This window comes from Streptomyces sp. NBC_01635, from assembly GCF_045209715.1.
Classification (GTDB): Bacteria; Actinomycetota; Actinomycetes; order Streptomycetales; family Streptomycetaceae; genus Streptomyces; species Streptomyces hirsutus.
Map to the genome: position 1 here is coordinate 7,877,162 of NZ_CP109277.1, position 114,935 is coordinate 7,992,096.

Annotated in this window: 94 protein-coding genes and 8 pseudogenes (2 of these 102 running past the window's edge); 56 read left to right on the plus strand and 46 right to left on the minus strand. The window is 71.6% G+C overall.

The annotated features are described in order from the left end of the window. Window positions 1-669 carry the 3' portion of an electron transfer flavoprotein subunit alpha/FixB family protein gene (locus OHB56_RS36415; protein WP_406358107.1) on the plus strand. 294 nt of this gene lie to the left of the window's left edge, so the window shows 669 of its 963 coding nt (coding positions 295-963); its start codon lies beyond the left edge, outside the window; its stop codon occupies window positions 667-669. 266 nt (window positions 670-935) lie between these two features. Here the strand turns inward: OHB56_RS36415 and OHB56_RS36420 are convergent. From OHB56_RS36420 to OHB56_RS36430, 3 genes and pseudogenes are all read right to left on the minus strand, one after another. Beyond that, window positions 936-1,421, minus strand: a pseudogene (locus OHB56_RS36420) (transposase); the annotation flags it as partial. Window positions 1,422-1,437: 16 nt separating this feature from the next. Next, on the minus strand, window positions 1,438-2,211 hold the full coding sequence (locus OHB56_RS36425) for a hypothetical protein (protein ID WP_326755979.1): 774 nt from the start codon (window positions 2,209-2,211) through the stop codon (window positions 1,438-1,440). 242 nt (window positions 2,212-2,453) lie between these two features. Further along, window positions 2,454-2,678, minus strand: coding sequence for a hypothetical protein (locus tag OHB56_RS36430; protein ID WP_326755980.1), 225 nt, complete (start codon window positions 2,676-2,678; stop codon window positions 2,454-2,456). Window positions 2,679-3,092: 414 nt separating this feature from the next. Between OHB56_RS36430 and OHB56_RS36435 the strand changes: the two genes are divergently transcribed. Further along, window positions 3,093-4,484 carry a hypothetical protein gene (locus tag OHB56_RS36435; RefSeq protein WP_326755981.1) on the plus strand — a complete coding sequence of 464 codons (1,392 nt, stop codon included), beginning with the start codon at window positions 3,093-3,095 and terminating at the stop codon, window positions 4,482-4,484. Window positions 4,485-4,671: 187 nt separating this feature from the next. On the opposite strand, the gene OHB56_RS36440 is transcribed toward OHB56_RS36435, so the two are convergent. Further along, the gene (locus tag OHB56_RS36440; protein WP_406358110.1) at window positions 4,672-6,375 is read right to left on the minus strand and encodes an IclR family transcriptional regulator C-terminal domain-containing protein; all 1,704 of its coding nucleotides are present in this window, start codon (window positions 6,373-6,375) and stop codon (window positions 4,672-4,674) included. A gap of 206 nt (window positions 6,376-6,581) precedes the next feature. On the opposite strand from OHB56_RS36440, the gene OHB56_RS36445 reads away from it, so the two are divergent. Continuing rightward, on the plus strand, window positions 6,582-7,328 hold the full coding sequence (locus OHB56_RS36445; protein ID WP_406358112.1) for an aquaporin: 747 nt from the start codon (window positions 6,582-6,584) through the stop codon (window positions 7,326-7,328). A 34-nt stretch (window positions 7,329-7,362) separates the two neighbouring features. Next, window positions 7,363-8,832, plus strand: a complete 1,470-nt coding sequence (locus tag OHB56_RS36450; RefSeq protein WP_406358114.1) for an aldehyde dehydrogenase family protein — start codon at window positions 7,363-7,365, stop codon at window positions 8,830-8,832. A 51-nt stretch (window positions 8,833-8,883) separates the two neighbouring features. Here OHB56_RS36450 and OHB56_RS36455 read toward each other — a convergent pair whose 3' ends face one another. Further along, window positions 8,884-9,090 (minus strand): DUF397 domain-containing protein, encoded by a 207-nt coding sequence (locus OHB56_RS36455; protein WP_406358116.1) that lies wholly within the window; start codon window positions 9,088-9,090, stop codon window positions 8,884-8,886. On the opposite strand from OHB56_RS36455, the pseudogene OHB56_RS36460 reads away from it, so the two are divergent. Further along, window positions 9,052-9,387, plus strand: a pseudogene (locus OHB56_RS36460) (transposase); the annotation flags it as partial. The gene OHB56_RS36455 and the pseudogene OHB56_RS36460 sit on opposite strands and share 39 nt — an antisense overlap. Before the next feature lie 285 nt (window positions 9,388-9,672). On the opposite strand, the pseudogene OHB56_RS36465 reads toward OHB56_RS36460, so the two are convergent. Next, window positions 9,673-9,885, minus strand: a pseudogene (locus OHB56_RS36465) (hypothetical protein); the annotation flags it as partial. A 16-nt stretch (window positions 9,886-9,901) separates the two neighbouring features. On the opposite strand from OHB56_RS36465, the gene OHB56_RS36470 reads away from it, so the two are divergent. Both OHB56_RS36470 and OHB56_RS36475 read left to right on the plus strand, forming a co-directional pair. Beyond that, the gene (locus OHB56_RS36470; protein ID WP_406358118.1) at window positions 9,902-11,128 is read left to right on the plus strand and encodes a phospholipase D-like domain-containing protein; all 1,227 of its coding nucleotides are present in this window, start codon (window positions 9,902-9,904) and stop codon (window positions 11,126-11,128) included. Between the two features lie 179 nt (window positions 11,129-11,307). Continuing rightward, window positions 11,308-11,665 (plus strand): annotated as a pseudogene (locus OHB56_RS36475) (IS5/IS1182 family transposase); the annotation flags it as partial. A gap of 368 nt (window positions 11,666-12,033) precedes the next feature. On the opposite strand, the gene OHB56_RS36480 reads toward OHB56_RS36475, so the two are convergent. Further along, a complete protein-coding gene (locus tag OHB56_RS36480; RefSeq protein WP_406358119.1) occupies window positions 12,034-13,026 on the minus strand; it encodes an ATP-binding protein in 993 nt (330 codons plus the stop codon). A gap of 659 nt (window positions 13,027-13,685) precedes the next feature. Between OHB56_RS36480 and OHB56_RS36485 the strand changes: the two genes are divergently transcribed. Continuing rightward, the gene (locus tag OHB56_RS36485) at window positions 13,686-14,063 is read left to right on the plus strand and encodes a hypothetical protein (RefSeq protein ID WP_406358121.1); all 378 of its coding nucleotides are present in this window, start codon (window positions 13,686-13,688) and stop codon (window positions 14,061-14,063) included. A gap of 62 nt (window positions 14,064-14,125) precedes the next feature. Here OHB56_RS36485 and OHB56_RS36490 read toward each other — a convergent pair whose 3' ends face one another. After that, window positions 14,126-14,887 carry a CDP-alcohol phosphatidyltransferase family protein gene (locus OHB56_RS36490; RefSeq protein ID WP_406358123.1) on the minus strand — a complete coding sequence of 254 codons (762 nt, stop codon included), beginning with the start codon at window positions 14,885-14,887 and terminating at the stop codon, window positions 14,126-14,128. A gap of 108 nt (window positions 14,888-14,995) precedes the next feature. Here OHB56_RS36490 and OHB56_RS36495 point away from each other — a divergent pair, with 108 nt between their 5' ends. The 5 genes and pseudogenes from OHB56_RS36495 to OHB56_RS36515 form a co-directional block, all read left to right on the plus strand. After that, entirely contained in the window at window positions 14,996-15,982 is a 987-nt protein-coding gene (locus OHB56_RS36495; RefSeq protein WP_406358125.1) for a zinc-binding alcohol dehydrogenase, read from the plus strand. Window positions 15,983-16,156: 174 nt separating this feature from the next. Beyond that, complete coding sequence (locus OHB56_RS36500) at window positions 16,157-16,555, plus strand: 6-carboxytetrahydropterin synthase (RefSeq protein WP_326755991.1); 399 nt, start codon at window positions 16,157-16,159, stop codon at window positions 16,553-16,555. Continuing rightward, window positions 16,552-17,829 carry a glycosyltransferase family 4 protein gene (locus OHB56_RS36505; RefSeq protein WP_326755992.1) on the plus strand — a complete coding sequence of 426 codons (1,278 nt, stop codon included), beginning with the start codon at window positions 16,552-16,554 and terminating at the stop codon, window positions 17,827-17,829. The genes OHB56_RS36500 and OHB56_RS36505 overlap by 4 nt, the downstream gene beginning before the upstream one ends. Beyond that, window positions 17,826-18,845: a methyltransferase domain-containing protein gene (locus OHB56_RS36510; RefSeq protein WP_406358127.1), complete on the plus strand. Its 1,020-nt coding sequence runs from the start codon at window positions 17,826-17,828 to the stop codon at window positions 18,843-18,845. Before OHB56_RS36505 ends, OHB56_RS36510 begins: the two co-directional genes overlap by 4 nt. Before the next feature lie 221 nt (window positions 18,846-19,066). Further along, window positions 19,067-19,822, plus strand: a pseudogene (locus OHB56_RS36515) (YbhN family protein); the annotation flags it as partial. A gap of 203 nt (window positions 19,823-20,025) precedes the next feature. Here OHB56_RS36515 and OHB56_RS36520 read toward each other — a convergent pair. Next, on the minus strand, window positions 20,026-20,799 hold the full coding sequence (locus OHB56_RS36520; protein WP_326755994.1) for a creatininase family protein: 774 nt from the start codon (window positions 20,797-20,799) through the stop codon (window positions 20,026-20,028). 41 nt (window positions 20,800-20,840) lie between these two features. On the opposite strand from OHB56_RS36520, the gene ribA reads away from it, so the two are divergent. Then, window positions 20,841-21,500: a GTP cyclohydrolase II gene (gene ribA / locus OHB56_RS36525; RefSeq protein ID WP_055593912.1), complete on the plus strand. Its 660-nt coding sequence runs from the start codon at window positions 20,841-20,843 to the stop codon at window positions 21,498-21,500. Window positions 21,501-21,531: 31 nt separating this feature from the next. On the opposite strand, the gene OHB56_RS36530 is transcribed toward ribA, so the two are convergent. Beyond that, the gene (locus OHB56_RS36530) at window positions 21,532-22,779 is read right to left on the minus strand and encodes a serine hydrolase domain-containing protein (protein WP_406358129.1); all 1,248 of its coding nucleotides are present in this window, start codon (window positions 22,777-22,779) and stop codon (window positions 21,532-21,534) included. Between the two features lie 136 nt (window positions 22,780-22,915). Between OHB56_RS36530 and OHB56_RS36535 the strand changes: the two genes are divergently transcribed. Further along, on the plus strand, window positions 22,916-23,362 hold the full coding sequence (locus OHB56_RS36535; RefSeq protein ID WP_326755996.1) for a PPOX class F420-dependent oxidoreductase: 447 nt from the start codon (window positions 22,916-22,918) through the stop codon (window positions 23,360-23,362). Between the two features lie 320 nt (window positions 23,363-23,682). Here OHB56_RS36535 and OHB56_RS36540 read toward each other — a convergent pair whose 3' ends face one another. Both OHB56_RS36540 and OHB56_RS36545 read right to left on the minus strand, forming a co-directional pair. Next, window positions 23,683-25,053 (minus strand): MFS transporter, encoded by a 1,371-nt coding sequence (locus OHB56_RS36540; protein WP_406358131.1) that lies wholly within the window; start codon window positions 25,051-25,053, stop codon window positions 23,683-23,685. Between the two features lie 201 nt (window positions 25,054-25,254). Beyond that, window positions 25,255-25,926 (minus strand): TetR/AcrR family transcriptional regulator, encoded by a 672-nt coding sequence (locus OHB56_RS36545; protein WP_326755998.1) that lies wholly within the window; start codon window positions 25,924-25,926, stop codon window positions 25,255-25,257. Between the two features lie 142 nt (window positions 25,927-26,068). Here OHB56_RS36545 and OHB56_RS36550 point away from each other — a divergent pair, with 142 nt between their 5' ends. Both OHB56_RS36550 and OHB56_RS36555 read left to right on the plus strand, forming a co-directional pair. Continuing rightward, complete coding sequence (locus tag OHB56_RS36550) at window positions 26,069-26,953, plus strand: shikimate dehydrogenase (RefSeq protein WP_406359286.1); 885 nt, start codon at window positions 26,069-26,071, stop codon at window positions 26,951-26,953. Window positions 26,954-27,021: 68 nt separating this feature from the next. Beyond that, window positions 27,022-28,887, plus strand: a complete 1,866-nt coding sequence (locus tag OHB56_RS36555; RefSeq protein ID WP_406358133.1) for a bifunctional sugar phosphate isomerase/epimerase/4-hydroxyphenylpyruvate dioxygenase family protein — start codon at window positions 27,022-27,024, stop codon at window positions 28,885-28,887. Window positions 28,888-28,924: 37 nt separating this feature from the next. Here the strand turns inward: OHB56_RS36555 and OHB56_RS36560 are convergent, their stop codons facing one another. From OHB56_RS36560 to OHB56_RS36580, 5 genes are all read right to left on the minus strand, one after another. Beyond that, window positions 28,925-29,509: a histidine phosphatase family protein gene (locus OHB56_RS36560; RefSeq protein WP_326756000.1), complete on the minus strand. Its 585-nt coding sequence runs from the start codon at window positions 29,507-29,509 to the stop codon at window positions 28,925-28,927. 5 nt (window positions 29,510-29,514) lie between these two features. Continuing rightward, a complete protein-coding gene (gene gnd / locus OHB56_RS36565; RefSeq protein ID WP_406358135.1) occupies window positions 29,515-30,441 on the minus strand; it encodes a phosphogluconate dehydrogenase (NAD(+)-dependent, decarboxylating) in 927 nt (308 codons plus the stop codon). Between the two features lie 145 nt (window positions 30,442-30,586). Then, window positions 30,587-31,522: a glucose-6-phosphate dehydrogenase assembly protein OpcA gene (opcA, locus tag OHB56_RS36570; protein ID WP_406358137.1), complete on the minus strand. Its 936-nt coding sequence runs from the start codon at window positions 31,520-31,522 to the stop codon at window positions 30,587-30,589. After that, complete coding sequence (gene zwf, locus OHB56_RS36575) at window positions 31,519-33,099, minus strand: glucose-6-phosphate dehydrogenase (RefSeq protein WP_326757238.1); 1,581 nt, start codon at window positions 33,097-33,099, stop codon at window positions 31,519-31,521. Before zwf ends, opcA begins: the two co-directional genes overlap by 4 nt. A gap of 326 nt (window positions 33,100-33,425) precedes the next feature. Then, complete coding sequence (locus tag OHB56_RS36580) at window positions 33,426-34,838, minus strand: glycoside hydrolase family 16 protein (protein WP_406358139.1); 1,413 nt, start codon at window positions 34,836-34,838, stop codon at window positions 33,426-33,428. 522 nt (window positions 34,839-35,360) lie between these two features. Between OHB56_RS36580 and OHB56_RS36585 the strand changes: the two genes are divergently transcribed. Then, complete coding sequence (locus OHB56_RS36585; RefSeq protein ID WP_326756004.1) at window positions 35,361-36,698, plus strand: 6-phospho-beta-glucosidase; 1,338 nt, start codon at window positions 35,361-35,363, stop codon at window positions 36,696-36,698. Window positions 36,699-37,062: 364 nt separating this feature from the next. On the opposite strand, the gene OHB56_RS36590 is transcribed toward OHB56_RS36585, so the two are convergent. Next, window positions 37,063-38,265: an ATP-grasp domain-containing protein gene (locus OHB56_RS36590; RefSeq protein WP_406358142.1), complete on the minus strand. Its 1,203-nt coding sequence runs from the start codon at window positions 38,263-38,265 to the stop codon at window positions 37,063-37,065. Between the two features lie 248 nt (window positions 38,266-38,513). On the opposite strand from OHB56_RS36590, the gene OHB56_RS36595 reads away from it, so the two are divergent. Both OHB56_RS36595 and OHB56_RS36600 read left to right on the plus strand, forming a co-directional pair. Next, complete coding sequence (locus OHB56_RS36595; RefSeq protein WP_406358144.1) at window positions 38,514-39,425, plus strand: metallophosphoesterase family protein; 912 nt, start codon at window positions 38,514-38,516, stop codon at window positions 39,423-39,425. After that, the gene (locus OHB56_RS36600; protein ID WP_406358146.1) at window positions 39,422-40,171 is read left to right on the plus strand and encodes a 4'-phosphopantetheinyl transferase; all 750 of its coding nucleotides are present in this window, start codon (window positions 39,422-39,424) and stop codon (window positions 40,169-40,171) included. Before OHB56_RS36595 ends, OHB56_RS36600 begins: the two co-directional genes overlap by 4 nt. Before the next feature lie 79 nt (window positions 40,172-40,250). Here the strand turns inward: OHB56_RS36600 and OHB56_RS36605 are convergent, their stop codons facing one another. Together OHB56_RS36605 and OHB56_RS36610 are read right to left on the minus strand one after the other, a co-directional pair. Then, window positions 40,251-40,487, minus strand: coding sequence for a hypothetical protein (locus tag OHB56_RS36605; protein ID WP_326756008.1), 237 nt, complete (start codon window positions 40,485-40,487; stop codon window positions 40,251-40,253). Between the two features lie 166 nt (window positions 40,488-40,653). After that, window positions 40,654-41,316: a helix-turn-helix transcriptional regulator gene (locus OHB56_RS36610; protein ID WP_326757239.1), complete on the minus strand. Its 663-nt coding sequence runs from the start codon at window positions 41,314-41,316 to the stop codon at window positions 40,654-40,656. A 223-nt stretch (window positions 41,317-41,539) separates the two neighbouring features. Here OHB56_RS36610 and OHB56_RS36615 point away from each other — a divergent pair, with 223 nt between their 5' ends. The 7 genes from OHB56_RS36615 (at window position 41,540) to OHB56_RS36645 (ending at window position 51,025) form a co-directional block, all read left to right on the plus strand. After that, entirely contained in the window at window positions 41,540-42,199 is a 660-nt protein-coding gene (locus OHB56_RS36615) for a hypothetical protein (protein WP_406358148.1), read from the plus strand. A gap of 61 nt (window positions 42,200-42,260) precedes the next feature. Further along, a complete protein-coding gene (locus OHB56_RS36620) occupies window positions 42,261-43,259 on the plus strand; it encodes a LacI family DNA-binding transcriptional regulator (RefSeq protein ID WP_079034992.1) in 999 nt (332 codons plus the stop codon). A 217-nt stretch (window positions 43,260-43,476) separates the two neighbouring features. After that, window positions 43,477-44,820, plus strand: a complete 1,344-nt coding sequence (locus OHB56_RS36625; protein ID WP_406358151.1) for an ABC transporter substrate-binding protein — start codon at window positions 43,477-43,479, stop codon at window positions 44,818-44,820. 38 nt (window positions 44,821-44,858) lie between these two features. Further along, window positions 44,859-45,815 (plus strand): sugar ABC transporter permease, encoded by a 957-nt coding sequence (locus OHB56_RS36630; protein ID WP_326756011.1) that lies wholly within the window; start codon window positions 44,859-44,861, stop codon window positions 45,813-45,815. Continuing rightward, complete coding sequence (locus OHB56_RS36635; protein WP_406358153.1) at window positions 45,812-46,690, plus strand: carbohydrate ABC transporter permease; 879 nt, start codon at window positions 45,812-45,814, stop codon at window positions 46,688-46,690. Before OHB56_RS36630 ends, OHB56_RS36635 begins: the two co-directional genes overlap by 4 nt. Window positions 46,691-46,762: 72 nt before the next feature. Then, window positions 46,763-48,403 carry a glycoside hydrolase family 13 protein gene (locus OHB56_RS36640; RefSeq protein ID WP_406358154.1) on the plus strand — a complete coding sequence of 547 codons (1,641 nt, stop codon included), beginning with the start codon at window positions 46,763-46,765 and terminating at the stop codon, window positions 48,401-48,403. A 477-nt stretch (window positions 48,404-48,880) separates the two neighbouring features. Beyond that, a complete protein-coding gene (locus OHB56_RS36645; protein WP_406358156.1) occupies window positions 48,881-51,025 on the plus strand; it encodes a discoidin domain-containing protein in 2,145 nt (714 codons plus the stop codon). Here the strand turns inward: OHB56_RS36645 and OHB56_RS36650 are convergent. Genes OHB56_RS36650 through OHB56_RS36665 form a run of 4 tightly spaced genes read right to left on the minus strand, consistent with a single transcriptional unit; the run spans window position 50,997 to window position 54,464 of the window. Beyond that, the gene (locus OHB56_RS36650) at window positions 50,997-51,884 is read right to left on the minus strand and encodes an ABC transporter ATP-binding protein (protein WP_326756015.1); all 888 of its coding nucleotides are present in this window, start codon (window positions 51,882-51,884) and stop codon (window positions 50,997-50,999) included. The two genes, OHB56_RS36645 and OHB56_RS36650, sit on opposite strands and share 29 nt — an antisense overlap. Before the next feature lie 20 nt (window positions 51,885-51,904). Continuing rightward, window positions 51,905-52,675 carry an ABC transporter permease subunit gene (locus tag OHB56_RS36655; RefSeq protein WP_326757240.1) on the minus strand — a complete coding sequence of 257 codons (771 nt, stop codon included), beginning with the start codon at window positions 52,673-52,675 and terminating at the stop codon, window positions 51,905-51,907. Window positions 52,676-52,719: 44 nt separating this feature from the next. Next, the gene (locus tag OHB56_RS36660; protein ID WP_326756016.1) at window positions 52,720-53,493 is read right to left on the minus strand and encodes an ABC transporter permease subunit; all 774 of its coding nucleotides are present in this window, start codon (window positions 53,491-53,493) and stop codon (window positions 52,720-52,722) included. Continuing rightward, a complete protein-coding gene (locus OHB56_RS36665; protein ID WP_406358159.1) occupies window positions 53,490-54,464 on the minus strand; it encodes an ABC transporter substrate-binding protein in 975 nt (324 codons plus the stop codon). The genes OHB56_RS36660 and OHB56_RS36665 overlap by 4 nt, the downstream gene beginning before the upstream one ends. Before the next feature lie 259 nt (window positions 54,465-54,723). Here OHB56_RS36665 and OHB56_RS36670 point away from each other — a divergent pair, with 259 nt between their 5' ends. The 4 genes from OHB56_RS36670 to OHB56_RS36685 all read left to right on the plus strand — a co-directional run bounded on the left by OHB56_RS36670 (window position 54,724) and on the right by OHB56_RS36685 (window position 58,371). After that, window positions 54,724-55,545 carry an IclR family transcriptional regulator C-terminal domain-containing protein gene (locus OHB56_RS36670; protein ID WP_326756018.1) on the plus strand — a complete coding sequence of 274 codons (822 nt, stop codon included), beginning with the start codon at window positions 54,724-54,726 and terminating at the stop codon, window positions 55,543-55,545. A 427-nt stretch (window positions 55,546-55,972) separates the two neighbouring features. Further along, window positions 55,973-57,178: an RNA-guided endonuclease InsQ/TnpB family protein gene (locus OHB56_RS36675; RefSeq protein ID WP_406358161.1), complete on the plus strand. Its 1,206-nt coding sequence runs from the start codon at window positions 55,973-55,975 to the stop codon at window positions 57,176-57,178. A 27-nt stretch (window positions 57,179-57,205) separates the two neighbouring features. After that, on the plus strand, window positions 57,206-57,838 hold the full coding sequence (locus OHB56_RS36680) for a haloacid dehalogenase type II (RefSeq protein WP_406358163.1): 633 nt from the start codon (window positions 57,206-57,208) through the stop codon (window positions 57,836-57,838). 107 nt (window positions 57,839-57,945) lie between these two features. After that, the gene (locus OHB56_RS36685; protein WP_406358165.1) at window positions 57,946-58,371 is read left to right on the plus strand and encodes a hypothetical protein; all 426 of its coding nucleotides are present in this window, start codon (window positions 57,946-57,948) and stop codon (window positions 58,369-58,371) included. Window positions 58,372-58,403: 32 nt separating this feature from the next. On the opposite strand, the gene OHB56_RS36690 is transcribed toward OHB56_RS36685, so the two are convergent. Then, complete coding sequence (locus OHB56_RS36690) at window positions 58,404-58,571, minus strand: hypothetical protein (protein ID WP_326756022.1); 168 nt, start codon at window positions 58,569-58,571, stop codon at window positions 58,404-58,406. A gap of 328 nt (window positions 58,572-58,899) precedes the next feature. Here OHB56_RS36690 and OHB56_RS36695 point away from each other — a divergent pair, with 328 nt between their 5' ends. After that, window positions 58,900-59,514, plus strand: coding sequence for a TetR/AcrR family transcriptional regulator (locus OHB56_RS36695; RefSeq protein ID WP_406358167.1), 615 nt, complete (start codon window positions 58,900-58,902; stop codon window positions 59,512-59,514). Between the two features lie 160 nt (window positions 59,515-59,674). Here OHB56_RS36695 and OHB56_RS36700 read toward each other — a convergent pair whose 3' ends face one another. Further along, complete coding sequence (locus tag OHB56_RS36700; RefSeq protein ID WP_406358169.1) at window positions 59,675-60,679, minus strand: DUF2510 domain-containing protein; 1,005 nt, start codon at window positions 60,677-60,679, stop codon at window positions 59,675-59,677. Between the two features lie 378 nt (window positions 60,680-61,057). Here OHB56_RS36700 and OHB56_RS36705 point away from each other — a divergent pair, with 378 nt between their 5' ends. After that, window positions 61,058-63,790 (plus strand): ATP-binding protein, encoded by a 2,733-nt coding sequence (locus OHB56_RS36705; RefSeq protein WP_406358171.1) that lies wholly within the window; start codon window positions 61,058-61,060, stop codon window positions 63,788-63,790. A gap of 352 nt (window positions 63,791-64,142) precedes the next feature. Here the strand turns inward: OHB56_RS36705 and pcaD are convergent, their stop codons facing one another. From pcaD to pcaH, 4 genes are read right to left on the minus strand one after another with little or no spacing between them, the layout of a single operon-like run. Then, a complete protein-coding gene (gene pcaD / locus OHB56_RS36710) occupies window positions 64,143-65,270 on the minus strand; it encodes a 3-oxoadipate enol-lactonase (RefSeq protein ID WP_055629680.1) in 1,128 nt (375 codons plus the stop codon). Then, window positions 65,267-66,643, minus strand: a complete 1,377-nt coding sequence (pcaB, locus tag OHB56_RS36715) for a 3-carboxy-cis,cis-muconate cycloisomerase (protein ID WP_406358172.1) — start codon at window positions 66,641-66,643, stop codon at window positions 65,267-65,269. Before pcaB ends, pcaD begins: the two co-directional genes overlap by 4 nt. After that, window positions 66,640-67,245, minus strand: coding sequence for a protocatechuate 3,4-dioxygenase subunit alpha (gene pcaG, locus OHB56_RS36720; protein WP_055592368.1), 606 nt, complete (start codon window positions 67,243-67,245; stop codon window positions 66,640-66,642). The genes pcaB and pcaG overlap by 4 nt, the downstream gene beginning before the upstream one ends. A 5-nt stretch (window positions 67,246-67,250) precedes the next feature. Then, entirely contained in the window at window positions 67,251-68,030 is a 780-nt protein-coding gene (gene pcaH, locus OHB56_RS36725; RefSeq protein WP_326756029.1) for a protocatechuate 3,4-dioxygenase subunit beta, read from the minus strand. 308 nt (window positions 68,031-68,338) lie between these two features. Here pcaH and OHB56_RS36730 point away from each other — a divergent pair, with 308 nt between their 5' ends. Beyond that, window positions 68,339-68,800 carry a MarR family winged helix-turn-helix transcriptional regulator gene (locus OHB56_RS36730; RefSeq protein WP_055592370.1) on the plus strand — a complete coding sequence of 154 codons (462 nt, stop codon included), beginning with the start codon at window positions 68,339-68,341 and terminating at the stop codon, window positions 68,798-68,800. Here the strand turns inward: OHB56_RS36730 and OHB56_RS36735 are convergent, their stop codons facing one another. Beyond that, entirely contained in the window at window positions 68,801-69,814 is a 1,014-nt protein-coding gene (locus OHB56_RS36735; protein WP_326756030.1) for a DUF3048 domain-containing protein, read from the minus strand. A 236-nt stretch (window positions 69,815-70,050) separates the two neighbouring features. Here OHB56_RS36735 and OHB56_RS36740 point away from each other — a divergent pair, with 236 nt between their 5' ends. Beyond that, window positions 70,051-71,241: a zinc-dependent alcohol dehydrogenase gene (locus OHB56_RS36740; protein ID WP_326756031.1), complete on the plus strand. Its 1,191-nt coding sequence runs from the start codon at window positions 70,051-70,053 to the stop codon at window positions 71,239-71,241. Window positions 71,242-71,468: 227 nt separating this feature from the next. On the opposite strand, the gene OHB56_RS36745 is transcribed toward OHB56_RS36740, so the two are convergent. Both OHB56_RS36745 and OHB56_RS36750 read right to left on the minus strand, forming a co-directional pair. Continuing rightward, on the minus strand, window positions 71,469-73,682 hold the full coding sequence (locus OHB56_RS36745; RefSeq protein ID WP_326757241.1) for an OmpL47-type beta-barrel domain-containing protein: 2,214 nt from the start codon (window positions 73,680-73,682) through the stop codon (window positions 71,469-71,471). Between the two features lie 8 nt (window positions 73,683-73,690). Beyond that, complete coding sequence (locus OHB56_RS36750; protein WP_406358176.1) at window positions 73,691-76,183, minus strand: ThuA domain-containing protein; 2,493 nt, start codon at window positions 76,181-76,183, stop codon at window positions 73,691-73,693. A 259-nt stretch (window positions 76,184-76,442) separates the two neighbouring features. Here OHB56_RS36750 and OHB56_RS36755 point away from each other — a divergent pair, with 259 nt between their 5' ends. The 3 genes from OHB56_RS36755 (at window position 76,443) to OHB56_RS36765 (ending at window position 79,131) form a co-directional block, all read left to right on the plus strand. Further along, on the plus strand, window positions 76,443-77,444 hold the full coding sequence (locus OHB56_RS36755) for a multicopper oxidase domain-containing protein (RefSeq protein ID WP_326756033.1): 1,002 nt from the start codon (window positions 76,443-76,445) through the stop codon (window positions 77,442-77,444). A 132-nt stretch (window positions 77,445-77,576) separates the two neighbouring features. After that, the gene (locus OHB56_RS36760) at window positions 77,577-78,617 is read left to right on the plus strand and encodes a LacI family DNA-binding transcriptional regulator (RefSeq protein WP_406358178.1); all 1,041 of its coding nucleotides are present in this window, start codon (window positions 77,577-77,579) and stop codon (window positions 78,615-78,617) included. 265 nt (window positions 78,618-78,882) lie between these two features. After that, a complete protein-coding gene (locus OHB56_RS36765; RefSeq protein WP_326756035.1) occupies window positions 78,883-79,131 on the plus strand; it encodes a WhiB family transcriptional regulator in 249 nt (82 codons plus the stop codon). A gap of 115 nt (window positions 79,132-79,246) precedes the next feature. Here OHB56_RS36765 and OHB56_RS36770 read toward each other — a convergent pair whose 3' ends face one another. From OHB56_RS36770 to OHB56_RS36790, 5 genes and pseudogenes are all read right to left on the minus strand, one after another. Beyond that, window positions 79,247-80,221, minus strand: coding sequence for an acyl-ACP desaturase (locus OHB56_RS36770; protein WP_359731875.1), 975 nt, complete (start codon window positions 80,219-80,221; stop codon window positions 79,247-79,249). Between the two features lie 143 nt (window positions 80,222-80,364). After that, window positions 80,365-80,730 (minus strand): annotated as a pseudogene (locus OHB56_RS36775) (N(G),N(G)-dimethylarginine dimethylaminohydrolase); the annotation flags it as partial. 332 nt (window positions 80,731-81,062) lie between these two features. After that, window positions 81,063-82,742 (minus strand): ABC-F family ATP-binding cassette domain-containing protein, encoded by a 1,680-nt coding sequence (locus tag OHB56_RS36780; protein WP_406358181.1) that lies wholly within the window; start codon window positions 82,740-82,742, stop codon window positions 81,063-81,065. A 355-nt stretch (window positions 82,743-83,097) separates the two neighbouring features. Further along, a complete protein-coding gene (locus tag OHB56_RS36785; protein WP_406358183.1) occupies window positions 83,098-84,312 on the minus strand; it encodes a GDSL-type esterase/lipase family protein in 1,215 nt (404 codons plus the stop codon). A 162-nt stretch (window positions 84,313-84,474) separates the two neighbouring features. Next, window positions 84,475-84,891 (minus strand): SsgA family sporulation/cell division regulator, encoded by a 417-nt coding sequence (locus OHB56_RS36790; protein WP_055596108.1) that lies wholly within the window; start codon window positions 84,889-84,891, stop codon window positions 84,475-84,477. Between the two features lie 349 nt (window positions 84,892-85,240). Here OHB56_RS36790 and OHB56_RS36795 point away from each other — a divergent pair, with 349 nt between their 5' ends. Further along, the gene (locus OHB56_RS36795) at window positions 85,241-86,035 is read left to right on the plus strand and encodes an endonuclease V (RefSeq protein WP_406358185.1); all 795 of its coding nucleotides are present in this window, start codon (window positions 85,241-85,243) and stop codon (window positions 86,033-86,035) included. On the opposite strand, the gene OHB56_RS36800 is transcribed toward OHB56_RS36795, so the two are convergent. Continuing rightward, on the minus strand, window positions 86,032-86,247 hold the full coding sequence (locus OHB56_RS36800) for a hypothetical protein (RefSeq protein WP_359731883.1): 216 nt from the start codon (window positions 86,245-86,247) through the stop codon (window positions 86,032-86,034). The genes OHB56_RS36795 and OHB56_RS36800 overlap by 4 nt on opposite strands. A 189-nt stretch (window positions 86,248-86,436) precedes the next feature. Between OHB56_RS36800 and mmpA the strand changes: the two genes are divergently transcribed. The 4 genes from mmpA (at window position 86,437) to OHB56_RS36820 (ending at window position 91,669) form a co-directional block, all read left to right on the plus strand. Beyond that, window positions 86,437-86,583 (plus strand): morphogenic membrane protein MmpA, encoded by a 147-nt coding sequence (mmpA, locus tag OHB56_RS36805; RefSeq protein ID WP_406358187.1) that lies wholly within the window; start codon window positions 86,437-86,439, stop codon window positions 86,581-86,583. 374 nt (window positions 86,584-86,957) lie between these two features. Further along, a complete protein-coding gene (locus OHB56_RS36810) occupies window positions 86,958-88,175 on the plus strand; it encodes a CaiB/BaiF CoA transferase family protein (RefSeq protein WP_406358189.1) in 1,218 nt (405 codons plus the stop codon). A gap of 11 nt (window positions 88,176-88,186) precedes the next feature. Further along, window positions 88,187-89,401 (plus strand): acetyl-CoA C-acetyltransferase, encoded by a 1,215-nt coding sequence (locus tag OHB56_RS36815; RefSeq protein ID WP_055630424.1) that lies wholly within the window; start codon window positions 88,187-88,189, stop codon window positions 89,399-89,401. Between the two features lie 72 nt (window positions 89,402-89,473). Then, entirely contained in the window at window positions 89,474-91,669 is a 2,196-nt protein-coding gene (locus tag OHB56_RS36820) for a 3-hydroxyacyl-CoA dehydrogenase NAD-binding domain-containing protein (protein ID WP_406358191.1), read from the plus strand. Between the two features lie 39 nt (window positions 91,670-91,708). On the opposite strand, the gene OHB56_RS36825 is transcribed toward OHB56_RS36820, so the two are convergent. Next, complete coding sequence (locus OHB56_RS36825) at window positions 91,709-92,434, minus strand: MerR family transcriptional regulator (protein WP_326756047.1); 726 nt, start codon at window positions 92,432-92,434, stop codon at window positions 91,709-91,711. Window positions 92,435-92,528: 94 nt separating this feature from the next. On the opposite strand from OHB56_RS36825, the pseudogene OHB56_RS36830 reads away from it, so the two are divergent. The 3 genes and pseudogenes from OHB56_RS36830 (at window position 92,529) to OHB56_RS36840 (ending at window position 97,241) form a co-directional block, all read left to right on the plus strand. Beyond that, window positions 92,529-93,123, plus strand: a pseudogene (locus OHB56_RS36830) (Appr-1-p processing protein). 195 nt (window positions 93,124-93,318) lie between these two features. After that, window positions 93,319-95,304: a Xaa-Pro dipeptidyl-peptidase gene (locus tag OHB56_RS36835; RefSeq protein WP_406358193.1), complete on the plus strand. Its 1,986-nt coding sequence runs from the start codon at window positions 93,319-93,321 to the stop codon at window positions 95,302-95,304. Between the two features lie 194 nt (window positions 95,305-95,498). Then, complete coding sequence (locus OHB56_RS36840; protein WP_406358195.1) at window positions 95,499-97,241, plus strand: BCCT family transporter; 1,743 nt, start codon at window positions 95,499-95,501, stop codon at window positions 97,239-97,241. Between the two features lie 105 nt (window positions 97,242-97,346). Here the strand turns inward: OHB56_RS36840 and OHB56_RS36845 are convergent. After that, a pseudogene (locus OHB56_RS36845) lies at window positions 97,347-98,300 on the minus strand (FAD-dependent oxidoreductase). Between the two features lie 66 nt (window positions 98,301-98,366). On the opposite strand from OHB56_RS36845, the gene OHB56_RS36850 reads away from it, so the two are divergent. After that, window positions 98,367-99,410, plus strand: coding sequence for an oxidoreductase (locus OHB56_RS36850; protein WP_326756051.1), 1,044 nt, complete (start codon window positions 98,367-98,369; stop codon window positions 99,408-99,410). A gap of 137 nt (window positions 99,411-99,547) precedes the next feature. Then, entirely contained in the window at window positions 99,548-101,188 is a 1,641-nt protein-coding gene (locus OHB56_RS36855; RefSeq protein WP_406358197.1) for an ABC-F family ATP-binding cassette domain-containing protein, read from the plus strand. A 144-nt stretch (window positions 101,189-101,332) separates the two neighbouring features. Here the strand turns inward: OHB56_RS36855 and OHB56_RS36860 are convergent, their stop codons facing one another. From OHB56_RS36860 to OHB56_RS36870, 3 genes are all read right to left on the minus strand, one after another. Further along, complete coding sequence (locus tag OHB56_RS36860; protein ID WP_406358199.1) at window positions 101,333-103,726, minus strand: Tex family protein; 2,394 nt, start codon at window positions 103,724-103,726, stop codon at window positions 101,333-101,335. Between the two features lie 105 nt (window positions 103,727-103,831). Then, the gene (locus tag OHB56_RS36865; protein WP_276204859.1) at window positions 103,832-103,963 is read right to left on the minus strand and encodes an LPFR motif small protein; all 132 of its coding nucleotides are present in this window, start codon (window positions 103,961-103,963) and stop codon (window positions 103,832-103,834) included. Window positions 103,964-104,078: 115 nt separating this feature from the next. Continuing rightward, window positions 104,079-104,834 (minus strand): enoyl-CoA hydratase/isomerase family protein, encoded by a 756-nt coding sequence (locus tag OHB56_RS36870; RefSeq protein WP_326756054.1) that lies wholly within the window; start codon window positions 104,832-104,834, stop codon window positions 104,079-104,081. A 122-nt stretch (window positions 104,835-104,956) separates the two neighbouring features. On the opposite strand from OHB56_RS36870, the gene OHB56_RS36875 reads away from it, so the two are divergent. Both OHB56_RS36875 and OHB56_RS36880 read left to right on the plus strand, forming a co-directional pair. Further along, complete coding sequence (locus tag OHB56_RS36875; protein WP_406358201.1) at window positions 104,957-105,580, plus strand: HdeD family acid-resistance protein; 624 nt, start codon at window positions 104,957-104,959, stop codon at window positions 105,578-105,580. Between the two features lie 175 nt (window positions 105,581-105,755). Then, on the plus strand, window positions 105,756-106,271 hold the full coding sequence (locus OHB56_RS36880) for an ATP-binding protein (RefSeq protein WP_326757242.1): 516 nt from the start codon (window positions 105,756-105,758) through the stop codon (window positions 106,269-106,271). 148 nt (window positions 106,272-106,419) lie between these two features. On the opposite strand, the gene idi is transcribed toward OHB56_RS36880, so the two are convergent. Both idi and OHB56_RS36890 read right to left on the minus strand, forming a co-directional pair. Continuing rightward, on the minus strand, window positions 106,420-107,013 hold the full coding sequence (idi, locus tag OHB56_RS36885; protein WP_326756056.1) for an isopentenyl-diphosphate Delta-isomerase: 594 nt from the start codon (window positions 107,011-107,013) through the stop codon (window positions 106,420-106,422). 379 nt (window positions 107,014-107,392) lie between these two features. Then, window positions 107,393-108,331, minus strand: a complete 939-nt coding sequence (locus OHB56_RS36890) for a cation diffusion facilitator family transporter (protein WP_326756057.1) — start codon at window positions 108,329-108,331, stop codon at window positions 107,393-107,395. A gap of 850 nt (window positions 108,332-109,181) precedes the next feature. On the opposite strand from OHB56_RS36890, the gene OHB56_RS36895 reads away from it, so the two are divergent. The 6 genes from OHB56_RS36895 to OHB56_RS36920 all read left to right on the plus strand — a co-directional run. After that, window positions 109,182-111,128, plus strand: a complete 1,947-nt coding sequence (locus OHB56_RS36895; protein ID WP_406358203.1) for a DUF5941 domain-containing protein — start codon at window positions 109,182-109,184, stop codon at window positions 111,126-111,128. Further along, window positions 111,125-111,877 carry a phosphocholine cytidylyltransferase family protein gene (locus tag OHB56_RS36900; protein WP_326756059.1) on the plus strand — a complete coding sequence of 251 codons (753 nt, stop codon included), beginning with the start codon at window positions 111,125-111,127 and terminating at the stop codon, window positions 111,875-111,877. The genes OHB56_RS36895 and OHB56_RS36900 overlap by 4 nt, the downstream gene beginning before the upstream one ends. Further along, entirely contained in the window at window positions 111,865-112,926 is a 1,062-nt protein-coding gene (locus OHB56_RS36905) for an iron-containing alcohol dehydrogenase family protein (RefSeq protein ID WP_055597025.1), read from the plus strand. The genes OHB56_RS36900 and OHB56_RS36905 overlap by 13 nt, the downstream gene beginning before the upstream one ends. Then, entirely contained in the window at window positions 112,904-113,683 is a 780-nt protein-coding gene (locus OHB56_RS36910) for a CDP-alcohol phosphatidyltransferase family protein (RefSeq protein WP_326756060.1), read from the plus strand. The genes OHB56_RS36905 and OHB56_RS36910 overlap by 23 nt, the downstream gene beginning before the upstream one ends. Before the next feature lie 44 nt (window positions 113,684-113,727). Then, the gene (locus tag OHB56_RS36915; RefSeq protein ID WP_406359287.1) at window positions 113,728-114,573 is read left to right on the plus strand and encodes a glycosyltransferase family 2 protein; all 846 of its coding nucleotides are present in this window, start codon (window positions 113,728-113,730) and stop codon (window positions 114,571-114,573) included. A 98-nt stretch (window positions 114,574-114,671) separates the two neighbouring features. Continuing rightward, window positions 114,672-114,935: the 5' end (the start) of an ABC transporter permease gene (locus OHB56_RS36920; RefSeq protein ID WP_406358206.1), read on the plus strand. 672 nt of this gene lie beyond the right edge of the window; the window shows 264 of its 936 coding nt (coding positions 1-264); the start codon lies at window positions 114,672-114,674; its stop codon lies beyond the right edge, outside the window.

Here is a 114,935-nt window from a genome sequence, read left to right on the forward strand (position 1 = left end):
ATCGCCGCCCGCCTGGCGCTGCGCCTGGGCTCGGGCGTCATCACCGACGCCGTCGACCTTCAGGCGTCCGAGGCGGGCCCGGTGGCCACCCAGTCGGTGTTCGCCGCCGCCTACACCACCCGCTCGCGTGTCTCCCGGGGCACCCCGGTCATCACCGTCAAGCCGAACTCGGTCGCCGTGGAGGCGGCCCCGGCCGCCGGCGCGGTCGAGGCGCTGTCGGTGACCTTCTCCGCGCAGGCCACCGGCACCAAGGTGACCGGCCGCACGCCGCGCGAGTCGACCGGGCGTCCGGAGCTGACCGAGGCCGCGATCGTGGTCTCCGGTGGGCGTGGGGTGGGCGGCGCGGAGAGCTTCGCGGTCATCGAGGCGCTCGCCGACTCCCTGGGCGCGGCCGTCGGCGCCTCGCGGGCCGCGGTGGACGCCGGCTGGTACCCGCACACCAGCCAGGTCGGCCAGACCGGCAAGAGCGTCTCGCCGCAGCTGTACATCGCCTCCGGCATCTCCGGAGCGATCCAGCACCGGGCGGGCATGCAGACCTCGAAGACGATCGTGGCGGTCAACAAGGACGCCGAGGCCCCGATCTTCGACCTGGTCGACTACGGCGTGGTCGGCGACCTGTTCGACGTCGTCCCGCAGCTCACCGAGGAGATCAACACCCGCAAGGACTGAGTGCGCGAGCGGTAACCGGGCCCGTCGCAGCACTTCCGTGGAAGTGGGCGCCTGCGTGCAGCAGGACGGACCACGCTGGGCGCCCTCCTTCCTGGGGCATGACACTGGCGACCTCGCGTAATCGAGAGTCGCGTATTCCTTGGCCGGTGAGGGCTCGTGGTCACCGTGAGTGGCCATGGGGAGCGTAGCGACTCCAGGTTCCTCCGGCTTCTGCGACGAGGCGGGCGTTCAGGCCACTGGGCGGATCCGGCCACCGGTTGCCTGTCGTATTCGGGGTCGCGGGAGGTCTTCCAGGTCTTTATGCGTGGAAAGGAGACGCCCTCCTCGCGGAGCAGGACCCGCAGGCCCTCGTGGCTGATGTCGTCGATCACCCCTCGGCGACCAGGAAGTCGGCCGGCTTGGCCAGGCTCCAGGTCGAAAACGGCAGGCCGTGCTCGGCCGGCTTCGACTTGGCGACCTTCTTGATCTCCCGGCGCTCCGGGAGGGTGAAGGTTCTGGGCCGACCGCCCTTGTACTTCGGGTAGAGCGAGTCGAACCCGTCGGCGTTGAAGTTGTGGATCACCAGCCCGGACCCGGTCGGGGCTGGTGAACGTCACCTTGGCGATCTTCACCACGGGCATGCCCTGCGCGGACAACAGCACCATCCGGGCCCGCCGCCAGGTCACCACCGAACCGGTGCCCCTGAGGGTGATCTGCAGCAACCGCCTGCCCTCGTCGTCATCGATCTCCCGGACCCGCACACGTTCAGCCACGTGATCATTCTGGTCCTCAGCGGTGCATCTCAGCGGTCTTCCGCGGATCGTCCGCCAGAATGCGGTCCGCCAGCCGCCGTACCTGCTCCTCCACGGGGTGATCGCCGGTGACGAACAACTCGTACTGGTAAAGATCTGTACGTTCGCCGGGCCCCCGGACCTGGTGGAAGTGGACATCTACACCCTGGGGGCTGGTGATTTCCTCGGGGAGATCGGGCTCCTCGCGTCGTGGCGAGACACTCGTGAGGACGCAGCCCCAGCGCTCGAACCAGCCGCTGTCTGCAAGGGTCTGCTCGAGGAGCCGGGCAACGGTGTCCAGGGGCTCTTCCCAGCTGCGGTCCGCGGCGGCCCGCGCGAGCTCAGCCTCGTACTGGGCGCTGTCGAAGCGGAAGTCCGCCGGCACTGCTGTGATGTTGCTGGTGTTTTCCCAGGACTCCCAGATCACCTGATCGCCTTCACGACGGATGGTGACGTACAGGGCGCCGCAGCAGCCGGCCGTGCAGGTCGGCGCGGTGATCATGACTCTGCGGGGTTCCTCCGTGACCGCCAGCGGCCAGCTCTCGGCCGGCCCCCTCCAGTATCGGCAGCTGGGTGCGAACCCTTCCGGGTGGACCTCCTTCAGGACGTCCACGCCGTCGATCAGAGGACGCACTTCGGCCCAGGGATCCTCGTCCCAGTCGTCCGGAATCCTGTGCTGCAAAGTCAAGGTGCTGATCGCCAGATGTTCGGTCACACTCCCATGATCGGTTGAGGCCACGCCACCGCATACCCATTTTCTGGCTGTGATCATCCTTGGCGGGCACACCGCGCGCGGTCATCGTTCGTGATTCCGCTGAAGCCGCTTGGACATTGCCGTAGTGAGCGAGGTCGACGAGCTGCTCGCGGACGCCGGGTCCTCCGGTAGCCCGGAAACGGGCCAGTGCCACCCTGCGTAGCAGCCAGACGATGCGTCATGACCAGGCAAGGATTGCCTGATGCGGCACTAGACCGCCCTGCTGCGACCTCGACAGGCAGCAGAGCGGTTTCGTCTGGTCAGCCGCCGTTCAGGATGCCGGCCGCGACCATGACGACCATGCAGAGAGTCAGGGTCGATGTGAACGCCGCCCCGGCATTCCTGGTGATCGTGTTGGCGTCGGCATGCTGAAGGCGGGCGAGGAAGCCCGCGATCAGCGCCGCGCAGCAGGAAATCAGGAAGGCGATCGTGATGAGGGTGATGGTGAGTGCGGCGCCGATGGTGGGCATAACCAGGTAGGTCACAGTTCCGCCTCTCTGCTGTCGGTCGGCGCAGCCGACCGACAGTCGGGTGGGTTGGCGGGTCCGTCGGCACGAGGGTTACCAGGCCAGGGTCGACGGACCCGCACTTCTTCGAAGGCGGTTTGCCATGGAGCGGGCACGCCCTCATCGTGGTGGTGCCCATCCAGCCACGCGTTCGATCGTGTGTGGATGGAAGCCTTTCAGGTGGACAACCATCGGCATCTGTCAGAGCCCTGACCTGTGCGTTGTTCCCATGTACTTCCGTAGTGATGCTGTTTGTCCGGCCGCGTACTCGATCTTCGAGTCAACTACGTGGGTAACCGCGGCGCCCTGACCTGCACTTTGCCGGCGCACCCACATGCCCTAGATTCCTGAGGTATGTGAGTTATACGCTGATGGAACCTGATGGGAGGTCAAGTGCCGACCCTGAATGCCCAGTTAAGTGCCGAATTCCGCGATGCGGTGCGGGACGAATGCAACAGGATCAACCAGCGCAGGCCCAGGCCAGGCGCACCGAAGAGGCAGGCGCCGGATGGAGACTTCGGCCCGTACAGCGCGGCCTTCACGCTGAACCGCACCTGGCTCGCCCAGCTCGTACACGAGCGGCATCCCGCCCTGGGCATGTCACTCGAAGACATCGAACTGATCTTCAAACCGAACTGTCGGCTTCTGCCGGTGGATCTCGATCTGCGTCAGCGCTTCCTCCAAGCGGTGGAGGACGAACTGAGCCGGTGCGCCAAGATCGCAGGCAAGATGGCTCCGACCACGGACTTCACCAGAGCCTTCCTCGGAGCGGAGCCCAAGACGCATCAGCTCAGCCCGTTCAATCCAGAGGACCTCGGATTCTTTCGGATCTCCACATGGAACCCGGCGCGCCCCATGATCGAGGACCGCAACGTGGCGCCTGTCGAGATCGTGGACTGGGCGACCGAGCTGACCCGCCACGGGCAGCGCGAAGACTGGATCCGCGACCACGACCTGTTCGACCGCCTGCTGGCCGAGGCCCAAGCCGAAGGCTTGGGCAGCCCATGCCCTGCCCTGGTCGGCTACGAGGTGGACGATCGGGAACAAGACCCCCGCAGCGAGCAACTGCACCTGAAGGTGTCCCACTCCGTCTACTCGCGCCACGTGGCCCTGCGCAACTACATGCGCGCTGACAAGGCCGCCTACGAAGCGGTCCGGAACAGGATCCTCAACGGCAAGTACACCAACGGCCGACAAGAAGGGCTGCGCCGCATCATCAGGTCCGCCCCCAGGTCCAACATCGCCATCAACGTCACGGTCCAGAGCCGCACCGGCACGCTCATGGTCATCGGCCGTCCGAAGGGACAGCGTGTCTGGGCGGACTTCCACCAGGCAGGTGCCCACGAGACCATGAACTGGCCCGCCCCCCAGGAGGCCGTGGAATCGTGGTTCAAGCTCGCGAGGCGGGCCCTGAAAGAGGAGATCGGCCTCACAGACCGCTCCGACTACTACGACCACATCGTCTTCTCGTGGTGCGGTTTCTACGCCCTCGAGGCATCCGCGTACTTCTTCGCTCACGTGCGGACCCGGCTCAGCGAACAGCAACTCGTCGACGCAGTCCGCGCGTCATCAGGGCGCATCGAGGCCGACACCGTTGCGTGGATCCCCGTCACCGCGGAATCGCGCGATTCCGTCATCGATACCTGGAAGGCTGGTCCCTGGGAAGAGGATGCCGAGTACGACCCCGCAGGACGCCGCTGGCTCCCGCACTCGGCTCTGTCGCTCACTGAACTTCTCCGGGTAACTGAGCAGGGCATGATGACACCCCCAGAAGTCGACTCCTGATTCAGTAGGGGTTGAAGCGGCGCCGGGTAGGACGACCCCGAAGACCCCGGGCAGGACCACCCGGCCGCGAGCGCCGCCAACGCGGCTCACTCGCCCCTGCCGACCCGCACTCCGGAGTCGCGCGCGTGAGGAGAGGCCCCACGCCGTGGGAGTGCGCCGCTGCGCGGGTGTTCAATCGGCGGGGCGGTCAGCCCGTCTGTACGGGGGTGCCGGCGAACCTGACGGCCAGGTCCGACTCGATCCGGTCGGCGCAGGCGCGCAGCGCCGGGAGGAGGGTGTCCCTGGTGTGCTCGGGCGGCTCGGGGCCGGCGTGCAGGGCTACGTTCACGGCTCCGACGGCTCGCCCGCTCCGGTCCCGGACCGGTACGGCCAGCGAGCGCAGTCCCGCCTCCAACTCCTGCTCGACCAAGGCGTGTCCCTCACGGGCGACCCGGTCCAAGGCGGCGGCGAGCGCGTGGGGCGAGGTGAGCGTGCGCGGGGTCAGGGCCCGCGGTCGCGAGGCGTTGACGCGTTCCCGCCGGTCCGCCTCGGGCAGGTCCGCGAGCAGGACCCGGCCCATGGAGGTGGCGTACGCGGGCAGTCGTGTGCCGGGCATGATCCGGGCGCTGGTGATCTGTTGGGCGGCGGCCCGGGCCACATAGTGGACCTCGATGCCATCGAGGACCGCGAGTGAAGCCGACTCCCTTACCTGTCCGGCCAGTTCGGTCAGATGGGGCTGGGCGATGTCGGCGAGGGTGAGGGTGGACAGCCGCGCGTAGCCGAGTTCCAGGACGCGCGGGGACGGCAGGAAGCGGCGGCCGACCTGTTCCACGTAACCCAGTTGACGGAGCGTCAGCAGATTGCGACGGGTGCTGGGGTACGAGAGTCCGGCCGCCTCGGCGGCCTCGGCGAGGGTGAGTCCGCCGCGCTGTCGGCCGAGCGCGGTCAGGACGGCGAGGCCCCTGGCCAGCGCCTGCAGGAAGGACGGCCCCAGTTCGGACTTGGCGTCGGCGTAGGCGGGGGCGGCAGGCGGCGCAGCGGCTGCCGTCGAGGTGCCGTACAGCGCGTCCGCGATGTGCCGGGCCTCCTCTGTCATCGTGGCCAGTGCGTGCGCGCGCAGGTCGTCGCCGCTGTGGCGGCTGGTGTGCGCCAGCACGCTGATCGCGCAGACGGGCCGGCCGTCGGGGTCGCGCACCGGGACCGCCACTGCGACCAGGCCCGGGGCGACCAATTGGTCGTCCAGCGCCCAGCCGTCCGCGTCGGCCGCCGCGGACCAGGCGGCGAAGTCCGCCTCCGTCCGCTCGGGGAGGGGTGTGGCGCGGCGCGCGGGAACGGCCGGGAAGTTCTCGTCCAGGGGGTCGGCGGCGCGGCGGGCCCGCCACGCGTCGTACGTGTCGGGCTGCCAGCCGGCGGCGAGTACGGCACCGGCCGCGCAGCGCTCGGCGGGTAGCAGGTCGCCGATGCGGAAGCCCAGGGGGATCATCCTGCCGGGAGGGACGGCCTTGCCGACGATGCGTGCGTCGCAGCCGTCGAGGACGATCGCCGAGATCGACTCGTCGAGGGCGCGGGCCAGCCGCTCCAGGCTCGGCCGCAGCGCGTGGGGCATGCCGCTCGCGTGCAGGTAGGCGTTGCCGAACTCCATCAGGCGCGGGGCGGGGACGAGGTCGCGTCCCACGGTGCGCAGATAGTCGAGGTGGGTCAGGGTCGCGGTGATCCGGTCGACGGTCGAACGCGCCAGACCGGTCGCGCGGGCGAGGTCGCCCGGGCGCGGGGAATGGGGAGCCTCGGCCACGATCCGCAGCACGGCCAGTCCACGCTCCAGCGGGCCGGCGGCTTCCGCCCCGGAGTCGGTCGGCGAAGGGGCCGCCGGCGCGGATGCCGTCGGTGCCGCCCTCGAAACGCCCGGCGCCATGGCACTTCCTCCTGTATGTCGGCTTCCCGGCGCATGCGGCCGTACCCGTCTTCAGGGGAACGCTACCGGCCATTGACAGCCTCTCGGCGATCGCGCACACTCGGCGCACTCGTTTAATGAAAGTAAGTTCACTCAGCGAAAAAAAATGGTGGTCCGGTGTGCTGCGGGACGCATCCCGCCGGGCTGCCCCTGCCCTGAGGACTCCCATGAGCACTTCCGCCCAGAGCCGTGCGGATCTCGTCCGGCACAGCGCGTACGAGTTCGCGCTGACCACGGTGCTTCTCTTCGCAGTGGTGAGCCTGATCCGCTGCCTGGCCCTGCCCGGGTCGCCGCTGGCGATCGGCGACCCGCAGACCCTGTTCGCCGTCGCGGGAGTCGCGGTCGCCGCGCTCATCGCGGGCCTGATGTACTCGCCGCCCGGCCGCAGATCCGGGGGCCACATGCACCCCGGCGTCACCGTCTTCCTGTGGTCGAGCGGTCTCTTCCCGGCCCGCGCCGTCCTCCCGTACATCGCCGCGCAGCTCGCCGGATCCGTGGCCGGCACCGCGCTGGCCGGGCTGGTGTGGGGCGGGGCCGTGCGCCAGGTCGGGCACGGAGCCGTGCACCCCGCACCCGGGACCGGCGCGGTCGAACTGTTCCTCATCGAGGGCGCCGCGCTCGCCGCGGTGTTCGTCGCGGTGGCGCTGGTGATGACCAGACCTGCCCTGGGAGCGCTGATCCCGGCGGCCATCGGCGTCGGCGTGGGCGTGGTCATCGCGACCCTGGGCACCGTGACCGGCGCGAGCATCAACCCGGCGCGCGCCTTCGGCCCGGCCCTGCTCTCGGGTACGTACGAGCACTTCTGGAACTACATGATCGCGCCGGTGGTCGCCCCGGCCCTCGTCGGCCTCGCCCACCGCGCCCTGCGCGCCCGCCGGACCACCGCCCCCGCAGCCACGCCCGCCGAGGCCTGAGCCTTCACGTCCCCCTCTTCCACAGGAGCACTTCGTGTCCATCTCCCGAGGACTGATCATCAACGGCCAGGAGGGCCCCGCCTCCTCCGGCCGCACCGCGACCGACACCAACCCCTGGACCGGCGCCGTCTGCGCGGAGGTCGCCGCGGGCACCCCGGACGACGTACGCCGTGCCGTGGACGCCGCCGACGCCGCGTTCGAGGCGTGGGCCGCGACCAAGCCGGCCGAACGCCGCCGGATCTTCCTGCGCGCCGCGCAGCTGATGGCCGAGCGCACCGAGGAGGTCGTACGGCTGATGGCCGCGGAGGTCGGCGGCGTCGCCCCCTGGGCGGGCTTCAACGCCCACCTGGCCGCCGACATCCTGCTGGAGGCGGCGGCCGAGGTCAGCCGCCCGACCGGCCAGATCCTCGCCACCGACGCCGACGGCGTCCACTCCGCCCAGGTGCGGGTGCCCAAGGGGGTGATCGCCGCCATCTCGCCGTGGAACGCGCCGGTCATCCTCGGCGTCCGCGCGGTGGCGATGCCCATCGCGATGGGCAACACCGTGGTGATGAAGCCCAGCGAGGACGCGCCGATCGCCTGCGGCCTGCTGATCTCGGACGTCCTGCACGAGGCGGGACTGCCCGCGGGTGTGCTCAACGTCGTCACCAACGACCGCGCCGACGCGGCAGAGGTGGTGTCCGCGCTGATCGCCGACCCCAGGGTGCGGATGGTCAACTTCACCGGCTCCACGGAGGTCGGCCGCACCATCGGTGTCCAGGCCGCCCAGCACCTCAAGCCCGCCGTCCTCGAACTCGGCGGCAAGAACGCCCTCTTGGTACTGGAGGACGCGGACGTCGACTACGCGGTGGACGCCGCGGTCTTCGGCTCCTTCATGAACGCGGGCCAGATCTGCATGTGCGTGGACCGGGTCATCGTCCACCGCGCGGTCGCCGACGAGTTCACCGCCAAGTTCGCCGCCCGCGTCGGAGCACTGCCCTGCGGCGACCCGAGCGACCCGGGCACGGCGGTCGGCCCGGTCGTGAACGAGGCCGCCGCCCGCCGGGTCGCGTCACTCGTCGCGGACGCGGTCGCCCAGGGCGCCGAACTGGCCGCGGGCACCGGCGAGATCGAGGAACCGGGCACCCTGATCCGCCCGGTCGTCCTCACCGGGGTCACCAAGGACATGAAGATCTACTACGACGAGATCTTCGGCCCGGCGACCGTCGTCCACGTCGTCGACAGCGCCGACGAGGCCGTGGCGCTCGCCAACGACACCCCGTACGGGCTCACCGCGGGCGTCATCACCGAGAACCTGGCCAAGGGCCTGGAGGTCGCCGGCCGGCTGCGCACCGGCATCGTCCACGTCAACGACCAGTCCATCGCGGACGAACCGCAGGCCCCCTTCGGCGGCGTGAAGAGCTCCGGCTACGGCCGCTTCGGTGGCCAGGCCGGCGCCGAGGCCTTCACCGACACCCGCTGGGTCACGGCGCAGGCCAGGGGCCACGCGCACTTCCCGATCTGACGAACGAGCGCCCGACCGGCGGATTCATCGGCCGGTCGGGCGCGCACACCGCTACTCGGCCGCGAGCGCCACGAACGCGGCCCACTCGTCCCGGCCGACCCGCAGCACGGGGCCGCCGCCCACAGCCTTCGAGTCCCATACGTACACAGCGCCCACTGCGGTGGCCACCTTGCCGCAGTCGCCGCCGTTGGTTCCGCTGTAGCTGCTCTTGAACCACGCGAGGAGGAGGAGAGCCTCCTCGACGACGTCCTTTCCCACTGCCCCGAGCTTGCCTCACTGCGCACCCACGTCCACGCCTTCGCCCGCATGATCTGCGACCGCACCGGCACCGACCTGCCTGCCTGGACCTGCGCGGTCCGCGCCGACGACCTACCCCGGCTACACGCCTTCGCCGACGGACTCGAACGCGACCGGGACGCTGTCCTGGCCGGCCTCACCCTGCCCTGGAGCAGCGGTCCCGTCGAAGGTCACGTCAACCGGATCAAGATACTCAAACGACAGATGTACGGGCGGGCCTCGCTCCCACTCCTACGCAAGCGCGTCCTCCTCGCGTGACGTTCCGTCACTGCATCACGGAAATCTTGGCAAAACCCATCGATGACGCCGTCGCGTGCCCGGACCTGGGGCCGGCGTGGTCGCACACCGCTGATCCGGGTGCGGGGTCGCTCCTGGCGCCGACTGTCGATCACAGCGCAGACCTGCTCACCTCCTCCTACGCGGTGCTCTTCGCGGACATACAACTTGCCGCGCCCATCCCCCCCCGTACGGGCCGCCGGCATCGCTGACCGGCCGGCCCACTTCCTCACCGACACCTCGACGCGCAGCCCGGTCGAGTCCGCCGCCGAAGCGAAGGACTTGCAGCAGTTCGTCGAAGACGATCCGGTCGCTGATCCGGCGTCGGCGGCGGCCCGACGGGTGGGTCGGATCGAACTCGGGCCGCTGTGGCAGCAGGACGGCGAATTGGTCGCACAGCGGTTCGGTCAGCCATGATGGCGGCGCCTGTGCCTGCCTCCTCTGGCAACTGGCCCCAACCCGCGCCCAACAGCGGTACATCTTAAGGAAGTTGTAAATGAAGCTGCGTCATATTGCGCCCGTGGCGGCTGCCGTCCTGGGAGCGGCTCTCCTGGGGGTCCCCGCGACGACCGCCGTGGCTGATGACACTGTGCCCCTCACCACCACGTTCAATGATCCGGTGGGGACCACGGCCCAGCAGGACGCCATCCGGGACCAGTTGCTGTCCCTGATCAACCGGGCCCCAGCGGGCTCCATAATCTACGGCAGCATCTACAAGATCACCGACAGCAAGGTGAAGGATGCGCTGCTCGCCGCCGATCAGCGCGGAGTGCTGGTCAAGCTGATCGTCGACGACGACACCGTCGACATCAGCGGCAGCCAGTACCGGGCGCTCGCGGACGGACTGAGCACCGATCTGCCGGCCAAGCGCTCATGGGTGCTGGCCTGCCCGAAAGGCCGTGGCTGCATCGGCAACCGCGCCATCGGTACTGGCCACGCCATCGACCACAACAAGTTCTTCCTGTTCTCCAAGGTCGGCAGCACCGAGAACGTGATCTTCCAGGCCTCGGCGAACCTGACCACCGCACAGCGCCAGACCTTCTACAACAACGCCGTCACCATCCCCGACAACGGTTCCGGCCTCTTCGCGACCTACCTCGCCTACTTCCAGGACCTCAAGAAGTACGGCTCCAACGGGGGCAACGGACTCTCGACGTACTACAAGACCCAGCAGAGCGGCCCGTACAAGACCTACTTCATGCCCCGCCAGGAATCCTCGGGGACCACCTACTCGACCGACGCGTCCACGGATACGATCGTCTCCCTGCTGGGCAACGTGGACTGCGCCGGCGGTGCCACCCAGATCCGCATCGGCATGTACGCCTTCACCCGCTCGCAGATCGCCGACAAGCTGGTGGAGCTGAAGAAGGCCGGTTGCCGGGTGGAGCTCGTCCGCAATGCCGAGGACGGCAACTACGGAACCAAGGTGCAGGGCATCCTCGCCGGAAAACTCACCTCCATCATGCGGTGCGACGGAACCGCGCAGAACGCCGACGGGACGCAGCGCATCATCGGCATTCACAGCAAGTACATGCTCATCGAGGGTACCTATCTGGGCACTGCCGACCGGAAGCTCGTCTTCACCGGCAGCCACAACTACACCTACCCCAGCCTCCGCGCGTATGACGAGACCCTGCTCAAGATCGACAACGCGGCCTTCTACAACAGCTTCAAGGCCAACTTCACCAACATGCAGAAGAGTCCCTACTGCACCAAGGAGTGATCCGGCCGGTACCTGTCCCGCGTGAAAACCCGGGTGGGGTTCGGCTGACGCCCCGGCACCGCCGCCCGGAGCCGTGTAAGAGGTAGCACGGTTGGGCGCGGGTGGGGCCAGTTGCCAGAAGGGGCAGGCACAGGTTCCGCGATCATGGAGTTGCGAAGCTCTGTGATCATGGGCGATCTGTGCCTGCGCCGCCCTCATGGCTGACCGAACCCGCTGTGCGACCAATTCGCCGTCCTGCTGCCACAGCGGCCCGAGTTCGATCCGACCCACCCGTCGGGCCGCCACCGACGCCGGATCAGCGACCGGATCGTCTTCGACGAACTGCTGCAAGTCCTTCGCTTCGGCTGCTCCTATCAGGCGATCACAGACTCCACGTGCTCGGCCACCACGATCCGCAGCCGCCGCGACGAGCGGGTACGCCTGGGGCTGTTCGTAGGCCTGAAGCAGATCGCGCTTCAGGCCTACGACCGCATCGTCGGTCTCGTCCTGGACCAGATCGCCGTGGACGGTGCCATCACCAAGGCCCCCGGCGGCGGCGGCGAGCATCCGCCTCGCGCCCTCGCGGACGATCTCGTCGATCAGGAAGCCGGTGGCGGTGGTGGCGTCTTCGTCAGCCGACGGACGCTCTGCAATGTCCTTGGCCGATAGCCGTTTCACGATGGGTGCAGGGGCTGCGGTGGGGGACTTGCACCAAGCGGCCGTGCCGAAAGGCAGCTTTCCGGTGGCCGCGTAAGCCAGGGGCGTTCCCCGGGCGAACATGTCCCCGCCGATCCGGTCGCGCCCGTGTGGTGCTGCTCGGGTACGGGCGCGAGGACCTGGTCCGGCTGCTCGACGCGGCCGGTGTCGAGCAGCCCGACAGAGAGCAGCCGGACCAGGGGGAGTGGTGCCGATGGGGTGACGGTGCGTCAGCAGGGCAGGGTCGCCGGGCCGGGGAGGTACTCCGGATCCACCTGGGCGGCCAGGTTCTCGCCGGTGCGGGCGTCGGCCCAGGAGCGGGCGTTGCGGAGGTGGAACTCCACGGCGTGGCGGTGCAGGCGGTCCCAGTCGCGGGGGTGGGAGTCGACGGCCTCATGCATGACGGTCAGGGCGTGGCGGTTGTGGGGCTCCAGTGCGCTCAAGGGGTCCGAGGCATTCGGAGCGGCGGGGTTTACGGGCGCGGTCCTGCCCTGTTCCGCCGCCCGTACCCAGTCCGAGTGCACGAGGTGGGTCAGGAGGTCGTCGCCCACCTGTTCCTTGAGGAAGAGGAGGTCCTCCTCGCAGGTGACCTTGTTGCCGACGACCGCGACGCGGATGCCGAACTCGAGGGCGTGGTCCCGGTACTGGCGGTAGACGGAGACGCCCTTGCGGGTGGGTTCGGCGACCAGGAAGGTGAGGTCGAAGCGGGTGAAGAGGCCGGAGGCGAAGGCGTCGGCGCCGGCGGTCATGTCGACCACCACGTATTCGCCGGGGCCGTCGATGAGGTGGCCCAGGTACAGCTCCACCGCGCCCAGCTTGGAGTGGTAGCAGGCCACGCCCAGGTCGCTGTCGTCGAACTCGCCCGTGGCCATCAGCGGGACGCCGCCGGCCCGGGAGACGTGCCGCGTGTGCAGTTCGTCGTCGCCGAGCAGGCTCAGGAGACGGGAGCCGCGGCCGGGCGGAGTCGTCTTGATCATCGACTCGGTGGAGGTGATGCGGGGGTTGGTGCCGCGCAGGTACGCCTTGATGTCGTGCAGGCGCGGGCCCAGGGGAGGGGGCGTCACCGGGGTGTCCCCGGCGGGGGAGAGTGCCTCGGCCAGGTGCTGGTTGATGTCGCCGTCGATGGCGAGCACCGGGGCGCCGGCGGCGGCCAGGTGACGGGAGAAGAGGGCCGACATCGTCGTCTTGCCGCTGCCGCCCTTGCCGACGAACGCGATCCTCATCGGCACCCCGCCTTTTTGAAAACGAATGTCATATCGCTAGGTTCTAAGGGTGTGGTCGCGACGGTGTCAAATCCGTTGCCGCGTGTCGCGCCCGCCCGTCGTGCCTTTCACCCGAACGGACGGCCCTGGAGTACTGGACGTCCTGGCTGTGGACGACGGGGCCCGCGCTTCGCCGCCGTCGGCGGGCCGGTAACCCGCCTGCCGTCAGCCGAGGTGCCCGTCGATCACGCGTGGCGCGTTGGCGTCCCCGAAGCCTCGTCCCTCGCACCATGCAGGGGCGACCTCGGTCAAGCAGGTGGCGAACGTCGCCTTCCCCGGGTTCGGAAGTTCAGCCTCGGCGTAGTCACCGAGCAACCCGTATCCCTGGCCGGGGGTGCAGCCGACAAAGCTGTCGTAGAAGCCGTCCGGGGCGATGGCGGCGGTCGGCAGGACGCGGGACTTCCCCCGACGGTGCCCCGGGTGGTCCTGGCCTGCGTCACGGGGGCGGCGGGACTGCTGCCCCGGCGCGGGTGACGGGACACCTCAGGCCCGTTCCGTGTTCCGGCCCCCGGTGTCGCCGACGCGGACCGCGCGGTGTCTGTCGTCGGCGCGGTGCCGTGCCGCGCCGTGCCGTGCGGTGTGGTGCGGGGGCTCGCTCCCCGTTGAGGCATGCTGTACGCATGCGTTCCGAAGCCATAGCCCAATTGCACGACTTGCGCGAGCTGTTGGCGTCCATCCAGGAGCCGTCCAGTATCCGCCGGGCCGCCGAACTGGAGGGCGCCGCCGAGAAGGTCGCCTCCTGTGCCGCGGACCTGGTCGACGTCGAGGTCCCCCGCGACCTTCAGCTCCGGCTCGCCTTGGCCGTCAGAGCCCTTCAGGACGCGGAGAAGGCGGCTCGTGCCCACCGCCGCAACCCGCTGACCCGCCCGCTCTCCCATGCCCGCTTCGCACTGAACACGGGCAAGGCCGGCGGCTGGATCCACGGCACTCTGCAGATCCTGGACCCCGAGAACACGCCCCCGTCCCCCTACGATCCGGACGAGGCGAACGCCGGGTGACCGACCGCAGGGCCCGCGCCGGCCACCGCGGCCGACCGGGTGTCACCGCGGCCGACCGGGCGTCACTGCGCGACGAGTTCCCGCGTCGGCCGCTCGATGTGGGCGGGTCGCACCCGTGAGGCGCGCAGCAGCCACAGCACGTCCCGGCCGAACGACCACACCAGCAGTCCCAGCGCCAGCGCCGCCACCCCGACGTTGACCAGGTGCGGCAGCAGGTTCGCGCCCGCCACCAGCAGGAGCACGCCCTGGAGCGCGGCCACCGTCTTGCGGGCCGTGCTCGGCGGCAGCGCGGCGTTCAGCCACGGCCACACCCGGGCCGCGGCGACGAAGACGTACCGCATGCCGCCGATCAGCAGCACCCAGGGCCCCATCGCCATCGACACGTACACGCTGAGCACCAGGATGAGGAACGCGTCCACCTCCATGTCGAAGCGGGCGCCCAGCGGCGTCGACGTGCCCGTCCTGCGCGCCACCTTGCCGTCCACCCCGTCGAGGATGAGGGCCACCGCGGTCAGGCCGACGAACAGGGTGACGGGCGGTGAGTCCTGGAAGGAGTCGGCCACCAGCGCGGTCACCCCGCCGACCAGGATCGCCCGGCCGAGCGTGACCCGGTTGGCCGCGCCGAACGAGCGCAGCCGGGACCGGTGCAGGGCCCGGGAGAGCACCGCCCAGGTGGCGATCGCGAACGCGAGGCCGGTCAGCCAGCCCGCAGGGCCCATGCCGATCGCCGTACCGATCAGCGCCAGCAGCAGGACCTGTATGCCCGCCCCCACAGCGGTCTCCTGCTGTACGAGCCTTGCGTCGTAACTGTTGTTCAGGGCCACCGAACACCCTCCGGCCGTGTGACAGAGTCGATCAAGGCCGCTACCTTGTGCGCGGCCTGTGCACCTCTCGGTACGCGTGCAACCTGCCGATCGTTCAGGAGGAATTCGATGAACCGCGCCGCTCATGCGTTCTGGCTCGACTCGCCGGGCCGAGGTGAGATCCGCGAAGTCCCCCTGTCCGGGCCGGGCGAGGACGAGGTCCTGGTGCGCTCGCTGTACTCCGGTGTGAGCCGCGGCACGGAGACCCTCGTCTTCCGCGGCCAGGTGCCCGAGAGCCAGCACGCCGCGATGCGCGCGCCGTTCCAGGAGGGCGACTTCCCGGGGCCGGTGAAGTACGGCTACCTCAACGTGGGCGTGGTGGAGGAAGGACCGAGGACACTCGTCGGGCGGACGGTCTTCTGCCTCTACCCGCACCAGACCCGCTACGTCGTCCCGGCGAGCGCGGTGACCCCCGTGCCCGACACCGTGCCCGCCCGACGGGCCGTGCTCGCCGGCACCGTGGAGACCGCCGTCAACGCCCTGTGGGACGCGGCGCCGTTGATCGGCGACCGGATCGCCGTCGTCGGCGGCGGCATGGTCGGCAGCTCGGTCGCCGCGCTGCTGGCCCGCTTCCCGGGCGTACGGGTCCAGCTCGTCGACGCCGACCCGGCGCGCGCCAAGACCGCCGAGGCCCTCGGCGTCGGCTTCGCGCTGCCCGCGGACGCCCTCGGCGGCTGCGACCTGGTCGTGCACGCCAGCGCCACCGAACAGGGCCTCGCCCGGTCCCTCGAACTCCTCTCGGCCGAGGGCACGGTGATCGAGCTGAGCTGGTACGGCGACCGGAAGGTGAGCCTTCCGCTGGGCGAGGACTTCCACTCACGGCGGCTCGTCATCCGCAGCAGCCAGGTCGGCACGGTCTCCCCGGCCCGCCCCGGCCGCAGCTACGCCGACCGGCTCGCCCTCGCCCTCGATCTGCTGGCCGACCCGGCCCTGGACGCGCTCGTCACCGGCGAGTCGGAGTTCGCGGAACTGCCCGCCCTCATGCCCCGCCTCGCCTCCGGCGAGATCCCGGCACTGTGTCACCTCGTGCGGTACGGCGAGGCCGACGCCGGCTGACTCCGGTTCAGGCCGGGTGAGGGGCCCAAGTCCGCCCCGAGAACAAGCCCCGGGCCCTGACCTGAGAAAAGACACACCTGACGCTGAACGCCGGGAGGCGTACGGCCGTACTACCCGGCATCCCCGGCGGCGATCGGCCGGGGAGCAGACGCGCCGCACCTGGAGGGTCGTCCGTTGTTCAGCATCACCGTCCGCGATCACATCATGATCGCCCACAGCTTCCACGGCGAGGTCTTCGGACCGGCCCAACGCCTGCACGGGGCCACGTTCCTCGTGGACGCCACGTTCCGGCGCGAACAGTTGGACGAGGACAACCTCGTCGTCGACATCGGCCTGGCCACACAGGAACTCGGGGCCGTGGCCGGCGAGCTGAACTACCGCAACCTCGACAACGAACCCGACTTCGCGGGGATCAACACCTCCACGGAGTACCTGGCCAAGGTCATCGCGGACCGGCTCGCCGAGCGCATCCACAAGGGTGCGCTGGGGGAGGGCGCCAAGGGCATCACGGGACTCACCGTCACCCTGCACGAGTCGCACATCGCCTGGGCGAGTTACGAGCGTGCGCTGTGACCGAGACAACCATCGACACGGCCCTCGGCGTGACCCACCAGGCCGTCGACCGTGCCCGCCTGGACTACGTTCCGCTGCAGTCCTCGGCCCAGGCACCCGCACCGACCGCCGCCCAGGCGCCTGCCCCGTCCGCCGCCGCCCAGGCTTCCGCCCGATGGAACGGGGGGATCATCCCCATGTCCCTGCGCCGTGTGCACTTCCTGATGCCGGGCGGCGTCGACGACCCGTCGGTGCCGAGCGGCGGCAACGCGTACGACCGGCGCGTGTGCCTGGACCTGCCCGGATTCGGCTGGCAGGTGGAGCGGCACGCCGTGGCCGGCGACTGGCCCCGTCCGGACGCCGCCGCCCGCGCCGCGCTCGCCCGCACCCTGCGCGAACTGCCGGACGGCGCCGTCGTCCTGCTGGACGGGCTGGTCGCCTGCGGGGTGCCCGAGGTCGTCGTCCCGGAGGCGGAACGGCTGCGCATGGCCGTCCTCGTCCACCTCCCGCTCGGCGACGAGACCGGGCTCGCCCCGGCCCTCGCCGCCGACCTGGACGCCCGCGAGCGCACGGTCCTGCGCGCGGTGCCCGCCGTGATCGGCACCAGCGACTGGGCGGTACGCCGCCTGGTCTCCCACCACGGACTCGCGCCCGACCGCGTCCACGTCGCCGCTCCCGGCGCCGACATCGCGCCCCTCGCCTCCGGCACCGACGGCGTCTCCCGCCTGCTCTGCGTCGCCGCCGTCACCCCGCGCAAGGGACAGCACCGGCTGGTGGAGGCACTGGCCGCGGTGTCGGACCTGCCGTGGAGCTGCGCCCTGGTCGGCGGGCTCGCCCACGACCCCGAGTACGTCACCCATCTGCGGTACCTGATCGGCAAGCACGGCCTCAAGGACCGGCTCGAGCTGACGGGGCCGAAGGCCGGCGCCGAGCTCGACGCCAGTTACGCCACCGCCGACCTGATGGTCCTCACCTCGTACGCCGAGACGTACGGCATGGCGGTCACCGAGGCACTGGCGCGCGGCATCCCGGTCCTGGCCACCGATGTCGGCGGCCTGCCCGAGGCGGTCGGCCGCGCCCCCGACGGAGGGGTGCCCGGCATCCTCGTCCCGCCGGAGAATCCCGCCGCCATCGCCGTCGAACTGCGCGGCTGGTTCGGCGAGGCGGACGTCCGCCGCCGGCTGAAGGCGGCCGCGCGCGGCCGGCGTGCCGCGCTCGGTGGCTGGGCGAGCACCGCACAGAGCCTGGCGACGGTACTGCGCCGGCTTCCTGCCGAACCCCGGAGGGCCGCATGACCGACCAGGCGACGACACAGCAGACCGGCAGCGGCACCGACGCGGTCCCGGCCCAGCCCGGTCCCCGGTACGAGGACACCCGGTCCGTCATCCCCGGCGCCGGCCCCGCCGCACCGCGACCCGGTGAGCGGGCCACGCTCCGCTTGCGGGGGACCGGCACCGACACCGACACCGAGTCGGACGAACCCGCCCGGTACGCGCCCGAGTGGCTCCAGCTGCGCGAGCCCGCCGACGCCTTCGCGCGGGCCCACGACCTGCTCGACCCGCTGCGCATCCGGCTGGCCAACCTGCCCCGGCGGGCCGACGGTTTCATCATCCACGACATCGGCTGCGGCACCGGCTCGATGGGCCGCTGGCTCGCGCCCCGCCTGGACGGCGCCCAGCACTGGGTCCTGCACGACCGGGACCCCTACCTCCTGCACTTCGCCGCCGTCGCCTCCCCGCGGTCCGCCACCGACGGCAGCCGCGTCAGCGTGGAGACCCGGCGCGGTGACGTCGCCCGGCTCACCGCGGACGCCCTGGCCGGCGCCTCCCTGGTGACGGCCTCCGCACTCCTCGACGTCCTCACCCGCGAGGACGTCGACGCCCTCGCCGCCGCCTGTGCCGGAGCCGGCTGCCCGGCGCTGCTGACGCTGTCGGTGGCCGGACGGGTCGAACTGACCGCACCGCACCCACTCGACCAGGAGATCACCGAGGCGTTCAACGCCCACCAGAAGCGAGGCGGACTGCTCGGCCCGGACGCGGCCACCGCGGCCGCGGAGGCCTTCTCCGAGCACGGGGCGACCGTACGGATCAACCCGAGCCCCTGGCGGCTCGGCCCCGAGCAGGCCGGGCTGACCGCGCAGTGGCTGCGGGGCTGGGTCGGCGCGGCCGTGGAGGAACGCCCCGAACTGGCGGAGCCCGCGGGCCGTTACCTGGCCGAGCGCCTGGAAGCCTGCGCCGCGGGCGACCTGCGGGTCGTCGTCCACCACAGCGACCTGCTCGCCCTGTGCCGGCCGGCGGGCGGCGCGGCGTGACTGCCCGGGCGGCGGAGACACCGGCACGGGGCACGCCGGTCGCGAAGACCGCGGCCTCGACGACGGGGCCGGGGAGGGGAGCGGAGCCGGAGAGCTCCCCGCCGGACCCCGAACGCACCGGCGACGGCACCGCAACCGGCCCCCGCGCCCTCCTCGCCCGGCTCAACACCCCCGCCGTACGCACCCGGCTCGGCACCCTCGCCGGCGTCGTCATCCTCGCCGTGCTGCTGTGGCGCCTGGGCACCGGTGTCTTCGTCGACGGGCTGCGCCGGATCGACGGGCCGTCCCTGCTGGCGGCACTCGGGATCGGGCTGGTGACCACGGTGTTCAGTGCCTGGCGCTGGGCGCTGGTGGCCCGCGGCCTGCGCATCCGGCTGCCGCTTGCCCCGGCGGTCGCCGACTACTACCGCGCCCTGTTCCTGAACGCGGCCCTGCCCGGTGGTGTCCTCGGCGACGTCCACCGCGCGGTGCGGCACGGGCAGAGCACCGGTGACCTGGGCCGCGGGGTGCGGTCCGTCGTCCTGGAGCGGATGGCCGGACAGCTCGCGCTGTTCGTCGCCGGGGCCGTGATGCTGCTGACCCTGCCGTCCCCGGTCCGGGACGACCTCCGGCAGACGGCGGCGCCGGCGGGCCTCGCCGTGCTGGGCGCCTGTGCCGTCGTCCTCGCCCTGCGCATGAACCGGCCGCGGCCGTCCCGCCGGGGCCGGGCCCTGCGGTCGGCGCTCGCCGAGGCACGCGAAGGGCTGCTGTCCCGGCGCAACGGGCCGGGCGTCCTCGTCTCCTCCGCCGTCGTCCTCGCCGGATACCTGGCGATGTTCGTCCTCGCCGCCCGCGTCGCCGGGGTCGGCGCGACCGTGACCGAACTGCTGCCGCTGGCCGTCCTGGCGCTGCTCGCCATGTCACTGCCGCTGAACGTCGGCGGCTGGGGACCCCGCGAGGGCGTCGCCGCCTGGGCGTTCGGCGCCGCGGGACTGGGCGCGGGCCGGGGCCTGACCGTCGCCGTGGTCTACGGAGTGCTCAGCCTCGCGGCGAGCCTGCCCGGCGTGCTCGTGCTCGTCGCCCGCTGGTACGCCGGCCTGCGCGCCGGCCGGCGTACGGGCGCCGCCACCACGGCCCCACCCGCACCCGTGCCCGCCTCCCACGCCCAGGACGCTCCCGGCCGCGCGCCGCTCGCCCCGGACTACGCGTCGCCGCCACTGGAGGTGAGCATCGAGAAATACGCGCCGAAGGAATCCACCAGGCTCGCCAGAAGTTCCCTGCCCTTTTCCGCGGAACCCAGCGAAGGGCGGCCGATGACACCGGAATCGGTATAGGCGGACATTCCCAGCGTGAGCAACTGGCGCCGGTCGTCGGCGACATGATCGGAGGTCTCATAACCGGGTCGGAGCAATTCGGGATGAGTGTGCAGAAGGATGGAGGTCTCGATTTCCCCCGCGTGCATGTCGGTGAGCAGTGAGGTTGCCACACCGGCGTGCCGGAGCGCGCTCTCCCAGTCCTCCGGGGCGGGGAACAGCGCCATGCGTTCGCCGCGGGCGGAGGATTCCTGAACGACGTTGCCGAGCACGTAGTTTCCGCCGTGTCCGTTGACCACCACCAGGGTGTCCACACCGGACCGGCGCAGCGAGTCGGCGATGTCCCGTACCACCGCGTGAAGGGTCACGGAGGAGATGGAGACGGTCCCCGGCCAGGCCGCATGCTCGTGCGAGCAGCCGATCGTCACCGGAGGCAGGAGATGCACCGGGTACGCGTCGGCGATCTCCCGCGCGACGGCACACGCCACCAGCGTGTCGGTCGCCAACGGCAGGAACGGGCCGTGCTGTTCGAAACTGCCGACGGGAAGGACCGCGACCTGCCGTGAGACGTCGGCGCCCCGCTTCCGTACATCTTCTGTAGTATCCGCCGGCAACAGACCGTGGACCGGGCCGTATGCCGCCGACCGCTTTGAACCACTCATATCCTCACGGCCTTTCGTCTCTGCTTAGGAACTCGAGAATCATGACAGAAAACATAGGCGTACTCGGCAAGAAGCCCTCGCAGCGGACCGGCGTGGAACGCGTCGTGAATGCGCCGTTGCCCACCGTGTACGGAAAGTTCCAGGCGGTCGGCTACCTGGACCACGACCGCGGTGACGAACAAGTCGCCCTGGTCTACGGAGACATCGGCACGGACCAGGTCCTCACCCGGCTGCACTCCGAATGCCTGACCGGGGACGCGTTCGGCTCCCAGCACTGCGAGTGCGGCGACCAGCTCGCCTCCGCGCTGCGCGCCGTGGCCGCCGAAGGAGCGGGCGTCGTCGTCTACTTGAGAGGGCACGAGGGCCGCGGCATCGGCCTGCTGGCGAAGCTGCGCGCGATGGCCCTGCAGGCGGAGGGGCTCGACACGGTCGAGGCGAACCTCGCCCTCGGCCTGCCGGTGGACGCCCGCGACTACGGCGTCGCCGCCGGCATCCTCCGGGACCTGGGGGTGGAGTCGGTCCGGCTGATGTCCAACAACCCGCGCAAACGCGACGCGCTGCAGCGGCACGGTGTCCAGGTCACCGAGCAGGTACCGCTGTTGATACCGCCGTGCGAGAGCAACATCACGTACCTGCGCACCAAGCGGGAGCGCCTCGACCACAACCTGCCCCACCTCGACGCGGTGGCGCACTGGTCCTGACGGCGCCCCCGGCCGGGCGGCGGCAGCGGGTTCAGCCGGCCACGGCCTCGTGCGCGAGCCGCTTGAGGTCCCGGAAGACCGTGTGGGAGGACCTGGGCCGCACCTGCGTGTAGAACTGCACGGTCAGGTCGCGGCCCGGGTCGACCCAGAACGCCGTGGTGGCGACCCCCGTCCAGCCGTACGTGCCGAGGCCGGACGGGGCCTGCGTACGGGACGGGTCGACGACGACGGAGACGCCGAGGCCGAAGCCGACCCCCTCGTTGCCGGGCTCGTCGTGGGCCGGACGGCTGCCGAAGGCGCGCAGATCGGCGCCGCCGGGAAGCTGGTTGCGGGTCATCAGGTCCACGGTTCCGGGAGCGAGCAGCCGGACGCCGTCCAGCTCGCCCCGCCGCCGCAGGAGTTCCATGAAGCGGTGCATGTCGTGGGCCGAGGCCACCAGACCCCCGCTGCCGGACAGGAACCGGGGCCGGCCGTGCAGCGGCAGCCCGGCGACGGGCTCGAGGCCGTAGTGGTCACCGCCGCCGGAGCCGTCCGTCTCCCCGTACAACTCCGCGAGCCGCCCGGCCTGTTCGCCGGTGACGTGGAACCCGGCGTCCGTCATCCCCAGCGGGCCGAGGATCCGCTCGGCGAAGAAGACGTCGAGCGGCTGTCCGGAGACCACCTCGATGATCCGCCCCAGCACGTTGGAGGCGACCGAGTAGTTCCACTGCGTCCCCGGGTCGAACTGCAGCGGCAGCCGCGCGTACGCGTCGACCGTCCCGGCGAGGTCCGTTCCCGGCGCCACGGACGAGTCCAGCCCGGCCTCGCGGTACAGGCCGTCCACGGGATGGGCGTGGTAGAAGGCGAACGTCAGCCCGGCCGTGTGGGTCATCAGATGCCGTACGAGCAGGGGGCCCGCGGCAGGACGCGTCCGTATCCCGTCGCCGGAGCCGCTCTCGTACACGCGGGGCTCGGCGAACGCCGGCAGGTGGCGGCCGACCGGGTCGTCCAGGGACAGCCGGCCCTCCTCCACGAGGGTCAGCGCGGCCACCGCCGTCACCGGTTTGGTCATCGAGTAGATCCGCCACAGGGTGTCACTCTCCACCGGCAGCCCGGCCGCGACGTCCCGCCGCCCGTACGCCGTGAGGTGGGCGATCCGCCCGCCCCGTGCGACGGACACCAGGAATCCGGGCAGCCGCCCCTCGTCGACCTCGTGCGCGAAGTGCCGGTCCAGCCGGCCCAGCGCCTTCGCGTCCAGGCCGGTCTCCTCCGGGTCGGCCTCCTGCCGCAGCACTCCCATGGCACTCCTTCGATCAAGCTCACGAGCCGATGGCGACATACCCCGCCCGGACCGTGCCGCACCTCGCCCGTGTACGGGAACACACCGGCGAATCCCGTCGGGAACACCCGACCCCGTGTGCCCCGTTGAGCCGGGTATGACACAGGACACACAGTGGGCCCTGCTGGGGCTGATCGGCGACGAGAACGGCGGGGTGCTCGTCACCCTGAAGCAGGACGGACGGCCCCAGCTGTCGAACGTCAACCACGCCTACTATCCCGACGAGCGGTTGATCCGCGTCTCGATCACGGACGACCGCGCCAAGACCCGCAATCTGCGGCGCGATCCCCGGGCCTCCTACCACGTGACGACCTCCGACCGGTGGGCGTACACGGTCGCCGAGGGCACCGCCGAACTGTCGCCCGTCGCCGCCGACCCGCACGACGGGACGGTGGAGGAACTCATCCGGCTCTATCGCGACGTCAACGGTGAGCACCCCGACTGGGACGACTACCGCGCCGCCATGGTCCGCGACCGCCGCCTCGTGCTGCGGCTGCGGGTGGAGCGGGCGTACGGGATTCCGCGGCGCGGCGAGCAGTCGTAGTCGTAGGACCCCGGTCCCCGCCGGACGGCCGATGCTTCCATGAGCGGGGGCCCCTACGCCGCGGAGCGGATCGGCGTGCGGTTTCGGTGCCGAGGAGAACACCCGGGGGAGCGGACCTCATGTCCGTCGACGCTCGCAGCCACATCCGGAACGAGTGGGGCGTCACCCTCGAGGACCCCGACGGTTGTCGACCCGTGCTGTGCCGGCGCGGGTGGTCCAACCGGTAGGGGCGGGGCAGGGCGGTACGGGGCGGGGCGCGCCGACGCGAGACCCCCGGAGCCGGTGTCCGGCTCCGGGGGCCCGGGCCCGGGGCCGGTGGGTCAGGCCGTCACTTTCTCCGACCGGGCCACCCCGCCGTCGGCCGTGCGTTCGCCGAGCAGTTCGGTCGGAACGCGGTGCGTCTCCCGGGCGGAGAGCGCCGCGATCACCGGCGGTACGCACAGGGCGGCCGTGAACAGCGCCACCGCCGTCCAGTCGTCGCCGTCCGGGCCGGCGATCTGCGCGGCGAAGGTGACCGCGAAACCGGCCACCGCGAACCCGATCTGGGTGCCGATCGCCACGCCCGAGAGCCGCACCCGGGTCGGGAACATCTCGCCGTAGAAGGAGGGCCACACACCGTTCGCGGCGCTGTAGACGACACCGAAGGCGGTGATGCCCAGGAGCATCGTCAGCGCGAAGTTCCCGGTGGAGACGGCCCACAGGTAGGCGAACATCGCCACCGCGCTGCCGGCGGCGCCGACCAGGTAGACCGGCCGGCGGCCGATCCGGTCGGAGAGCGTGGCCCACAGCGGGATCGCGGCGAGCGCGACGACGTTCGCCAGCGCGGCCACCCACAGCATCGACGTGCGGGACATGCCGACCGAGTCACTGGTCGCGTACGCCAGCGCCCACACCGTGAAGATCGTGCTGACCGAGGCGACCAGCGCACCCGCGACCACCCGCAGGACGTCCGCCCAGTGCTCGCGCAGCAGCACCACCAGCGGCAGCTTCACGACACCCTCGGTCGCGGTCTGCTGCTCGAAGGCCGGAGTCTCGTCGAGCTTGCGGCGGATCACGTACCCGACGACGGCGACCGCGACGCTCATCCAGAACGGCACCCGCCAGCCCCACGAGAGCAACTGCTCCTCGGGCATCGCGGCCACCGGGATGAAGACCAGCGTGGCGAGCAGCTGACCGCCCTGCGTGCCGCTCAGGGTGAAACTGGTGAAGAAGCCGCGCCGGTGGGACGGCGCGTGTTCCAGGGTCATCGAGTTCGCGCTGGCCTGCTCGCCCGCCGCCGAGATGCCCTGCAGGACGCGGCACAGCACCAGCAGGACCGGCGCGAGGGTGCCGACCTGGTCGCGGGTGGGCAGACAGCCGATGAGGAATGTCGACAGGCCCATCAGCATCAGGGTGAAGACCATGATCTTCTTGCGGCCGACCCGGTCCCCGTAGTGGCCGAGGAACAGCGCGCCGACGGGCCGGGCCGCGTACGCGACACCGAACGTCGCCAGGGACAGCAGAGTGGCGGTGGCGGGGTCGGAGTCGTCGAAGAAGACCTCCGGGAAGATCAGCGCCGCCGCGCTGCCGTAGATGAAGAAGTCGTAGTACTCCAAAGCGCTGCCGATCCAGGCGGCGGTCGCCGCCTTCTTCGGCTGTCCGGGCGGCTGTCCGGGCGGAGAGGCGTCGCGGGGCGGGGTGGGGACGGACACGGCGGGCTCCTTCGGGGGACTCCACGACGGTACGCGGAGGACGAGCGGAGGGGAGGCGCCGCAGTGCTAATTAACCCACTGGGTAGTTAGTCGCGGCTGGGTACGGATGCTGCGCCCGACCGTGCGCGGTGTCAAGGGGTGGCGTCGCGCGGACTTGCTCCGGGATTGCCGGAGCGGGGGCCGACGCGCACCGTGCGCAGGTCAGTCCGTCGCCCGCTCCGCCGTCAGGTACGCGATCACCATGTCGCCCAGCATCGCCCGGTAGTGCTCGCGCCGGTCCGCGTCGACCAGGTCGCGGCCGAACAGCGCGCCGAAGGTGTGCCGGTTGGACACCCGGAAGAAGCAGAACGCGCTGATCATCGCGTGCAGGTCGACGGCGTCCACATCGGCCGTGAACAGGCCCGAGCTCTGCCCGGCGGACAGGATCCGGCGGATCACGTCGAGCGCGGGCGAGCCCATCCGGCCGAGCTTCCCGGAGGCCGCGATGTGCTGTGCGTCGTGGATGTTCTCGATGCTCACCAGGCGGATGAAGTCCGGGTGCCGCTCATGGTGGTCGAAGGTCACCTCGGCCAGGCGCCGGATGGCCGCCACCGGGTCCAGGTGGTCGACGTCCAACTCCTGCTCGGCCTCCCGGATCACGCCGTACGCGCGCTCCAGCACGGCCGTGAACAGCTGCTCCTTGCCGCCGAAGTAGTAGTAGATCATCCGCTTGGTGGTGCGGGTGCGGGCGGCGATCTCGTCGACGCGGGCGCCGTCGTAGCCGGCCCGCGCGAACTCCCGGGTCGCCACGTCGAGGATCTCGGCCCTGGTGCGGGCGGCGTCACGGACGCGCTCGCGCTCGCCGGGCCGTGCCGGTTCTTCGGCGCTGGTCATGGCTTCCTTCGGGTGAGAGGGCAGTGCCGGTGATTGTAGAAGGGGACCGTTCCGGGCTCGTCGGGACTTCCGCGCTGCCCGGCCGGCTGATATAGCTAACGTACTGGTTCGTACATTAGTGAGCCGTTCTCTGGAGGCGCCGGTGCTCAAGGACTCGTATCTCGTCGGGCTGATCGGCTCCGGCATCGGCCCGTCGCTCAGCCCCGCGCTGCACGAGCGGGAGGCCGACCTGCAGGGCCTGCGCTGTCTGTACCGGCTCCTCGACCTGGACGTGATCGACGTACCGCCCGAGGGCGTGGGCGAGCTGCTGAGCGCGGCCCGGCTGCTCGGATTCGACGGGCTCAACATCACCCACCCGTGCAAGCGGCACGTCGTCGAGCACCTGGACGCGCTCGATCCGCAGGCCGAGGCGCTCGGCGCGGTCAACACCGTCGTCTTCGAGGACGGCCGGGCCGTCGGCCACAACACGGACGTCACCGGCTTCGCCGCCTCCTTCGCCCGCGGCCTGCCCGACGTGCCGCTGGAGCGCGTGGTGCAGCTCGGCGCGGGCGGCGCCGGCGCCGCCGTCGCGCACGCCGTCCTCACCCTCGGCGCCGGACGGGTCACCGTGGTCGACGCCCTGCCCGAGCGGGCCGACGAACTCGCCGGCTCCCTGAACCGCGCCTTCGGCGCCGACCGCGCCACCGCCGCCCCCCTGGACCTGCTGCCCGAGCTCCTCGCCGCCGCCGACCGCAGCGGCGGCCTGGTGCACGCGACCCCCACCGGCATGGCCGCCCACCCGGGCCTGCCCCTGCCCGCGGACCTGCTGCACCCCGGACTGTGGGTCGCCGAAGTCGTCTACCGGCCCCTCGAGACCGACCTGCTGCGCGCCGCCCGCGCCGCGGGCTGCGCCACCCTCGACGGCGGCGGCATGGCCGCCTTCCAGGCCGCCGACGCGTTCCGTCTGTTCACCGGCCGGGAACCCGACTCCGCCCGCATGCTCGCCCATCTCACCGACCTCACCGGCCCGGTGCCCGCTCCCCAGTAGCACTCGGAACAAGGAACTCGCGGAACTCGCGGAGTTCCACGGAACGTCACGGAAGCAGAGGTACCGACGTGCGTACGTCCATCGCCACCGTCTCCCTCAGCGGCACCCTCACCGAGAAACTCACCGCCGCCGCCCGCGCGGGCTTCGACGGCGTGGAGATCTTCGAGAACGATCTGCTCGCCAGTCCGCTCACCCCGCGGGAGATCCGCGCCCGCTGCGCCGACCTGGGACTCACCGTCGACCTCTATCAACCGATGCGGGACATCGAGGCGGTGCCCGCCGAGCTGTTCGCCCGCAACCTGCGGCGCGCCCGGCACAAGTTCGGACTGATGCGCGAACTCGGCGCCGACACCGTGCTCGTCTGCTCCAGCGTCGACCCCGAGGCGGTCGACGACGACGCCCTCGCCGTCGCACACCTGCGCGAACTGGCCGACCTGGCACAGGACTTCGGCGTCCGCGTCGCCTACGAGGCGCTGGCCTGGGGGCGGCACGTCAGTACGTACGACCACGCCTGGCGCATCGTCGAGGCGGCAGGGCATCCGGCGCTCGGCACCTGTCTGGACAGCTTCCACATCCTCTCCCGGGGTTCCGATCCCCGGGGCATCGAGGGCATCCCCGGCGAGAAGATCTTCTTCCTCCAGCTGGCCGACGCCCCGCTGCCCGCGATGGACGTGCTCCAGTGGAGCCGCCACCACCGCTGTTTCCCCGGACAGGGGGGCTTCGACGTCGCCGGTCTCGTCCGGCACGTCCTGCGCACCGGCTACGCCGGCCCCCTGTCCCTCGAGGTGTTCAACGACGTGTTCCGGCAGGCCGAGGCGGCCCCGACCGCCGTCGACGCCCGCCGCTCCCTGCTCGCGCTGCAGGAGGAGGTGGGGACGGTGGAAGCGAAGCAGCCGCCCGCCCCGCTCACGTCCGCCCCGCTCACGTCCGCCCCGGCCATCCCCGCCCCCGTCGTCCCCACCGGCTTCGCCTTCGCCGAACTCGTCACCGCCGACGCCGAACCCCTCACCGGGCTGCTGGGCGCCCTGGGCTTCGCCCGTACCGCCCGCCACCGCAGCAAGCCCGTCGACCTCTGGCAGCAGGGCGAGGCCCGGATCCTCGTCAACACGGGGGCCGTCGTACGCCGCGACGGGGCCCAACTCGCCGCAGTCGGCCTGGAGTCACCCGACCCCGGGGGCGCCGCCGACCGCGCGGAGGCCCTGCTGGCGCCCGTGCTGCCCCGCCGCCGTGCACCCGAGGACGCCCCGCTGGACGCGGTCGCCGCCCCCGACGGCACCGAACTGTTCTTCTGCGGCACCGGACGCGACGCCCGGCACAGCGACTGGCGGGCCGACTTCGAGGACGTCGGACAGCCCCCGGCCGCCCCCGGCGTCCGCCGCATCGACCATCTCGCGCTCACCCAGCCCTGGCACCACTTCGACGAGGCGGTCCTCTTCCACCGCAGCGTGCTCGGACTGGACGCCGAGGACAGCGTCGACGTCGCCGACCCCTACGGCCTGCAGCGCAGCCGTGCGGTCAGCAACCCCGACGGCACCGTCCGGATCGCCCTCACCGTCGGCGCCGCACCCACCGACGACACCGTGCACGCCCAGCACATCGCGTTCGCCACCGACGACGTGGTCGCCGCCGCCCGCCGGTTCCGCGACGCCGGCGCCCCGTTGCTGCCGATCCCCGCGAACTACTACGACGACCTCGCCGCCCGCTACGAGTTCGCCGACGGAGAGCTGGAGACGTACCGCGAGCTGGGCATCCTCTACGACCGCGACGAGGCCGGGGGCAGCCTGCGGCACTGCTACACCCGCACCGTCGGACGGGTGTTCTTCGAACTCCTCCAGCGTGACGGCGGCCACCGCGGCTACGGCGCCCGCAACGCGCCGGTACGACTCGCCGCCCAGCACGCCGTACGGACCGCGAGCGCCCTCGGCGGCGGCTGAGGAGCCGGGAGCCGGTTCCGCCGGGTCGGATCGTCGCTCAAGGCCGGGTGTTCCACTCCGCGATCACCGGATCGCCGTGCTCCAGCGACAGCCGGCTCAGCGTGCCCGTCTCCAGCCGGAACAGCCGTCCGGCCGCGGGCGGCAGGCCCAGCCGGCGTGCCGCCAGGACCCGCAGCAGGTGGCCGTGGGCCACGAGCATCACATCGCCCGCCTCGAGCTCCCCGGCCACCTTGGACAGCACCCGGTCGGCCCGCTCGCCGACCTGCCCGGGGGACTCGCCGGGAAACTCGGGACCGGGCGGCACGCCGTCGGTCCACAGGTCCCAGCCGGGCCGGGAGCGGTGGATGTCGGCGGTGGTCACGCCCTCGTAGCCGCCGTAGTCCCACTCCCGCAGGTCCGGCTCCGGCAAGGCGTCCGCCAGACCCGCCAGTTCGGCGGTGCGCCGGGCCCGGGCCAGCGGGCTGGTGAGGACGAGGGCGAAGGAACGGCCTTCGAGCAGCGGGGTCAGTGCCCTGGCCTGCGTCTCGCCGGCCTGGGTCAGGGGCAGGTCGGTACGGCCGGTGTGCCGCCCGGCCCTGCTCCACTCCGTCTCCCCGTGCCGGGCGAGCAGCAGATCGCCCACGGCCGCTACGCCCCGTCCGGGCTTCCCGGGGCCGCCGGGGCCGCCGGGTCGGGCTGGTCCGCGGACGCGACCGCGTGCCCGCCGAACTGTTTGCGCAGCGCCGCGACCATCCTCATCTGCGGCGAGTCCTCCTGCCGGGAGGAGAACCGGGCGAACAGGGAGGCCGTGATCGCGGGAAGCGGCACCGCGTTGTCGATGGCCGCCTCCACGGTCCAGCGGCCCTCGCCCGAGTCGTCGGCGTAGCCGCGCAGCTTCTCCAGGTGGACGTCCTCGTCCAGGGCGTCGACCGCGAGGTCGAGCAGCCAGGAGCGGATGACCGTGCCGTTCTGCCAGGAGCGGAACACCTCGCGGACGTTGTCCACCGAGTCGACCTTCTCCAGCAGTTCCCAGCCCTCGGCGTACGCCTGCATCATCGCGTACTCGATGCCGTTGTGGACCATCTTCGCGAAGTGCCCGGCACCGACCCGGCCGGCGTGGACGTAGCCGTACGGGCCGTCCGGCTTGAGCGCGTCGAAGATCGGCTTCAGGCGCTGCACGTCCTCCTCCTCGCCGCCGACCATGAGGGCGTAGCCGTGTTCCAGCCCCCACACACCGCCCGAGACACCCGCGTCGACGAAGCCGATGCCCCGGGCGCCCAGCTCCTTGGCATGCTTCTCGTCGTCCGTCCAGCGGGAGTTGCCGCCGTCGACGACGGTGTCACCCGGCTTGAGCAGGCTCCCCAACTGGTCGATGACGTGCTGGGTGACGGTACCGGCCGGGACCATCACCCAGACCGCACGCGGCCCGTCGAGCCGGCCGACGAGGTCGGCCAGATGGCCGACGTCGGAGAGGTCGGGATTGGTGTCGTAGCCGACGACGGTGTGTCCGGCGGCGCGAATGCGCTCGCGCATGTTGCCGCCCATCTTTCCGAGACCAACAAGACCGATCTGCATCTCAGTTCACTTCCCGATGTCGTGGTGGGCGGCCCACCGGGGCGGCGGGTCGGTGCGGACGTGTCACGGATGCCGGGCACGGCCGGGGCCCTCGGGTACGAGCGGGGTCCTCGCGCACGGGCGGGACCTCGGCCGGGCCGGGACCTCAGGCAGGGGCGGGGGCCTCCTCGGCGGTCTCGCCGCGCAGGGCGACGGCGTACATCTCGTCCGCGTCGAGCCGCCGGAGCTCCTCGGCGATCAGCTCGGACAGGGGGCGGACCTTCAGCGCGAGCCGCCGCGACGGCTGCCCCGGCAGCGACAGTGTGGCCATCGGGCCTTCCGGACGGTCGATGACGATCTCGCCTTCCACCGTGCCCAGCCGCACCCCCGTGACCACGGGGCCGTCCGTCTCCACCCGCTCGACCGGCACGTTCAGCCGGGCCCCGAGCCAGCGCGCCAGCAGCTCCGCGCTGGGGTTCTCGGCCTCGCTCTCCACGGCCGCCGACGTCACCGTCAGCCTGGCCTGGTCCAGGGCGGCGGCCAGCATCGAACGCCACGGCGTCAGCCGGGTCCAGGCCAGGTCGGTGTCGCCGGGCGCGTAGGCGCGCATCCGGGCCGACAGGACCTCCAGGGGGTTGTCCACCGCGTACAGGTCGGTGATCCTGCGCTGGCCCAGCGCGCCCAGCGGGTCCTTCGAGGGGTGCTCGGGCGCGTCCACCGGCCACCACACGACCACCGGCGCGTCCGGCAGCAGCAGCGGCAGCACCACGGAGTCGGCGTGGTCGGACACCTCGCCGTAGGTGCGCAGGATGATGGTCTCGCCCGTACCGGCCGCCGAACCGACCCGCACCTCGGCGTCCAGCCGAGGGCGGGTGCGCTCGCGCGGGGTGCGGGCGTGCCGCTTGATGACGACCAGCATGCGTGAGGGGTGCTCGTGCGAGGCCGCCTCGGCGGCCTTGATCGCGTCGTAGGCGTTCTCCTCGTCCGTGACGAGCACCATCGTCAGGACCATGCCCACCGCGGGGGTGCCGATGGAGCGGCGGCCCCGCACCAGCGCCTTGTTGACATCACTTGCCGTGGTGTCGGTCAGATCGATCTTCATGGCCTGCGCCAGCTCCGTCCGTCTCGTGCGAGCATCTCGTCGGCTTCCGCGGGTCCCCATCTGCCCGAGACGTACCGGGCCGGTCTGCCGTGGGACGCCCAGTACTCCTCGACCGGGTCGAGGATCCTCCAGGACTCTTCCACCTCCTGATGCCGGGGGAACAGGTTGGCGTCCCCGAGGAGGACGTCGAGGATGAGCCGTTCGTACGCCTCCGGGCTGGACTCCGTGAACGACTCGCCGTAGGCGAAGTCCATCGACACGTCCCGGATCTCCATCGACGTGCCGGGGACCTTCGAGCCGAACCGCACCGTGACACCCTCGTCCGGCTGCACCCGGATGACGACGGCGTTCTGCCCGAGCTCCTCGGTCGCCATCGTGTCGAACGGCGAGTGCGGCGCCCGCTGCAGGACGACCGCGATCTCGGTGACCCGGCGGCCCAGCCGCTTGCCGGTGCGCAGGTAGAAGGGGACGCCCGCCCAGCGGCGGTTGTCCACGCCCAGCTTGATCGCGGCGTACGTATCGGTGTTCGAGGAGGCGTCGATGCCGTCCTCCTCCGCGTAGCCCCGAACCAGCCTGCCGCCCTGCCAGGCGCCCTCGTACTGCCCGCGCACGGTGTGCCGGCCCAGGTCCTTCGGCAGCCGCACGGCCCGGAGCACCTTCAGCTTCTCGGTGAGCAGCGACGCCGCGTCGAAGGAGGCGGGCTCCTCCATGGCGGTGAGCGCCATGAGCTGGAGCAGGTGGTTCTGGAGGACGTCGCGGGCGGCGCCGATGCCGTCGTAGTAGCCGGCCCGGCCGCCGATGCCGATGTCCTCGGCCATGGTGATCTGCACGTGGTCGACGAAGGACCGGTTCCAGATCGGCTCGAACATCGTGTTCGCGAAGCGCAGCGCCAGGATGTTCTGGACGGTCTCCTTGCCCAGGTAGTGGTCGATCCGGAAGACCTGGTCCGGGGCGAACACCTCGTGGACGATCGCGTTGAGCTCCTTGGCCGACTTCAGGTCGTGGCCGAACGGCTTCTCGATCACCGCGCGCCGCCAGGAACCGGCGGGCGCGTCGGCCAGGCCGTGCTTCTTCAGCTGCTGGACCACCTTCGGGAAGAACTTCGGTGGTACCGAGAGGTAGAACGCGAAGTTGCCGCTGGTTCCCTGGGAACTGTCCAACTCATCGACGGCCGAGCGCAGTCGCTCGAACGCCGTGTCGTCGTCGAAGTCGCCCGGGACGAACCGCATGCCCTCGGCGAGCTGCTGCCAGACCTCCTCGCGGAAGGGGGTGCGGGCGTGCTCCTCGACCGCGTCGTGCACCACCTCCGCGAAATCCTGGTCCTCCCAGTCCCGGCGGGCGAAACCGACCAGCGAGAAGCCCGGCGGCAGCAGACCCCGGTTGGCGAGGTCGTACACCGCCGGCATCAGCTTCTTGCGCGACAGATCGCCCGTGACCCCGAAGATGACGAGCCCGGAGGGGCCGGCGATGCGCGGGAGACGGCGGTCGCGCGGATCACGCAGGGGATTGGACCATTCGGTACCGGCCGGATCCCCGGGCGTCTCCCCGTTCGGTGCCTCGGTCGTCTCCTCGGTCATTCCCGTCAGCTCCTTGTCGTCGAGGTGGTCGGGGGCCTGCCCCGCCGTTCCCGCGGATTCCTGCCGGGCGCGCCCGTACGTCGTGACGCCCGCGGTCCTCTTCTCCACTACAGGGTGTCCCGGTACGCCCGAACCCTCACCTCCGTAACACGTTCACCAGTAAAAGTATGACGTATTCGGGGGAAGGCGGCCCTGCGGCGAGGGCGTCCCGGGAAAGCGTCGGGCCGCGGACATGGGGGAGGGGCCCCACGCACGCGTGGGGCCCCTCGGCCGGTCGGGGAAGCCGGTGGTTCGGGGAGCGGCCGGTCACACGGGCCGGCCGGCGGTCAGCGGCCGAACGTGAACCAGTTGACGTTCACGAAGTCCTGCGGCTGGCCGCTCGTGAAGGTCAGATACACGTCGTGCGTGCCCGTCACGGACGCGATGTTCGCCGGGACGGTCCGCCACGACTGCCAGCCGCCCGTGCTGCCCACCGAGAAACTCCCGATGGGGGCGTTGCCGCGGCTGTCCAGACGCACCTCGACCAGACCGCTGACCCCGGCGGGCGCACCGCTCGCCACCCGGGCCGAGAACTGCCTGGCCGCGGGCGAGCCGAAGGTGACGCCCTTGAACTGCAGCCAGTCGCCGTCGGCCAGCGCGCCCACGTTCTGACCGCCGCCGGAGTCGGAGGTGGTCTCCGTCATCGTGCCGGACTGGGCGTCGAAGGACTCGGCCTGGATGGTGCCGTACGCGTCGCGGTTGCCGGTCGGCGGGGGTGTGGTGCCGCCGCCGGAGGTCAGCACCTGGACGTAGTCGACGAGCATCGAGTGACCGGGCTGCGTACCGGCGTCCGGACCGCCGCCGAAGGCGTCGGGGAAGCCGCCGCCCATCGCCACGTTGAGAATGAGGAAGAAGCCGTGGTCGGTGGCGTTCGACCAGGTCGTCGCGTCGACCTGATTCTCCCGCACGGTGTGGAAGGTGTTGCCGTCGAGGGAGAAGCGGATCTCCTCCACGCTCTTCGAGCGGTCCCACTCCAGCCGGTAGGTGTGGAAACCGGCCTGACAGGTCGTGCCCTGACAGGTGGTCGAACTTCCGATACCGCTGTTCTCGTTGCACGGCCCGCCGGGCGCGGTGCCGCAGTGCATCGTGGCGAAGACGGTGTTGTTGCCCTGCGTGTTCTCCATGATGTCCAGCTCGCCGACCGCCGGCCAGTTCCAGTAGTTGCCCCGGTACGGCGCGCCCAGCATCCAGAACGCCGGCCAGTAGCCCTTGGCGGCGGCACCGGTCACGTTCGGCACCTGGATGCGGCTCTCGACGCGCAGGGTGCCGCCGGCCGGCGGCTGGAAGTCGGAACGGTTGGTCTCGACACGGCCGGAGGTCCAGTTCCCGGAGGCGTCCCGGCGCGGGGTGATACGGAGGTTGCCGTTGCCGTCGAGGGAGACGTTCTCCGGGTTCGACGTCATCGTCTCGATCTCGCCGGTGCCCCAGTTGGCGGGGCCGCCCGGGTATCCCTTGCCGGTCGCGTACTGCCAGTTGGAGGCGTTGACGCCGCTGCCCGCGGCGCCGTTGAAGTCGTCGACGAAGACCTGGTTCCAGCCCGACGGGGGTGTCGGGGCGGAGGCGCTCGCGGACGGCAGGGCGATGGTGGAGGCCGCGAGCGCGAGCCCGAGCGTGCCGACGGCGGCCAGCAGCGCCCGCCGCAGCGGGCGGGATCTGCGCGGGGCGCGGGGTCTGCGGGGGGTGCCGGAGGGGTCACTCATGTGGGGGTGCCTCTCGGAGACGGATGCGGATGCATGGGTCGATCCGTGTACGGATCCACGTTCGATTCCAGGTGCTGAGCCGGGTGCGGATCCTGGTGCGGGGGAGTGCCTGAGAGCCCTGCTCGTCGGCCGTGAGAGCGCTCTCAAGGTGTCGCCAATGTGCTCCGCGGCCCCGTGGCCGTCAAGAGGTGTAACCGAGAAAGTCCTTGAGCGTGAGGAGGGTTCACCTCGTGAATTGACGCGAATGGGTGCAACAGCGTCACGCCCGACCGTACGAAGCGGCGCCCGCCGGCGACCGGGTGCCGCGCGCGCTTCTCCGTTCGACCATGTGTCGAACGCGTGTTCCATCGCTTGGTCTCGGGCCTTCACCGGCACCCGCGGGCGAAGCCCTCACCGGAGAGAGGGATGTCTCCGGGCTCGGACGGGCCTCCGCCGCCGGCCGGAGGCGTCATGATCGAGGGCGGACGTGGTGGACGATCGGACGGCAGGCGTCGACGCCGCCGCGGTGGGAAGGGTGCGGACGTGAAGCTGACGATTCTGGGCGGCGGGGGATTCCGGGTCCCGCTGGTGTACGGCGCGCTCCTCGGGGACCACGCCGAGGGGCGGGTGACCCAGGTCGTTCTCCACGATGTCGACGACCGTCGACTGTATGCAGTCGCCCGGGTACTGGCCGAACAGGCAGCCGGCGTGCCCGACGCTCCCGCGGTGAGCACCACCACCGACCTGGACGAAGCACTGCGGGGCGCCGACTTCGTCTTCTCCGCGATCCGCGTCGGCGGCCTCGAGGGCCGGGCGAACGACGAGCGGGTCGCGCTCGCCGAGGGCGTTCTCGGGCAGGAGACGGTCGGCGCGGGCGGCATCGCCTACGGACTGCGTACCGTCCCCGTCGCCGTGGACATCGCCCGGCGGGTGGCCCGGCTCGCCCCCGACGCCTGGGTCATCAACTTCACCAACCCGGCGGGCCTGGTCACCGAGGCCATGTCCCGTCACCTCGGCGACCGGGTCATCGGCATCTGCGACTCGCCGGTCGGCCTCGGCCGTCGCATCGCCCGGGTCCTCGGCGCGGACCCGCGGGAGGCGTGGATCGACTACGTCGGCCTCAACCACCTCGGCTGGGTGCGCGGTCTGCACGTCAAGGGCCGTGACGAACTCCCGCGCCTGCTCGCCGACCTGCCCCTGCTCGGCTCCTTCGAGGAGGGCAGGCTCTTCGGCGCCGACTGGCTCCAGTCCCTCGGTGCCATCCCCAACGAGTACCTGCACTACTACTACTTCAACCGGGAGACCGTACGCGCCTACCAGCAGGCCGAGAAGACCCGCGGCGCCTTCCTCCACGACCAACAGGCCCGCTTCTACACGCAGGTGGGCACCCCGGACACCCCCGCTCTCGCCACCTGGGACCGCACCCGCGCCGAACGCGAGGCCACCTACATGGCCGAGAACCGCGAGAGTGCCGGTGCCGGCGACCGCGAGGAGGAGGACCTGTCCGGTGGTTACGAGAAAGTGGCTCTCGCCCTGATGCGGGCCGTCGCCCGCGACGAACGCACCACCCTGATCCTCAACGTCCGCAACCGCAGCACCCTTTCGGTGCTGGACGGGGACGCGGTCATCGAGGTTCCCTGTCTGGTGGACGCCCAGGGAGCGCACCCCGTCTCCGTCGACCCGCTGCCGGACCACGCCACCGGCCTGGTCTGCGCGGTCAAGGCGGTCGAGCGCGAGGTGCTCCGTGCCGCCGAATCCGGCTCCCGTGCCCATGCGGTCAAGGCGTTCGCGCTGCACCCGCTCGTCGACTCCGTGAACGTGGCCCGCCGCCTCGTCGACGGCTACACCGCCGTCCACCCCGGTCTCGCCTACCTCAAGTAGCTCTGCGGGACGAGTACTTCGGAAGGAGAGAACTTCAGGAGGAGAGCACTTCACGGCGCTGGCCCCGCGGCCGACGAGGGGCGGGACCGAGGGCATGCATCGGGTCGGCCGGTCGCCCCCCGTGACAGCGGCCGACCGACCCGAGCCCCCCGTTCCCCCGTGCTTCCCCCGTGTTCCCCCGTCCCCTCCGGAAGGCTTCCCCGTCCTCCGGAAGGGGTTCCCCCGTCGCCCTCCACCGTTAAGAGCGCGACACTCACCGTCTGATACACCCTCCGGGGGAATTCCCCGAAAAAAAATCCGGTCCCGGCACAGGAAACGCGCCGGGACCGGCCGGTGGGCAAGGAGGGCGTGCGGCATTCGGGTTCTAGCGGTGGTGCGTTCCCCAGGCGGCGGAGCCCCCGGCCACGGCGTCCGCGGCGGTGGCGCGCACCTGACCGGAGTCGGCCGCGGCCCGAGGCCCGGCGGGCACGGCCGGGGCCGGTACACCGCCCGGCGCGGGTGCGGGGACGTCCGCGGGCACGTCCGTGCGCTGCTGCGGCACCGACACCGGGCGCAGCGGACGCGGCCCCGAGACCACCGAGTAGTCCTGGCCCAGGAACGGCGGGGACATCTCACCCGGATCGTCACCGAGCGCCAGCCGCACGGCGGCCCACGGCGCGTTCACCCCGCACAGCGACAGCTGGTGCAGTCCGCCGGCCGGGCGGGTGTTGACGTCCATCAGCACGGGCCGTTCGCCGAACATCCGGAACTGGATGTTGGACAGATGGTGCAGTCCGAAACCCTCCGCGATCCGCCGGGCCGGCTCCAGCCAGCGCTCGTCCACGGTGAACCCCCTGCGGCGGCCGTTCTTGGTGCGGCCGACGGCCAGCCGGACCCGGTTGTCGGGCCCGGTGAGGCAGTCCACCGACACCTCCGGCTGCTCCAGCACAGGCATCACCAGCCAGTCCACCGGCTTCTCGGCCCGCCGCACCGCCTCCAGCGCCAGATCCAGCGGCACGTACGGGCTGGGAAAGCCGTTCAGCTGAGTGAGCGAGAAGGGGGCACGGGTGATCACCCGGAAGCCCACGCCCCCCGCGCCGGACGCGGGCTTGAAGCAGGCCTGATGCCCCCGCGCCTCCAGCTCGTCCACCGCGTGGACCAGCTCGTCCGCCGACCGCACCCGCCACCACGGCGGCACCGGCACCCCGATCGCCTGGACGGCCTCGTAGGCGATCACCTTGTCGTGGAAGACGGCCACCGCCTCGGGCGGCGGGGCCAGCAGCGCCGTACCGGCCGCCTCGAACTCCGCGCGGTGCGCGACGATCGCTCCCTGGTGCAGCCGGGGCACGAACACGTCGATGCCGCGCCGCGCGCACTGGGCGAGCGCGTACTCGACGTACGCCGCCGGGGACAGGCCCTCGGGTTCCAGCTCGGCGGTGTCGGCGGCGGCCAGGACGGGGGAGTCCGGGTCGCCGTGGGTGGCATGGATCTCGACGGCCCGGTCGCTGGGATTCTTCCTCACCTGATCCATGAAGAACACGTTCTCCGCGTACGTGCGGTTGAGCCATACGCGTACGCAAGAGGCCATGCAGGCCGCCTTTCACGGTGTGCGGGCAGGCCTCGGCGGCCCGTGCCCGGGCAGAGGGTATGGAGGATCGCCGGACGGCCCTGCGCGAGGGCTTCACTGCGGCGGTGTTGCGGCCGATCATACGGCTTCGACACGCGCTCCCGAACCACGGGCGTGTGACGGATCCGCGCTCCTGTTCCCCTGCGACCGTACTCCTCGTGCATGCTGTTCGTACGGGTTGATCCTTCATGCTCAGGGGGCGACGGGTGATGTCAACGGCAGCCGGCGGCGGACAGCTGTGGGCCATCAGCGACCTTCACATCGGCTACGACGAGAACCGCGCCCTGGTGGAGCGGATGCACCCCGAGTCGGACGAGGACTGGCTCCTGGTGGCCGGAGACGTCGCGGAGACCGTGGACGACATCCGCTGGGCGCTCGGGACCCTCGCGGGCCGGTTCCGGAAGGTCGTCTGGGCGCCCGGCAACCACGAGCTGTGGACCCACCCGAAGGACACCGTCACCCTGCGCGGCGTCGCCCGCTACGACCACCTCGTCGAACAGTGCCGCGACCTCGGCGTGATCACCCCCGAGGACCCCTACCCCGTCTGGGAGGGCCCCGGCGGTCCTGTGGCCGTGGCCCCGCTCTTCCTCCTGTACGACTACTCCTTCCTGCCGGCCGGGTGCGCCACCAAGGACGAAGGGCTGGAGTACGCGCACGGCACCGGCGTCGTCTGCGCCGACGAACGCCTGCTGCACCCCGACCCGTACCCGAGCCGGGAGGCCTGGTGCCGGGCCCGGGTCGAGGAGACCGAACGGCGGCTCGCCGGACTGCCCGACGGCCTGCCCGTCGTGCTCGTCAACCACTACCCGCTGCACCGGCACCCCACGGCCGTCCTGTGGTACCCCGAGTTCGCCATGTGGTGCGGCACCGTACTCACCGACGACTGGCACCGCAGGTTCAACGTCCACACGATGGTCTACGGCCATCTCCACATCCCGCGGAGCACCCGGCAGGACGGCGTCCGTTTCGAGGAGGTGTCCGTGGGCTACCCCCGTGAATGGCGGAAACGGCCGGCACCGCCGGGGCGGCTGCGCCGGATCGTGCCGGGGGAGGAGCCCGGGACGGAGTCCGGGACCGGGGCCGAGTCCGGGGCCGTGGCGGGGGAAGGCGGTGGCCGGTGATCGGGGAGCTGCTGCCCGGGACGGTCGTCGTCGTGGAGGCATACGGCGACGAGGGCGCCGACGCCCCGCTGTACCCCGAGGAAGCGCACGTCATGGCGCGGGCCGTCGACAAGCGCCGCCGGGAGTTCACCGCGGTGCGCTCCTGCGCCCGCCGGGCCATGAAGAAGCTCGGCGTGCCCCCGCAGCCCGTCCTGCCCGGCGAGCGCGGCGCACCCGGCTGGCCGGACGGGCTGACCGGCAGCATGACCCACTGCGCGGGCTACTGCGCCGCCGCCCTGGTCCGTACGGGGGACCTGGCCTCCCTCGGCATCGACGCGGAGGTCCAAGGGCCGCTGCCCGAGGGGGTGCTGTCGTCCGTGGCGCTGCCCGGAGAGGCGGAGCGCATCGGACGGCTGACCCTGGAACGGCCCGGGGTGCACTGGGACCGGCTGCTGTTCAGCGCCAAGGAGGCCGTGTACAAGGCGTGGTTCCCGCTGACCGGGAAGTGGCTGGACTTCATGGAGGCCGACATCGAGCTGTTCGCCGAAGCCGGCAGCAGCGGCACAGGCGCCGGCGACGACAGCGGTGGTTCCGACTCCGGCGGCTCTGCCGTCGAGGGGGCCGGGGCTCCGCTGCGCGGCGGGTTCCGGGCGGCGCTCCTGGTGCCCGGCCCCTGGGTGGGCGACCACCGGCTCGACCACTTCGACGGCCGCTGGGCCGTCGAAGGCGGTCTGGTCGCGACCGCGGTCGCCGTACCGCACGGCTGACCGGGGCGGTGGGGCCGGGAACAGCGCGGCGCCGTGCCGGCCCCCTGGACGGCCGGCTCCGGTCGGCCGTGCGGTCGGATCACGGCCGCGGGTGCCAGTCGCGGAGCATCCGGAAGAAGTACTCCTCGTTGCCGGACAGCCCCGCCCGGGCCAGGGCGGTCTCCGCCTCCGCGAGAACGGAGGGCGCCACCATCGGGGGCCTGCGGGCACCCGGCGGTCCGGTCTCCCTGTCGTAGGCGGCGCGCACCGTGTGCAGCAGTCGCAGATAGGCCTGGACGGCGGTGCGTTCGCGGTCGGTCAGTACGGCGGTGGGCATCGCTTCGCTCTCCCCGAGTCATGATCCCGCATCGGGCGCCCCGCACGGTGCGGGCGCACCCCCAGCTTGCCGCCCACCACTGACAATCGGTCCGTGCCGCACGCCGGTCCGCCCCCCCGGCCGAAGCGTCCCCCGGCCGAAGCGCCCCCGGCTCAGGCGCCCCGGCTCAAGCCTTGGGCCGCTGGACGTTCTCCAGGAGCATGTCCAGCCACTCCGCGACCTTGTCGCGGTGCTGGTCGGTGGGGAGCTGGGCGGCCCGCCACGCGATGCCGCGCACCCCGTGGTCCTGCAGCAGTCGCTCCAACGGGTCGTCGGCCGCCGCGGCGGCCCGCCGCTCACGGTCCGCCAGGCTCTGCAGCAGCTCCTGCTCGGTGTGCCGGAGCGCGTTCGCGAGGGCTTCGGGGTCCTCGGCGGTGAGGAATCCGGCGTGCACCCGGAAGAACCGCTGGATGGCGTCGCAGTGCTCCATGGTGGGACGCCGGTCGCCGTTGATCAGGGCACCGGCCTGCTGCCGGGACATGCCCGCGCCGTCGGCTATCTCCTGCTGCGTGTACTTGCGGCCGTTCGGCTTGAGCCGGGTGCGGCGCAGCAGGTCCAGGCGCTGCACGAACCGGGTCTGCACCTCGGGTTCGCCCGCGCTCCGGCCGCTCAACAGGGCCTTGACCACCGGCTCCGGGACTCCGGAGGCCGCGGAGAGCCGGCCGATGCCGAAGACCTCGGTGTGCGGCACGTCGAGCCGGTCGGCGAGTGCGGCGACGCGGGCGACGACGGCCGACAGTGCGGTCGTCGGCGCGGTGTCCTGACCCTCACCCACGAAGCCACCCGTCACCGACAGATCTCCTACGTCTCTCACATGCTTCTCACATGCGGTTGCCGTGAACTTCACGGAGACTAGCCCGTGTCTCGAACTCACATCCAGGTCTCGCCACAACTGTGGCCAATTTCAGCCGTCAACCGGCATGAAATGCCACGATAGTTGACACGCTCGAGGTTCGGCCCGCAGGATCGGGGCCCTGCGTCAAGGCCGCACAGGCAAGAGGGGTGACCTCCCGATGGCACATCAGGCAGGAGGCCGGCGGCCGGTACCGCGGCCCGGCCCCGAGACTCCCGAGGCGCAGGCCTATCTGGAGGACTACGCCGCGTTCCTCCACGCGGTGCCCTTCCCTTCCCTGGTGGTCGACCGCCGCTGGGACGTGCTGCTGGCCAACACCGCTTTCCGGACACTTTTCCGGGATGTCGAACCGCATCCGACGGCCATGCCCGGTGACAACTTCCTCCGCTTCGTCCTCTTCCACCCGGACGCCGCCACCGTGCTGGAGGAACACGAGTCGAGCTGGTGCCTGCCGATGCTGGCGCACTTCGCCAAGACGGTGGAGCGGCACGGCCACGACCACGGGCTGCAGGCCATCCGCCGGGACATCGCCCAGGACCCCATCATGGAGGCCGCCTACCGGCAGGGACTGCCGCACTGGCTCCGTGCCGTCGGTGAGCAGGCCGCCGAACACGACGGCGCCGTAAGGCCGTTGCGGCACCCCGATCCGCGCTGGGGGGTCACCGACTGTCGTCTCGTCGTGGAGACGACCAGGATTCTCGGCGACATGGACTGCATCCGGCTGACGCTGGTCCTGCGTGAGGCGCGCCGCACCCCGTCCGGCCACCGCCGGCGCCGGCGCGCCGCCTCCCATCTCAGCGTGGTGCCGGAACCGTTCTGACGCGCCGGTTTCTTGCATGCTCACGCAAGTTGCTTGCGTGGCTTGCGCTATTCTTGCGTTCATGACGCGACGACTTGCTGTGGTGGCGAAGAAGGTCGGGGTCAGTGAGGCCACGGTCAGCCGGGTGCTCAACGGCAAGCCGGGAGTCTCCGAGTCCACCCGGCAGGCCGTGCTCTCCGCCCTGGACGTGCTCGGCTACGAGCGGCCCACCCAGCTGCGCGGCGAGCGCGCCCGGCTGGTCGGCCTGGTGCTGCCCGAGCTGCAGAACCCGATCTTCCCCGCCTTCGCCGAGGTGATCGGCGGCGCGCTGGCCCAGCTCGGACTGACGCCGGTGCTGTGCACCCAGACCCGCGGCGGCGTCTCCGAGGCGGACTACGTGACACTGCTGCTCCAGCAGCAGGTGTCCGGCGTCGTCTTCGCCGGCGGGCTCTACGCCCAGGCCGACGCGCCCCACGACCACTACCGGCAGCTCGCCGAGCGCAACATCCCGGTCGTCCTCGTCAACGCGGCCATAGAGAACCTAGGCTTCCCCGGCGTCTCCTGCGACGACGCCGTGGCCGTGGAACAGGCCTGGCGGCATCTGGCCTCGCTCGGCCACGAGCGGATCGGTCTGGTGCTCGGCCCCGCCGACCACGTCCCGTCGGCCCGCAAGCTGGCCGCCGTCCGCGCGGTCGCGGGCGGGGTGCCCGACGAGCACGTCGCCCGCGCCATGTTCTCCATCGAGGGCGGACACGCCGCCGCCTCCCGGCTCATCGACCGGGGCGTCACCGGTTTCATCTGCGCCAGCGATCCCCTCGCCCTCGGTGCGGTACGGGCCGCCCGCCGCCGGGGACTCGACGTCCCCGCGCAGATCTCGGTCGTCGGCTACGACGACTCGGCCCTGATGAACTGCACCGAGCCCCCGCTCACCACGGTCCGCCAGCCCATCGAGGCCATGGGCAGGGCCGTCGTGGAACTGCTGAACGCGCAGATCAACGGTGGTCAGGTCGCCGCCGAGGAGCTGCTGTTCGAGCCGGAGCTGGTGGTGCGCGGGTCGACCGCGCAGGCCCCCCGGACCTGAGGGCCGGGGCGCCCCGCCGTCCCCGGGATCCGGACGGCGCCGTCCAGGAGGCCCGGCCCGTCGCGGACCTGATTCCGCTTCGCTTCCGGTCGACTGTCGAATAATTTCAAAATCTGCGTGACATCTTGCGGACCCCTGTTGTCGGTGCTTGAGTGTGCCCCGCCCACCGCTCCTGTTCCGAGGGGTTCACCCGCTCCTGTCCCAGAGGGGTCCACCGATGAGAAGCACCGGGATCCGCCGTACCCTCGTCGCGCTAGGCGTCGGCGCCCTCACGCTCACCGCCTGCGGGTCGAACGACGACCAGGCCGCCGACGGCAAGACCCGCATCACGGTCAACTGCATGCCGCCCAAGAGCGCCGAGGTCGACCGCCGGTTCTTCGAGGAGGACATCGCCGCCTTCGAGAAGAAGAACCCGGACATCGACGTCGTCCCGCACGACGCGTTCCCCTGCCAGGATCCGAAGACCTTCGACGCCAAGCTCGCCGGCGGGCAGATGGAGGACGTGTTCTACACGTACTTCACCGACGCCGGTCACGTCGTCGACATCAACCAGGCGGCCGATCTCACCCCGTACGTCAAGGAGCTGAAGAGCTACGGGTCGATCCAGCGGCAGCTGCGGGACATCTACACCGTCGACGGCAGGATCTACGGCATACCGCGCACCGGGTACTCCATGGGGCTGGTCTACCACCGGCAGCTCTTCGAGCGGGCCGGACTCGACCCCGACCGGCCGCCCACCACCTGGGCCGAGGTCCGCGACGCCGCGAAGAAGATCGCCGCACTCGGCGACGGCACCGTCGGCTACGCCGACTACAGCTCCCAGAACCAGGGCGGCTGGCACTTCACCGCCGAGCTCTACTCCCAGGGCGGCGACGTCGTCACCCCCGACGGGAAGAAGGCGGCCGTCGACTCGCCCGAAGGCCGCGCGGTCCTGCAGACCCTGCACGACATGCGGTGGAAGGACGACTCCATGGGCAGCAAGCAGCTGCTCGTCATCAACGACGTCCAGCAGATGATGGGCGCCGGCAAGCTCGGCATGTACCTCGCGGCTCCCGACAACATCCCGATCCTGGTGAAGGAGAAGGGCGCCGAGTACAAGGACCTCGCCCTCGCGCCCATGCCCGGCGGACGGGCCACCCTCATCGGCGGGGACGGCTACATGTTCCACAAGAAGGCCTCGCCCGCACAGATCAGGGCCGGCCTGAAGTGGCTCGACCACATGTTCCTCACCCCCGGCGACGGCTTCCTCGGCGACTACGCCCGCGCGAAGAAGAACGACGCACCGGTCGGCCTGCCCGAGCCCCGGCTGTTCACCGGCACCGCCGACGCCAAGGACCAGCAGGTCAAGGAGGACCACGCCAATGTGCCGGTGGAGAACTACCAGGCCTTCCTCGACGGCAACCAGAGCCTGGAGATGAGGATCGAGCCGCCGCAGGCGCAGCAGCTGTACTCCGTCCTCGACGGTGTCGTCTCCGCGGTCCTCACCAAGGAGGACGCCGACATCGACCGGCTCCTGAAGGACGCCTCCACCAAGATCGACGGCATCCTGGCGCGAGGCTGACCGGCGATGACCACCACCACGCGCGAGGCCGGCCCGCGATGACGAAGACCGCCGCACGGCCCGCCGCCCCGGCGCCCGCCGTCCGCCCGGCGAAGGCGCCGTCCCCGTCCGGAGACCGGAGACGGCGCCGCCTCGCCGACCAGGCACACGCCTACGGCTTCCTGCTGGGCGGCCTCGTCTGCTTCGCCCTGTTCTCCTGGTACCCGGCGATCCGCGCCGTCGTGATCGCCTTCCAGAAGTACACCCCGGGCTCGCCGCCCGAATGGGTGGGCACCGCCAACTTCTCCCGCGTCCTGTCCGACCCGGAGTTCGGCGCGGCCTGGCGCAACACCCTCACCTTCACCCTGCTGGCCCTGCTGATCGGCTTCGCCGTCCCGTTCGTGCTCGCCCTCGTGCTGAACGAACTCCGGCACGCCAAGGCCTTCTTCCGCATCGTGGTCTATCTGCCGGTGATGATCCCGCCGGTGGTCAGCGCCCTGCTGTGGAAGTGGTTCTACGACCCGGGCACCGGCCTCGCCAACGAGGCACTGCGGTTCCTGCACCTGCCCACCTCCCACTGGTCCAACGGCGCCGACACCGCCCTCGTCTCCCTGGTGATCGTCGCCACCTGGGCCACCATGGGCGGCACCGTCCTGATCTACCTCGCCGCCCTCCAGTCCATCCCGGGCGAGCTGTACGAGGCCGCCGAACTCGACGGCGCGAACCTGCTCCAGCGCATCCGGCACGTGACGATCCCCCAGACGAGATTCGTCATCCTGATGCTGATGCTCCTTCAGATCATCGCCACCATGCAGGTGTTCACCGAACCGTTCGTGATCACCGGAGGCGGCCCGGAGAGCTCCACCGTCACCGTCCTCTACCTCATCTACAAGTACGCCTTCCTCTACAACGACTTCGGCGGTGCCTGCGCGCTCAGCGTGATGCTCCTCGCCCTCCTCGGACTGTTCTCCGCCGTCTACCTCCGGCTCACCCGTTCCTCCGAGGAGGCGGCATGAGCAGCACCCGCACCCTCGTCTCCCCGGCCGTCCTGGCCCGCCCCCGGGGCCGGGCGATCTACTGGACCGTTTTCACCGGCATCGTCCTGCTCTTCGCGCTGGCCTTCCTCTTCCCCGTCTACTGGATGGTCACCGGCGCGATGAAGTCCCCGGACGAGGTGGCGCGCACCCCGCCCGACCTGCTCCCCGACCGGTGGAGCACGAGCGGCTGGACCGACGCCTGGGAACTGATGCAGCTCCCCACCCACCTGTGGAACACGGTGGTGCAGGCGGCCGGAGCCTGGCTGTTCCAGCTGGTGTTCTGCACGGCCGCCGCCTACGCCCTGTCCCGACTGCGGCCCGCCTTCGGCAACGTGGTCCTCGGCGGCATCCTCGCCACCCTCATGGTCCCCGCGCAGGCCCTGGTCGTCCCCAAGTACCTCGTCGTCGCCGACCTGCCGCTGATCCACACCAGCCTGCTCAACGACCCGCTCGCCATCTGGCTCCCCGCCGTCGCCAACGCCTTCAACCTCTACCTGCTCAAGCGGTTCTTCGACCAGTTGCCGAGGGACGTCCTGGAGGCCGCCGGGATCGACGGTGCCGGACGACTGCGCACCCTGTGGTCCATCGTGCTGCCCATGTCCCGGCCGGTGCTCGGTGTCGTGTCGATCTTCGCCCTGGTCGCGGTGTGGCAGGACTTCCTGTGGCCCCTGATGGTCTTCTCCGACACCGACAAGCAGCCGATCAGCGTGGCCCTGGTACAGCTGTCGCAGAACATCCAACTAACCGTCCTCATCGCCGCGATGGTGATCGCCAGCATCCCCATGGTCGCGCTGTTCCTCGTCTTCCAGCGGCACATCATCGCCGGGATCGGCGCGGGCAGCACCAAGGGCTGACACGGCACCGGCGGCCGTCACGGCCCCGAGGGCCGACGCCGACCCCGTCCACCGAAGAGAAAGGCACGCACCGTGGGACAGCCCACCCCTGCCCGGAGCGACGACGACTGGTGGCGCTCCGCCGTCATCCACCAGGTGTACGTCCGCAGCTTCGCCGACGGAGACGGCGACGGCACCGGCGATCTCGCCGGAGTCCGGGCGAAACTGCCGTACCTCGCCGAACTCGGTGTCGACGCACTGTGGTTCAACCCCTGGTACCTGTCCCCGATGAAGGACGGCGGCTACGACGTCGCCGACTACCGGATGGTCGACCCGGCCTTCGGCACCCTCGCCGAGGCGGAGAAACTCATCGCCGAGGCACGGGAACTCGGCATCCGCACGATCATCGACATCGTGCCCAACCACGTCTCCGACCAGCACGCCTGGTTCCGCGCCGCCCTGGCCGGCGGGCCCGAACGGGACCTGTTCCACTTCCGGCCGGGCCGCGGCGAGCACGGCGAACTGCCCCCGAACAACTGGACGTCGGAGTTCGGCGGCCCCGCCTGGTCCCGATCGCCCGTCTCCGGCCACCGCCCTTCCGGGGAAGGCCCTTCGAGTCCTGTCGATTCCGACGGCGACTGGTACCTCCACCTGTTCGCCCCCGAGCAGCCCGACCTCAACTGGGCGCATCCCGCGGTCCGCCAGGAGCACGAGGACATCCTGCGTTTCTGGTTCGAACGGGGCGTGGCCGGTGTCCGCGTCGACTCCGCCGCCCTGCCGGCCAAGGACCCCCTGCTGCCGGACCTCGTCGAGGGCCCGGGTCCGCACCCGTACGTCGACCGGGACGAGCTCCACGACGTCTACCGGGCGTGGCGGGCCATCGCCGACGAGTACGGCGCCGTGTTCGTCGGCGAGGTCTGGCTGCCGGACACGGAACGCTTCGCGCGCTACCTGCGCCCCGACGAACTGCACACGGCGTTCAACTTCTCCTTCATGACCTGCCCCTGGGACGCGGCACGGCTGCGGACCTCCATCGACGAGACGCTCGCCGAGCACGCCCCCGTCGGCGCGCCCGCCACCTGGGTGCTGTGCAACCACGACGTGACCCGTACGGTCACCCGCTACGGCCGCTCGGACACCGGATTCGACTTCGCCGCCAAGGCCTTCGGCACCCCGACCGACCTGGCCCTCGGTACCCGACGCGCCCGCGCCGCGGCCCTGCTGTCGCTGGCGCTGCCCGGCACGGTCTACCTGTACCAGGGGGAGGAACTGGGCCTTCCCGAGGTGGAGGTGGCACGGGAGCACATCCAGGATCCGATGCACGCCCGCTCGGGGGGCACCGATCCGGGGCGGGACGGGTGCAGGGTGCCACTGCCGTGGGCGGCGAAGGAGCCGTACGCGGGATTCGGGTTCCGGGGGACGCCGTGGCTTCCGCAGCCGGACGGCTGGGCGGCGTACGCGGTCGACCGGCAGCAGGACGATCCCGGCTCGATGCTCACCCTCTACCGACGGGCGATCCGCCTGCGCCCCGCCTTCGGCACGGGCCCGCTCACCTGGCTCCCCGCCCCCGACGGCGTCCTGGCCTTCGAGCGCGCCGACGGCCTGCGGTGCCTGGTCAACCTCGCCGACACCCCGGCCGAGCTGCCCGAACACGCCGGGATCCTCCTCGCCAGCGGACCCCTCGACACCGGGGGGCTGCTGCCGAAGGACACGGCCGTCTGGCTGCGTACGTAGGCACCCGCCCCCCACGCCCTCGTTGCCCGATGGACCTGCTCTCCCCACGCACCGCTGTCCCCGCACCGTTCCTCTGGGCTGAGCAGGGGTGAGTCTGCTCAGCCGCACGCCCCGAACGGTCTTGGGCGCACTGGTTACCGGCGTACTCGACCCCGGGGCAGCGACACGCATCCTGTGCGTGGTCCGAGCCCGGGAGGCCGGTTCCCTGCGCGACTCGGCCACTGGGTAAGGCCAGAGGTGACGGGGAGGCCCTGAACCATCACTCCGGTGGAGCAGGGGCCCCGCTCACCGGCACCGTACCCAGCGTTACCAGATCGCACGATCACGTTAACCCGGACGGCCCACGACGCCGCAAGCCCGGAAGCCGACCATCACACGATCGAGTTACACCGCCCTCGTGCACACTTCCCGGCAAGCAGCTGACAACCCCCACCACGAAGGGATCGGCACATGAGCAGCACCAGATCTGTCAGGAGCATGCCAGCCTTGGGAGCCGTCGTCGCCCTGGCCGCCGGCATGCTCGTCGCCCTGACGCCCGCACCCGCCCACGCCGCAGCGGGCGCCACTCTCCCCTTCACCTCGGTCGAGGCCGAGGCCGCCACCACCACGGGTTCGACGGTCGGACCCGACCACACCCAGGGCACCCTCGCCTCCGAGGCGTCCGGCCGCCGGGCGGTACGCCTGAACAGCGGCCAGCGCGTGGAGTTCACGGTGCCGCGCGCGGCCAACGCCGTGAACGTCGCCTACAACGTTCCCGACGGGCAGTCCGGTTCGCTCGACGTGTACGTCAACGGCGCGAAGCTGGCGAAGACCCTGCCGGTGACCTCCACGTACTCCTACGTCGACACCGGTTGGATCGCCGGCTCCAGAACCCACCACTTCTTCGCCAACTCCCGCCTGCTGCTCGACCGGAACGTCCAGGCCGGTGACAAGGTCGCCTTCCAGGCCACCGGCGTCCAGGTCACCGTCGACGTGGCCGACTTCGAACAGGCCGCCGCACCCGCCACCAGACCGGCCGGTTCGGTCTCCGTCACCGACCGGGGCGCCGACCCCAGCGGCCGGGGCGACTCCACGCAGGCGTTCCGGGAGGCCGTCTCCGCGGCCCGGGGCGGAGTGGTGTGGATCCCGCCGGGCGAGTACCGGCTCACCTCCGCCCTGGGCGGCGTCCAGAACGTCACCCTCCAGGGCGCCGGTCACTGGCACTCGGTCGTACGCTCCTCACGCTTCATCGACCAGTCGAGCTCCGCGGGCAACGTCCACATCAAGGACTTCGCCGTCATCGGCGAGGTCACCGAACGCGTCGACTCCCAGCCGGACAACTTCGTCAACGGCTCCCTCGGCCCGAACTCCTCGGTCTCCGGCATGTGGCTCCAGCGCCTGAAGGTCGGCCTCTGGCTGACCGGCAACAACGACAACCTGGTCGTCGAGAACAACCGCATCCTCGACACCACCGCCGACGGCCTCAACCTCAACGGCACCGCCAAGGGTGTCCGGGTCCGCAACAACTTCCTGCGCAACCAGGGCGACGACTCGCTCGCCATGTGGTCGCTGAACGCGCCCAACACCCAGAGCAGTTTCGAGAACAACACCGTCTCGCAGCCGAACCTCGCCAACGGCATCGCGATCTACGGCGGCACCGACATCACCGTCAAGGACAACCTGATCGCCGACACCAACGCGCTGGGCAGCGGTATCGCGATCTCCAACCAGAAATTCCTCGACCCGTTCCACCCGCTGGCCGGCACGATCACCGTCTCCGGGAACACCCTGGTCCGCACCGGCGCCATGAACCCCAACTGGAACCACCCCATGGGCGCGCTGCGCGTCGACTCCTACGACAGTCCCATCGAGGCACAGGTCAGGATCACCGGCACCACCATCACCGACAGCCCGTACAGCGCCTTCGAGTTCGTCTCCGGCAGCGGACGCGGGTACGCGGCGAGGAACATCACCGTGGACGGCGCCACCGTCACCCGGACCGGCACGGTCGTCGTGCAGGCCGAGACGCAGGGCGCCGCCACCTTCCGCGGCGTCACCGCCACCGGCGTCGGCTCGGCCGGCGTCTACAACTGCCCCTACCCGTCCGGCTCGGGCACCTTCACCGCCACCGACGGCGGCGGCAACTCCGGCTGGAACAGCACCTGGTCGGACTGCTCCACCTGGCCGGAGCCCGGCCAGGGCAATCCCGACCCCGACCCGGACCGCAACCTGGCCCGAGGCCGCACGGCCACGGCCACCGGCTCCCAGGACGTCTACACGCCCGGCAGAGCGGTCGACGGCGATGCGAACAGCTACTGGGAGTCCGCCAACCACGCCTTCCCCCAGGCCCTGACGGTGGACCTGGGGTCCAGCCAGGCCGTCCGCCGCCTGGTCCTGAAACTGCCGCCGCAGGCCGTGTGGCAGGCCCGAACCCAGACCCTGTCCGTACAGGGCAGCACCGACGGCTCCGCGTACACGACGGTCCTCGCCGCGAGGGACTACCGCTTCGACCCGGCCACCGGCAACACGGTCACCGTGAACCTGCCGTCCGGCCCCGGCCTGCGCCACCTGCGGCTGCACGTCACCGGCAACACCGGCTGGCCGGCGGCCCAGTTCAGCGAAGTGGAGGCATATCTTTCCTGACGTCCACCGGGATGCCCCCGGCCGTGCCCCCGGCCGGGTCGACGGCCTTGGTGACCTCAGCCTCCTCGCCGCCCTCGGGCGCCGCCACCGCCCCCCGCTTCGCCGCCTGGATCTGCTCGTACACACGGGTCCGCAGCTCGGCGAAGCGCGGGGTGACCCGCGTGGTCAACTGGTCCCGCTCCCGCGGGAGGTCGACCGTCAGCTGCTCCTGGACCACCGTGGGGGACTTGGACAGCACGATCACCCGTTCGCCGAGGTAGACGGCCTCGTCGATGTCGTGGGTGACGAACAGGACGGTCATCGACCGCTCCTGCCACAGCCGGCGCACCAGGTCCTCCAGATCGGCCCGGGTCTGCGCGTCCACGGCGGCGAACGGCTCGTCCATCAGCAGCACATCGGGCTCGTACGCCAACGCACGGGCGATCGCGACTCGTTGCTGCATACCGCCGGACAACTGCCACGGATACGCCCCGGCGGCGTCCGCCAGACCCACCGACTCCAGCGCGTCGGCCACCAGTTCCCTGCGCCGGGCCGCGCCCAGCCCCTTCTTCTGCTTCAGCGGGAGCTCGACGTTCGCGCCCACCCGCATCCACGGGAAGAGGCTGCGCCCGTACTCCTGGAAGACGAATGCCATCCCGGGCGGCGGCCCGTCGACCTTCCGCCCGCCCAGCGTCACCTCGCCGGAGGTCGGCGCGAGCAGCCCGCTCATGCACTTCAGCAGGGTCGTCTTGCCACAGCCCGACGGGCCGACGAGACAGACCAGTTCACCCGCCTCGACCGTGAAGGTGAGATCGCGGACCGCTTCAATACGGCGTCCAGAACCCTCGTAGACCTTCCGCAGGCCGCGTACGTCGAGCATGGACCCTCCTTTCTCGAGCTTCACGACGACCCCCTGGTGGCGTCGCGCAGGCCGTGGTACCAGGCGAGCACCCGCCGTTCGGCCAACTGGAAGAGGACCGACAGGGCGAAGCCCAGCAGGCCGAGCAGCAGGATGCCGGTCCACATGTCGGGGATCGCGAAACTCCGCTGGAACTGCACGATGGTGAAGCCGAGCCCGTTGCTGGCGGCGAACATCTCGCTGATCACCATGAGAATGATGCCGATCGACAGGGCCTGGCGCAGACCCGCGAAGATCTGCGGGCTCGCCGAAGGCAGCACCAGTTGCCGCAGCCGCGCGACGCCCGTGATGCCGTAGGAGCGGGCCGTCTCGGACATCACGGAGTCGACGGCCCGTACCCCCTCGACGGTGTTGAGCAGGATGGGCCACACGCAGCCGCTCGCGATGACGACGATCTTCATCGTGTCGCCGATGCCGGCGAACAGCATGATCACCGGAACCAGCACCGGCGGCGGCACGGCCCGCAGGAACTCCAGCACCGGTTCGCACACCGCCCGCACCCGCCGGTAGGAGCCGATGACCGTGCCGAGCGCCACACCCACGACAGCGGCGAGTGCGACGCCCGCCGCGAGCCGGAGCACGCTGGGCAGCACGTCACCGGTCCACCGCTCGGCGGTCCACACCTCCCAGAACGCCTCCACGATGGTGCGCAGCGGCGGCCAGTACACGTCCTGGCTGCCGGCCGACGTCACCCACCACACGGCCACCAGGACCACGGGCAGGGCGAACACGAGGACCAGCTGCCGCAGCAGCCGCCCCCAGGCGCTCGACCCGGCCGGGCCGGGGACTGTCCCCTTCACACCGTCACCTCCCCGCGTACCGACTGGTGCCAGGCCAGAGCGCGGCGCTCGACCGTCCGGGCACCGATGTTGATGAGCAGCCCGAGCAGCCCGGTGACCACCACCAGCGCGTACATCTCCGGTACCGCCTGCGATGTCTGGGCGACCGCGATGCGCGCGCCCAAGCCCGGTGCGCCGATGACGAGTTCGGCGGTGATGGCGAGGATCAGCGCCACCGCCGCCGCCAGCCGCACCCCGGTCATGACGTAGGGCAGCGCGCTCGGCCACATCACGTGCCGGACCCGCGCCCAGGTGCCGAGCCCGTACGAGCGGGCCGTCTCCTCGGCGACCGGGTCGACGTCCCGCACGCCGTACAGCACCTGGAGCAGGACCTGCCAGAACGCGGCGTACACGACGAGCAGCAGCACCGACCGGAGTTCCGTGCCGTAGAGCAGCACCGCCAGCGGGATCAGCGCGACCGAGGGGATCGGGCGCAGGAACTCGATGGTGGACGCGGTGGCCTCACGGAGATACGGCACCACCGACAGGAGCACACCGACGACGATCCCGGCCACGACCGCGATCACCAGGCCCAGCGCCCAGCCGGTGAGGGTGTCACCGAGCGCCGTCCAGAAGGCGGAGTCCCCGACTTCCGTGCCGAGCGCTTCGACGATCCGGCTGACCGGCGGGAAATACTCCTGCTCGACCAGGCCGAGCCGCGGGATCAACTCACCCAGGACGAGGAAGCCGGCGAGCCCGGCCGCACCGAGCGCGGCGTTCTCGCCCCTCACGGGAGCAGCTTGTCCAGGTCGGGCGTCTGCTTGAACAGGTCGCCTTCCTCGCCGAGCTTCACCAACTGCTCGATGGAGGCGCGGTTGGGGTCGGTCGGCCACTTCGGCAGGGTCACCTGCTCCAGTACGGCCGGCGGGATCTTCGTGTACGTGGTGACGATCTCGCGCACCTCGTCCGGGTGGGAGTCGGCGTACGCGAGGGACTCGGCGGTGGCCTCCTGGAACTTCTTCACCACCTCCGGGTTCTTCTGGGCGTACTGCGTGGAGGTGAAGTACAGGGAGATGGTGAGGTCCGGGGCGATGTCGACCATGGACGACGCGATCTCCCGGCCGCCCTGGCCCTTGATCGTGGCCAGCGCCGGCTCGACCACCATGGCGGCGTCGATCTGCCCGCCGTCGAGCGCGGCGGGCATCTGGTCGAAGTTCATCTCGACGAAGTTCACCTTGTCGGGGTCACCGCCCGACTTCGTCACCGAGGCGCGTACGCCGAGCTCCATCGTGTTCTTCAGCGTGTTGACGGCGACCTTCTTGCCCTCCAGGTCCTTCGCCGACTTGATCGGGCTGTCGCCCTTGACGGTGATCGCGGCGAAGTCCTCGCCCTCCACGCCGGTCGAGGCGTTGCCGTTCGCCACCCCCTTCACCGGCACGCCGTTGGACTGGGCGATCAGCAGCGAGGTGGTGTTGGAGAACCCGAACTCGAACTGACCGCTGGCCACGCCGGGCACGATCGCCGCGCCGCCCTGCGCGCTGGAGATCGACAGCTTCAGGCCGCGTTCGCTGAAGAAGCCTTTCTTCTCGCCCAGGTACAGCGGCGCGACATCGACGATCGGGATGAGGCCCACCTTCACCTCGGTGGTACCGCCGGACGAGGCGTTCGAATCAGAGGCGCCACCCCCGTCGGACGAGCCGCACGCGGTCGCGGTGACCAGGAGGGAAGCGACCGTGAGGCCGATGAGCAGACGACGACGCATGAAGGGGTCCCCCTTGTGGGACTGGGGTGAGTCACTCAGAAGAGTTGTGCGCAGACAGAACGCCTGTGCTCAGAGGGAACCTAGAGCTCCTCTTGAAAGCCGGTCAATCCCTCTGCGCGGTCGGGTTTTTCGGCGTTCAACTACGCCGTTCACCAGCCGTTGCTCCGGGCGGTCGCCGGGGGATCATTTCGTTGACACCATCCGTCACCCGCTCGTAACGTGCACACCGCGTACACTCGTACGTCATTCCGGAGGCCACATGACCGTTGAGATCCGCGGACCGCACTTCGTACAGTCCTTCGAGCGAGGCCTCGCCGTACTCCGCGCCTTCGACGCCGACCATCAGCAGCTCACCCTCAGCGAGGTCGGCCGCGCCTGCGGGATGACCCGGGCGACGGCCCGCCGTTTCCTGCTCACGCTCGCCGACCTGGGCTACGTCCACACCGACGGCCGGCTCTTCCGGCTCACCCCGCGCGTACTGGAGCTCGGCTACTCCTACCTCGCCAGCTTCACGCTGCCGGAGATCGCCGAGCCCCATCTGGAGCAACTCGTCGCGCATGTAAGGGAGTCGTCTTCGCTGTGCGTCCTGGACGGCGACGACGTCGTGTACGTGGCCCGCGTCCCGACCCGGCGCATCATGAGCGCGGCCATCACGGTGGGCACGCGCTTCCCCGCCCACGTCACCTCGGTCGGCCGGGTCATGCTCGCGGATCTGCCGGACGACGGGATCGACGCCTGGCTCGACCGCGCCGATCTGCGGCCGAACACCTCCCAGACCCTCACCTCGCCGCGCGCCCTGCGTGCCGAACTGGTCCGGGTCCGCCGCCAGGGGTACGCACTGGTCGACCAGGAACTCGAGGAGGGCCTGCGATCGGTCGCCGCACCGGTGAGGGACCGGGACGGCACGGTGGTGGCCGGTGTGAACATCGCGGTGCACGCCGGCCGCAACTCCGTGGAGTCCGTCCGCCGGGACCTGCTGCCGCACCTGCTGGCGACCGTCGCGCGGATCGAGGCGGACCTGTGGATCACCGGACCGGCACGGGCCGCCTCCCACGGGAAGGGAGCCGGGGCCGGGAGGTGAGCACGGTCGTTCCGCCGTGCCGTCATGTCATTCCCGCGCCGGGCCGCGGTGAAGCCGGCGCTGCCCTCGCCGGTGACGCCGCCGCACCCGGCAACTGCTCGGCGGCTCGCGGCCCGGCGCGGCCGTGACGCCCGCGCAACGGGGGAATCAGCGGCCGGCCGGGCCGGTTGATCCAGGGGTCATGCCGATTCGGCACGCTGCGGCGGTCGCTGGAGGAGCCGCCGCCTTCTGCGAGAGGGGAATCCGGTGAGCACTCCCGCGCCCGCGTTCATCGGATTCCTTTCGTGGATACCCCCGCCTTCAGGCGGGGGAGGAAGCGGAACCCCTGCGGAGCAGGGCGGGAGGCGGGGTTTCGCCGCCAGGGCGAAAGACCGCGCCCTGACCGGCGGGTTTGATCCTCACAAACAAACCCACTAGTTTGTGAACTGTGGCCACTCACGTGAAGCGGGCGTACAAGTACCGCTTCCATCCGACCGATGCGCAGGCAGCGGAGCTGTCGCGCACGTTCGGCTGCGTGCGAAAGGTCTACAACCTCGCCCTCCAGGCCCGCACCGAGGCGTGGACACGGCAGGAGCGGGTCAACTACAACGCCACCTCGGCGATGCTGACGGCCTGGAAGAAGACCGAGGAACTGGCCTTCCTCAACGAGGTGTCCTCGGTCCCGCTCCAGCAGTGCCTGCGGCACTTGCAGACGGCGTTCGCGAACTTCTTCGCCAAGCGGGCCAGGTACCCCCACTTCAAGAGCCGGAAGAAGTCCCGGGCGTCCGCCGAATACACCACCTCCGGCTTCCGGTTTTGCGACGGCCGGCTCACCCTGGCCAAGATGACCGAGCCGCTGGACATCGTGTGGTCGCGCCCGCTTCCCGAGGGGGTGAAGCCGTCCACGGTGACGGTCTCGCAGGACGCGGCCGGGCGCTGGTTCGTGTCGATGCTCGTCGAGGACCCGACGGTGAAAACCCTGCCCCCTGTGGACACGGCGGTCGGGATCGACGTGGGCCTTACTTCTTTGCTGACCCTGTCGACCGGCGAGAAGATCACCAACCCGAGGCATGAACGCAAGGACCGTGCCCGTCTGGCCAAGGCCCAGAAGGCACTCGCCCGCAAGGAGAAGGGCTCCGGCAACCGGGCCAAGGCCCGCCTCAAGGTCGCCCGCATCCATGCCCGGATCACCGACCGCAGGCGGGACCACCTGCACAAACTGTCGACTCGTCTCGTGCGTGAGAACCAAACGCTCGTGATCGAGGACCTGACCGTGCGCAACATGGTCAAAAACCGGAGGCTGGCCCGCGCCGTCTCCGATGCCGCATGGGCCCAGTTCCGCTCGATGCTGGAGTACAAGGCGCAGTGGTACGGCCGGGAGGTGATCGCGGTCGACCGCTTCTTCCCCTCCTCCAGGCTGTGCTCGGCCTGCGGAGCCCTGCAGAGCAAGATGCCGCTCCATGTCCGCACCTGGACGTGCGGCTGCGGCGCCGTGCATGACCGCGACGTGAACGCGGCGAAGAACCTTTTGGCCGCCGGACTGGCGGCAGCAGCCTGTGGAGACGGTGTAAGACCTCAACGGAGCACTCCGGGCGGGCAGTCGTCGATGAAGCAGGAACCCCGGCGGGCGACCGCCGGAATCCCCCGCTTTTAGGCGAGGGAGGAAGTCAACACGTTCGACATGTACGGAACTCTGACGGACTTCGCGATCGGCCCCGCCGCCGAAGAGGTGATCAAGGATGTCGCCCCTCCGGGGACGCTGGACACCTTCCTCCACCGGTTCGGCTGCTACCAGCTCGATGAGGGGATGGGCGAGTGGCGGCCCTACGACGAGGTGATCTCCCGAGCCTTCGAGCGCGCCTGCAGGAGCACCGGAATCGAGTTCCGGCCGGGGGATCCCGCCAAGATCTTCGCGGCGATCCCGGAATGGGGGCCCCACCCCGATGTTCCGGAGCCCCTCGCGGAACTCGCTGAGCATTTCCCTCTCGTCATCCTCTCCAACGCGGCGGACAGCCACGCCGAGCAGAACGCCGCGCGGCTCGGAGCACCGTTCCACGCGGTGTACACGGCGGAGATGGCACGGGCCTACAAGCCGCGACTGCGTGCATTCGAGTTCATGTACGAACAATTGGGCTGCCGGCCGGAGGAGACGATGCACGTGTCGTCCAGCCCGCGCTACGACCTGCAGTCGGCGACCGACCTCGGTGTGCGGGAAACGGTGTACCTCAACAGAGGAAGCGAGCCGTCGGCGCCCTTCTACCACGCCTACGAGGTGACCTCCCTTGCCGGTGTGGCGGAAGTTCTGGGCATCTGAATCCGGCGGGGCGATCACGGCCGGCCGGTCCCGGCCGTCGACCTGCCGGAAGGGCCGGAGCGTCCTAGGGTGGACGGCACCGCGCCCCACAGCGACCGGGAGATCTCATGCGTCTGCCCATCGAACCCAGGCACGTGGCACCCCGGCTGGCCCTAGGGGCGTTCATCCTCAACTCCGGACTGTCCAAGCGGGGTGCCGACGAGGAGACGGCCGCCCAGTTGCACGGGATGGCCAAGAACACCTACCCGTTCCTGGAGAAGGTGCGGCCCGCCGCCTTCGTCCGGCTGCTCTCCGCCGGTGAGATCGCGCTGGGCACCGCTCTACTGCTGCCCGTCGTCCCCACGCTCGTGGGCGGGGCCGGGCTGGCCGCGTTCTCGTCGGGGCTGCTGGGGCTGTACCTGCGTACGCCGGGGATGCGTGAGGAAGGCAGCCTGCGGCCCACCCAGCAGGGCACCGTGCTGGCCAAGGACGTCTGGATGCTCGGCGTCGGGATCGGTTTCGTCGTCGACGAGTTGACGCGCGACAGCCGGTGACCGTCCCCGCCCTCGTAGGTGAGCCGTCTACGTCACCTCGGCCTGGTGCCCCGGTCCGGTCTGCCGGTGACGGAACCGGGGCCGGGGTACGGGACCGGCTCACCGGACCGTGACGCCAACCGTTCCTGGGCGACCGCGGCAGCCGCGTAGGCGACAGCGGAGACGAGGGACAGGGCGACGGCGACGAGGACCGCGCTCATCGGCGCGCCCCCACGAGTCCCTCGCCCCCGGCCCCCGCCTCGTCGGTCTCGTCTCTCTTCGCCGGCACGGTCGGCGTGTTCGGAGGCCGGCGGGCCGGGCGCGGGAGGCGCAGGGCCGCGAGGGCGGTGCCGGGTCGTGCTGTGGTGCAGACCTTCGCCGGTGCGGGTTCGATGCGAAACACGTCCGTACCGATACGAGTCCGTACCGATACGGGAGTGTATCGATACGGAACCGTTCCGGTACACTCCCGTATCGATGGGCAGGGACGCAGGCGCGCAGGAAGCCGGCGCCCCGGAGGGCCCGTCCCCAGGACGAGGAGCCGAGTCGATGACGTCGCAGGCCGCGAACCGGCCGGAACCGGTCGGCAGTTCGCGCCGCTCCAAGATCACGCCTGAGCGTGAGCAGGAGTTCTTCGACGCGGTTCTGGAACAGATCCGTCAGTGCGGCTACGACGCCGTCACCATGGACGGGGTCGCGGCCCGGGCGCGGTGCAGCAAGTCCACGCTGTACCGGCAGTGGCAGACCAAGCCCCGGTTCGTCGCCGCGGCCCTGCGCTCCAGCGGGCAGGCGCGCTTCGCCGGCATCGACACCGGTACCCTGGCGGGGGACCTGCGCGAGGCCGCCCGGAGCGCGGGCGCGTGGTCGGCGAAGGACACCTCGTTGTTGCAGGCGCTCGGGCACGCGGTCACGCAGGACCCGGAGCTGGCCCAGGCGCTGCGCGAAGCGCTGGTCGAACCGGAGATCGTCGCGCTGGAGGCGATCCTGCGGCGCGGGGTCGAACGCGGTGAGGTCTCCGCGGAGAACCCGGCGCCGGCGTACGTCCCGGCCCAGATCTTCGGCGTGCTGCGGGTGCGGCCCCTCCTGGAGGGGCGGAACGCGGACCCGGACTATCTGCTCCGGTTCGTGGAGGCCGCCGTACTGCCGGCACTCGGCCTCGAATGAGACCAGGGCCGCCGTTCCCGGATGACCGGGCGGCGACCTGACCGCGCCGCACCGTGGGGACGGGGGCGGCGCGCACCACCGGCCGGGTGGGGCTCCCCTTGAGCGGAGGAGAGCCCCACCCGGCCGTCCGCCCGGCGTGGCGGACGGCCGGGCGGCGGGCTCAGACGTCCTGGCCGTTGCCGCGGCCGCTGCTCTTCGCCTTCTTTATGCCCTTGGTGATGTCGTCGAGGACGGACTGGTTCTGGTCGGTGTCCAGACCGAAGCGGACGACGACCATCTGCCCGGGCTGCGCGGGGGAGGGGAAGGCCAGCGACTGGACGTACCCGTCGGAGCCCTTGCTGGTGACCGCCTTCCAGCGCACCAGGTAGCCCTTCTGCCCGGCGACGGTCACCGCCTTCGACTCGAGGACCTCGTGCGAGCCGATCCTCCCGTAGGAATCGCCGCCGTACGACTCCTCGGCGTTGGCGGAGATGTCCGCCTTGGCGACCGCCTCCGCGGTGGAGCCGCGGGTGCCGAGGGCCCGTGCCGGTGCCGAGTACGCGCCGCCCTTGGTGCAGGTGCTGGAGGCGTCGCCGGGGCAGTCGTACGTGTCCTCCGACATGACCTGGGCGCCCACCTGGCCCTCCTGGCCGTACCAGCCGTCCGGGATGGGCAGGCTGATTCCGCTCAGCCCGTCGGTCACCGACCCGCTCTCGACCCGTGGCGGCTCGGAGGTGTCCGGGCCGGGGCCGTCCTCACCCGGACCGCCCTCGGGATCTCCTGGGCCCCCGTCCGTCCCGCCGTCCCGGCCGCCCGGCTCCTGCGAGGCGGTGGAGGTGCCGCTCCCGCCGTCATCGGTCAGTGTGTACACGCCGACCCCGATGCTCGCCAGCACCGCGACGGCCGCTGCCACGGCTATTCCGATGCGCAGCCCGCGCTTCCGGCCGGAGCCGGACTGCACGACCCCGGGGTACCCGGGATGCGCCGGATACGCGGGGTACGCCGGCTGGGCCGGATACGCCGGTCCGGCGGCCGTGCCCGGTGCAGGAGGGTCCCAGGCGGGTGCCGATCCCGTCGGCCGGACCTGGTCCGTCCAGGCGGTACCGTCCCACCAGCGCTCGGTGGCCGGTCCGTCATTCGTCTGCCCGGGGTCGGGATACCACCCGGGAGGAGTCGCCTGCGTCATGTCCCCACCGTATGAGGCGTCGGTGAAAGAGGGATGAGAGAGGTCCGTATGTTCGGGGGTCCGAGGCGGTGCGGGCCGCGAGCGCGCGCCCGGCGAGCGCGTCGGCCGGGTGGCCGGACCTCCCGGCCCCCCGGGAGCCCGGCCCGGGACTCACCGACTCGGCCCGCCCCCCCGCCGAAAAAACCCGACGATCCGTCACTTTCCCTTCCCTTGACAGGTGTTGACAGCATGACCCCTGATGAGGGGCAGGGTGCGTCGACCCCTGTACCCGGTGTCACCCGTCACGGCAAGAGCCCGGTCGGTAGTCCTCCGTCGGGGCCCTCGGAGGACTACGCTCGACGCCTGTACGTCGTTCGGACGGCTTGGGGAGGTAGCGGAATGACGGAGGTACGGCCCACGGCATCGGCCTCTCTCTGGGAGCGGGACGAGGAGATCGCCACCATCACCGCGGTGGTCGACACCCTGTGCGCGGACCGTTCCTCGCCCGGCAGCCTGCTGGTGCTGCGGGGCGAGTCGGGACTGGGCAAGACCGCGCTGCTCGCCGAGACCCGGCGCATCGCCGAACAACGCGGCTGCACCGTGTGGTCGGCCCGCGGCGGCGAGACCCTGCGCACCGTCCCGTTCAACGTCGTACGCCAGCTCCTCCAGCCCGCGTTGCTGTCGATGCTGCCGGAGGAGGCACGCGAGTACCTCGGCGACTGGTACGACATCGCCGGCCCCGCCCTCGGCATAGCCGAGCCCGGCGACCGGCACGCCGACCCGCAGGGCGTCTGCGAGGGCCTGGTCGCCGCCGTGCGCCGGCTGGCCCGCCGGGACTGGCCGCTGGTACTGACCGTCGACGACGCCCACTGGGCCGACCAGGAGACCCTGAACTGGCTCTCCGCCTTCACGGAAAACCTGGCGGACCTGCCCGTTCTCGTCGTGGTCGCCCGTCGGCCCGGCGACATCTCCGGGGTGAGCACCCACCACCTGGACGCCGTCGCCGCCGCGACCGAGCACCCGGTCACCATCCTCAGCGCGCTGACCCCGCCCGCCGCGGCCGGCCTCACCCGCGCCACCCTCGGCGAGAACGCGGACGCCGCGTTCTGCCGCGAGGTGTGGGCCGTCACGGGCGGCAACCCCTACGAGACCGTGGAACTCCTCGCCAAGGTCCAGGACAGCGAACTCGAACCCGTCGAGGCGAACGCCGGTGAACTGCGTGCGCTGAACCGCTCCGCCCGCGGCGGCGGACTCGTCGCCCGGCTGGAAGAACTCGGCATAGACGCCACCCGGTTCGCCTGGGCCGCCGCCATCCTCGGCAGCGACATCACCGTCGACCTGGTGGCCGAGCTCGCCACCCTCGACCACGACGACGCCGTCCGCTGCGCCGAGCGGCTGCGCAGCGCCCGCATCCTCACCACCCCCGACCCCGGCACCGGCCGCAGCGGACCCGCCGACCTCGAGTTCGTCCACCCGCTGATCGCCACCGCCGTCTACAACTCCATCCCCGACGCGCTGCGCCGCGCCATGCACGGCATCGCCGCCCGGATCGTCACCGACTCCGGACGCGGCGCCGCGGCCGCCTCCCGCCACCTCCTCGAAGTGCACCCGGACGACGACGAGGAACTCGTCCGGCAACTGCGGGACGCCGCCGGTGAACACCTCGCCGTCGGCGCCCCGGACGCCGCCCGCCGCTGCCTGGAGCGTGCCCTGGAGGAACCTCCCCGCCCCGAGGTCCACGCGCCCGTGCTCTACGAACTGGGCTGCGCCACCTTTCTCACCGCGCCCGCCCGGACCATCGGCCATCTGCGGACCGCGCTCGGCATGTCCGGCCTCGACGGGGACGCACGGGTGGACGCCGTGGTCAGGCTCTCCCAGGCGCTGCTGCACAACGACCAGATGGAGGAGGCCGTCCGCACCGTCGACGAGGAGGCCGCCCGGCTGGAGCCCGGCCCCGCCCGGATGCGGTTGCAGGCCGTGCAGTTCATGTGGGAAGGCATCCACGCCGGCGAGACCATCGCTCCCGGCCGTTCCGAACGCCTCGCCGCCCTCGCCGCCACCTGCACCGGCCGGGACAACTCCGAACGCGCGCTGCTCATTCTGCGCGGCTTCGACGCCATGATGCGCGGCGAGAACGCCGAAGTGGTCACCGAGAACAGCGACCGCGTCCTCGTCAACGGCCGCCTCGCGCCCGGCCTCGGCTGGACCGACGCCGAATGGGGCGTCGAACTGCTGCTGATGCTGGCCAGCACGTACGTCTACACCGACCGCCTCGACCGCGCCGAAAGCCTCTACAACGAGGCCCTGCGCTCCTACGAGACAGCCGGCTGGAGCGGCGGCCACCTGGTCCTCGCCCACGCCTACATCGGGCTCGCGCACCGCAGGCGGGGCCGCCTCGTGGCGGCGGAGAAGTCGCTGCGCGAATCCCTGCGCCTGGCCGAACGCGTGGGCCGCGGCCTGCCCCTGTACTGGACGGCGACCTGCAACCTGGTCGACACCCTGCTCGTCCGCGGCCATGTCGACGAGGCCTGGGAAGTCGCCGAACGGCACGGGTTCGCGCCGCCCTACCCGTCCACCATCGTGCTGCCCGACCCCCGCTCGGTGCGCGGCAGGCTGCTGCTCGCGGTCGGCCGTACGAAGGACGGCATCAACGAACTGGAGGCCGCCGAGAAGGCCGCGGCCTCCCGCGGCCACCACAACCCCGTCCACCTGTTCTGGGCCGCCGACCTCGCCCGTGCCCTCGCCACCGAGGACCCGGCCCGTGCCGCCCGGCTCGCCGTCGAGTACCGCAGCCAGGCCGAGCGCTTCGGCACGGACACCGCCATAGGCGAGGCCCTGCGCTGCGCCGCCGCCCTGGAGACCGGCCGGCGGGCGGTGAGACTCGCCGCCCGGGCCGTCGCCTACCTGGAGTCCTCACCCTGCCAGTACGAACACGCGGCGGCCCGCGTCGAGTACGGCATCCTCGCCCGCTCGCGGACCGACCTGGAGCGGGGCCTGGCGCTCGCACGCTCCTGCGGCGCGGACAGCCTGGCCGCCCGCGCCGAGGCCGAACTGGCCACGGCGACCGGCCGGGCCCGGGCCGCCGGCTCGGCCACGGCCCCGGGAGGAGAGCCGGGCAACCGGCCCCTGTGACCCCCGGGCCCACGGCCGGCCGCGTCCCGCTCGACCGTCGGGCGCAGCGTCACCCGCTTGTTCCCGGGCGAGGAGCCGACCGGTGAGGGCCTGCCCGGGACGCTCGGCCGGCCGCGGGCCCGTACGCCGACCGGTGTCGGTCCGCAGTGCTCCGGCGGCAGCAGACGTCGTCACTGCCGTCACCATCGTCACTGTCGTCGGTGACGGCACTGTCGTCACCGACGGAAGAGGCCCAGCCCGCTCACCGGCAGCCCTACCGGTCCGGATCCGCACGGCCGCTCCGCCCGCCGACGGCCCGTGGCACCCCGCTCCGGTTCCTTTCCTGCCCGTCGCTCCCTGGGCCGGCAGCGTGTCACGACGGCTCCTCGGGCTCCTCCGCCAGCACCCGCTGGGCCGTGGCGAACGCCGAGTTGGCCGCCGGCACCCCGCAGTACACCGCCGTCTGCAGCAGGACGGCCCCGATCTCCTCCGGGGTGAGCCCGTTGCGCCGTGCCGCGCGGACGTGCATGGCCAGTTCGTCGTAGTGGCCGTGCGCGACCAGGGCGGTGAGCGTGATCATGCTGCGTTCGCGGCGGCTGAGCGTCGGATCGGTCCACACCTCCCCCCAGGCGTAGCGTGAGATGAAGTCCTGGAACCGCGCGGTGAACGGCGTCTGCCGGGCCTGGGCCCGGTCCACGTGCGCGTCCCCGAGAACCTCGCGCCGTACCCGCATCCCGCTCGCCGCGTCCCCGCCGAAGTGGGCCCGCAGTGCCGTCAGCACCGCCTCCGGGCGCTCCGCCGGCGCCAGATGCGAGGCACCCGGGATCTCGACGAGTCCCGCTCCCGGCACCGCGTCGGCGATCTCGCGCAGATGCGCCGGGGGCGTCGCCGGATCCTCCCGGCCGGCCACCAGCAGTGTCGGCGCCCCGATGTGTGCGAGGCGGTCCCGCAGGTCGAACGCGGCCAGCGCGTCGCAGCAGGCGGCATACGCCCCGGGATCGGCGTCCCGGTGGTCGCGGACCAGCTCCGGCACCGTGAAACCGGGCGTGAACCAGCGGGAGTCCGCGCTCTGCGCAAGCCCCGCGAGGCCCTCGCTCCGCACCAGCGCCGCCCGCTCCTCCCACGCCTTCGCGCCGTTGAAGTGCGCCGAGGAGCAGATCACGGCCAGCGACGACACCCGCTGCGGATACCGCACGGCCAGCTCCAGGCCCACCGCGCCGCCCAGCGACACCCCCGCGTAGGCGAACCGCTCGATGCCGAGGGCGTCGGCGAGCGCGATCACCAGATCCGCCAGATCACCGACGGTCGCGCCGGGACCGATCAGCCCGGCCGACGAACCGCCGTGCCCCGGCAGGTCCCAGCGGACCACCCGGTGCGCGGCCGACAACTCGGGCGCCACCTTGTCCCACAGGGCGTACGACGTGCCGAGCGAAGGGCCGAGCAGCAGCGGGGGAGCGGAACCGGAACCTTCGGTACGGTGGTTGAGGAGAGTGTCGGTCACGAGCGCTCCAGTGCACGGTCGGTGAGAAGTCCGGCGGAGCCGGTGTAACGGGCGGGGTCGGTCGCTGCGGTGAGGTCGAAGCGCTTCCACTCCGGGCGCTCGGCCAACTCCGGCTCCTTCGCGAGCAGTTCATCGAGCATGTCGCCGAGCAGCGTTCCGAGGTCGCGGCCCTCCGCGTACGCGCGCCGCGCCAGGCCGGTGAGCAGTTCCTTCGCCCGGCCGCGCCCGAGGAGGGGTGCCAGCTCGGCGGACAGCCGCTCGGAGACGATCAACCCATGGGTCAGGCCGAGGTGTTCACGCATCACGTCCGCGTGCACCCGCAGTCCACCGGTGAGTTCGGCGGCGTCCCGGGCCGCGCCGCCGGCCAGGCGCAGCAGCTCCCGCAGCGGCGCCCACTCGGCGTGCCAGGCCCCGGCCGGCCGCTCGTCCTCGGCCGCCAGCGAGCCGTACAGCGTGGCCGCGAGCTGCGGCGCCTGCCGGGCCGCCGCCGCGATCAGCGTCGAACGCACCGGGTTGGTCTTGTGCGGCATGGCCGAGGACCCGCCGCCGCTGCCCTCGGCGACCTCCGCGATCTCGGTGCGGGAGTACGTGAGCACGTCCGCGGCGAGCTTGCCCAGAGCCCCGGCGGTGAAGGCGAGAGCGCCGGCGAGATCGGCGACCGGTGTGCGCAGCGTGTGCCAGGGGAGAGCGGGCGGGCGCAGTCCGAGCTCACGGGCGTAGAGCGCGGGAAGCCCGGTCGGGTCCGCCGCCCCGTACGCCGTGAACGCGGCCAGGGTCCCGGCCGCACCCCCGAGCTGGGCGGGGAGCGAGACGCGTACGGCCGTCGTCCGGTCGCGGGCGTCGAGCACGAGGGAGCGCCACCCGGCGGCCTTCAGCCCGAACGTCGTCGGCACCGCGTGCTGGGTCAGTGTGCGCCCCGGCAGCACCGTGTCGCGATGCTCGGCGGCGAGGCCGGAGAGCGCCCGCTGAGCGCGCTCGAGGTCGTCGAGGAGCGGACCGAGGGCGCGGTGGGCCACCAGCATCAGAGCGGTGTCCATGATGTCCTGGCTGGTCGCCCCCCGGTGCACATAGGGGCCGTGGGGTTCACCCACCGCCCGGGTCAGATCCGCGACCAGCGGGATCACCGGGTTCCCGCCGTCCCGCGCCCGCTCGGCGAGGGAGGCGAGGTCGAAGCGCCCGGGGTCGGCGGCCGCCTCCGTGACCGCCGCCGCCGCCTCGGCGGGGGCGAGCCCGGCCGCCGCCTGCGCCCGGGTCAGCGCGGCCTCCGCGTCGAGCAGCGCCCGCAGGACGGCGCCGTCCCCGGCCTCGGCGGCGGCCGGGGAACCGGCCCACCCGGGGGAGAGCAGGCCGGTGCCGGCATCGGACGATGTCACCGGAACTCCAGGAAAACCGTTTCGCCCTCACCTTGGAGGCGGACGTCGAAACGGTACGTCCCCCGCCCCTCGTCCGCCGCGATCAGCGTGGCGCGGCGCTCTGTGTCGAGCCGGGACAGCAGCGGGTCCGCCGCCAGCGCGGCCTCGTCGTCCGGCAGGTGGATCCGGGTGAACAGATGCGTCAGCAGGCCCCGCGCGAACACGCACAGACTGAGGTACGGCGCGTTTCGCCCCCGGGCCCCCGGCCGCAGCGTGCGCACGTACCAGTGGCCGTCGGCGTCGGTCTGGATCCGGCCGAAGCCGGTGAACTCCACCCCGTTGCGGCCCAGGAAGTCACCGCTCGCCGGGTCCCGCCGCATCGAACCGTCGGCGGTCGCCAGGTCGCCCTCCGGGTCCGGTCCCCACACCTCCAGCAGCGCGTCCGGCAGCGGGGCGCCCTCGCCGTCGTACACGTAACCGTGCACGGTGACGGTGTCCGGGTGGCCGGCCGGCGCTATGTCCTCACCGCCGCGGAACGGCAGCGCATAGCCGTAGAAGGGGCCGACGGTGTGCGAGGGGGTGGGCAGCACGTTCTCCGGATTGCCCGTGTCGATCTTCGTCATGACGGTCAGCGCCCTTCTTCCGTCCAGGTGGCCCGCGGGCCGTCGAGCACGATGTCCCAGTGGTAGCCGAGGGAGAACTCCGGCACCGACAGACTGTGGTCGTAGGTCGCCACCAGTCGCTGACGGGCCGCGTCGTCGGTCACCGACTGCAGGATCGGGTCGTACGGGAACAGCGGGTCGTTCGGGAAGTACATCTGCGTCACCAGCCGCTGGGTGAAGGCGGTACCGAAGACGGAGAAGTGGATGTGCGCCGGGCGCCACGCGTTGACGTGGTTGCGCCATGGATACGGTCCCGGCTGGATGGTCGTGAAGCGGTAGAAGCCTTCGCCGTCGGTGAGGGTGCGGCCGGCGCCGGTGAAGTTCGGGTCCAGCGGCGCGTCGTGCTGCTCACGCTGATGGGCGTACCGCCCGGCCGAGTTGGCCTGCCAGACCTCCACCAACTGGCCGCGCACGGGGCGGCCGTCTCGGTCCAGCAGCCGCCCGGAGACGGTTATTCGCTCGCCGACGGGCTCACCGGTGTGTTGCCGGGTGAGGTCGTTGTCGGTCTCGGTGACGTCCCGTTCCCCCCAGGCGGGGGAGGACAGTTCCACCAGCTCGGGGTCCTTGGTCACGTCGACCGCGATCGCCGGCTGCCGGGGGTGGCGCAGCACCGACGAACGGTACGGCCGGTAGTCGCGGCGTGGATGGTGCTCGACCGGGGCACCGCCCGCCACCCGCTTCTCGTACGCGGCGTGCTCGGCCGCGATCTCCCGGTCGATGTCGTGCTGGGTGAGAACGTTCGTCACGGAGGCCACCACCTTGTCCATCCGAGGTACCCCATTCCTTCCGGCCCAGTCGGCCGGACGCGCGTCGTCGGTCTGCGTCGCCGGTCCCGAATTAGTCAGGGCACTGAGTATTTTCGTAGTACTTCCTTCACGCTGCCATCGTCGGGCGGGAGCGTCAATACCCCGGCGCATCCTGCATCGATGTCGTCACGTACCGCAGGCAGGGTCGGTACTGCGCGGGTATTGTTCAGTGCACCAACGAATCACACCAACGAATCACACCAACGAACCGCGGCAGTGGACCGCGGCATCGGCAGTGAGGGGCGTACATGGCCGCGGTGGACCTCAGCACCCATCCCGGGCACCTGGCCCGGCGGCTCCAGCAGGCGCACCACCTGCTGTGGAACACGATGGTCTCCGAGGAGATCACCTCCCCGCAGTTCGCGGTCCTCAACGCGCTCGTCGCCGAGCCGGGGCTGGACCAGCGCACCGTGGGGGAGCGGGTCGGGCTGGACCGGTCCACCATCGCGGAGGTGATCGGCCGGCTCATCCGGCGGGAACTGCTCGACAAGGTCCGTGACCCGCAGGACGGCCGCCGCTTCCTGCTCCGGCTCACGGACGACGGCCTGCGCACCCACCGCAAGCTGGCGGTGCGCACCGCCCGGATGAACCAGGTCTTCCTGGGCCCGCTGGACGCCGGCGAGCAGGCCGCGTTCTTCGCGTTGATCCGGCGGGTGGCAGACGCGGCCGAGGGGCTGCGCCGCCCCGGCGAGCCGGCCGCCCCGCGCTGATCAGGCGGCCTCCGCGTAGACCACCCACACCTGCCCCTGCGCGAAGTTCACCTCGGTGCCGTCGTCCGTCGTGAACGCGGTGCCGTCCGAGGCGTTCGGGCGGCTCCAGCGGACGTCGTGGGCGCGTCCGTCGCGCAGCACGGTGGCCTTCCCGGAGCCCACCGTCTCGGTGTACGGCGTGTTGTTGCCGCGGGAGTCGTGGTAGTCGGACGGGCGGACGGTCACGTACTGCACGACGACGGTCGCGGGCGCCACCGGCTCGCCCCGCGCGGTGAGCGTGGGGGTGCCGTCCATGGAGACGAGCCAGCGGCCGCGGGCGTCGGACCAGCTGAAGGTGAAGCGGGCCGCCGGATAGCGCACCGTGCGCGTGCCCGTGGGTTCGCCGCCCGGGGGCGGCGGGCCCTGGCGGAAGCCGGTGGTCAGCGAGGCCCGGCCGGGCGGGCCGTCCATGAGCCGCCGGGGCTGGAGGAAGAGGTTGTGCGGGGCGGACCGCGTGGTGCCCCGGACGTAGACGCCCGCTTCCGTGCCGGACGTCGCGGGCGTCAGGGGCTCCAACGGAGCCCGGTCGATCAGCGGCAGCAGTCTGCCCTGTGCCCCGGAGAACGCCAGGATCGGCCGGTCGAACTGGCGCAGCAGTTCCAGGTCGGCCTCCCGGACGCTGCGCACCGGCCCGACGGACTCGGGCAGCCGGGTGGCGTAGACCGCCATCAGCCGGCTCAGGCCGCCCTCGACCTGCTCGACGTACACCACGTCCGCCGACTCCAGGCCCGTCTGGGGGCGGGCTGCGGAGGCGTTGTCGATCTTCACCGCGAGGACCGGCGGGCGGTCGTCCCCGTGGGTCTCGTCCGTCCCGGCCGGGCGTGAGGTGCGCGACGCCCCGCGTCCGTCGTCCCCCGGACCGTTCGATGCCGTGCAGCCCGCCGCCAGACCGGCTGTCAGCAGCGTCGCCAGCAGCGCTCTCGCCGTCGCGTCGCGTCGTGCGCGTGCTCTTCGTCCCGTGCCCACCGTCGCCACTCTGCCTGCCCCACATCATCGGTTGTCTTGATTGTGCGCTTTTCCGATCGTCGGTGGCCATCGGTGATCGGTGGTGTTCCCGCGCGGAGGCTTCCGCTGATCGGCCCAGTGGAGAGCGGTTCGGCAGGGGCCGCCCGGGTACCCGGAGCGCTCGCCGTACGCACGGCCGGCAGCACGCACCGCGGCAGACCGTACGGACGGCGCACCGGCCACTACGACGTAGGGAGCAGGCGGCGATGAGGGCAGTGACCTGGCAGGGAAAGCGGGACGTTCGCGTGGAGGAGGTGCCCGACCCGCGGATCGAGGAACCGACGGACGCCGTCATCCGCGTCACGTCCACCGGACTGTGCGGCTCCGACCTGCACCTCTACGAGGTGCTCACACCCTTCATGACCCCGGGCGACATCCTCGGCCACGAGCCCATGGGCATCGTCGAGGAGGTCGGCGCTGCAGTACCGGACCTCCAGGCCGGTGACCGTGTCGTCGTGCCCTTCCAGATCGCCTGCGGCAACTGCTGGATGTGCCTCACGGGCCTGCCCACCCAGTGCGAGACCACCCAGGTCAGCGCCGAGGGCATGGGCGCGGCCCTGTTCGGCTACACCCGCCTCTACGGCGCGGTGCCGGGCGGTCAGGCCGAGTACCTGCGGGTCCCGCAGGCCCAGTACGGCCCGATCAAGGTCCCCGAGGGGCCGCCCGACGACCGGTTCGTCTACCTCTCCGACGTCCTGCCCACCGCCTGGCAGGCGGTCGCCTACGCCGACATCCCCGAGGGCGGCAGCATCGCCGTGCTCGGCCTCGGTCCCATCGGCGACATGGCCTGCCGGATCGCCCGGCTCAAGGGCGCCGACCGGGTCTTCGGCGTGGATCTGGTCCCCGAACGGCTGCGCCGGGCGCAGGAACGGGGCGTGGAAACCTTCGACCTGCGCTCCTTCGACGACGAGAAGGAACTGGTCACCGCGATCCGCGACCGGACCGACGGCCGCGGCCCCGACGCCGTGATCGACGCCGTCGGCACCGAGGCGCACGGCAGCGCGGTGGCCCGCCTGGTGCAGAACACCGCGGCGCTGCTGCCCCGGAAAATCGGCGGCCCCCTGGCCGAACGCTTCAGCGTCGACCGGCTCGCCGCCCTGTACACCGCGATCGACCTGGTGCGCCGCGGCGGCACCGTCTCGGTGTCCGGCGTCTACGGCGGCTCGGCGGACCCCATGCCCCTGCTCACCATGTTCGACAAGCAGATACAGATGCGCATGGGACAGGCGAACGTGCGCCGCTGGAGCGACGAGATCATCCCCCACCTCACGGACGACGACCCCCTCGGCGTGGAGGACTTCGCCACCCACCGCCTGCCGCTGTCGGAGGCGCCCCACGCCTACGACATGTTCCAGCACAAGAGGGACGGCGCGGTCAAGGTCCTCATGCAGCCGTGAGCCGGCCGGCGGCATCGGCGGTCCTCCGTACCCGCCCGAGTCCCGAAGACACCGGGGAACCCGGCCGGGTACGGCAGCGCCGGGCCGGGAAGCCCGAAACCGCGGCTTCCCGGCCCGGCGCGGCGATTCGCCTTCGCGGGGGAACTCACCCCTGTGTCACGGCAGTTCGCGTCACAGCAGGGTTTTCACAGCAGGGTTTTCACAGCAGGGTTTTCACAGCAGGGTTCTCACGGCAGCTCCTTGATCCGGACGTCCCGGTACGAGACCACGTCCGTCGTGCCGTGCACCTGGAGGCCGATGTAACCGGAGGCGAACCGCCGCCCGTCCGTGCCCGGGTCGTCCGAGCGCGGCGGGGTGAAGTCCTGACCGCCGGTGTTGTCGAACTCGTTGATCAGCACACCGTTGCGGAGGACCGAGTAGTGCTGGCCCTCCACCCGGATCTCGTAGTCGTTCCAGGTGCCCTTCTGGGTCACACCCGCACCGGCCAGACCCACCCGGTCGAAGCCGTAGACCGAACCGGTCTTGTACATGTCGCCGGTGGGCGAGTCGAACACCTGGACCTCGTGCCCGTACTTGATGGCGGCCCACTCCGGCCGGGTCTCCTCCGGGTGGTCGTGGACCTGCGGGAACCGCACGAACACGCCGGAGTTGGCGTTCCCGGTCCCCGGGGCGTCGTCACGCCACTGCAGCTTCAGCGAGAAGTCGCCGTACTTGCGCTCGGGGAACCACAGCATGCCGAGCCCGGACTTCGTGGTGCCCGACGTGATCGATCCGTCCGGGTTCAGTGCGAACGAACCACCGCCCACCTGCTGCCACTTGGCGAACGCCGCCGCGCTGCCGTCGAGGATCTTGCGGTAGCCGTCGGTCTGGCCCGGCTCGCCGATCCCGGACTGGCGGGCCGCCTGGTTGACGGCCCGGTACTCGCGCTGGTCGACGACGCCTTCCTTCCTGAGCTTGTCCAGCACGCTCTTCACGTGCTTCAGGAACAGGGCGCTGGACGTCCACTCCTTCTCGTCCTCGATCAACTCGCCGATCCGGCACCGGTTGTTGGTGATCCGGTTGGGCACGCCCGAGTCGACCTCGCCGACGATCACCGTCAGCCGCTCGTCGTACTCCGGGCAGGGCGGCGCGGGGACCTGGCCGGTCACGACGGTGAAGCTCACCGTGAGCGGCGCGGAGGTGTTGCCCGCCTTGTCGCTCGCCCGGTACGCCACGGTGTGCCGGCCCGCACGGTCGACGACCACGGGTTGCGTGTACGCCAGGTAGGGCCCGCCGTCGAGCGAGTACTCGATGCCGGCGACGCCGCTGCCGTGCGCGTCGGTGGCGCTGACGGTCACCTTCGCGCTGCCGACGTACGCGCCGTCGGAGTTCTTCGAACCCTCGACGTTCACGCCCGTCACCGGTGGGGTGGTGTCCTGCGGGGGTGCGGCGACGACGGTGAACCCGACGCTCTTGACCGCCGAGACGTTGCCCGCCTTGTCGGTGGCGCGGTAGCGCACCGTGTGGGTGCCGACCTGATGCACCATCACCGGTCCGCCGTACGTCTGCCAGGCGCCGGAACCGACCGCGTACTCGATGGTGTTGACGCCGGATCCCGTGTCGGAGGCGCTGACGGTGACGGTCGCCATGTCGATGTAGGCGCCGTCGGGGTTCTTCTCGCCGGCCACCGTCGCCGAGGTCTCCGGGGCGGTGGTGTCGTCCGACTGCGGGGCGACGACGGCGAACTCGACGCTCTTGACCGCCGAGACGTTGCCCGCCTTGTCCAGGGCGCGGTAGCGCACCGTGTGCGTGCCGACCTGGTCGACGACCACCGGTGCGGTGTACGGCTGCCAGGCGCCGTCGGCGCCGATCGCGTACTCGATCCGGTCGACGCCCGAGCCCTCGTCGGTGGCCTCGACGGCGACGCTCGCCGAACCGACGTACGCGCCCTCGGTGTTCTGTGTGCCGGTCACCTCGGCCGTCGCCTCGGGCGCCGTGGTGTCCTCCCCGCTGCCCTCGGTCACCACCAGGATGCCCTGCATCGCCCCGTGGCCGGGGATCGTGCAGTGGTAGAAGTAGCGGCCCGGCGTGAGCGTGACCTCGGCGGTGTGCCGGCCGCCCCGGGCGTCACCGGGGTTGGCGAGGATGTTCAGCTGGACGTCGTTGTTGAACTCCGGGTCCGACGTGGCGAACGTCAGCGTGTGCGGCATACCGGTGGTGTTGCCGGTGGCCGCACTGTTCTCGAAGACGATCGTCGCCGTTCCGGCCACCGCGGTCGCCGGTGCGGAGAGGTACTTGTCGATGTCGTTGCCCGCGGTCCAGGTGAGCACCTGGTCCGCCGCGGCCCCGGCCTTCCCCGTCTGCCCGGCCTCCGGCTCACCGGCGGTGGAGACGGTCTGCAGGCCGAACACCACGAGGAGGGCGGCCAGCAGGGCGGCCCAGACTCTTCGTTGCCCGCGCATCACTGGTTTCACGCTGCCTTCCTCGCCAGCAGGCCGGCGGCCGGGGTCGGGCCGCCGCCCGTGTAGGTGACCCGCCACAGGGCGGACTTGGAGTCCGAGGTGAAGAAGCCGCGGCCGTAGTCGAGGACGTACAGCGCGCCGTCCGGACCGAACTTCCAGTCCATCAGGTTCTTGATGCCGTCGTTGCCGACCGGCACGATCTTCTTCAGCGACTCCGAGTGCACCGGCAGTCCGCCGTCGCCCTGCGTCTTCGGGTTCATGATCACCGCGTTGCGCGGCTGGTCGGCGTCGTAGAAGTCGCCGACGAACCACTTGCCGTCCCAGTAGGACGGCCACTTGACGGCACTGCCGCTCGCCTCGTCGAAACGGTAGACGGGCCCGTTCATCGCGGCCTGGCCGCCGCCCTTGAGCCAGGGAAGCCGGTAGGTGGCCTCGTCCTGCTTGTAGGAGGGGACACCGTTCGCGTTCCGGGGGAAGTCCGGGCCGCCGCCCTGCGGCGAGTACCAGATGTTGTTGCCGGTCACCGGCGGCAGATTGACCAGGCCGTCGTTGTTCGGCGACTCGTTCTTCGGGTGGTCGCAGTCGTACCAGCCCAGCGGCTGCGACGGGTCGGGCAGGTTGCGGTCCCGGTAGGGCTGCTTGTTGCCCATGCAGTACGGCCAGCCGCGGTTGGACGCCTTCGTGATCACGGCGAAGGTGTCGTACTTGGCCGGACCCCAGGTCGTCGACGGCTGACCGGCGTCCGGGCCGACCCAGCCGGCGTAGAGCACGTCGGTCCGCGGGTCGACGGAGATGCGCGCCGGGTTGCGCACACCCATCACATAGATCTCGCCGCGCGTCTTGCCGCCGCCCTCGGCGCTCTCCTCACCGGTGAACAGGTTTCCCTCGGGGAGGGTGTACGTGCCGTCCGGCTCCGGGTGGATGCGCAGGATCTTGCCGTTGAGGTTGTTGGTGTTGCCGGACGTGCGGCGCGCGTCCGCGAAGGAGACGCCCTTGTAGTTCGGCTCGGGGTTGTTGCCCGAGTAACCACCGCTGAAGCCACTGGAGTTGTTGTCACCGGTGGCGATGTACAGGTTGCCCTTGGAGTCCCAGGCCAGCCCGCCGCCCGAGTGGCAGCAACTGTGGATCTGTACCGGCCAGTCGAGCAGGACCTTCTCGCTGGCCAGGTCCAGCTTGCCGGTGGACTCGTCGAACGTGAAGCGCGAGACCCGCCGGTCGGCCATGCGCTTGTCGCGGTCGATCTCCGAGTGGGGCGTGTAGTGCAGGTACACCCACCCGTTCCGCTCGAACCGCGGGTCCAGTTCGATGCCGAGCAGGCCCTCCTCGACCTTGACCAGTTCGTCGCCGCCGCCCTTGTTGCCGAAGACGGTGAGTGCGCCGGCGAGCGTGACCTTCTTGGTCTTGGGGTCGTAGACGTGGATCTCGCCGGTGCCTTTGCCGATGTTCGGATTGTTCCAGTCGGTGATCACGGGCCGTGAGGAGTCGGCGCCGCCGCGGCCGATGTAGAAGACGCGGCCGTCGGGGGCGGTGACCAGTCCGTGCGGCTCGCCGATCTGGTCGTTCTGCCCCGGCTGGTTGGGCTGGGTCAGCCGCTCCGCCTTGTAGTTGCCGTTGACGGCCGCTTTGCAGTCGGCCTGGACCAGTCGGCTGGTCCACAGCAGCGCGCCGCGCAGGTGGTCGCGGAAGTCGGTCTCGTCGTACGACGACGCCGTGCCGCCCATCCCGGTGTAGAAGGACCGTCCGCCGTCGTAGTCGCGGCACCAGCTCACGGGGTGGTCCGCGCCGTTGGCGCCCGCCCCGGGCCGGTAGGTCGACTCGCGGACCCTGGCGACGGTGTGCACCTCGCCGGACGGGTTCCGCTCCCAGTTCAGCCACTTGTCCGGCCGCTTCCACTCCTGCGGCAGGCTCTTGGTCGCCGGGTGCTGCCGGTCGCCGACCTCGACGGTCGCCCGCTGGACGTCCGCCGGGCCGGACGCGGCCGGGCGGGCCCCGATGAGACCGGTGAACCAGTCCGAGTACGGCTCCGCGCGGGCCGCGTCATGAATGCCGACGAACCCGCCGCCGGCCTCCATGTAGGCCTCCAGGCCCGCCTCCTGCGCCGGGTCGAGGACGTCCCCGCCGCCGGTGAGGAAGACGACCGCGTTGAAGCGGCTCAGCCTGGTGTCGTTGGTGAACACCGAGGCGTTGTCCGTCGCCGTGACCTGGAACCTCTGGTTCTCCGGACCGGACAGCCCGATTTTCTCGATCGCCTCGATCCCGGCGTTCACCAGCGGCGACTCGTCGCCGGCCGCGGCGGAACCGTGGAACAGCAGCACCCGTACATTCGCGCCGCCCGGGGGCGACTTGATCGACATCGTTGTCAGGGCCGGGTCCGGGGCCGGGCGCGCGTTGGCGGCGGGCCCCGACAGCAGTCCGGCGGCGACGACCCCGGCGGCAACGGTCGCCGCCCAGGCCCTTCGCCTCGTTCTGTTCGTTCTCGTGCTCAACCCGTGCAAGCGCATGGGTCCTTGATGCGATGTGAACCGCACGTGGCCACCCACCCCTCCTCGGTCGCAGCAACAGCGTCAAGGAAGCTAGACCTCTTTGCGTCACACGCCAATACCTATGGCCGCAATGAAACGAACTTTGTCCTGAGTGTGGATAAACAGGGGAGCGGCCGCTACGGTTTCTCAGGTTCATGACAGCCACTTCACAGCCGGCGTGCACACGCCTTCCGATGCTCGGCACCATCGAGTCCCGTACCAGTAAGGGGAGTTCGGCATGGACAGACGCGGCTTCAACCGGCGGGTGCTGCTGGGCGGCGCGGTCGCGGCGACATCGTTGTCCCTGGGATCCTCCGAGGCCGTGAGCGCCCCGACCCCGGCGAGGACGGCTCCCGCGGGCGGCGAGGTGAGGCGCGTCAAGCTGTACGCCGAGCGCCTCGACGGCGGGAAGATGGGCTACGGACTGGAGAAGGGCAAGGCGTCCGTCCCCGGCCCGCTGATCGAGCTCAACGAGGGCGACACGCTGCACGTGGAGTTCGAGAACACCATGGACGTACCGGTGAGCCTGCACGTCCACGGCCTGGACTACGAGATCTCCAGTGACGGCACCAAGATGAACCGCAGCGACGTCGCACCCGGCGGCACCCGCACCTACACCTGGCGCACCCACAAACCCGGACGGCGCTCGGACGGCACCTGGCGCTCGGGCAGCGCCGGCTACTGGCACTACCACGACCACGTCGTCGGCACGGAACACGGCACCGGCGGCATCCGCAACGGCCTGTACGGGGCGGTGATCGTGCGGCGCAAGGGAGACGTCCTGCCGGACCGCACGCACACGATCGTCTTCAACGACATGACGATCAACAACAGGCCCGCCCACACCGGCCCCGATCTCGAGGCCACCGTCGGAGACCGTGTCGAGATCGTCATGATCACGCACGGCGAGTACTACCACACCTTCCACATGCACGGTCACCGCTGGGCCGACAACCGCACCGGCATGCTCACCGGACCCGACGACCCGAGCCAGGTCATCGACAACAAGATCGTCGGACCCGCGGACTCCTTCGGCTTCCAGATCATCGCGGGGGAGGGGGTGGGAGCGGGCGCCTGGATGTACCACTGCCACGTCCAGAGCCACTCCGACATGGGCATGACCGGGCTGTTCCTGGTGAAGAAGCCGGACGGCACGATCCCCGGCTACGACCCGCACGCACACGGACACGGGCAAGAGCCCGCCCCGGAGGAGAAGGAGGGCGGGAAGCACGAGCACTGACGGGGTCCGGACCTCGGGGCAAGGGATACGAGGGGCACGGGCGTACGGCGGGGCACCCCCGGGGAGAGCGCTCTCACCGCCCGGGGCACCGGGGCTATCCTGATCGACAGCCGCAGGTGAGGAGTCCCCGACGTGACCGAGACAGTGCCGCGCCCCACCTTGGAGGCCGTGGCCGCGCGGGCCGGGGTCTCACGAGCCACCGTCTCCCGCGTGGTCAACGGGGCCGACGGCGTCACCGAACCCCTGGCCGAGCGGGTCCGGCTGGCGGTGGAGGAGCTCGGCTACGTACCCAACCAGGCCGCCCGCAGCCTGGTGACGAACCGGCACGACGCCATCGCCGTCGTCGTGGCCGAACCCGAGAGCCGCGTCTTCGCCGACCCCTTCTTCGCCCGCCAGCTGCGCGGCATCAGCAGGGAGCTGACGGCGCACGACAACCAGCTCGTCCTCCTGCTCACCGAGGGTCGCCACGACCACGCCCGCGTCGCCCGCTACCTGGCCGGCGGCCATGTCGACGGCGCGCTGGTCTTCTCCCTGCACCTCGACGACCCGCTGCCCGAGCTGATCCAGCGCGCGGGGGTCCCGGTCGTGTTCGGCGGCCGGCCCGACTGGTCCGGCGGCCGGAACGGCGTCGTCTACGTCGACAGCGACAACCGCGGCGGCGCCCGCGACGCCGTACGGCACCTGCTCGGCCTCGGCCGCGGCCGCGTCGCGCACATCACCGGCGCCCTGGACCAGACCTCGGCCGTGGACCGGCTGGACGGCTACCGGGACGCCATGGCCGACGCCGATCCGCGGCTCGTCGCGGAGGGCGACTTCACCCTGGCGGGCGGCGAGCGGGCGATGCGGGAGCTGCTGGAGAGCTGCCCCGGCCTGGACGCCGTGTTCGCCGCCAACGACCTCACGGCGGTGGGCGCGCTGCGGGTGCTGCGCGAGCACGGGCGGCGGGTGCCGGACGACGTGGCGGTGGTCGGCTTCGACGACATGCTGCCGTTCGCCGAACAGACCGACCCCCCGCTGACCACCGTCCGCCAGGACATCGAGGAGATGGGCCGGCTGATGGCCCGGCTCCTGCTGCGCGGCCTCGACCGCACCGACGCCGCGCGCGAGACCGTGGGCGGCGCCCCCTCCAGCGTGATCTTCCCGACGACCCTGGTCCGCCGCGCCTCCGCGTGAGGCCCGCGGCCGGCCCCCGCCCGACGGCATCCCCGCCTTCGGGCGGGAACACTCCGCGCGCCGCCGTGTGTTTCGGCGCCGACGCGGGCATCGTTCGTGCGGTCGGAGCGGGTGTGGGCGCCGATGCGGGGCGGGTACGGAGCGGGTGTGGGCCTGGGGTCCGAGGGCGGGTACGGAGCGGTCGTGGGGCTGGTTCCGAGGGCCGGGGCGCCGCGTTGATCCGTCGTTGAGCGAACGTTTTTCACCGCGCTGCACGCTGGCGGGCATGTACATCGACACCATCGCGTCGCCCGACCTCACGTGGCAGGAAGAGGCCCTGTGCGCGCAGACCGGGGGAGACTTCTTCTTCCCCGAGCCCGGCAGCTCGGTCCGTGACGCCAAGCGGATCTGCGGTCTGTGCCCCATCCGGGCCACCTGCCTCGACTACGCCATGACCAACGACATGCGCTTCGGCGTCTGGGGCGGACTCTCCGAGAAGGAGCGGCTGGATCTGCGGCGTACGTCCCGGCGCTGACGGCGCGGGACCGCGGCCCCCGCGGCCCCGAGGGGGAACCCGGACCGGGCGAAACGACGACGGCGGGCCGCCCCGTCAGCGGGGCGGCCCGCCGCTGTCGGGGCGAGGGCGGAGGTCAGCCGGCTGCCCGCGCGGCCATCCGGGCCTTGCGCGCCGCGAGCTTCTCGTCGAACTTGCTGGCCTCGGCGTCCAGACCGCCGAGGAACAGGCCGAGCTCCTCCTGGGCCTTGACGCCCTCGGGGCCGAGCCCGTCGATCTCCATGACCTTCAGGAAGCGGATCACCGGCTGGAGCACGTCGTCGTGGTGGATGCGCAGGTTGTAGACCTCGCCGATCGCCATCTGCGCCGCGGCCCGCTCGAAGTTGGGAATGCCGTGGCCCGGCATCCGGAAGTTCACGACGACGTCCCGCACCGCCTGCATCGTGAGGTCGGGGGCGAGCTCGAAAGCGGCCTTGAGCAGGTTCCGGTAGAAGACCATGTGGAGGTTCTCGTCGGTCGCGATGCGGGCCAGCATCCGGTCGCAGACCGGGTCACCGGACTGGTGGCCGGTGTTGCGGTGCGAGATACGGGTGGCCAGCTCCTGGAACGCGACGTAGGCGATCGAGTGCAGCATCGAATGACGGTTGTCCGACTCGAAGCCCTCGCTCATGTGCGCCATGCGGAACTGCTCCAGCTTGTCCGGGTCCACCGCCCGCGACGCGAGCAGGTAGTCCCGCATCACGATGCCGTGCCGGCCCTCCTCCGCGGTCCAGCGGTGCACCCAGGTGCCCCAGGCGCCCTCGCGGCCGAACAGCGTGGCGATCTCGTGGTGGTAGCTCGGCAGGTTGTCCTCGGTCAGCAGGTTCACCACCAGCGCGATCCGGCCGACCTCGGTGACCTTGGACTGCCCCTTCTCCCAGGCCTCGCCGTCCTCGAAGAAGCCGGGGAAGTTACGGGCGTCGCTGAACGGCACGTACTCGTGCGGCATCCAGTCCTTGGTGACCTTCAGGTGCCGGTTGAGCTCCTTCTCGACCACTTCCTCCAGCGCGTACAGCAGCCGGGCGTCGGTCCAGACGGAAGGGCTGCCGAGATGGGGAGAGGCGATCGACATGGGTACTCCAGGGGACGGAAGCAGTACGGGGTGTCGGCGAGCGGCGCCGGCAACCTACGGAATCGTAGGCTACGAATCCGTAGGTTACGAAACCGTAGGTTAAGCGTGTCGTAAAGATTGCTGATCGGAGCGGGAATCGCCCGTCAGGCGTACGGGTCCCGCAGCCGCACCGAGAGGCAGGTGACGCAGCCCTCGAGCTTCTCGAACTCCCTGATGTCCACCAGCGTCGGCGCGTAGCCGAGGTCCGTGGACGGCTCCGCCGTCAGCGGCCGGTCCCCGCCCGGCAGCACCACATGCGCCCCGGACTCCTCCGGCACCGGCAGGAAACGGGGGAACGGCGACGGCGCGTCCAGGTTCGGGACGTGTCCGACGACCGTCCCGTCCGGCGGCGCCGTCACCGCCGACTTCCGATGCGGCACCTTGCTCACGGGCACCGCCACCACCCGGACGCCCGGCGGCCCGAACGTCGCCCGCACCTGCTGGATCCCGGCCGCGTCGGTGCTCCCCCCTGCCTGAAGGGCGCAGGAGGGCGAGAGCCTTCTTGCTGGGCACGTGCGTGACTCCGTATCGGACGGGGCAGGTCCGGCAGCGGTGCCGAGGGCGCCGACGGGCCGGCCGGCTCCCCGGGTGCCGGCGCAGCCATCATGCAGGGCGGACCCGGCCCGGGTCACCCCCTCGGCCCTGTGATCTGCCACCGGTAATCGGCCCGAACAGGTCGCACGCGGGTCGCGGGGGCCTCGTCTGTCCTGTCCGCCTCACTTGCCCCATTCGTCCTTCCTGCCTCTCTTGCGTCTCTTGCATCTCTTGCCTCCTTTGCTCTGCCCGCCCCGCCCGCCCTGCCTCACTCGGGTCGTCCGACGGCTTCCGGTGCGATCTCCTTCAGTTCCCCCTCCTCCATCAGCAGCCAGCGCGTGATCCCGACCGACTCCAGGAACGACAGGTCGTGGCTGGCCACGATCAGCGCCCCCTCGTACGATTCCAGCGCCGTGGTGAGCTGCCGGACGCTGGCGATGTCGAGGTTGTTGGTCGGCTCGTCCAGCATCAGCAGCTGCGGCGCCGGCTCGGCCAGCATCAGCGCGGCCAGCGTCGCCCGGAAGCGTTCCCCGCCGGAGAGCGTCACCGCCTTCTGGTCGGCACGGGCGCCCCGGAACAGGAAGCGGGCGAGGCGGGCCCTGATCCGGTTGTTGGTGGCGCCCGGCGCGAACCGGGCCACGTTGTCGGCGACACTCAGCTCGCCGTCGAGGACGTCGAGGCGCTGTGGCAGGAACCGCAGCGGGACCTGCGCCGTCGCCTCCCCGGACACCGGCGGGAGCTCGCCCGCGACGGTGCGCAGCAGCGTCGTCTTGCCCGCGCCGTTGCGTCCGATCAGTGCGACCCGTTCCGGGCCCCGCAGCTCGAAGCCGCCGTCCACCCGTGCGCCGTAGGCGAGTGCGAGGTCCGTGAGGGTGAGGACGGTACGTCCCGGCGGTACGGCCGTGTACGGCAGGTCGACGCGGATCTCGTCGTCGTCCCGTACCGCCTCCACGGCCTCGTCGAGCCGTTCCTTCGCTCCGGCGAGCCTCTCCTCGTGCATGATGCGGTGCTTGCCCGCGGACTCCTGAGCCGCGCGTTTGCGGGCCCCCATGACGATCTTCGGCTCGCGCTTCTGGTCCCACATCTTCTGCCCGTACCGCTTGCGACGGGCCAACTTGGCGTGAGCGTCGGAGAGTTCGCGCTTCTGTTTGCGCAGGTCCGCCTCGGCGACCCGCACCGTGCGCTCGGCCGCCTCCTGTTCGACCGCGAGCGCCTCCTCGTAGGCCGTGTAGTTGCCGCCGTACCAGGTGACCTCTCCCACCCGTCTCCCACCACCACCCTCGACCGAGGCGCTGCGCGCCGCTGTGTTCACTCGGCGCAGATCGGCGATCTGGTCGACCAGTTCCAGCAGTTCGCGGTCGTGGCTGACCACGACCATGACGCCAGGCCAGTTCCCGACGGCCGTGTAGAGCCGCCTTCGGGCGTACAGATCGAGGTTGTTGGTGGGCTCGTCGAGCAGCAGCACGTCGGGCCTGCGCAGCAGCAGCGCGGCCAGCCGCAGCAGCACCGACTCGCCGCCCGAGACCTCGCCGATGGTGCGGTCCAACCCGATCTCTCCCAGGCCGAGTTCGCCGAGTGTGGCCAGGGCGCGCTCCTCCACGTCCCAGTCGTCGCCGACCGTCTCGAAGTGCGTCTCGGCCACGTCGCCCGCCTCGATGGCGTGCAGCGCGGCCCGCTGGGCGGCGATGCCGAGCGCCTCGTCGACCCTCAGCGTGGTGTCGAGCGTGACGTTCTGCGGCAGATACCCCACCTCGCCGGTGACGCGGACGGTGCCGTCGGCCGGCCGGAGTTCCCCGGCGATCAGCTTCAGCAGGGTTGATTTCCCTGACCCGTTGACGCCGATGAGGCCGGTCCGGCCGAGGCCGAAGGCGACGTCGAGGTCCTCGAGGACGGGGGTCCCGTCGGGCCAGGTGAAGGACAGGGAGGTACAGGTGATGGATGCGGGCATGCGGGCCTCCGCGGTTGCGTGGTGCGGTCGGGGCAAACGCGTATCGAGACACCGCGGGAGGGCGACGGCCGCACGACGACGGCCGGACGACGGCCGTGGGACGACCGGGAGCCGGGCAGGGAGGTACGGGTATGGAAAAGCCCTGCTCCGCAAGGACGGCTCGTACGCCGAGGTCGCACGCTGCGTGCACACCCCACGGGTGTGACGCGGTGTCTCAGAACCTCAGACGAGCAACGTCCCTCTCCAATCGACGGCAACAGAAGCGTTGTACACGGTACGAAGCGCCGGGAAGGGATGTCAACGCGTTTTTCGCGAAGGTCCGCAGGGCCGCCGGGTGCCGGGCGGGCCGGCCGGTTCAGCCGGTGAACGGCCCGTCGGTGCCGAAGGCCAGCTCCGCGAAGCGCTCGCCCATGCGACGGTGCGTGGCGGCGTCCGGGTGCAGCGCGTCGGGCAGCGGCAGCTCAGCGTGGTCCGCCTCGCCGTACAGCTTCCGGCCGTCCAGGTAGTGCAGATACGGATCCTCGGCCGCCCGCTGCTCCACCACGCGGACCAGCTCCTCCCGTACGACGTTGAGGGTCAGCTTCCCGGTGGCCCGTTCCTCGGGATCTCCCATGGCCGCGAACCGGAGCCGGCCCTCGTCCAGGGTGCTGAGGTCGGGAAGGCTCGGGCCCGGGGTGTCCTCGTGGAGGGGGCACAGGATGGGCGAGACGACCAGCAGCGGCGTCGTGGGGTGGCCGTCGCGGATCGTGTCGAGGAAGCCGTGCACCGCCGGAGCGAAGGCGCGCAGTCGCAGCAGATCGGTGTTGACCAGATTGATGCCGATCTTGACGCTGATCAGGTCCGCGGGCGTGTCCCGCATGGCCCGCGCGGTGAACGGGTCGAGCAGGGCGCTGCCGCTCAGCCCCAGGTTCACCAGATCCACCCCGCCGAGCGAGGCGGCCAGCGCCGGCCAGGTCGTGGTCGGGCTCGCGGCGTCGGAGCCGTGGCTGATCGAGCTGCCGTGGTGCAGCCACACCCTGCGGTCCCCGGGGGCCACCGGTGTCACGGGGGCGTCGGTGCGCAGGGCGACCAGCCGGGTCATCTCGTTGTGCGGGAGCCAGATCTCGACGCGCTTGTCACGGTCCGGCAGCCCGGTGAACCGGACCGTGCCCACGGGGCCCGGCCGCAGCTCGGCGGAGCCCGTGGCCATGTCCATCAGCATGACGTTGCCGTCGGGGGCATGGGTCTGCCCGGCCGGTTCTCCGTCGATCAGCAGGTCGTAGACACCGTCCGGACGGGGCGGAGCGCCCTCGTAGGCCATCTTGGTGCGGAGCACGTCCAGTTCTACGGCCGTGGCCCGGGTGCGCAGCACCAGCCGGACGCCGGACGGCTGCGCCTCCGCCATGGCCAGCTGGCCGTCGGCGGCCTGCGCGCGGGCCCGGGCGGGCAAGCGGTGCGGCTGCACGCCCTGCGCGGTCCGCTCCAGCTCGAGTGCGCCGCGCAGCAGCTCCTCGGCGAGCGGGGTGGTGATCCAGCCTTCCGCCGGAGGAGTGGGGGAGGAACCGTGGACGGAGTCGTGGGGGGTACTCATGATCGCAGGCTGTCAAGCGGGCCGGCGATCCGCAAACATTTATCCCGGGAGTTCGACGGCCCCCGACCGCCGCCGTGACGTGCCACGGCGGCGGTCGGCTCGCTCGTCGCGGCTGTTCCGGCGCGGCTGCCGCGGATGGCTGTCGCGGGTGGCGGCCGCGGCTCAGCAGGCGTCGCGGATCAGCTCGGCGAGATCGTGGTCCAGGTCGAGCTGGAGGTGTTCCAGACCGGCCGGCACGAGTTCGCTGGTCGCCTCCAGGAACTGGCGTATCTCGCCCGAGCGGACGTGCACGACGGCGGTCCCCTCCGGAGCGTGGAACTCCAGCACGGTCCGGTCGTAGCCGTACGGCCGCACGCGGACGTCGCCGTGGCCCTCGGGCTCGTCCAGCCCCGCGGTGAGCAGCTCGCGGGCGAAGGTCCAGCAGACCTCGACGCCCTCCAGGGTGGCGGGAGCGGGGAAGGACATGCGGACGGCGAACGGATCGCTCCGGTCGTAATGCAGAGTGGCGGGAATACTTGCCATCCGCGGCGCGGCGGCGACGAGACGGGCCTCGACGGGCTGCTCGATGACGGTGGACAACGCCTTGCTCCCTCGTGACGGCTGGACGGCTTCCGGGCGGATAGGGCGGGCTACTCAAAGAGACGACGGAATCGGCCAATCCGTGCCCACCGGAACAGCGTGACCTCTGTCACCGCCTCCCTGTGCCGGTGTGATCAGGTTTCCCCGGGACGGGTGTTGCATGCGGCATGTACGGGGTGCCGTATGTGTCAAGTACCCGGGAGGGTGCCAGGCCGGTGCGCGGGAGCGGGACGCAGGGCCGGTTCACGGGACGAGGAAGCCAGGGGCAGCGGGGCGGTGGGCGGCCGGACATGAGCAGGAGTCGGCTCCGACACGCGAAGTCCTCCGAACCCGTAGGCTCGTCGCCACCATGACGAGCGTACGCATCCCCGACGGCTGGCCCACGACCGAGGGAGCGGCCCGCGCCGTCCAGGACGGCCTGCGCGGACGGGTGGTGCTCGACGAGCCCGGCCCGCCGCCCGGGACGGGCCGGGTCACCGGGGTCGACGTGGCGTACGACGACGAGCGGGACCTCGTCGCGGCGGCGGCCGTCGTCCTGGACGGGGCGAGCCTCGAGGTCGTCGCCGAGGCGACGGCCGTCGGCCGGATCTCCTTCCCGTACGTGCCCGGCCTGCTGGCCTTCCGGGAGATCCCCACCGTGCTGGCCGCCCTCGACGCCCTGCCGTGCCCGCCGGGCCTGATCGTCTGCGACGGCTACGGGCTCGCCCATCCTCGCCGCTTCGGCCTCGCCAGCCATCTCGGGGTCCTCACCGGCCTGCCGACGATCGGCGTCGCCAAGAACCCCTTCACCTTCGCCTTCACGGCCCCGGCGACCCCGCGCGGCAGCACGGCCCCGTTGCTCGCCGGCACCGAGGAGGTCGGCCGGGCCCTGCGCACCAGGGACTCCGTCAAGCCGGTCTTCGTCTCGGTCGGCCATCGCGTCGGCCTCGCCAACGCCTGCGCCCACACCCTCGCGCTGACCCCCGCCCACCGCCTCCCGGAGACCACCCGCCGGGCGGACGCCCTGTGCCGCAGAGCCCTCCGGGAGGCGGCGGGCACGGACTTGGGCGCGGACTCGGGCGCGGACCAGGGTCTTCCGCCCGGGCCGGACCGGACCGGGGGCCGGGACCCGCTGTCCCGACTCGGTCAGCCGGACAGGCCCTAAGCGGCTCCCTCCCGCTCGTCCCCCGCACCCTGCTCGATGCGCCAACGGCCCACCTCGCGGTACTCGGAGTCGTAGATCTCCGACCCGTCACCGGCCTTCATCGGGTAGTGGCGCAGGTTCCCGCCCCAGTAGCGCAGGATCCGCCCCAGCTCACCCACGGGGTCCTTCGCCAATGCCTCGTCGTCCATGCTCACTTCGAGAAGAAAACGCATGCCTTCAAGTGTTCCATTGAACTCCTTCTTGGCACTTGTGCGGAGGGTGCCGCCGAGCGGCCCGGACCCGGCACCGGAAAGTCCCCACTCGGTGCCGCCGCGGGCGGGTACGGGCCGCCGCGAACCGGGTACGGGCGACTGAGTACCCGTACGGATGCAGGGCCGCCACTCCACCGGCAGGCTGAGGGCATGACAACGCGCCGTGGTTCCGATCCAGTCGACCCCGCCGTCCGGCCCACCGAGCGGGCGATGGCCTTAGGGCTGGCCCTCGCCGTCCTGGCGGGCGTCGGCTGGATCGCCGGGATGATCTACACGGTGCTGGAGCGGCCCTTCTAGGAGAGACCCTGCGCTCCGGACCCGCAGAGCCGCTCGGCCCCCGCGCCGCCGACGTCCTGCGAGCCCGCACCCCACCGTCCCCTCGTCGCCGTCCCCCGCCGCCTCTCCGGTGCCGAAGGCCGTGCCTGATGCCGGACTGCTCCACGACCGGGCGGAGGAGAGCCGCTGCACCACCGCACCACCGCACCGCCGCGCCGAGGCGTCCGGTGGTGGAACCTGAGGACACCTGAGGACACCTGAGCCGGGCGGGAGTACGGGCCGCGCCGTACAGTGGCGAACAGTGGCCAAGCGCTTGCTCGCCCGCTCTTGTGCTGAGCGGAAGGTGTTCTTAGCATCATCGGTGTGACATCGATTGTGTCAAAGCTGGGGGTGTGATGACGGAGGCACAGGTACCCGCACCCGTGCGGTCGCCGGGGCAGGGGCCGCTGACCGGCGTGCGGGTGGTCGAGCTGGCCGGGATCGGCCCCGGCCCGTTCGCCGCGATGCTCCTGGCCGACCTGGGTGCCGACGTCGTCCGTGTGGACCGCCCCGGCGGCCCCGGACTCGGTGTCGACCCGGCGTACGACGTCACCAACCGCAACAAGCGCTCCGTGGTCGTCGACCTGAAGGCCCCCGACGGCGCCGACCGCGTCCTCGACCTGGCCGAGCGCGCCGACATCCTCGCCGAGGGCTTCCGCCCCGGTGTGGCAGAGCGCCTCGGTGTCGGCCCCGAGGACTGCCACGCCCGCAACCCGGGCCTCGTCTACGGCCGGATGACCGGCTGGGGTCAGCAGGGGCCGCTCGCGGACCGCGCGGGGCACGACATCGCGTACATCGCCCGCACCGGCGCCCTCGGCATGATCGGCGGTCCCGACCGGCCGCCGGCCGTTCCGGCCAACCTGCTCGGCGACTACGCGGGCGGCTCCCTCTACCTCGTCGTCGGCGTTCTCGCCGCCCTGCACCACGCGCGCCTGAGCGGCACCGGGCAGGTCGTCGACGCCGCCATCGTGGACGGAACCGCCCATCTGTCCGCCATGATCCACGGCATGCTCGCCGCCGGAGCCTGGCAGGACCGGCGCGGAGCCAACCTCCTCGACGGTGGCTGCCCGTACTACGGCACGTACGAGACGGCCGACGGCGGACACATGGCGGTGGGCGCGCTCGAACCGCAGTTCTACGACGAGTTCCTGCGGTTGCTCGGCATCGAGGACGAGGACGACAAGGACGGGAACGGGCTCGGGCTCTCCGGGGCCCGCCTCGACGTCATCCGGTGGCCCGCCCTGCGCGAGCGGGTCACCGCCCGCTTCAAGGAACGCACCCGCGACGAGTGGACCGCCGTCTTCGACGGCTCCGACGCGTGCGTGGCCCCCGTCCTGTCGCTGCGCGAGGCTCCGCACGACCCGCACCTCGCCGCCCGCGGCACCTTCACCGACCACGCCGGTATCACCCAGCCCGCACCGGCCCCGCGCTTCTCCGCCACCCCCACCAGCGTCCGCACCGGGCCCGCCCGGCCGGGCGCCGACACCGCCGACGTGGCCCGCGACTGGGACGTCCCCCGACTGCTGTCCGCGCCCCGAGACCCTCAGCGATCCGCGCCCCGAAACCCTCAGTGAAAGGCCATCCCGTGAGCACCGAAGCGTACGTGTACGACGCGATCCGCACCCCGCGTGGGCGCGGCAAGGCGAACGGCGCCCTGCACGGCACGAAGCCGGTCGACCTGGTGGTCGGCCTCATCCACGAGATCCGCGAGCGCTTCCCGGACCTCGATCCGGCGGCCGTCGACGACGTCGTGCTGGGCGTGGTCAGCCCGGTGGGCGACCAGGGCTCCGACATCGCCCGGATCGCCGCCCTCGCGGCCGGGCTGCCCGACACGGTCGCCGGTGTCCAGGAGAACCGGTTCTGTGCCTCCGGTCTGGAGGCGGTCAACCTGGCCGCGGCCAAGGTCCGTTCCGGCTGGGAGGACCTGGTGCTGGCCGGCGGCGTGGAATCCATGTCCCGGGTGAAGATGGCCTCCGACGGCGGCGCCTGGTTCAACGACCCCATGACCAACCTCGCCACCAACTTCGCCCCGCAGGGCATCGGCGCCGACCTCATCGCCACCCTCGAGGGCTTCTCGCGCCGGGACGTCGACGAGTACGCGGCCCTCTCCCAGGAGCGCGCCGCCACCGCCTGGAAGGAGAACCGCTTCGCGCGCTCCGTGGTCCCGGTGAAGGACCGCAGCGGGCTCGTCGTCCTGGACCACGACGAGCACCTGCGTCCCGGGACCACCGCCGACTCCCTGGCGGGACTCAGGCCGTCCTTCGCGGACATCGGCGAGCTGGGCGGCTTCGACGCGGTGGCGCTGCAGAAGTACCACTGGGTGGAGAAGATCGACCACGTCCACCACGCGGGCAACTCCTCCGGCATCGTGGACGGCGCCTCCCTCGTGGCCATCGGCACGAAGGAGGTCGGCGAGCGCTACGGGCTCACCCCGCGGGCCCGGATCGTCTCGGCGGCCGTGTCCGGCTCCGAGCCCACCATCATGCTCACCGGGCCCGCGCCCGCCACCCGCAAGGCGCTCGCCAGGGCCGGGCTGACCATCGACGACATCGACCTGGTCGAGATCAACGAGGCCTTCGCGGCGGTCGTGCTCCGCTTCGTGAAGGACATGGGCCTGTCGCTGGACAAGGTCAACGTCAACGGCGGCGCCATCGCGCTGGGCCATCCGCTGGGTGCCACCGGCGCGATGATCCTGGGCACCCTGGTCGACGAGTTGGAGCGACAGGACAAGCGCTACGGCCTGGCCACGCTGTGCGTGGGCGGCGGCATGGGCATCGCCACCATCGTCGAGCGCCTCTGAAACCCCGGCGGAACCCGCACCCGAGCGACCCGAGCGACCCGAGCGCCGAGCGACTTCTACGGAGACCTTGTCATGACCGACACCCCCACCATCCGCTGGGAACAGGACGACACCGGCGTCGTCACCCTCGTCCTCGACGATCCGAACCAGTCCGCGAACACCATGAACCAGGCGTTCCGTGACTCCCTCGCCGTGATCACCGACCGCTTGGAGGCGGAAAAGGACGGCATCCGCGGCGTTATCCTCACCTCCGCCAAGAAGACCTTCTTCGCCGGCGGCGATCTGCGTGACCTGATCAGGGTCACCCCCGAGACAGCGCAGGACTTGTTCGACGGCGGCATGGCGATCAAGCGCCAGATGCGCCGCATCGAGACCCTCGGCAAGCCGGTCGTCGCGGCCATCAACGGAGCGGCCCTCGGCGGCGGCTACGAACTCGCCCTCGCCTGCCACCACCGGATCGCCCTCGACGCACCCGGCTCCAGGATCGGCTGCCCCGAGGTCACCCTCGGCCTGCTCCCCGGAGGCGGCGGCGTCGTCCGCACCGTCCGGATGCTCGGCATCGCCGACGCCCTGCTGAAGGTGCTCCTCCAGGGCACCCAGTACACCCCGCGGCGCGCCCTGGAGAACGGCCTGGTCGACGACGTGGCCGACACCCGCGAGGAACTGATCGCCAAGGCCCGCGCCTTCATCGACGCGAACCCCGAGTCCGCCCAGCCCTGGGACCGGCCCGGCCACCGCATCCCCGGCGGCACTCCGGCCAACCCCAAGTTCGCGGCCAACCTGCCCGCCTTCCCGGCCAACCTGCGCAAGCAGACGAACGGCGCCCCCTACCCGGCGCCGCGCAACATCCTCGCCGCCGCCGTCGAGGGCGCCCAGGTCGACTTCGAGACCGCCCAGGTCATCGAAGCCCGCTACTTCGTCGAGCTGGCCGCCGGGCAGACGTCGAAGAACATGATCCAGGCGTTCTTCTTCGACCTCCAGGCCGTCAACTCCGGCGCCAACCGCCCCCAGGGCATCGAGCCCCGCACGGTCCGCAAGGTCGCCGTGCTCGGCGCCGGGATGATGGGCGCCGGCATCGCCTACTCGTGCGCACGCGCGGGCATCGACGTCGTCCTGAAGGACGTCACGCCGGAAGCGGCCGCCAAGGGCAAGGCGTACTCCGAGAAGCTGTGCGCCAAGGCCGTCTCCCGGGGCCGGACGACCCAGGAGAAGGCAGAAGCGCTGCTCGCGCGGATCACCCCCACCGCCGAGGCGGGGGACCTGGCCGGCTGCGACGCGGTCATCGAGGCCGTCTTCGAGGACACCGCCCTCAAGCACAAGGTGTTCCAGGAGATCCAGGACGTCGTCGACCCCGACGCGCTCCTGTGCTCCAACACCTCCACCCTCCCCATCACCGCCCTCGCCGAAGGCGTCGAACGACAGAGCGACTTCATCGGGCTGCACTTCTTCTCGCCGGTGGACAAGATGCCGCTCGTCGAGATCATCAAGGGCGGGCGGACCGGCGACGAGGCGCTCGCCCGCGCCTTCGACCTGGTCCGGCAGATCAAGAAGACGCCGATCGTCGTCAACGACAGCCGCGGCTTCTTCACCTCCCGGGTCATCGGCCGCTTCCTCGACGAGGGCGTCGCCATGGTCGGCGAGGGCATCGAGCCCGCCTCCGTCGAACAGGCCGCCGCCCAGGCCGGTTATCCCGCCAAGGTGCTCTCCCTGATGGACGAGCTGACCCTCACCCTGCCGCGCAAGATCCGGAGCGAGTCCAGGCGGGCCGTCGAGGAGGCCGGCGGCACCTGGACCGCGCACCCCGCCGAGGCCGTCATCGACCGGATGGTCGACGAGTTCGGCCGCCCCGGCCGCGCCAGCGGCGCCGGTTTCTACACGTACAAGGACGACGGCGGGCGCGACGTCCTGTGGCCCGGCCTGCGCGAGCACTTCACCACACCGGGGTACGAGATCCCGTTCCGGGACATGCAGGAGCGGATGCTGTTCGCCGAGGCGCTGGACACGGTCCGGCTCCTGGAGGAGGGCGTGCTGACCTCGGTCGCCGACGCCAACATCGGCTCCATCCTCGGTATCGGCTTCCCCGGCTGGACCGGCGGCGTCCTGCAGTACATCAACGGCTACGAGGGAGGCGCCGGAGGAGAGACCGGGCTGCCCGCATTCGTGGCCCGCGCGCGTGAACTCGCCGAGCGGTACGGCGAGCGCTTCGCGCCGCCGGCACTGCTGGTGGACAAGGCGGAGAAGGGGGAGCGGTTCACGGACGGCCGCTGACCCTCCGGCACCCGCGGCCGGACGGCGGGGACGGGAGCGTCAGCCTCCCGCCCCCGCCGTCCCCGTGTCCTCCCCGCCGTCCAGCCACTCCCGCAGTTCCTCGCGCAGCGACCGCTGGAAGGCCGTGAGCAGGGCCTGCACCACGAGCGGATGCATATGGGCGGACAGCGACTTCACGTCACGGGGGTCCCGCTCCGCCACCGCGTCCCGCAGCAGCCGCGACAACTCCTGGGCGGCCGCGCGGGCATGCTCGGTGAGCGTCGCACGGGCCTCGAGGATCGTCTCGTGCGTCAGCGGTACGTCCAGCAACTCGACGCCGAGCCGCAACAGCCCCGCGTCGACCCGAAAGTCCTCGCCGTCCCGCTCGACGACGTTCAGCGCCGCCAGCCGCCGCAGATCCTCGTCGCCCAGCGTCCGCCCCGCCCGTCGCTCCAACTCCCCGCGCGACACCCTCTCCACCGTGTCGGGCGCCCAGGAGGCCACCACCGCGCGCTGGATCGCCAGGTCCCGCACACTCAGATCCGGCGGCAGCTGTCCCAGATAGCGCTCGATGGCCGCCAGTGTCATGCCCTGCCGCTGCAACTCCTCGATCAGCGCCAGCCGGGCCAGGTGCTCCCGCCCGTAGCGGCCGACCCGACGCGGACCGATCACCGGCGGCGGGAGCAGTCCCTTGCTGCCGTAGAACCGGACCGTCCGCACCGTGATCCCGGCCCGTGCCGCCAGTTCGTCGATGGTGAGGGCCGGCTCCTCGATGTCGGTCGTCATGCACAGCAGTATTACTGTCTCACCAGCAGGGCGACACCTCGTCCGCCCCGAGCCACCCGCCCCGAGTGTCGGTGCCGACGCCTACGGTGGCGCCATGCCGGAGATCACGGGGGCCACGGGGATCACCTACGTCAGGGGTGACGCCACCGCGCCGTCGGTGAAGGGCGTCAAGATCATCGCGCATGTCTGCAACGACATCGGGGGCTGAGGGCTGGGGAAAGGGCTTCGTCCTGGCCCTGTCCGCCGCTGGAGCGAGCCGGAGGCCGCGTACCGCGCCCGGCACCGTGGCCGCGCCTCCAACGACTTCGCCCCGGGCGCGGTCCAGCTGGTCCCCGTGGAGCGGTACGTCCAGGTGGCCAACATGATCGGCCGGCGGGGCGTGATCCCCCGAGCTCTCGGCTCCTCCCCCACTCTCGGCTTCGCTCGAGCGGGGGCACCCCATGAGCAGGGGACCCCCCCTGGGCAGGGGACCCCCCATGGGGAGCAAGGGCGTCCCCGTCCGCTACGAGGCGATCGACCGCGCGCTCGCCGTCGTCGGCGATCACGCGATCGCGTTCGGGGCCTCGGTGCACATGCCGCGCATCGGCTGCGGGCCGGCCGGAGGCCGGTGGTCGCGCGTCGGACCGCTGATCACCGAGCGGCTGGCCCGGCGCGGGATACCGGTGACCGTGTACGACCACGGGGGCTGAGCGCCCTTACGGCCCCCGCGCCGCCCCCGTCACCCCTCCACCCGTATGGCTCCCGAGCACCGGTCCTCGCACGCCGCACGCCGCGCGCCGCACGCCGCGCGCCGGGCCGGTTTCCGGTCCCCGGCCCCGCTCGTGCGCCCACGATCCGTCAGATGCCCCCTTCTGCGCACGAGTTGACCGTTGTACCGTCCGCGCATGCCGATACGCACGCGCTTCACGACCTGGAGACCGCTCGTGACGGTGGCCCTGGCCGCCCTGGCGGCCACGCTGCTCACCCCCGTGCCGGCGACCGCGGCGGGCGCCGCGCCCCGTGAGAGCCGGCCCGTCCACTCCTACGACGACGCGATCCGCGAGGCCGTCTGGGTGGACACCGGACTCGACGAGGACGGCGACGGACGGACCGACCGGGTCGCCGTCGACATCGTCCGCCCCGCCGAACCCGCGCAGCGGGGCCGGAAGGTCCCCGTCATCATGGACGCCAGCCCGTACTACTCCTGCTGCGGGCGCGGCAACGAGAGCGAGCGCAAGACGTACGACGCGAACGGCGACGTCGTCCGGATGCCGCTGTTCTACGACAACTACTTCGTGCCGCGCGGTTACGCCGTCGTCGGCGTCGACCTGGCCGGCACCAACCGCTCCGACGGCTGTGTGGACGTCGGCGGCCGCTCCGACATCCAGTCCGCGAAGGCCGTCGTCGACTGGCTGAACGGCCGCGGCGCCGCCTACACCACCCGCACCGGCGCCGAACGGGCGGACGCCGGCTGGACCAACGGCCGCACCGGCATGATCGGCAAGAGCTGGGACGGCACCATCGCCAACGGCGTCGCCGCCACCGGGGTCGAGGGCCTCGAGACGATCGTGCCGATCGCCGCCATCTCCTCCTGGTACGACTACTACTTCACCCAGGGCGCCCCGCTCTACGACTCCGGTCCCGACTGGCTGTCGAACTATGTGGAGAGCCCGGACGCCCGCGCCCGGTGCGGGGCGGTCCAGCGCGAACTCGTCGACGGCGCCCCGCGCACCGGCGACCTGACACCGCTGTGGACCGAACGCGACTACGTGCGCGCCGCGAAGAAGGTGAAGGCCAGCGTCTTCCTCGTACACGGCATGCAGGACCTCAACGTACGGATGCAGCACGTCGGCCCGTGGTGGGACGCTCTCGCGAAGAACGGCGTCGACCGCAAGATCTGGCTCTCCCAGACCGGACACGTCGACCCGTTCGACTTCCGCCGCGCCGACTGGGTCGACACCCTGCACCGCTGGTTCGACCACGAACTCCTCGGCCTCGACAACGGCGTCGACCGCGAGCCCATGGCCGACATCGAGCGCCGGCCCGACCACTGGGTCACCTCGAAGAGCTGGCCGTCGCGCGACACCCGCCCCGTGACCCTGCGCCCCGCCCACGGCAGCGAGGACGGGGTCGGCACGCTGGGCCTGCGCAAGGGCCGCGGCACCGAGACGTTCACCGACGACCCGGGCCTCGGCGAGACCGACTGGGCCGCCCGTATCGACACCTCGACACCGGACAAGGCCGGTTTCGTCACCGGGCCGCTCTCCCGCGACCTGCGGGTGTCCGGCGCCTCCGAGGCCACCGTCACCGTGACCCCCAGCACCCCCACGGCGCACCTGTCCGCCGTCCTCGTCGACCTCGGCCCCGACACCATCCGCGACTACGCCGCCGCGGGCGAGGGCATCACCACCCTCACCGACCGCACCTGCTGGGGCGCGAGCACCGTGGGCGACAGCGCCTGCTACCGGGAGACCCGCGCCAGGACCGCCGACGTCGGTCACACGATCGTCAGCCGGGGCTGGGCCGACCTGGGCAACCACGCCTCGGACGGCAAGGGCGCCCCGCTCACCCCGGGCAAGCGCTACATCCTCACCCTCGACCTGGCCGCAACCGACCACGTCGTCCCCGAGGGCCACCGCCTCGCCCTGATCGTCGCGGGCACGGACCGTGGCCTGATCGACCCCCCGGCGGACACCCCCACCCTCACCCTCGACCTCGCCCGCACCTCCGTGCGCGTTCCGGTCACCGGCGGAACCGCCGCCTTCGCCCGCGCCGCGGCGGGCGCGCCCACCGGGTCCGGGCCGGAGGCCGCCGTGCGGGACGGCGTACGTCCCGCACCCACCGTCCAGCGCGTTCCGGGAGAAGGCGGAGGTGGGTCCGGAGCCGAGTGACCCGCGCGCTGCCGGTCAGGCCCTCGCGCACGACCGATCGCCGACTCGGGCGGATGTGTGACCCCTTTGATCACCATCCGTCCGTCGGTTGACAGGAACGTGACCGCTGGAGAGGTGAATTTTGCGCCAAAGGTGGTAGTCCCATGGCTGGGGGAGTGATTCTCCGCCCAGTGGCTTGATGAAAGGTGCCGCCCGTGACGAAGGACCAGCACAGCGACAAGGACCATACGGCGGGGCCTCTACCGGGCTCGGAGGCGGGCCTCCCGGGCCATGAGCGCCCTCGGACCGACCGGGTGGTGTTCGGTGTCACGGCGGTGCTCACCGTCGCGTTCGTCGTCTGGGGCGCCGTCGCGACCGAATCGCTCGAGGACGTCTCGAGCAGCGCGCTCACCGGGCTGATCCACAACGGGGGCTGGGCCTTCATCCTGGCCGCCTCCGGTTTCGTCGTCTTCGCCCTCTGGCTGGCCATCAGTCGCTATGGCCGGATCCGTTTGGGCGCCGAGGGGGAGCAACCCGAGTTCCGTACCGTGTCGTGGGTCGCGATGATGTTCAGCGCGGGCATGGGAATCGGCCTGATGTTCTACGGCGTCAGCGAGCCGCTGGCCCACTACGCCACGCCACCGCCGGGCACCAACCCGGCCGACTCGGGCGACCGCATGGAACTGGCCATGGCGACCACGCTCTTCCATTGGACGCTCCACCCATGGGCGATCTACGCCGTGGTCGGCCTCGCCATCGCCTACAGCACCTTCCGCCGACGCCGCAGGCAGACCATCAGCGCCGTCTTCACCCCGCTCATCGGCTCCAAGCACGCGAACGGCGCTACGGGGCGCTTCATCGACATCCTCGCGATCGTGGCGACCATCTTCGGCTCGGCGGCCTCCCTGGGACTCGGCGCGCTGCAGATCGGCTCCGGTATGCAGGAGCTGGGGTGGCTGGCCAAGGTGAGCACGGGGCTGCTCGTCGGCATCATCGCGGTGCTCACGGCCGCGTTCGTCGCCTCCGCGGTGTCGGGCGTGGAGAAGGGCATCCAGTGGCTGTCCAACACCAACATGGTGCTGGCCCTGGTGCTCGCCCTGTTCGTGCTCGTGGCCGGTCCGACGATCCTCGTCCTCGACCTGCTGCCCACCTCCGTCTTCGGCTACCTGGGCGACCTGCCTGACCTGGCCGGCCGCACGGAGGCCAGCGCCGGCGCGGGAGTGGCGGACTGGCTGGGCAGCTGGACCGTCTTCTACTGGGCGTGGTGGATCTCCTGGACGCCGTTCGTCGGCATGTTCATCGCCCGCATCAGCCGGGGCCGTACGATCCGGCAGTTCATAGGCGGGGTCATCCTCGTGCCCAGTGCGGTCAGCCTGGTCTGGTTCGCGATCTTCGGCGGTTCCGCGATGAAGCTCCAGGAACAGGGCCGGATCGGTAAGGAGGCGACGCCCGAGGGCCAGCTGTTCGCGGTGCTCCAGCACTACCCCATCGCCACGGCCATGAGCCTCCTGGTGATGGTCCTCGTCGGCATCTTCTTCGTCTCGGGCGCCGACGCGGCCTCGGTCGTGATGGGCACGCTCTCGCAGAAGGGGGCGCTCGAACCGGGACGCCTGGTGGTGGTGTTCTGGGGAGTGGTCACCGGAGCGGTCGCCGCGATCATGCTGCTGGTGGGCAGCGGCCAGGGCGACGCGCTGACCGGTCTGCAGAACATCACGATCCTCGCGGCGGCCCCGTTCGTCGTCGTGATGATCCTGATGTGCGTGGCGCTCATGCGCGACCTGCGCCGGGACCCGGCCATCGTGCGCCGGGAGGTGGGTTCCGAGGCGGTCGACCTGGCCGTCATCGCGGGTCACACGAAGTACGACGGCGAATTCGAACTCCGTATCGGCCCCGGAGCCGGTACGGACGTGGAGGGCGACCCGGTCGGCAACCACTACGAGGCACCGACCCAACCCTGACCGCCGCCGGCCGCTCCGGCCGTCACCGGCAGCGGCGGACGGGCCGGCCGCCCCCGTTTCCGAGGGGGCGGCCGGCCCGTCCGTTTCCGGGACCGCGCCGCCGCCTCACCCCAGGGCGAGCTCCGCCGCCTCCTGGGCGCAGCCCCAGGCCACGGTGACGCCCGCGCCGCCGTGGCCGTAGTTGTGCACCAGCGTCCGCCCGCCCGGGAGCGGCTCGCGTGCGATGCGGACGGTGTCGCGGGCGGGCCGCAGCCCCACCCGGTGCTCCAGGATCCGCGCCCCCGCGATGTGGGGCCGCAACGCCGTGCACCGCCGCACGATCGCCTCGGCCTGAGCCGGATCCGGCTCCAGGGACCAGTCGTCCTCCTGCGCCGTACCGCCCAGCACCAGCCGCCCCGGCTGCGGAAAGACGTACGCCGTCGTTCCGTCGGCCGCCGTGGAGACCGTCCAGGTGCGGATCCCGGGGTTCTCCACCACGACCAGCTGCCCCCGTACCGGACGCACCGCGGGATCGGGCACGAGGTCGCGCGCCCCCAGTCCCGAGCAGTTCACCACGACCGGGGCGTCCGCCCGGGCGAGGTCCGTCACCGCGCGTTCCTCCACCACCCCGCCCGCGGCCACGAACCGCTCCCGCAGCCAGGGCAGATGGGCCGACATGTCGACGAGCGGCAGCCGGGCTCACACACCCGGTCCCCAGGGGTATTCCTCGGTGCTCGACACCCGCAGTCCCGGCAGCCGCGCGGCGGCCCAGGCGCCGGCCTCGTCCAGGGTGGTCTCGCCCAGTACCCCTTCGACCATCCGTACGCCGGTGACCTCCGGTCGCGAGGCCAGCTTCTCGTACACGTCCAGCGAACGCAGCGCCCACGCGTGCGCGGACGCCACCGGCTCGATCCGGTACGGCCACCACAGTGCCCCGGCAACCGCCGAGGTGGTCCGCTCGACCGGGTCGCGCGTCCACAGCCCCACCCGTGCGCCCCGCTCGGCGAGGACGACGGCCGTCGTCAGCCCGACGACCCCGCCGCCGACCACACGGACATCGAAGACCGGTTCGCTTTCCATGCGGGGACGTTAGCGGAATATGTCATGCCGTGCTCAGACGCGTCCCACTGCGGGAATACTCACCCCATGCCTGCCGAGTACGCGACCTTCGGCCTGACACCGGCGATCCGCGCCGGTGGACTCCTCTCCGGCGGTGACTACCAGGTCCACCGGGACTTCGTCGACTTCGTCGTCGACGGATGCCCGCTGCTGTTCCGCCTCTCCGACCTCGACGCCGTCTCCCCGCTCGCCTCCGACATCCCGCCCGCCATCTTCACCGCCCAGGTCCGCAGTCTGCTGCTGGAGACCGAGGCGCCGCTGCCGTCCGGCCGCTACATCGTCTACGGCTGCCCCGACTGCGAGGACCTCGCCTGCGGCGCGGTGACCGCCGCCATCGAGCGGGACGGTGAGGACTACGTCTGGCGGGACTTCGCCTGGCAGACCGACGAACACGCCGACCTGGAACGCAACGGGTACCACGGTCTGGGCCCGTTCCGCTTCCGCGGCGCCGACTACCGCACGGCCCTCGCCGCCCTGCTGGCCGGCGGCGTCCCGGGCACCCGCCGCCGCGTCCTGCTGATCGGCGCCCGTGTCGCCCTGCTGGCCAGGCTCGCCGCGGCCCTGCGCACCATCGGCGTCGGCGCCGACATAACCTCCGCCGCCGCCGACGTCCCCGCCGACGAACTGCGCGGCTACGGCGCCGTCGTCTTCGGCCGGTCGGCCGGCCCCGCCGAACGGGACGCCGTGCGCGCCGCCTTCGCCTCCGCCGGCGTCGACGTGCCCTGCGTCGACGGCCGCGCCCCGATCGTCCCGCTGCTCGTCGCCCGGACCGAGCAGGCCCTGGACCGCAGCCCGCCCGAGCAGCGCCGCCTGACCGCCCTGGCCTCCTCGCCCCCGGCGGAAGCCGCCGAGGGCGCCGAAGCGGAGGTCGAGGTCACCTCGTCGTGCCGGGTGCGGCTCACCGCGTACCGCATCGACCGCCTCGCCCGCACCCACACCCACGAAGTCTTCGACGGCGTCCTGGAACCGGGCCGCCACCGCATCCCTCTGGACCCGAGGACGGTCAGGGGGGAGTCCTACCTGGTGGCCCGCACCGCCGGGGCGGTCCTGACCACGGCGGTGCGGCGGTGAGCGCCGGGGGCGGGGAGCGCGCGCGGGGGAGACGCAGGCAAGGAGACGTACGCGGAGGCTCGGTGCGCGGGGGTCGGGGGGAGGCCGGAAACCGGGTGTCCGAGGCGTGACGCGCGAAGGCTAGGATCGGCGGTCTGATGACTGCCACCCTCGTCGCCAAGAACCTCTCCGCCGGCCATGGCGACCGCTCCCTGTTCAGCGGCCTCGACCTCGTCGTCGCCCCCGGCGACGTGATCGGCCTGGTCGGCGCCAACGGCGCCGGCAAGTCCACCCTGCTGCGCCTGCTCGCCGGGCTCACCGCGCCGGAACAGGGCGAGCTGCGGCTCTCCCCGCCCACGGCGGCCGTCGGCCATCTCCCGCAGGAGCCGGAGCGCCGGCCCGGTGAGACCGTCCGGGACTTCCTGGCCCGCCGCACCGGTGTCGCCGAGGCCCAGCGGACGATGGACGAGACGACCCAGGCCCTGGTCGACGGGGCGCCCGGTGCCGACGACGCGTACGCGGAAGCCCTGGAGCGCTGGCTGGCCCTGGGCGGCGCCGACCTCGACGAACGCGCCGAGGAGGTCACCGCGTCGCTCGGCCTGACGGTCGGCCCGGACCAGCCGATGACCGCCCTGTCCGGCGGCCAGGCGGCCCGCGCCGGCCTCGCCTCCCTCCTCCTGTCCCGGTACGACGTCTTCCTCCTCGACGAGCCGACCAACGACCTCGACCTCGACGGTCTGGAGCGCCTCGAACGCTTCGTCGGCGGACTGCGCGCCGGCACGGTCGTGGTCAGCCACGACCGCGAGTTCCTCACCCGCACCGTCACCAAGGTCCTCGAGCTCGACCTCGCCCAGGGGCGGATCAACCTCTACGGCGGCGGCTACGCGGCCTACCTGGAGGAACGGGAGGTGGCCCGCCGGCACGCCCGCGACGAGTACGAGGAGTACTCCGACAAGAGGTCCGCGCTCCAGGACCGGGCCCAGACACAGCGGTCCTGGATGGACAAGGGAGTCAAGAACGCGCGCCGCAAGGCGGGCAACGACAACGACAAGCTCGGCCGCAAGTTCCGCAGCGAGGCCAGCGAGAAGCAGGCCGCCAAGGCCCGCCAGACCCAGCGCATGATCGAACGCCTCGAGGTGGTCGAGGAGCCGCGCAAGGAGTGGGAGCTGCGCATGGAGATCGCGGCGGCCCCGCGCTCCGGCGCGGTGGTGGCGACGCTGCGGGACGCCGAGGTACGGCGCGGCGACTTCGTACTGGGACCGGTCACCCTGCAGATCGACTGGGCGGACCGGGTCGCCGTCACGGGCGCCAACGGCGCCGGGAAGTCCACCCTGCTGGGCGCCCTGCTGGGCCGCGTCCCGGTCGACGCCGGGCACGCCGCGCTCGGCTCGGGCGTGCTGCTCGGCGAGGTCGACCAGGCCCGCGCGCTGTTCCACGGCACCGAGGCCCTGCTCGACGCCTTCCGCGCCGGGGTCCCGGACACCGAACCGGCCGAGGTCCGCACCCTGCTGGCCAAGTTCGGCCTCACATCGCACCATGTGATGCGTCCGGCGGTCACCCTCTCGCCAGGCGAACGCACCCGCGCCGCCCTCGCCCTCCTCCAGGGGCGGGGCGTCAACCTCCTCGTCCTCGACGAGCCGACCAACCACCTCGACCTGCCCGCCATCGAGCAGCTGGAATCGGCCCTGGACTCCTACGAGGGCACCCTGCTCCTCGTCACCCACGACCGGCGCATGCTCGACGCGGTGCACGTCACCCGCCGCCTGGAAGTGGCCGACGGCAAGGTCACCGAGCACTGACCGACCACGGACCGGGCGACGACGGGAGCCCGACCGGGTGGCGACCGGGCCTGACGGAGCACCGACCGGGACGACGCGGAACAGACCGACGGCCCGGCCCCTCGCACCGCAGCGGAGGAACCGGGCCGTCGGCCGACGCGGAACCTAGCGTTTGCCCTTCTTCGGGTCGGCCAGCCCCGCCCGGCGCAGGGCGTCGGCCATCGCGCTGTTCGCCGGCGCGGGTGCCGGACGCGCCCCGCCGCTTCCGCGACCGCCGCCACCGCCCCCGGCGCGGCCACCCTGACCCTGCCCCTGGCGCTGCTGCGGCGGGCGTGCCCCGCCGCGTTGCCTGCGCCCGGCGGGGGACTCGGTCTGCTCCGCGGCCTCGTCGTCCAGCCGCAGCGTCAGCGAGATCCGCTTGCGCGGAATGTCGACGTCGAGGACCTTCACCTTGACGATGTCGCCCGGCTTCACCACGTCCCGCGGATCCTTGACGAACGTCTTCGACATCGCGGAGACGTGCACCAGACCGTCCTGGTGGACGCCGATGTCGACGAACGCGCCGAAGGCCGCCACGTTCGTCACCACGCCCTCCAGGACCATCCCGGAGGCCAGGTCGGAGATCTTCTCCACGCCCTCCTTGAAGGCGGCGGTCCTGAACGCCGGCCGCGGGTCGCGCCCCGGCTTCTCCAACTCCTTGAGGATGTCCGAGACGGTCGGCAGACCGAACGTCTCGTCCACGAAGTCCTGCGGCCTCAGCGAGCGCAGCACCGCCGTGTTGCCGACCAGGGAGGCGACCTCCTCACCGGACTTCTGCACCATGCGCCGGACCACCGGATAGGCCTCCGGGTGCACGCTGGAGGCGTCCAGCGGGTCGCCGCCGCGGATCCGCAGGAAGCCCGCGCACTGCTCGTACGCCTTGGGGCCGAGGCGCGGCACCTTCTTCAGCTCGCGGCGGGAGGCGAACGGCCCGTTGCCGTCCCGGTGGGCCACGATGTTCTCGGCGAGCCCGGAGGTGATGCCGGAGACCCGGGCGAGCAGCGGCGCGGACGCCGTGTTGACGTCCACACCCACGCCGTTCACGCAGTCCTCCACCACCGCGTCCAGCGAGCGGGACAGCTTCACCTCGGACAGGTCGTGCTGGTACTGGCCGACGCCGATCGACTTCGGGTCGATCTTGACCAGCTCCGCCAGCGGGTCCTGGAGCCGGCGCGCGATCGACACCGCCCCGCGCAGCGACACGTCCATGTCCGGCAGCTCCTGCGAGGCGAACGCGGACGCCGAGTACACCGAGGCGCCCGCCTCGGACACCATCACCTTCGTCAGCTTCAGTTCGGGGTGCCGGGTGATGAGATCGCCGGCGAGCCGGTCGGTCTCGCGGGACGCCGTACCGTTGCCGATCGCGACCAGTTCGACGGCGTGCTCCTTCGCGAGCCGGGCCAGCTTGGCGATCGACTCGTCCCACCGGTTCGCCGGGACGTGCGGGTGGATCACGTCGGTGGCGACGACCTTGCCCGTCGCGTCGACCACGGCGACCTTCACACCCGTACGGAAGCCCGGGTCGAGACCGAGGGTCGCGCGGGTACCGGCCGGAGCGGCGAGCAGCAGGTCGCGCAGGTTCGCCGCGAAGACCCGCACCGCCTCGTCCTCGGCCGCCGTGCGCAGCCTCAGCCGCAGGTCGATGCCGAGATGCACCAGGATGCGCGTGCGCCACGCCCAGCGGACCGTGTCGAGCAGCCACTTGTCGGCGGGGCGCCCCCGGTCGGCGATCCCGAACCGGTGGGCCACCGTGCCCTCGTACGAGGACGGGCCCTCCGTCGCCTCCTCCGGCTCCAGGACGAGGTCCAGGACCTCCTCCTTCTCGCCGCGCAGCATCGCGAGGATCCGGTGCGAGGGCAGCTCGGTGAACGGCTCGGCGAAGTCGAAGTAGTCGGAGAACTTGGCGCCCGCCTCCTCCTTGCCCTCGCGCACCTTGGCGGTCAGCCGCCCGCGCACCCACATGCGCTCCCGCAGCTCGCCGATCAGGTCGGCGTCCTCCGAGAACCGCTCGGTGAGGACGGCCCGCGCGCCGTCCAGGGCGGCCTGCGGATCGGCGACACCCTTGTCGGCGTCCACGAACGCGACAGCCGCGGCGAGGGGGTCGACGCCCGGGTCCCCGAGCAGCCCGTCCGCCAGCGGTTCGAGTCCCGCCTCCCGCGCGATCTGCGCCTTGGTACGCCGCTTCGGCTTGTACGGCAGATAGATGTCCTCCAAGCGCGCCTTGGTCTCCGCGCCCCGGATCCGCGCCTGAAGCTCCTCGGTGAGCTTGCCCTGCTCGCGCACCGAGTCCAGGATCGCCGAACGACGCTCCTCGAGCTCCCGCAGATAGCGCAGCCGCTCCTCGAGCGTGCGCAGCTGCGCATCGTCGAGCATCTCGGTGGCTTCCTTGCGGTAGCGGGCGATGAAGGGCACCGTCGAACCGCCGTCGAGCAGCTCCACGGCGGCCCTGACCTGCCGCTCCTGTACGCCGAGCTCCTCGGCGATCCTGCCTTCGATGGACCCTTGGAGGGGTGTCGTCACGATCCCGTACCGCCTTCTTCGCTGAGGTTGCGCGGCAATTGTGGCAGGTGATGCCGACAATCGGGGATCAGGGCGGCGACTCGCCGGGCGGTGCTGCGCGCCGGGTCAGGCGCGTCGGCCCCGGCCCGCCGACGAGGCACCCCCGAACAGCCGGGCCACCGCCCGGAACGGCAGTGTCACGACGGTGGCGACGGCGCCGCCGATCTGACGCAGGACATCCGCGATGGCACGCAACACGTGTCTCCTCCTTCGGTCTTCGGTGTCCCGTCCGTCCCGGCGGGACGAACGGAGTGATGACCTCCGGGTACCTCGTCAGGGCTTCGGTATGCCTGCCCTCGGCGAACGCCGTACCCTACCGCCGCCCCGGCAGGCTCCAGTTGAACCGGGGCGCCCTCCGTTCCAGGAAGGCGGCGACCCCCTCCGCCGTGTCGCCGTTGCCCTCCGCGCGGCCGCTCCAGTGGGCGTCCCGGTCGGTGCGCCCGTTCGCGAACTCCTTCGCCGCGGCCTGGGTCAGTTGCGAACGCGAGGCCAGGGTCGCGGTGAACTCCGCGACCCGCCGGTCCAGTCCGTCCACGGGCAGCACCTCGTCGACCAGTCCCGTACGCAGTGCCCGCGCGGTGTCGATCAGCTCGCCGGAGAACAGCAGGTACTTGGCGGCGGAGGGCCCCACCAGCGACACCAGCCGCCGGGTGGAGGAGGCCGGATAGACGATCCCGAGCCGGGCCGGGGTCACCCCGAACACCGCTCCCTCCTGCGCGAACCGCAGATCGCAGGCCGCCGCCAGCTGTGCCCCGCCGCCGACGCAGTGTCCCCGGACCGCCGCGAGCGTCGGTTTGGGGAACGCGGCGAGCGCCTCCTCGGCCGCCCCGGCGAGCCGCTGCGCCTCCTGCGGCGACCCCTTGAGCGTGGAGATGTCGGCCCCGGCGCAGAACGTCCCGCCCTCGCCGGTGAGCACCAGCGCCCGCACCCCGGTGTCGTCCGCCAGTGCGTCGAGCAGCGGTGGCAGCGCGCGCCACATCGCGGTCGTCATGGCGTTGCGCTTCGCCGGATGGCGGATGACGACCGTGGCGACCGATCCGGTGACGCTGTGCGACAGCTGCGGCTCCATGCGCCGGATGCTATCCGCCCCGGTCGGGGCGCTGATCAGCAGGAGCGCGTGAAGCGTTACGCGACCTCGGGAGAAGGGGGAGAAGGGGAGAAGGACAGGGAGCGGACAGCGAGGAGGCGGCCATGGCCAGGTCCACCCCACCGCGTGGCGAGGCGGCCAAGCTGAAGAGCGGCTTCGGCCGGCTCGCCGCGCTCGGCGTGATCCTGGTCGTCGCCGGCCTCGTCGGTCTCTTCTACACCGGCTTCGCCACTCTGACGACGATGGTGCTGTTCGGCTGGCTGCTGCTGATCGGCGGCGTGGTCTCGCTGCTGCACGCCGTCCAGGCCCGGCACAGCAACTTCTTCTGGCTCGCGGTGATCGTCGCGGCACTGAACATCGCGGCCGGCGTGGTGGTCCTGCGCACACCGGAGGCGGCGGCCGAGGCGCTGACCATGTTCGCCGCGCTGCTGTTCCTCACCGGCGGAATGTTCCGCCTGGTGGGCAGCATGGTGGTGCGCGGTCCGCAGTTCGGCGTGACGCTCCTGCAGGGCGTCCTGGGCCTCCTCCTCGGAGTCCTGGTGCTGATCACCTGGCCCAGCAGCAGCCAGTACGTGATCGGCGCCTTCCTCTCGCTCACCCTGCTCTTCGACGGGCTCGGTCTGATCGCCACCGGCTACGGCGGGCGCAGGATCGTGGGCATGGTCTCCGACCGGCTGACGGGCCCGGAGAGCACCGGGCCGGGTGTCAAAACCGTACAACCCGAATAGTCCGCCGACACGACACGGAGTGGTAAGGAAACGGTCCCGTAAGCGCCCACGGCATATGTCAACGGTCGGAAACGCTCGATATCCGCTGACTTCCGTTCAGGGCTTCGGTGTGACGCGCATAGTTACCAACACTCGACGTGTGGTGACAATCGAGCGTGAGGGCGGCGACCGGACGATGGACGACCAAGGGCGCGGGCCCGGCCCACGCCCGGAGGACGAGGACAGACCCACCGGGGCGGACACCGTCCCACCGCGCTCGGCACCGCTGCCGTACGAAGGTGTCTGGCGGTTCACCGCCCCCGCCGTCGACGCCTCGGTCCCGCAGGCGCGCCACGCCGTACGGGACCTGCTGCTGCGCCAGGGGGTGCCGGTCGCCGACGACGTGGTCCAGGGGCTGCTGCTGATCGTCTCGGAACTGGTCACCAACGCCGTACGGCACGCGGCACTGCTCTCCCCGATGCTCGCCGTCGAGGTCGCCGTCGGAGCCGAGTGGGTCCGGGTGTCCGTGGAGGACAACCACCCCTACCGCCCGACCGCCCTGGAGGCGGACCACGGCCGCACCGGCGGCCGCGGACTGCTCCTGATGCGCGAGATCACCCGCGAGTCGAACGGCATGTGCGACGTCGAGCACACCGCGAGCGGCGGCAAGGTGATCTGGGCCGCCCTGCCGCTCAAGCCCGCGCGGGGCTGACGGCCGCACGCGCACCCGCTCCGACGGTCACCACCGGCGGCAGGCCCGACGCCCGGGCCCGGGCGGACCCGCGACCGGTCCCGCGACCGGTCCCGCGACCGGTCCCGCGACCGGTCCCGCGACCGGTCCCGCGACCGGTCCCGCGCGGTCACCAGCCCGCCGACGGTCCCGTCAGCTCCCGGACCGCCGGGCGGACCGCGTCCAGCACGGTCATGAACCACGCCGAGAAGGTGTCCTCGGCATGGCGCCGGAGCAGCTCGTCCGGGGTCACGAACGCCGTGGACGCCACCTCCTCGGGATCCGCCCGCAGAGGTGCCTGCACCATGCCGACGAACAGGTGGTTGTACTCCTGCTCGACCAGACCGGAGGTGGGGTCCGGGTGGTTGTAGCGCACGGTGCCCGCCTCGGCGAGCAGCGACGGGGACAGCCCCAGCTCCTCGAAGGTCCGCCGGGCCGCCGCCGCGAACGGCGCCTCACCGGGGTAGGGGTGCCCGCAGCAGGTGTTGGACCACACGCCGGGGGAGTGGTACTTGCCCAGCGCCCGCTGCTGGATCAGCAGCCGGCCGCGCTCGTCGAAGAGGAACACCGAGAACGCCCGGTGCAGCTGCCCAGGGGGCTGATGGGCGGCGAGCTTCTCCGAGGTGCCGATCGTCACGCCGTCTTCGTCGACCAGCTCCAGCAGAATCGCCTCGGCGGTACCGCTCGACGGGTTGTGCGTCGTGGTGGCAGGTGTGATCGGCATACCCATCCTTCATTCGGTCTTCGCGCCCCAAGTCTGCCGCACGAATCCGGCACTCCCGGCACTCCCCCGTACCGCCCGCATGTCCCGCGGGCGGTACGGCCCGCGGCCGGCGCGGGCCGTACCGGAAGAGGGGCCCGGGGGATGACCTGCCCGGACCGGCGGCGGGAGAACCGCGAGGAGCGGGGCGCCGTGAGGGAAAGGGCACAGGTGCGGGGGCGGAAGGGTGCGCCTCCCGGCGCATGAACACCGGCCTCACGCCCCAGTGGCGCCTCCCGCCCCGGCCGCACCCCGCACGCGCCCCCGTCACGTCGGGTCGCGAGACGTCACGTCGCGGCGCCACGTCACGCCGCTCGGACGGCCCCCTCGGCCGGGGGCCGTCTCAGTGGCAGAGCCGGGCCTCATGCTCCGCGTGACCGCGCGGTTCCAGCTGGAAGGTGCAGTGCTGCACGTCGAAGTGGTCGCCCAGGCAGTCCTGCAGCTCGTGCAGCATCTTCTCGTGCCCGATGGCGCTGAGTACCTCGGAGCTGACGACCACGTGCGCGGAGAGCACCGGCATGCCCGAGGTGATGGTCCAGGCGTGCAGATCGTGCACGTCCTCGACGCCTTGCGTGCCCAGGATGTGCGCCCGCACCTGGGCCATGTCCACGTCCTTGGGCGCCGCCTCCAGCAGGACGTCCAGGGTCTCGCGCAGCAGCCTGAAGGCGCGGGGCACGATCAGCACGGCGATCACGAGGGAGGCGATCGGGTCGGCGGCCGTCCAGCCGGTCGCCACGACGACCAGCGCCGAGACGATCACCGCGACCGAGCCGAACGCGTCGGCGGCCACCTCCAGGAACGCCCCGCGCACGTTCAGGCTCTCCTTCTGCCCGCGCATCAGCAGCGTCAGCGACACCAGGTTGGCGACCAGGCCGATCGCGCCGAAGACCAGCGTCAGCCCGCCCTCGGTGGCGGCCGGTGCGATGAACCGCTGGATCGCCTCGTACAGCACGTAGCCGCCCACCCCGAGCAGCAGCAGGCAGTTCGCGAGCGCCGCGAGTATCTCCGCGCGGGCGTAGCCGAAGGTGCGGTGCTCGCTCGGCGGGCGGTTCGCGAAGTGGATCGCCAGCAGAGCCATGCCGAGCCCCAGCGCGTCCGTCGCCATGTGCGCCGCGTCGGCGACGAGGGCGAGCGAGTCGGCCAGCAGACCGCCGATGATCTCGACGACCATGACACCGAGCGTGATCGCCAGCGCCGCCCGCAGCCTGCCGCGGTACGCCGCGCTCGCCGTACCGCCGGGGTGCGCGCCGTACGCGTGCCCGTGATCGTGCCCAGCCCCCATGAAAGCCGTCCCTCCATGACTCGTCCGGATCACAGTGAACTACGGGAGGGGGGTAGGGGGCAACGCGGTACTGAACACCGTTGTCATGTGCCTTGACCTGCGAAAACGGTCCGCAGGTCAAGGCCTGTCGGGGCGGTGTACGGGCCTTCCGGGCAACCCGGTCGGCGGTGTCGGCTAGCACGGGCGCGAGTGCTCCCGGGTGCGGACACGGGCGCCGTCGGACGCCGGGCCGGCCTCACCGTGCGCACGCGCCGGGGTGCGGGGCGTGGCCTCCGTGACGAGATCCACAGGGGGCCCGCACCGGGCTCGCCGCGCGCGCCTTTGCCGCGGGGAGCGTGGAGCGCCCGCCCTCGCGGTGTCCGGCGCGGGGGCGGGAGGTCCCTCGTCCTCCCCGGCGGTACGGTGTGGGCCGGGCCGCCCGCTCGGTTCCTCCCTCGGGCCGGCCGCGGACCTCGATACGGACATTGCGCTGGTCAGAGGCCGGTGGCCTGCTCCTGGCATCGATCGTGGCCCGCCTCGTACGGGTCCAGGGCAACCGCCTTCCTCGACGACGGGCCCGCCCCGAGGGCCCCGTCCGCACCGGGTGGAGTCACGCCGGGGTGATGCCCGCTATGCGCCCCAATGCCCCTTCTGGGTAGGCGGTTTGTGGGCCGACCCCGCTATCCCTGATGATGATCGCGGCAGGGGCGCAGGTGAAACCACAACGATCCAACCGCCGAACGGGCGGTGAACGCGGGTTCAGGGGCATCCGCTAACCTCAGCCGACATGCCGCTCGGAGGCCCCGTACGGCCGCCCCCATCATGTACACGACCGGCGCGGACGCGTCGGTATCCAGGGAGTGAGATTCGGTTGTCGACCGCCATCCTCACCGGCCAGCCGGTTCCGGGTTCGTCGATCGAGGCGGACCTGCGTTCCCTCGGCTTCGACGTGCGGATCGCGCCCGACACCGCGACGGCCGGGACCCTGCTCGCCGAGGTGCCCGCCGGACAGCGGGTCGCCGTCGTCGACGCCCGGTTCGTGGGCCATGAGCACGCGCTCCGCCTCGGCCTCACCGACCCCCGCTTCCCGCTCGCGGCGATCCCCGGTGCCGTCACCGCCCAGCCGGCCGCGCGCCAGGCCCTGTCCCTCGCGATGGACCGCGCGACGGCCGGCGAGGACACCGCGGTCTCCGAGCCCGCCGCCGAGGTCGCCGAGACCACCGGCACCACCGGGCCCGCCGCCCCCGAAGCCGTGACCGGCGATGCCGGCGGGACCGCGTCCGGCGGAGCCCCGGCGCCCGCCGGCACCATCCTCACCGGCGCCCTCTCCGACCGCATCGTCGCCGCCCTGAGCGCCGACGGAAGCGATCCGCACCGCCCCGACCTCGGCAGCCTCGTCGCCACCGTCCCCGACGACCCGCAGGCCCGCAACGAGGCCCGGCAGGCCGTCGCCGCGGTGGACGACGAGGCCGTCCGGCTGAAGTCGGCCGTCAAGGCCCGGGACGGCTTCTTCACCACCTACTGCATCAGCCCGTACTCCCGCTACCTCGCCCGCTGGTGCGCCCGGCGCGGACTGACCCCCAACCAGGTCACCACCGCCTCCCTGCTCACCGCGCTCATAGCGGCCGCCTGCGCCGCCACCGGCACCCGCGCAGGCTTCGTCGCCGCCGGTGTCCTGCTCCTCGCCTCCTTCGTGCTGGACTGCACCGACGGCCAGCTCGCCCGCTACTCCCTGCAGTACTCCACCCTCGGCGCCTGGCTCGACGCCACCTTCGACCGCGCCAAGGAGTACGCCTACTACGCGGGCCTCGCCCTCGGCGCGGCCCGCGGCGGCGACGACGTATGGGCCCTCGCCCTCGGCGCGATGGTCCTGCAGACCTGCCGGCACGTCGTGGACTTCTCCTTCAACGAGGCGAACGCCGACAGCACCGCCGCCACCGCCGACACCAGCCCCACCGCCGCTCTCTCCAGCAAGCTCGACAGCGTCGGCTGGACGGTCTGGGCGCGCCGCATGATCGTCCTCCCGATCGGCGAGCGCTGGGCGATGATCGCGGTCCTCACGGCCCTCACGACCCCCCGCATCACCTTCTACGCCCTGCTGATCGGCTGCGCCTTCGCGGCGACGTACACCACGGCCGGCCGTGTCCTGCGCTCCCTCACCCGCAAGGCCCGCAGGACCGACCGCGCGGCGCGCGCCCTCGCGGACCTCGCCGACACCGGACCGCTCGCCGAACGCCTCGCCGGGGCGCTGAAGCCCACCGCGCGGCGCCTGCCCGGGTTCACCGCCCCCGCCGTCGCCCTGCTCGGCGGCGCCGCCGTCGTCGCCACGGCCGCGCTGACCGGTTTCGGCGGACCGTGGCCCGTCCTCGCCGCCCTCCTGTACGTCCTGACCTCCGCCCTGGCCGTCGCCCGCCCCCTCAAGGGCCCCCTCGACTGGCTGGTCCCGCCGTTCCTGCGCGCCGCCGAGTACGGCACCGTCCTGGCCCTGGCGGCGGGCGCCGGGGTGAACGGAGCGCTTCCGGCCGCCTACGGTCTGGTGGCCGCCGTCGCCTACCATCACTACGACACGGTCTACCGCATCCGCGGCGACGCGGGCGCGCCCCCGCCCTGGCTGGTACGGGCGATCGGAGGGCACGAGGGCCGCACCCTGGCGGTCGTCGTCCTGGCCGCCCTGCTCACCGCCTCGCAGTTCGCCGTCGCGCTCACGGCGCTCGCCGTGGCCGTGGCCCTGCTGGTGCTCCTCGAGAGCATCCGCTTCTGGGTGGCCGCCCACCGGGGCGGCGCACCCGCCGTACACGATGAAGGAGAACCCGCATGATCGGCCTCGTGCTGGCGGCCGGCGCCGGACGGCGTCTGCGTCCCTACACCGACACCCTGCCCAAGGCGCTGGTGCCGGTGGGGCCCGCGGGCATAGAGGGCGAACCGACGGTCCTGGACCTCACCCTCGGCAACTTCGCCGAGATCGGCCTGACCGAGGCCGCCGTCATCGTCGGCTACCGCAAGGAGGCCGTGTACGAGCGCCAGGCGGCCCTGGAGCAGAAGTACGGGCTCAAGCTCACCCTCATCGACAACGACAAGGCCGAGGAGTGGAACAACGCCTACTCCCTGTGGTGCGGCCGTGACGCCCTCAAGGACGGCGTGATCCTCGCCAACGGCGACACCGTGCACCCGGTCTCCGTCGAGAAGACGCTCCTCGCCGCGCGCGGCGAGGGCAGGCGGATCATCCTCGCCCTCGACACCGTGAAGTCCCTCGCGGACGAGGAGATGAAGGTCGTCGTCGACCCCGGCAAGGGCATGACGAGGATCACCAAGCTCATGGACCCCGCCGAGGCCACCGGCGAGTACATCGGCGTCACCCTCATCGAGGGCGACGCCGCTCCCGCGCTGGCCGACGCGCTGAAGACCGTGTGGGAGACCGACCCGCAGCAGTTCTACGAGCACGGCTACCAGGAACTGGTCAACCGCGGCTTCCGGATCGACGTGGCGCCGATCGGCGACGTCGACTGGGTGGAGATCGACAACCACGACGATCTCACCCGTGGACGGGAGATCGCATGCCAGTACTGACCCGGCTCATCCCCTCTCCCCTCGTCGTCGACATCCGCCCCGGTGCCCTCGACGACCTGGGCGGGGTCCTCGCCGACGAGCGCATCGCCCAGTCCGGCCGTCTCGCCGTCGCCGTCAGCGGCGGCTCCGGAGCCGGACTGCGCGAGCGGCTCTCCCCGTCGCTGCCCGGCGCCACCTGGTACGAGGTCGGCGGCGGCACCCTCGACGACGCGGTCCGGCTGGCCGGCGCCATAAAGGCCGGACACTACGACGCCATCGTCGGACTGGGCGGCGGCAAGATCATCGACTGCGCCAAGTTCGCCGCGGCGCGCGTCGGCCTTCCGCTGGTCGCGGTACCGACGAACCTCGCGCACGACGGCCTGTGCTCGCCGGTCGCCACCCTCGACAACGACGCGGGCCGCGGCTCCTACGGCGTGCCGAACCCGATCGCGGTCGTCATCGACCTCGACGTCATCCGGAACGCCCCGGCACGCTACGTGCGCGCCGGGATCGGCGACGCCGTCTCCAACATCTCCGCCGTCGCGGACTGGGAACTGGCCTGCAGGGTCAAGGGCGAGCGGATCGACGGGCTCGCCGCCGCCATGGCCCGGCAGGCCGGCGAGTCCGTGCTGCGCCACCCCGGAGGCATCGGCGACAACGACTTCCTCCAGGTGCTCGCCGAGGCACTGGTCCTCAGCGGCATCGCCATGTCGGTGTCCGGCGACTCGCGGCCCTCCTCCGGCGCCTGCCACGAGATCAACCACGCCTTCGACCTGCTCCACCCCAAGCGGGCCGCCGCCCACGGAGAGCAGTGCGGCCTGGGCGCGGCCTTCGCGATGTACCTGCGCGGCGCGCACGACGAGTCGGTGTACATGGCCGACGTACTGCGCCGGCACGGACTCCCGGTACTGCCTCAGGAGATCGGCTTCACGGCGGACGAGTTCGTCAAAGTCGTCGAATTCGCCCCCGAGACCCGCCCCGGCCGCTTCACGATCCTCGAACATCTCGACCTGAAGACCGAACAGATCAAGGACGTCTACGCCGACTATGTCAAGGCCATCGGTAGCTGAACTCCGTCCGGTCGTCCACCCCGCGGGGGTGAAGGACCGGCGCAGCGGTGAGCACTGGATGGGACGCCTCTACATGCGTGAGGTGTCCCTGCGGGTGGACCGCTACCTGGTGAACACCAGGGTCACGCCCAACCAGCTCACGTATCTGATGACCGTCTTCGGTGTCCTCGCCGCCCCGGCCCTGCTGGTGCCGGGGATCACGGGGGCGGTCCTCGGCCTGGTCATGGTGCAGCTGTACCTGCTGCTGGACTGCGTGGACGGCGAGGTGGCCCGCTGGAAGCAGCAGTTCTCGCTCAGCGGGGTCTACCTGGACCGGGTCGGCGCCTACCTGTGCGACGCGGCCGTCCTCGTCGGTCTCGGCCTGCGCGCCGCCGACCTGTGGGGCACCGGCCGCATCGACTGGCTCTGGGCCTTCCTCGGCACCCTGGCCGCCCTCGGAGCCGTCCTGATCAAGGCCGAGACCGACCTGGTCGGTGTGGCCCGCCACCAGGGCGGACTGCCGCCGGTCAAGGAGTCCGCCGCCGAGCCGCGCTCCTCCGGCATGGCGCTGGCCCGCCGGGCCGCCGGAGCCCTGAAGTTCCACCGGCTGATCCTCGGCATGGAGGCGTCGCTGCTGATCGTGGTCCTCGCGATCGCCGACGCCGCCCGGGGCGACCTGTTCTTCACCCGCCTGGGCGTCGCCGTCCTCGCCGGGATAGCCCTGCTCCAGACCGTGCTGCACCTGGTGTCCGTCCTGGCTTCGAGCAGGCTGAGGTGACCGCTGTGGGATCCTCCCTCAAGGTCGGCGCGGTGATCATCACCATGGGCAACCGCCCCGAGGAACTGCGGGCCCTGCTCGACTCGGTCGCCAAGCAGGAGGGCGACCCGGTCCGGGTCGTCGTCGTCGGCAACGGCTCGCCCGTCCCGGAGGTCCCCGACGGCGTGCGCACCGTCGAGCTGCCGGAGAACCTCGGCATCCCCGGCGGCCGCAACGTCGGCATCGAGGCGTTCGGTCCGGGCGGCCGGGACGTCGACATCCTGCTGTTCCTCGACGACGACGGCCTCCTGGCCCACCACGACACCGCCGAGCTGTGCCGCCGGGCCTTCGCCGACGACCCGGAGCTCGGCATCATCAGCTTCCGCATCGCCGACCCGGAGACCGGTGGCACCCAGCGCCGCCACGTGCCCCGGCTGCGCGCCGCCGACCCGATGCGCTCCTCCCGGGTGACCACCTTCCTCGGCGGCGCCAACGCCGTACGCACCAGGGTCTTCGCCGACGCCGGGGTGCTGCCCGACGCGTTCTTCTACGCGCACGAGGAGACCGACCTGGCCTGGCGGGCCCTCGACGCGGGCTGGATGATCGACTACCGGTCCGACATGGTGCTGTACCACCCGACCACCGCCCCCTCGCGGCACGCGGTCTACCACCGCATGGTCGCCCGCAACCGTGTCTGGCTGGCCCGTCGCAACCTTCCCGCGCCCCTGGTCCCCCTCTACCTGGGCGTCTGGATGCTGCTCACCCTGCTCCGCAGACCGTCGCGCCCGGCCCTCAAGGCCTGGTTCGGCGGTTTCCGGGAGGGGTGGGCCACCCCCTGCGGCCCGCGCCGGCCCATGAAGTGGCGTACGGTGTGGCGGCTGACCCGACTGGGCCGGCCCCCTGTCATCTGACAAGCTCGTGTCCGGAACACCGGGGTCGCACCCAGGCCCCCCGGCGCATGCCGGACCCGTACGGGCCCGCGCATCTCGAAGAGGGAAAGCTTTCACCAGTGAGTGAGACAACGCACGACGGCACGGTCGCGGTCAGCGCGTCCGGGCCGCCCGACGAGGGCCTCACGGCGGCCGAGCTCGCCGCCAAGTACGGGCTGACGGTCAGCGGCGCCCGGCCGTCGCTCGTCGAGTACGTCCGTCAGCTCTGGGGGCGCCGGCACTTCATCCTCACGTTCTCGCGGGCGAAGCTGACGGCGCAGTACAGCCAGGCCAAGCTGGGCCAGCTGTGGCAGGTGGCCACCCCGCTGCTGAACGCGGCCGTG

Excerpts from the sequence above, each read along its gene's own strand:
- OHB56_RS36510 (WP_406358127.1), top strand. The coding sequence starts at position 17,826 with ATGACCGACCAGGCGACGACACAGCAGACCGGCAGCGGCACCGACGCG.
- mmpA (WP_406358187.1), top strand. The coding sequence starts at position 86,437 with ATGACAACGCGCCGTGGTTCCGATCCAGTCGACCCCGCCGTCCGGCCC.
- OHB56_RS36700 (WP_406358169.1), bottom strand. The coding sequence starts at position 60,679 with ATGACGCAGGCGACTCCTCCCGGGTGGTATCCCGACCCCGGGCAGACG.
- OHB56_RS36750 (WP_406358176.1), bottom strand. The coding sequence starts at position 76,183 with ATGCGCTTGCACGGGTTGAGCACGAGAACGAACAGAACGAGGCGAAGG.
- OHB56_RS36875 (WP_406358201.1), top strand. The coding sequence starts at position 104,957 with ATGGCCAGGTCCACCCCACCGCGTGGCGAGGCGGCCAAGCTGAAGAGC.
- OHB56_RS36480 (WP_406358119.1), bottom strand. The coding sequence starts at position 13,026 with ATGAGGATCGCGTTCGTCGGCAAGGGCGGCAGCGGCAAGACGACGATG.
- OHB56_RS36915 (WP_406359287.1), top strand. The coding sequence starts at position 113,728 with ATGGGCAACCGCCCCGAGGAACTGCGGGCCCTGCTCGACTCGGTCGCC.
- OHB56_RS36445 (WP_406358112.1), top strand. The coding sequence starts at position 6,582 with ATGAGCACTTCCGCCCAGAGCCGTGCGGATCTCGTCCGGCACAGCGCG.
- OHB56_RS36910 (WP_326756060.1), top strand. The coding sequence starts at position 112,904 with ATGTCAAGGCCATCGGTAGCTGAACTCCGTCCGGTCGTCCACCCCGCG.
- OHB56_RS36880 (WP_326757242.1), top strand. The coding sequence starts at position 105,756 with ATGGACGACCAAGGGCGCGGGCCCGGCCCACGCCCGGAGGACGAGGAC.
- OHB56_RS36740 (WP_326756031.1), top strand. The coding sequence starts at position 70,051 with ATGAGGGCAGTGACCTGGCAGGGAAAGCGGGACGTTCGCGTGGAGGAG.
- OHB56_RS36595 (WP_406358144.1), top strand. The coding sequence starts at position 38,514 with ATGTCAACGGCAGCCGGCGGCGGACAGCTGTGGGCCATCAGCGACCTT.
- OHB56_RS36855 (WP_406358197.1), top strand. The coding sequence starts at position 99,548 with ATGACTGCCACCCTCGTCGCCAAGAACCTCTCCGCCGGCCATGGCGAC.
- OHB56_RS36705 (WP_406358171.1), top strand. The coding sequence starts at position 61,058 with ATGACGGAGGTACGGCCCACGGCATCGGCCTCTCTCTGGGAGCGGGAC.
- gnd (WP_406358135.1), bottom strand. The coding sequence starts at position 30,441 with ATGCAGATCGGTCTTGTTGGTCTCGGAAAGATGGGCGGCAACATGCGC.
- OHB56_RS36685 (WP_406358165.1), top strand. The coding sequence starts at position 57,946 with ATGCGTCTGCCCATCGAACCCAGGCACGTGGCACCCCGGCTGGCCCTA.
- OHB56_RS36470 (WP_406358118.1), top strand. The coding sequence starts at position 9,902 with ATGAAGCTGCGTCATATTGCGCCCGTGGCGGCTGCCGTCCTGGGAGCG.
- OHB56_RS36820 (WP_406358191.1), top strand. The coding sequence starts at position 89,474 with ATGACCGACACCCCCACCATCCGCTGGGAACAGGACGACACCGGCGTC.
- OHB56_RS36770 (WP_359731875.1), bottom strand. The coding sequence starts at position 80,221 with ATGTCGATCGCCTCTCCCCATCTCGGCAGCCCTTCCGTCTGGACCGAC.
- OHB56_RS36590 (WP_406358142.1), bottom strand. The coding sequence starts at position 38,265 with ATGGCCTCTTGCGTACGCGTATGGCTCAACCGCACGTACGCGGAGAAC.
- OHB56_RS36870 (WP_326756054.1), bottom strand. The coding sequence starts at position 104,834 with ATGGAGCCGCAGCTGTCGCACAGCGTCACCGGATCGGTCGCCACGGTC.
- OHB56_RS36665 (WP_406358159.1), bottom strand. The coding sequence starts at position 54,464 with ATGCGTCGTCGTCTGCTCATCGGCCTCACGGTCGCTTCCCTCCTGGTC.
- OHB56_RS36800 (WP_359731883.1), bottom strand. The coding sequence starts at position 86,247 with ATGCGTTTTCTTCTCGAAGTGAGCATGGACGACGAGGCATTGGCGAAG.
- OHB56_RS36825 (WP_326756047.1), bottom strand. The coding sequence starts at position 92,434 with ATGACGACCGACATCGAGGAGCCGGCCCTCACCATCGACGAACTGGCG.
- OHB56_RS36680 (WP_406358163.1), top strand. The coding sequence starts at position 57,206 with ATGTACGGAACTCTGACGGACTTCGCGATCGGCCCCGCCGCCGAAGAG.
- OHB56_RS36850 (WP_326756051.1), top strand. The coding sequence starts at position 98,367 with ATGCCTGCCGAGTACGCGACCTTCGGCCTGACACCGGCGATCCGCGCC.
- OHB56_RS36535 (WP_326755996.1), top strand. The coding sequence starts at position 22,916 with ATGACACAGGACACACAGTGGGCCCTGCTGGGGCTGATCGGCGACGAG.
- OHB56_RS36905 (WP_055597025.1), top strand. The coding sequence starts at position 111,865 with ATGCCAGTACTGACCCGGCTCATCCCCTCTCCCCTCGTCGTCGACATC.
- OHB56_RS36650 (WP_326756015.1), bottom strand. The coding sequence starts at position 51,884 with ATGCTCGACGTACGCGGCCTGCGGAAGGTCTACGAGGGTTCTGGACGC.
- OHB56_RS36615 (WP_406358148.1), top strand. The coding sequence starts at position 41,540 with ATGGCACATCAGGCAGGAGGCCGGCGGCCGGTACCGCGGCCCGGCCCC.
- OHB56_RS36645 (WP_406358156.1), top strand. The coding sequence starts at position 48,881 with ATGCCAGCCTTGGGAGCCGTCGTCGCCCTGGCCGCCGGCATGCTCGTC.
- OHB56_RS36520 (WP_326755994.1), bottom strand. The coding sequence starts at position 20,799 with ATGAGTGGTTCAAAGCGGTCGGCGGCATACGGCCCGGTCCACGGTCTG.
- OHB56_RS36765 (WP_326756035.1), top strand. The coding sequence starts at position 78,883 with ATGTACATCGACACCATCGCGTCGCCCGACCTCACGTGGCAGGAAGAG.
- OHB56_RS36425 (WP_326755979.1), bottom strand. The coding sequence starts at position 2,211 with ATGATCACAGCCAGAAAATGGGTATGCGGTGGCGTGGCCTCAACCGAT.
- OHB56_RS36690 (WP_326756022.1), bottom strand. The coding sequence starts at position 58,571 with ATGAGCGCGGTCCTCGTCGCCGTCGCCCTGTCCCTCGTCTCCGCTGTC.
- OHB56_RS36635 (WP_406358153.1), top strand. The coding sequence starts at position 45,812 with ATGAGCAGCACCCGCACCCTCGTCTCCCCGGCCGTCCTGGCCCGCCCC.
- OHB56_RS36630 (WP_326756011.1), top strand. The coding sequence starts at position 44,859 with ATGACGAAGACCGCCGCACGGCCCGCCGCCCCGGCGCCCGCCGTCCGC.
- OHB56_RS36810 (WP_406358189.1), top strand. The coding sequence starts at position 86,958 with ATGACGGAGGCACAGGTACCCGCACCCGTGCGGTCGCCGGGGCAGGGG.
- OHB56_RS36495 (WP_406358125.1), top strand. The coding sequence starts at position 14,996 with ATGAACCGCGCCGCTCATGCGTTCTGGCTCGACTCGCCGGGCCGAGGT.
- OHB56_RS36670 (WP_326756018.1), top strand. The coding sequence starts at position 54,724 with ATGACCGTTGAGATCCGCGGACCGCACTTCGTACAGTCCTTCGAGCGA.
- OHB56_RS36730 (WP_055592370.1), top strand. The coding sequence starts at position 68,339 with ATGGCCGCGGTGGACCTCAGCACCCATCCCGGGCACCTGGCCCGGCGG.
- OHB56_RS36795 (WP_406358185.1), top strand. The coding sequence starts at position 85,241 with ATGACGAGCGTACGCATCCCCGACGGCTGGCCCACGACCGAGGGAGCG.
- ribA (WP_055593912.1), top strand. The coding sequence starts at position 20,841 with ATGACAGAAAACATAGGCGTACTCGGCAAGAAGCCCTCGCAGCGGACC.
- OHB56_RS36785 (WP_406358183.1), bottom strand. The coding sequence starts at position 84,312 with ATGAGTACCCCCCACGACTCCGTCCACGGTTCCTCCCCCACTCCTCCG.
- pcaG (WP_055592368.1), bottom strand. The coding sequence starts at position 67,245 with ATGACGAAGATCGACACGGGCAATCCGGAGAACGTGCTGCCCACCCCC.
- OHB56_RS36755 (WP_326756033.1), top strand. The coding sequence starts at position 76,443 with ATGGACAGACGCGGCTTCAACCGGCGGGTGCTGCTGGGCGGCGCGGTC.
- OHB56_RS36835 (WP_406358193.1), top strand. The coding sequence starts at position 93,319 with ATGCCGATACGCACGCGCTTCACGACCTGGAGACCGCTCGTGACGGTG.
- OHB56_RS36780 (WP_406358181.1), bottom strand. The coding sequence starts at position 82,742 with ATGCCCGCATCCATCACCTGTACCTCCCTGTCCTTCACCTGGCCCGAC.
- OHB56_RS36625 (WP_406358151.1), top strand. The coding sequence starts at position 43,477 with ATGAGAAGCACCGGGATCCGCCGTACCCTCGTCGCGCTAGGCGTCGGC.
- OHB56_RS36440 (WP_406358110.1), bottom strand. The coding sequence starts at position 6,375 with ATGGCGCCGGGCGTTTCGAGGGCGGCACCGACGGCATCCGCGCCGGCG.
- idi (WP_326756056.1), bottom strand. The coding sequence starts at position 107,013 with ATGCCGATCACACCTGCCACCACGACGCACAACCCGTCGAGCGGTACC.
- OHB56_RS36580 (WP_406358139.1), bottom strand. The coding sequence starts at position 34,838 with ATGAGTGACCCCTCCGGCACCCCCCGCAGACCCCGCGCCCCGCGCAGA.
- OHB56_RS36695 (WP_406358167.1), top strand. The coding sequence starts at position 58,900 with ATGACGTCGCAGGCCGCGAACCGGCCGGAACCGGTCGGCAGTTCGCGC.
- zwf (WP_326757238.1), bottom strand. The coding sequence starts at position 33,099 with ATGACCGAGGAGACGACCGAGGCACCGAACGGGGAGACGCCCGGGGAT.
- opcA (WP_406358137.1), bottom strand. The coding sequence starts at position 31,522 with ATGAAGATCGATCTGACCGACACCACGGCAAGTGATGTCAACAAGGCG.
- OHB56_RS36530 (WP_406358129.1), bottom strand. The coding sequence starts at position 22,779 with ATGGGAGTGCTGCGGCAGGAGGCCGACCCGGAGGAGACCGGCCTGGAC.
- OHB56_RS36900 (WP_326756059.1), top strand. The coding sequence starts at position 111,125 with ATGATCGGCCTCGTGCTGGCGGCCGGCGCCGGACGGCGTCTGCGTCCC.
- OHB56_RS36545 (WP_326755998.1), bottom strand. The coding sequence starts at position 25,926 with ATGACCAGCGCCGAAGAACCGGCACGGCCCGGCGAGCGCGAGCGCGTC.
- OHB56_RS36620 (WP_079034992.1), top strand. The coding sequence starts at position 42,261 with ATGACGCGACGACTTGCTGTGGTGGCGAAGAAGGTCGGGGTCAGTGAG.
- OHB56_RS36605 (WP_326756008.1), bottom strand. The coding sequence starts at position 40,487 with ATGCCCACCGCCGTACTGACCGACCGCGAACGCACCGCCGTCCAGGCC.
- OHB56_RS36745 (WP_326757241.1), bottom strand. The coding sequence starts at position 73,682 with ATGCGCGGGCAACGAAGAGTCTGGGCCGCCCTGCTGGCCGCCCTCCTC.
- OHB56_RS36485 (WP_406358121.1), top strand. The coding sequence starts at position 13,686 with ATGCGTTCCGAAGCCATAGCCCAATTGCACGACTTGCGCGAGCTGTTG.
- OHB56_RS36890 (WP_326756057.1), bottom strand. The coding sequence starts at position 108,331 with ATGGGGGCTGGGCACGATCACGGGCACGCGTACGGCGCGCACCCCGGC.